Raw genomic sequence first — 115,343 nt, forward strand, 5'->3', positions numbered from 1 at the left:
TAAAAAAAATTATTCTAAAAAAAATTGCTAATGAAAAAAAAATAAATCTTTTTTTAAATTCAACTTTTAATAAAAAAAGATCAATAAAGTATGAAAAAATAATTGTATGTTGTTATTCTAGAAATAATGAAATTTTGAAATCTTTAGGTATAAAAAATAAAACAATATCAAAAAAAAAATATGAATTAATAGAAAAAATTGTTGTCAGCCTACCTAAAATTTTTAGAAATTTAAGTTTAGTTATTATGGATGGAAATTTTTTAAATTTTGATCCATTTGTTGGTACTAAATATCATTTACTTAGTGCTGTAAAACAATCCAAAATAGAGAAAATTAGTAGTAAATATCCATATTTTAAAAATAATAAAAAAAAGCTTCTTAAAAAAAAATTTTCTATAGAATTACGAAAATCTAACTTCAAAGAATTTGTTAAATTCTCAAAAAAATTTGTCCCATTAATAAATGAAGCTAAATATATAAAATCATTTTATACAATAAGATGCTTACAAAATTCAAAAAATGATCATGAAAGAAGAAATGAGTTAACTTTTATTGATAATAAGATTATTACTGTTCAGTCAGGTAAATGGAATACATGTGTAAGTTTAGCTTACAAATTAAGAAATATTTTAAGATAAGATTCAATGTATATAAAAAAATGCTTAATTGGATACTCAGGAACAATTGGGTCTGCTCTTACTAAACAAACAAAATTTTTTCATAAATTTAATTCAAAAAATATTTCTAATATTAAAAATAATAAATATGATTTGGTAATTTGTTGTGCTGCTAGAGGCTCAATGATCAAAGCTAATAAAAATGCAAAAGAAGACCTTCAAAATATTAAAAAACTTCTGCATGATATTAAAAATATTAAAGCTAAAAATTTTTTTTTAATTTCAACAATTCAGGTTTTTAAAAATATAAATAATAAAAATTATGAAACTAGTAATAAATATAATAATAAAATTCCATATGGTAAAAATAGATTATATTTGGAAAAAGTTTGTAAAAAAAAATTTGATAATTTTTTTGTTATAAGACTTCCTTCTATATTTGATAAACATATTAAAAAAAACTTTTTATATGATTTAAAAAATCCAGTACCTAATTTTTATGATAAAAAAAAATTCAAAAAACTATTAAATAATACAAAAAAAAATTATTTAACTAAACTAATTAATAAAGCTTATAGCAAGAAAGATATTTTTTATATTTTAAATAAAAAAAAACTTAATAACTATGAATTAAATATTCTTAAAAAACACTTATCTAATTTAAATCTGCATGCCGCATCTTTAACTAATAAAAACTCACTGTTTCAGTATTATTTTTTAGGTAATCTATGGAAAGATATTAATTTAATGTTAAAAAATAATGTAAAAGTTTTAAATGCTTCATGTTACCCACTTAAAGCAAATTTTATACATAAATTGTTCACAGGAAGACCTATGAAAAATAATCAAAGCAAAATTTATAATGCACAAATGCGAAGTGTCCATGCGAATCTATGGGGTGATAAAAGAAAAGATTTCTTATACAAAAAAGAGGAAATTGTTTCAAATATTAAAAAAATATTTAAACTATGAAGTTAACAATTTCTAACATCGCATGGAAAGTTGAAGAAAGAAAAATAATATATCCATTCCTTATATCAAAAAAAATAGAAGGCCTAGAGATAGCCCCAAAACTATTCCTTCATAATCATGATAACTACTTAAAACCAAAAAAAAAAAAATTAATAAATAATTTGAATGAAATAAAAAATTTTAAATACAAAATAATTTCTATGCAATCACTATTCTATAACACAGAAGGATGTTTTTTATTTGGAGATAATAATCAACAAGAAAAATTTATTATTCATTTTAAAAAAATTATTTTTTTAGCAAATAAGTTGAAAATACCTAATTTGGTATTTGGATCTCCAAAAAATAAAAATATTCCTAAAACTATGAAAAAAAAAGATGCTAATTTAATTGCAATTAAAGTTTTTAGACTATTATCAAAAGAAGCTAAGAAATATGATATCACTATAAGCTTGGAATCAAATCCTAAAATTTATGGATCAAACTTTTTGAATAATATAAATGAGACATATAAGTTAGTTAAATTAATTAATCGAAAAAATATTAAATTAATTTTAGATACAGGAGAAATTTTAGTAAATAAAAATCATAATAAAATTAATAGAATAATAAAACAAACTATTAAAGAAATTAATCATGTACATCTAAGTGAACCTTATTTAAAAAAAATTAAAAATAAATTATTTTTTAAGAAAGTAATTTCTCAACTAAAAAAATATAATTACAAAAAATGGATTTCTATTGAAATGAGAGGAAAAAATATAAATAATTTTAATAATATTAAACAATCAATAAGTGAAATTAAAAAAATAATATAAATAATGAATTTAAAACTTTTATCACATAGTAACATTGGCGTATGCATTCTTGCTTACAAAAGATTAGATAAACTAAAAATGTGTATTAAGTCCTTAAGAAAACACATAAATAAAAATGAAAAAATTTTTATTTTTCAAGATTATTACGATTTAAGGGCTAATAATTTAACAAAAAAGCAAGTAGATAATGTTAGAAATTTTTTAGTCAAATTAAATAAAAAAAAAAACTATGAAATATTTTTAAGATCAAAAAGATTGGGAATGACACTAAATTGGTTTTTAGCTTATGAAGAAATGTTTAAAAAGTTTGCAAAAGTAATATGCTTAGAAGACGATATTATTGTGAACAAAAATTACATTAAATTTACAAAATTCTATTTAAATTATTTTGAATTTAATAAAAATATTATGAATATTACTGGTTTTTCAACAAAAATAGAATTGCCTAAAAATTATTGTTTTGATTGTTACATAACAAAAAGATCAATGTCTTGGGGACAAGCATCTTGGAGGAGGGTTTGGAAAAAATTTAGATCAACTTATCAAAATAAAAATCATCTATCAATTTTAAGAAATAAAAAAAATAAATTGAAACTACTTGAAGGTGGCGAAGATCTCTTGACAACAATGACTTTGGATTATCTTAAATTTGTAGATTCAATACAAGTATGGTGGATATGGAACATTATCAAAAATAAAGGTTTGTGCATTAATCCAACAAATCCTTTATCAAAAAACATTGGTTACGATGAAAGTGGGACCCATTCTAAAGTTGGAGAGAATTTTCCCTTAAACACTTTTAATAAAAAATATTCAAAAAAAATGAAAAAAATTTACTATTCTGATGAAATTAATAATAATTTTTATAAGAAATTTAAAATAAAAAAAAAAACTTTATTTTTATTTAATTATTTACCAATAAATTTAATAAAAATTTTATACCAAATTAGAAGAATTATTAGGTGATGAAAAAATATCTTTTTTTTATTATTTTAGTTTTTTTTTTAATAAATTTTAATTCAAAAGTTTGTAATTTAAATAATTTTTATCACTCAAGTTTAGACTTCGGTTTTGTAGATACTTTTTCATTCTGTAAAAAGAAAATGATCAGTAATTATAAAAAATCAATAAAAAAAATTATAATCAAAACCCCATTTGAAATGCAATTCAGAGAGAAATTTACAAACAAAAACAATTACCAATATGTAAATTTAAAAGATTTTAATAAATATCAATTACATGAGGATAAAAATAAGAAAATTTTATTCAGAAATTTAAAAAACAAAAAAAATAATTTGAAAGAAAAAAAAAACTTAATAAATGACTCTGAATTTTGGAATCGTTCTCATGGTGGTAATTTAAATCATAAATTTTCTAATTCAAATTCTATAAATATTGAAAATATAAAAAACATAAAACTTAAATGGAAATACAAAAGTAATAATAAACACTTAACTAGCATACAAAATAATCCAATATATTTTGATAATTCAATATATCTTTTATCAGGAGATAAAACTATTTTATCTTTAAATTCTTCAAATGGAAATGTTAATTGGAAACTCAGAACTGTATTTGAGCTTAATACCCGTGGAATAACAATAGATGTGAAAGAAAAACAATTATATCTACCTTTAAATAAACGTGTCTATAAAATTGATATTAAAAATGGAAAAATTAACAAAAAATTTGGAAATAATGGTTATGTAGAAATTAATACAATTGTTGCTCCAATTATTAAAACAAATGAAATATGTTTTGCAACAGTTGCACCAGCTAAAATTATTTGTGTAAATAAAACAAATGGTATGGTTAATTTCAAAATAAATGTACACCCTAAAGATAAAAATTTTAAAAAAGGTGGGGCAATTTGGGGTGGAATTGCTTATGACAAAAAACTAAATAATATTTATGTGGTAACTGGTAATCCACGACCTGCCCTTGTGGGTATTGGTAGGAAAGGAAATAATAATAATTCAAATAGCATTGTGGGAATTAATTTAGATTCAAAAAAAATTATTTGGAGTTTTCAGGATATTAAGCACGATTTATGGGATTATGACTTAGCAGCACCACCAATATTGACAGATATTAAAATTAGTGAGACTGAAATTTTTGAAAGTGTAATAGTTGGTTCAAAAACTGGAACTATTTACATTTTGGATCGAAATAATGGAAACCCATATTTTAATCTAGTAAATAAAAAATCACCTCCATCAAAAATCCTAGGTGAGCAAACTGCTTCTTATCAAATAAGACAAGAAAAATTAAACAACCTAATTAATTTAGATCTTGATATTAATAGTTTTAATGAAAGTACAATTGAAACATATAATCAGAAATTTAATACAAACTATTTTGATATGGGTGAATTTGTACCTCCAAAACTTGGAGGCGAGACAATTATAATGGGACTTCATGGTGGAATAACCTGGCCAGGAATGTCATTAAATCCAAAAAACCAATTGCTTTTTGTACCTGTTAATAAAATTCCATATTCTCTTAAAGTAGAGTTAAAAACACACTCAACTCTGATTCCAAATAGTGATGATTTAAATTTATATTTAAATAAATGTTCTTCATGTCATGGGAAATATAGAAATGGTAATTTTGAGTTTAAATCATCTTTTTTTAATAAAAAAAACAGCGAAATGGACTCAGATAATAATTATATACCGAGTTTAATAGGGCATAGCTTTTTTAATAAAAATTTTGCAAATTTTTTGAATAAAAATTATGTAGAAAAATTACATAAGAATTTAAGTATAAATGAAAATGAAATAAATAGATTAAAAAAATTATTTTATAGTTGGGATGAATTGATATTAAAAGAATCAGAAATGTATTTTAAATATAATTGGAAACAATTTATTAACAAGGATAATAAATTTGCAACTAAGCCACCATGGGGAGAAGTGGTAGGAATAGATTTAGTTTCTGGTAAAAAACTTTGGAAAAGAGCCATTGGAAGTTCTATTGGAACTCCTATATACGGTGGTCTTGCAAGTAATCTTGGAGAAATACTAGTCGTGACTGGAACAAGTGATAATAAAGTATATTTTTTAAATCAAAATAATGGAGAAATTTTACATGAATTAGAATTAGAAGGCCCTGGTACAGCTCCACCGATTATTTACAGCAACAAACATAGCTCTAATATACTAATTATTAGTAGTGGAATGCATTATCCAAATTTTGATAAAAATTCTCAAACAATTATTTATAATTTTAGTCTACAGTAGCTTTATAAAATGCGTTTTGAAAGAAAATTTATAATCCCCTACTCTAAAAAAAATCTACTTGATTATTTTTTAAAAAATCATCCTCTAAACATTAAAACATTATTTGATAGTAGGATAATTAATAATATATATTTTGATAATATTAATTTTAAATTTTTTAAAGATAATATTGATGGAATTTCAGATAGGATTAAAATAAGGGCTCGATGGTATGGTCAAACTTTTGGGAGAATTAAAAACCCAAAACTTGAATTCAAAATAAAACAAAATACCTTAGGAGAAAAAAAATTCTATGAGATGGATGATTTTTTTTTTGATGAAAAAAATGGAATTGATGAAAAAAATTTAATCAAAAAAATTAGATCAAAAAATATAAAAGATTATATTAACGTAAACTTTATTAGGCCAAAAATATTAAATGTTTATAATCGAAAGTATTTTATTACAAATGATCAGTATTTTAGAATTACTTTAGATAGTTTTCCTCGTTATTATGATTTAGAGAAAAAGAAAAACTATTTAAGATCAGTCAATCATTTTGAAAAATATCATATATTAGAGGTTAAATATAACAAGGAATATGATAAATATTTCCAATTTTTCATAAAATATTTACCTTTAAGATTGGATAAAAATTCAAAGTATGTTTTTGGAGTCAATAAAATTTTAGAAAATAAAATAATATAATTATTCAATACTAATGTTATAAACAATTATGGAAGATAAAAGTCTAGATATTAACTTAAATTCAATAGTTAAATCAGTTTCAATACCAGATGTTTCAATTATCGAATTTGCAATAAACTTAATTATTGCTTTGTTCCTTGCGTATATAATTAAAATTTTTTACGAAAATTATGCCAAATCTCTTTCAAACAGAAAAATATTTTCAAATTTATTAATCTATATAGCATTAACAACTACGGTCATTATTACAATTGTTAAGTCTTCGCTCGCTCTATCTTTAGGTTTAGTTGGTGCACTATCTATAGTCAGATTTAGAACTGCAATTAAAGACCCTGAAGAATTATCATATCTTTTTATTTCAATTGCCATTGGTCTTGGTTTGGGGGCTAATCAAAGATTGGTAACAACCTTAGGAGTAATTTTAATTTTAATAGTTGTTTATTTTTTAAGAGTAAAAGATAATAAAATTAAAACTGGATCATTATTTTTAATTTTAAGTACAGAAAATGATAAAGAAAAGTTGGAAATTAGTAAAATCATAAATATTTTAGATAAATTTTCAGAATTTATAGAAGTAAAAAAAATTGAACAAACAAGTAATCGACAAGAACTATCTTTTAATATCATAATAAAAGATGCAAAAGATATTGATAAAATTACAAAAGAATTAAATAATTATCATAAAGATTTAGAAATAAACATAATTGATTCTTATTCTATATTTAATTAGAAATCCAGCTCATGATAATTAAGGATTTTAAACCCAAAATAATTAAAATCAATTTTGATAAAAAAAAATTTTTGTTGTTATTTATTTTAATATTTTTGCTAAGTACCTTTAGTTTATATTTGCTTTACACAGGTGCAAAACTACAAAAAAATCAGACAGCTGCTCATTTCAAAGAACTTATATCAGATCTTAAAAGAGAAAAATTTTCATTTTTAGAAAACTATTTTAAATCTTTAATTTTTAAACCAGATAATATTTATCTGGATATAAATTTTAAAAATATCCTTAAATTAGAAAGTGTAAGAAATAATGCATTAAAAAGAGGATACATATCTCAAGAAGATCAAATGATTAATGTAAATGCTAAGTTAAAAAAAGATAAAGAAAATTTCAATGTTGATGTCAGCCCGACAGGTTTTTTACTTGATATGATTGGAGATAAGAAAAAACGTGCATATAAAATTAAAGTTAAAAAAAATGAAACACTTTATTCTATGTCAGAATTTAAGCTTCTCCCGCCAAAATCAAGATTTTATTTAACTGAATTAATTGGTCAAACCATGTCAAAAACAGAGGGGCTAATAAATATAAATTATTTTTTTGTAAATTTATTTTTAAATGGAGAAAACCTTGGAACATATGCTGTAGAGGAACATTTAACTAAAGAATTGATTGAAAGAAATAACAAAAGAAATGGTATTATTTTTTCTTATAATCAAGACAATGGAAAAATTAAAATTTTTAATAAAAATAAATATTTAAAAAATGGAGAATTTAATAAAAAACAAATAAATTATATTAATTATATATGGAATAATTCAATACAAGATCCAAAGAAATTAATAAAACATATTAATATAGATAAATTTGCAAAATATTTTGCAGTGATTGATTTAATGGACGGATTTCATGCTTTAGAAAATAATTCATTATTTTATTTAGATCCAATTTCTTTAGAAATCGAGCCTATAATAAGGGAATTCAACTCATATAGATATGTTGATGGTCCGCCAAGTTATGATTGGATTTCAATAGAACAATTTTCTCAGAATGAAAATAACTTTTCATTCTACAAAAAATTTTATTCAACACTTTTTCACAATAAAAAATTTTTAAATGCATATATTAAGAACTTAGATCGATTAAGTGAAAAAACTTATTTGGATAATTTTTTTAAAAATAATAAAAAATTATTTAATAAACAACTATCATTCATACACAAATCTTATCCAGGATATAATTTTCCAAAAGAATATATGTATCTTAAGCAAAACCATATCCAAAAACACTTATCAGAAAAAAAAATATTATTAAGTAGATTTAACGATATTAAAAATGAAATAGAAATAGAAAATTATTCAAAATATCCATTAAAAATTATTAAATTAATTAATGCAGAGGAGAATTTTTTAAAAGAGTTTAAAAACTATATTATATATCCTGGTCAAATTAATAAAATTAATTTAGAAAATGAAAGAAAAAAAAATTTCCTAAATCTAAATTTTGAAATTTTTTTTAAAATTAATAATTCACAAAATGCAGATATTAGCTCAACACCTGTAATAAAAGATTTAAATATAATAAATTTAAACAATTATTTTTACAACGATGAGAATTTAGAGAAATATTTTTATTTAGATAACAAAAATATGACAATAGTTCCTAGAAAGAAAAAAACAGTTATAAATGAAAATATTTTTTTACCAAAAAACTATAAATTTAAATTATTAGAAGGTTACCATCTTGATTTAGTTAATGGCTCTACTTTTATTTCAAAATCAAACTTTATATTAAATGGAAAGAAGGATAAGAGAATTTTAATCTCCTCTTCTGACAATTCTAGTCCAGGTATTTTAATTCTTGATACGGTTGATGAAAATATATTAAATTTTGTAACATTTGAAAATTTTAATAATATTTCAAAAAAAAACAGGAAAACTCTGGGTGCTATAAATGTTTATAATTCAAAAATAATTTTAGATAATTGTATATTTGAAAATAACAAAAGTGAAGATAGTTTAAATATTGTTAATTCTGACTTTAAAATATTTAACACGATATTTAAAAATTCATCAAGTGATTCATTGGATTTAGATTTTTCAGATGGCGTAATGGAAAATGTTTCTTTTATAAACTCCAAAAATGATGCTATTGATATGTCTGGTGGTAATGTAAAAATGCAAAATATTTATATTACTGGGGCTGGAGATAAAGCGATAAGTTCGGGTGAAAAAAATATATTAACAGGAAATGATATTGTAATAACTAAAAATGCTATTGGTATTGCATCAAAAGATTTATCAAATATTAAACTCACAAGAATTATGCTTGAAAACAATAAACTTGCTATTTCAGCATATCAAAAAAAGAAAGCTTATGGACCCTCTAAAATATATCTTTACGAACATAAACTAACCAAAAACAATAAAGATTTTCTAATTGAGGAAAAATCAAAATTATTTTTTGACGATAATGAAGTAGAGATACAAAAATATAAAAATGTTGAGCTCTTGATGTATGGAAATTTATATGGAGCAAAGACTATTAAATAATTTAAAAAAGAACTACTTCAAAAATTAATTCATTGTCCTGATTTTGAAAAATTAACAGATTGTCGTTTACACCACCACCCATACCTGTACCTATAAATAATATATTTTCCCTCTTATTACAAAAAAACTCTTGATTATTTGGATATGCTCCTAAGTCACCTGAAATTAAGTAAAAGTTATTTTTAAAGTTTTGTAAAAATGGATAAATTTCAGTCCAAAAATTATTTTTTTTATAACCATAATAGCTATTAGGTTTAATGATCGTATTGTATTTCTCAAAAAAAATAGTTGGATGGAAAATTAAAAAAATATTTTTTACATTTTTTTGATATTCAATAATTTGTTTTTTTAAAAAAATAAGTTGTTTATTTTTAATTGACCAATTATTTAAATAAGGATTTAAGATAATAAATAAATTTTTATTATTTTGATAAGAATAATATGTATTACCAAAATATTTTTCAAAAAGTTTTTTTTTATTATCTTGATCAAACTCATGATTGCCTGGTACGTAGAATTTATCAAAATTTAAATTGGAAATTTTATTCTTAAATTGATCAATGTTTTCTTCATTAAAATTTTTAATAAAGTCACCAACAAAAAAACCTTTAGTTATTTTATTTTTATTTGAATTAAGCCAAGAATAAAATTTAGGATATATTATTTCTTCTTGATTATAAATACTACCATAGGTGTGTCCAGCTATAAAAAAAAAATCTCTTTTAAAATTTATTTTTTTTTTTAAATTTTTATTAAGTCTACAATTTTGTACAACTTTTTTTATATCGGGTTCAAATATATTATTAATCCCATTATAATATAACTTCTTAAAACTATAAATTAGATTTTCTTTGTTTTTAAATATTAAAATAGTAGAAAATAAAAAAATTAAAAAAAAAAATTAGTATACATATTTACTTTTAAAAATTTTAATAATTCTTTCATAAATTATCTTCATCATTATATATAATTTCTTCATTTTTTATGATTTTATCAGCAATTTTTTCTAATGCTAAATCTTCCTTATTGTTTAAACTTTTAAATAAATTATTTTTAATACCAATACTTGGGTATTTATTTTTTCTTTCATAAAGAGATTTAATTTGAATAGTTTTTCTGAAAAAAAAATGATAAGCGTATTTTTTTGCTCTTTCTAATTTTGATCCTTTAATTTTTTCATTAAGCGGTAGATTGTCTAAAACTTTTTTGTATTCTTCTTCCGAAGATACATCTATAGCAATTTTTTTATTCTTGATAGGCCCATTACCACAAACAATTACAGGCATACCAGTGGCTGTTAATTCAACACCCATTTTAGTACAATATGTAATCACTGAGTTGCAGCATTCAAAAAGTTTATAAGTACTTATCGGATTATCAGGAGGTACTACTAAGATATTATCTGGCAGATTTTTAAATTTTTTTTTAATTTCTAAGTCCATTCTTTGTCTTGATGGCTTATCCTTAAGAACTTCTGCTGGATGAATCCTAATTACTAAATTCAGATCTTTTCTTTTTAGAAAATATTTTATTGTATAATCAACCCATTCAACACTATCAAAAAAACTATCTTCATAATAAACTATTGCATCCCATATTAAATTTGTTGCAAGTCCAATAATAGGTTTAGATGTATCAAAATTGTTTAACTCAAAGAATTTTGAGATTTCATAATTTGGCTTTTGGATAAAAATTTTTCTATCTTGATTACCTTCCCATCTTGATTTCAAATAATCATCAATTCGAGTTTGAATTACTTGATTCATATCTATATTTTCCCAATTTGAATTTGGCTCTAAAAAAGCTGCGTTGTGAAAAGTTTGATTTTTTGAAAAAAAATAACTAAATTTTTTATATGCAAATTCCCATGTGGTGGTAAAAATACCTTTGTTCCCAGCTATTTCTGTTAATATACCTTGTGGCACATAAAGACCACTATTTATTAAAATATGATCATACTTCTCAGTGTTTAAAAAATTTTCAAAAACTATTTTTGAAATGATTGAGGCTTTTAAATATTTTATTAAAATCTTTTTTGAATTCTTTTCAACATCTAAATCCCCAACACCATAATATCTTAATGTTGCGCTATAAGCATGCTGACCAACTTTTATACTATCAATTTCATAATTAATTATATCTTTAAACGAGTAATCGTCGAAATTCATTAGATTGATTGATCTGATTTGATCTTTGTCAATGTATTTTGAAAATTTGTGTGTTTTAAATCCCATACTATCAATATTTTTCTTTGCTCTGCTAAAACATGTTGCACAAAGATTTGAGATCTTTCCATTAAGCATTTTTTTTTCATCACACGTTTCAATCATAGATACAACACATGCGGGCAAAATTTCATCACATAAAATAAATTCAATACTACATCCCTTAGACTTTAAGGCGTTAGCAAATAAAGTCTCGGAGACCAATTGATTTAATAAACCTCCAGAGGAAGTTGCTATTAAAATTTTTTTATCTAATTTGGGTATAGAATTAAAATTACTTTTAATTTTTTTCCAATTTGGAAGAGAATTACCCTGTATATTTTTCAATATTGGTACAAAAAATTTTCTTAAAAAATATAGCATTTTATAAAGTTTTGAATTTAGTTATTTCTTTATTCAGTTCTTTTTTTAAAATTTTCTTTAAATATACCAAATCCTTATTTTTAATTTTATAATTTGAAATTCTATTTGTATTTTTTGAACCGGAATAAATTAGTCTTTTAAAATTTTTTTTTTTGTTTATTGATATAGATTTTCTTAAAAGTTTTTTTTCATATTTTAAATTATAAAAATGAAAAAGATTGATTAATGATCTTTCGGGATTAATTAGCAAATTCTCAAATTTTATCACATAAGATTTAGCTTTTATCGAAAGTAAATATTTAAAAAATAATTTGTAGTCTTCTATAGATCTTTTCAATAATTTATCCAGTTTACTTCTATCATATTTTTCTTTTTTATTTTTTAAATATGTTTCAAAGTTTAAAGTATGCTTTATATAAGATATGCAAGCATCAATTGGATTTCTTATTAAGAATGCCTGATTTCTTTTGCTTCTTTCTGGTATTAAATCATCTTTGGAAATAGGATAATGTGATATATAAAAGTTATCATAATCGTAATTATCTTTTTTTATCCAATAATTTCTAAATTCATTCAAATCCAAACATTGATGTACTAATTTAAATATATTCATCGGTATTAGATTTTTTTCATGAAATACATTATAGAAAAATTTATCTTTTGACTTATCATATTTTGGAATTCCGTCACCATTATTAAATTTTAATTCGTAATAGGAAGACAAAATATTTCTTAAAAAAGTTGTACCAGATCTAGGAAAAGTATTGATAAATTTTATTTTTTTGAAATTATACTCTGTCTTAAATAATATTTTATATTTTATTTTAAAATCAATAAAAAATTTTTCAAATATTATTAATAAAAAAATTAATCTTGTATAAATACTTGATATTCCAGACTTGGCAAAATAGTTTGGGTAAAAGTTTATTCCTGAAATTTTCTTTAAATATCTTAATTTTAATCTAATGTCTGTTGTTCTGTACTTAAATATAAAATTCTTGAATATATTTTTTTTCATTTATTTTTTATCAATATTAATTTCTTTTCTTTTAATTCATATATCTCATCACAATGTCTTAAAACTTCCTGGTCATGAGAAATAAATATACATGCTTGTATTCTATTTTTTATTGCTTCTAATATTGAATTTTGTGTTTTTTTATCTAGTGCATTTGTTGCTTCGTCTAAAATAATTATTTTTGGTTGATTATATGCTGCTCTAGCTATTGAAACTCTCTGTTTCTGTCCACCTGAAAGCATAATACCTCTTTCGCCAACAAATGTATCCGTATTACCTTTTCTTGTTTTTAAAAATGTATCTACAGAACTTAGGGTTAGAGATTTAATAAAATTACTTTCATTAAAATCTTTATCTAAAATAATATTTTGCTTTAAAGTTCCATCTAATAAATATGGTATCTGCTGACAATAACTTACAATGGATCTAAAACTTTTTAGATTTATTTTTTTTAAAGGCAGATCATCAATTAGTATTTCTCCAGAAGAAGGTTTTAATAGTCCAACTAATAAATCAGCCAAGGTACTTTTGCCCGAGCCACTTGGACCAAAAATACCTATATGTGAATTTCCTTTAATACTAAAATTAACATTTTCCAATATAAATTGACTATTGTTTTCGTATTTAAAACTAACATTTTTAAATTTTATTTCCTTAAAATCATTTATTTCTCTCAATTCATTAAAATTATTATTTGATAATAATTCATGTAAATGAGTATTTTTATTTTTTACAAATAATTCTTCATAAATAATATCAACCGAGGGTGAATTAAATGAATACTGCTGTAAAGAAATTATTATTCTGGAAAATATAGGTATAAGTTTCAATGCAGCAGCACTATATACGCCAAATAAAATTAATATTTCGCTCATTTCATAAAGAAGCTTGTTAGAAATAAAAATAAAAAATATAAAAATTGTTACTGCAATAACATCAATAATTTGTCTTGGTAATCCATGCAATATAGCAAAATTTCTTTGGATTTCAGTATAATCTTTTAAATTTATTGAAAAACGTTCTATAAAAAATTTTTCCAAGCTTAATATTTTTATCTCCTTTATTCCAGATAAACTTTCGACAATGTTTTGGATATTTATTTTTTCAAGTAAAGCTCTTTTTTTCCCAATAAATATTAATTTTTTTCTAACGATAAATAAATATAAGAACGATAGCACTAGTATAAATAAAAATATAATTAAAGTAACCTCAAAATTATAAAAGAATAAGAAAATTGAAAAAAAAATTAAAATTAAAATATCTAAAGTCAAACTAAATATTCTCATGACAACGTTAAAAATAAATCCTTTTGTTTCATCTCTTAAATTTCTAATAAGAGTCGACAAATTATTTTTCACATGAAATAGATAATTATTATAGATATATTTAGAGATCAGTTTCTTTGATATTTTAAAATACGTGCTTAGGATAAATTTGTTTTGTACAAAAAGTACAAGTATTGAAAATAAAAATTTAAATATATACGCAAAAAACAAAATTATTAATAGTAATGAAATAAATTCTTTTTGATCAGATATTTGAAAATAATTATTAAATGAAGTATCAAGAAATATTTTAAAAAAGTCATCTTGAAAAAATGACGTCATTATGGGCAAAATAAGACCAAGAGAAAAAGTTTCTAAAAGTGTGTGAAATAGCATCATCAAAAAAATAATTATAAGTTTTCCTTTTGATATGAATTTTAATATTTCAAATGTTTTTAAAAATCTTCTTTTATTTGTTTTCATTTAATCAATTAAATTTTGCAATATTAAAATATGTTTTTTTTTCAAATTTTTTAATATTAATTTATTCCTTAAATATTCAGAAAAAAAATTATTACTTTCGTTATATTTCTGAATTTTGCTTGGTATCTTTCTTGAAAAAAAATTTTTTACCTTCCAGTCTCTAGAAGCATCAAAATTATACATATAGTTAAATTCTAAAAGATCATTTTTTTTATATTTTAACTTAAGTTTATCTGCATTAAGTATTTTATCTCTTAGCATTTTCTTATTTATTGCTGGTCTTCCAAATTCATAACTAATATGAAAATTGTCTGAAGCAGCTACTGATGGAATATTCATATATGTAAATTCGCCTATTGCTGATCCTCTCCAGGTAAACATAGAACAAAATTTATATTTTTTAAAAGAATAATTAGATACTTCCCTATTTAAAATTTTTAAAAAAGGATATTTTTTTTTCAATTTTTTTAAAATTTCTTCATTACCAACTTTACCATCAGGATGGGGCTTAATGTACCAATCAAAATCTGTTTTCTGGGCATAACTGAGCACAAAATCCAACCATTCATAGCAATCAATAAACAATGAATATCTGAAGAAATTTACAGAGTCAAAAAAACATGATGGTAAAATAATTATTTTTGGTTTACTTGAATTAAATTTATATATGTTTTTTGTTTCATATGGGGTAACTTTTCCCCACATAGTTTTAGCTTCCCTTTTTCCTTTAAAAACTCTTTGATGTAAATTTTTTTCTGATATTTCAAATATTTTTTTTTTGTTTTTAAGCTTAGTAAAATCTTTTCTAAATAACCAATAGCTTTCACATTGCTGTAAATATTTATTAATTTTTAAAAGTCTCAATTTATTTAATAAACCATCATTATTTCCTGGAAAAAGAATATAAATTTTACAATTAAATCTTTTTGCTACAGAGGCTAAAATTCCATATCTTATAAAAATAGTATGTGAGATTATCATTTTTTTAAATTTATTTTTTTCAAAAAAATTTGTTAAATGATCTACATAATTTATAGCTTCACTAATAAAATATACTATTTTTTCATCTTTCAAAATTACTGTTGGTTGATTTAATTCTCTACAATATGATTGATATATAAATTTTCCAATATTATGGTTTTTATAAGTTAAATTATTAAGATGATTTTTATTTTTAATTTTTTTGTAAATTTTTTTAGCTAAATTTATATTATCATTTTTTTTTTCTGCATATAAATTTACGTAATTAAAATTAAATTTTTTAAAGTTTTTCAAAAACATAAAATAAGAAATTTTGAACAAAAAATTTTTATATTTATTGTCAAGTTGACTATAGTAAAAAAAAGTAACTTTATATTTATATGATATAAGTATTGCTATTATAAAATTAATTACAATCATCATGCTACTATGAAGTTGAAACTCAATTAGTATCTCCTTTTTGTCTCTGTGATTAATTTTTATATTTTGAATCAAATTTTTGAAATTTAAAAAATTAAGGGCAACTACATTTTTAATAATTTTATACATTTTTGAATTTACTTTTATTTTGAAATAACCAGATGTATATCACTCGAGCTTTTTGAGTTATCTATTTGATTTTGATAATTATCCATAGGTTTTAACATAATATTATCTAAATAATTTATAAAAACTTTATTTTTGATATTCTTTTTATTTGTTAAATTTAAGATTGTGTTTCTGTACAAGTCATAAGCGTCGCTACCAAACCACCATTCTCCCTTAATTTTAAGTTTTGTTTTTTTTAAATAATAATTTAGTGATTTCTTTGTAAATAAATGAAAATGTCCTCCACCGATAGTTCTTGGATTTAGATGTTTAAATAATAAATCAATAATTACACCATACCCAAACAAAGGAACTGCTACCAATAGGAATTTCGCTTTTGATTCTTTAAACAAATTAATTACACTATAAGGATCTTCTAGGTGTTCAATTACATGGATTAAAGATATGCAATTTATTTTATTTTGATTAATTTTTTCTATAATTTCTGAATTTGTTTTTCTAAATAATATTTTTTTTTTAACTTTTAAAGGTGCTAGTTCAATTAAATTTTTATCAATTTCTGCTCCTATACAATTTACATTTTCTTTATCGCAAGCGCTTATAAAATGACCTGCACCGCATCCAAAATCCAATATATTTGGTTTTTTTATAATTTTTTTCAGAAAATCTAATTTAGGTTTATAAATTTCTTTTGCCCTTTTATTATATTTTTTTGAATAATTATTATAGTAAATGCTACTTTTTTTAATATTTGACTTATATATTTGATTGAGTTTTTTATTATTTAATTTTCTTGAGCCATTAAGATGATGACATTTTGTACAAAAAAAATAATTAATTTTATGAAATTCAAAATCTTTATTTTTACTTAATTTACTACCACATATAATACAATTATAATTTTTTTGACCTTTGTTATATAAGGTGACGAATTTTTTTCTTTTATTCAGCTCATTAATATTTTGCTTTTTATTTATTATATTTATTTCAGATATTATTTTTGAACTTTTGGAGTAAAAAATTTTTTTTTTAAACATCTTTTGCAAAACTATTTTTAAATATAGCAAATGATAATATTTGAAACAAATGAAAACTTGATTGTTCTTTGTTTTTACAAAAATCTTCAAAACTTTTTATACAATTCTTATGATTAAAATAATCTAATTTTTTAAAGTCTGTAGAATTAAAAATATCTAAAGCAAATGATTTTAATTCTTTTCTAAGCCATTTGCTTTGTGGATCTGTTATTGTATTTTTTGTTTGTCTAAATTTAATATTTGAAGTTGTTAATTCTTTCAAAGATTTTTTGAATATATATCTTGTCTCGTAATTTTGATTTATTTTATCCTCATTATCTAAGTTAAAAATATATTCAAATAATTTATGATCTAAAAAAGGTACTCTAGATTCTATACCATATGTCATAGACATTCTATCTTGATATTTTAAAACTCTTGGTAATTTTATATGCTTGATATCAAAAAATTGAGAGTTTTTTAAATTATTCAATTTTTTATTATATTTAAAAAAAAATAAATCTTCTGTTAAATAATTATCTAAATAATCTTGATTAAAATTATTAGTATTAACAAAAGGGGTTCCATCGGATGTTGTGCCATGTTGAAAACTTAGAGAAATTAATAAATTAATCATTTTTTTTATTTGTTTTACTTTAGAACTAGTTTTTGTATAAGAAAATTTTTCTAATTCATTCATAAACTTTTTACTTAAAATTTTTGGATGTTTGTCTCTAATTAAATGAGGAACATTATAATCATAACCCCCCAACATTTCATCTCCACCATCACCTGTTATTGCTACTTTATAACCATCTAGGCTCATTTTTTTGTATAGTAAAAATTGTCCAAGAATTCTCAATGAAGTGAATGGAGATTCAAGAACAGAGGTCAATTTTTCAAAATTTAAGATAAAGTCATTGTGTGTTACTCTCACCTCCTTATTGCTAATGTCTATATAATTAGAAATCTGGCTTATACTATCAATCTCATTTTTTTTTTGTGCAAAACTGTATGTATAAGTATTCAATCTACTTCCTTTGTACTTATTCATTAGAAAAGCCAAGCTAGTACTATCTGTGCCTGTACTCATTGATAAAACAACATCTCTATCTGAAATTAGATGTTTTTTAATCGAGTTAGTGATTAAAAATTTAACTTTTTCCACACGATCAGAAAATTTTTTTTCTAATTTAACTTTAGTATTTTCGATAGACCAATACTTACTGATTGTGATTTTATGGTTGATAATATCAGCTATACATCCAGGTTCTAGTGATTTTATATTTTTAAAAAATGTTTTATCAGAATGATCTAAGCTACTAAAAAAAAAATAATCAACAATTGATTTGTCTTCTAATCTTGTGTCTTTAATATACTTTAAAATTGGTTTAATTTCTGAGGAAATGAGAATAAAATTTTTATGATCGTAAAAATATAGTGGTTTTATTCCAAATCGATCTCTACAAATTAGGCCCTTTTTAGTTTTTTCATCATAAAAAAAAAAACTAAACATACCTTCAAGATATTTGGGGGTATCTTTACCTTTTTTAATTAAAAGATTTAATAAAACTTCAGTATCACTTTTTGATTTAAGATTAAAATTGAATTTACTAGCTAATTCTTTAAAGTTATATATTTCTCCGTTAAAAACTAGGACATACCTGTTATTATAGACCATAGGCTGCATCCCTTTTTTGGAAAGATCTTGAATACTTAATCTAAAAAATTTTGATAATAGATTTTTTGATCTATAGAACTTACTATCATCTGGTCCTCTATTTTTTATTAAACTTGATGAAACTTCAAATCTTTTTGGGTCAACAAAATTTTTTTTTTTAATTAATGAAAAAAAACCACACATCTAAATTTTACTTAGATCGAATTAAAGTAATATCATCTACCATTTTTCTTAATTTTAAAAGATCATCATAATCCATAGACCCTAAGTGCCCTTTTTGTGTTTCAACATTTTGGGCTTTATTTGTCGAAAAATGTTTTTCAATAATTTTTGCACCTCTTGAAGCTGCATATACTGCAGCAGAAATACCGTAGGTATGATCACTAAATCCATCAAAGAAGCTATTATCAAAATCTGGCATATTTATTAAACCTAATTCAGTTGGATATTTTGATACACAATAAAGATATTGAATATTTTTTGCATTGAAAGGTAATTTATTTTTTTCATAATCAAACATACCAAGTGAAATTATAGTATCTTTATTTAATTTAATTATTTCCTTGCAAAGCTTTACATCTTCTGTGACAGTTCTACTTGCGATTTTTAATGTTTGCATATTTATTTTTTCACACCAATTTAGTTGATCATGACCAAAAATTGATGCACTTAGTTCTATTTTGTAGTTATCACAAGTTTCTTTTATTTGAATTAATTCATCCTCTTTAATCTCTAAAAAGTCTCTATCATTATTATCAAATAATTCTTTTGAGTTGTATAATTGTACTTTTACACAATCGGCACCTCCAAGTTTACACATCATTATCATTCTCTCTAGTTCATTCATTGAACCAAAAAATTGAGGATGAACCTCTGCTATTATTTTGACTTTTCTTTGTTTGTTGTTTATTTCCATGTTTTTAAAAGTTTAATTACATCATTTTTTGTGTGAATATCAGCAATAGCTGTTTTAATAAAACCATTATATACACTCAATCCATTATAAAAAACCATTTCTTTTTTCATTACTCTAATAGCTCCATTAGAGACATTGTTCTCATCAACCGACATTACTTCTGATAAGTCATATTTTAACAAATGGTAAATTGCATTATCAATATCATCTCCTGTCATGTTAGGAGAATTAGCTTGTAAACTTAAAACTATTGATGGTTTATTTTTTAGTCTCGAATAAGAATCTCTAATTACATCAATTTTAGGTGTAAGACTATCTGCTAAGTTTTTTGGTCTTTTAATAACTTTTACTTTATTTTTTTTACTTATTTTTAAAATATTTTTATTTTCTGACGATACATATATATCGTTAATAAAGTATGAATTTTTTGCTGCATTTAAAACCCATTCGATCATAGGTTTACCTTTAACCTTGTAAACATTTTTATTTTTTAATCTCTTTGATCCACCTCTAGCAGGAATAATTGCTACTATATTATTTAAAATTTTTTTATTTTTTAAATTCAAATTTTTAATTTTCATTTTATGTATTTTTTCTTTAAAAGTTTTTTTATATTCGTTAGTTTCAGTTTTATTTGATCCATGAATTCTATATCTGTAAAGAGGTAAATTAATATTTTTAATTGTATAATTTTCACCAATTCTTGTTCTAAGCTCCTCCTCTTCTCTATGTCTAAATTTCGGGTTATAAAAATTATATTTTGACAAAATATATTTGTTATACATTACTCCACATGAAATTGGTTTAATATAGCTTGATACATATTTTATTTTTTGCTCTTTTTCAGAAACTAAAAAATAATCACATGCTGACCCTAAATTTTTTGGGTTCATGACAAGAGATTGATAAAGTATTCTTACAAATTCTTTATTTATATAATCATCGGCGTCAACTCTTACGACATATTTACCTTTTGAACTCTTAAATCCAATATTTGAGGATTTAGCAACACCTAGATTTTTTTTATTAGAAATAATTCTAAAATTTTCAAAATTTAAAAATTTTCTTGCTTCAGATATTGAATTATCAGTTGAAGCATCATCTATGAATATTACCTCATAATTTTCTGATGGAAAATTTTGAAATAAACAACTTCTAACACATCTATGAATAAATTTTGAATAATTGTGATTTGTAATAATTATAGAAACTAACATCTTTAATTTTGTAATTATGCTCTAATTACTTTATCTCCAACTTTAAACTTTCCTCTACAGTCAATTATAGTATTTGAATATTGATATATTTTTTTATAATTAAACTTATCATGATCAGTCATTAATAATGTAATATGATATTTTTTTAAATTTTTTATAGTTAGATTAATACTTTTTTTTTTATAATTTATACTATTTATATTTGTTTTTGAAATATGAGGATCAGAATAATCAACATATCTAAAATTTAAATTTAAGAGTTTTTTAATTAATTTAATAGATGAAGACTCTCTGATATCATCTAGATTTTTCTTGTAAGACATACCTAGAATTAAAATTTTAATTTTTTTTGAAGGAATTTTTATTTTTTTTTGCAGTTTATTAATTTTCTTAACTACAAAATTTAAAACTTTAAAATTTGTTTCTTTTGAAAGTTTTATAAATTCTGCATTATAATTTAATTGCTTAGATTTCCAATATAAATACATAGGATCAATAGGTATGCAATGCCCACCTATGCCTGGCCCTGGATGAAAAGTTCTAAAGCCGAATGGCTTTGTTGAGGAAACTTTAATTATTTCAAAAATATCTAATTGCATTTTATCAGCAATCATTTTCATCTCATTTATAAATCCAATATTTACGGATCTATAAACATTTTCAAGAAGTTTTGAAAACTCAGCAACTTCTAAGCTTTCAGATTTCACAACTGAATTGAAAATTGATCTGTAAATTTCACTTACTATTTTTAAACATTTGTCAGAGTATCCACTTACTACTTTTGGAACTAAATGAATTTTATCTTCATTTAAACCTGGATCTATTCTTTCTGAAGAAAATCCAACAAATAATTCTTTGCCTATATGAAATTTTGACTTCAACTTATTTCCAATTAATTCTCTAGTAGTACCTGGATAACTTGTACTTTCGAGTATTATTGTTTGGTTTTTTTTTATAAAAGGAAATATTTGTTTTAAACAGCTTTTTACATAATGCAGGTCAGGTAATTGATTTTTTGTAAGAGGAGTAGGAACAGTAATAATTATTACATCACATTTACTAATAAGCCCAAAGTTTGATGTAAAACTTGAACTCTTTGACAAGATTTTAATATCAGATTTACTTATTCTTTCTATATAGCTTCTTTGATTGCATAAAGATTTTATTTTTTTTTTATCAATATCGAAACCAATTATTTTAAATTTTTTTTTTGCAAACAGTATACTTAATGGCAAACCTACATAGCCTAATCCTATAACACCTATTACTAATTTTCTATTTTTTATTTTTTTTATTATTTCTCTCATTAAATTGGTTAAGTTTAATTTAATTTTTTATTAATATTTTTTTTAAAGCTTTCTAACTTTTTTTTTTCATTTGAACACAAAATATATAGTTCGTTTTGCTTATTTAGTCCGATTTTATTTGTTAAATCCAACGTATATATTTTTCTTTTTATTAAATTATTAAAAAATTGAGGTGTAAAACCAAATGAATGCTGATTATTTAAAGATTTTGACACGTCATGACAATGGATAATTATATAGTCACTAATTTTTAAAACTTTTTCTAAAACTTTCTTCGGTTGATCACAATGGTCTAAACTGTGGAATATACCTATTAAATCAAATTTTTTTTTTTTGTTAAAAAAATTTATATCAAATAAATTTAAATCAAAAATTTCTTGGGCATAAGCTTTACTATTAACTGACTTAAAATTATCATTAATTCCCCAATTAAGATATGATTGATCATAAAACAAAATTTTATTTTTTATTTTATGCATATTCGAATATTTTTTCTTTAATTTATTTACTTTTAATAAGTAAGACCTTGATTTAATAATTGATTGCTTTTTTTTCTTTTTCGATGAACCTGCTAATTGTCTTGAAGCTAAATATTGAATAATATTTTTATTTAAATCTTTATAATTTTTTTTTTTATTTTTTATATCCTTATTGAAAAAATTTAAAAATAATCCCATAAATGGACTGTTATATTCAGCATAATGATTAATTTTAATATTTTGATTTAAAAGTGAAAACAATTTACCATGATCTGGTAAGATTTTTTTATTTACAAAATTTATTAAATTTTGCCAATTATTGTGATGTTGTCCATAAATATTACTATATATTTTTCTAGATATCTCCTCTTTAAACCATGGATTATTAAAAATTAAATTACAATTTTTACATTCATAAGTCTTGATAGATTTAAATTTATTTATTGATAAATTTAAATCAGAAATTATTGCTTTTACATAAAAATTTTTAGTAGAGTTATTTATCTTAATTTTTTGAATATTTTTTGAATTACAAAACCTACATTTATTAGTCTTTATTAAACTCATCAATTATTTATACATTAAATTTTTAAAGAAGAAATGTATTTTGAATATCGTGTTGATAAAAAATTTATTTTATTCCATGAGCCAAAGAAATTTTGGTCTGAGCTTTTAAACTCAACTATATAATTATTTTCAATCTTATTTAATCTTATATTGTGTTTATTATCTAATTTAAAAAACTTTATATTAAAATCAAATGTCACTCTATCTGTTTTTGTACCGAAATACTTTCTACTATAAAAAACTAATGAGACTGGTTTTATAATATTATATTGATCATCATTTAATGTTAAAAATTTTTGACCGAACATTACTGATTGTTTAGTTTTAAAATTTGATGAAAAAGTAGTTATTTTTTTTTCTAAAATAAATTTTTCATCAAAAAAATTATTTAAAGTTGTAGGAAAATTATTATAACCAATATTAAGATATTTTCTTAATCTAATTTTTTTTCTTGGTCTAGTGCCTTCTTCCGCATCATTTAAGGATTCTAAAGTATTATTATCATAATAAATGCTTAGGATATTTCTATCTTTATATAAACTAGAATAGGAGTTTTTATTTAAATATTGAAAAAAATAATTTGTATTTTTGAGTAAAAATTTTTTTTCGACTCTTGATTTATTGGTCATGATTTTTTAACCATTACAATTAATTCTTTCTTTATTGTACAAATTACCTTTTCCAAACTCTTGCTTTTTTCTATATTCTGCAAAACATTCTTTGGTATCGACGATATCTATTTTTTTTTCGATTGTGACAATAGACTCATCTTTAACAGCTAATCCTAATGAAGAATTTTTAATTAAAGAGTAATTAATATTTAATTTTGTCTTTTCTCCTGAAGATATAGCCTTGTCAAAACATTTAATTAAATGAGCATTACTAAAAAAATAATCACCAAATGACAAATCTAAACAATCATTTCCTGCATTATTTATTTTTATATTATTTAATTTAATTTTCGAAAAATCTATATCAAGTCCGTCGTGCTTACTATCGTATATTTGAACAGTATCTATTAATCCATTGCTAGAAACTAAATTCACCCCATCTTCAAGTTTACAATTTTTAACCTTAAGATTTATACTATCAATTTCTGAATTATAAAAATTTAAACATCCTCTTAAGTTTGTTAATTGATTTTTAAAAATTTGATTTGGTTTGTACTCATATTTATAATTAATTGAGTAATCCCGAATTTTAGAATCAATAAAAAGAATTCTAGAATTTTTATCTATTGAATAAATATCAATTATTTTTTTTTTTTTATTAATATCTATTTTGGAAAAATTTCCAATTTTGTATATTTTTAAATTTTCATCTTGAAATACTTTTTGTAAATTTGAACTTTCTAAAGAAATTAATTGAAAATAAGTATTTTTTTTTATCCATTTACCTTCAAGTAATTTTTTTAAATCATTTTTGTTTAGTTTTTGTTTTTGACACAAGTTTATTTTTTCACATATTTCAAACTCTTTATCTTTTTTATAATTTGTAAAAACAAATTTTTTTTTTATTTCATTGTTAATTTTTCTTACTTCGTAAAATTCAAAAATAAAATTTTTGTTTAAAGTAATATCTGAATTTTTCTTTTTAAAATCAGAAAAGTTAGAGTCTAATATTTTTCTTTTAATAAAAAAATAATGTTCATTAATGTAATTTTTACTAATACCCCTTTTTTTTATCTGACTTAAAAAAATTTGATCATTTAAGTTAATTATTTTTTCTTTTATTCGTTTTAAAGGTATTTTTTGACATTTATTTTTTATTTTAGTTTTATTTTTATCTTGTTTAATTGATATTGCATTAAAATTAGTATCATAAATTATAGGTTCAATACTTTGATAAATTGGATTAAAATAAAAAATTCTGTTACTTAAAATACTTAAATGATCTAATTTTAAAATTTCATTTAAACAATTAAGTTGATTAAATTTATCGACATTACTTTGACTCAAAAGATCATAGTTTGGAAAAATATGATACCTCGATTTATAATTATCCTTATGATCAATTATATTTTGAAAAAAAACCTTGTTTAGTTTTTGGATCCCTAATAAAGTATCAAATAAATTTTCTTCAGTTCTCAATGACCAACTTGAATTCTTTACTTTAGGAAGTGAAAATCTTACATCATATGGTATAATTTTTTTTAAATCAGTTTCATTATAAACATATTTCAATTTTAAAAACTCATTTGCTTCAATAATTGGACCTTCGGTCATATTATTTTTTTCTAAAAACTCTTTATTAATTTCTTCTTGCATAATCATGTCAAGATTACCAAGTTTGCTAAACTTAACATTAACTAATCGTGTGTCAGGTGCTAAAAATCCTAATTTCTTTAAAAAAAAATTAATAAAAATTTCATTATTTCCATTTCTTGACGGGGGATAAAATAATTTAAAACGTGTGTTGTTATAAATTGAGATATCATCAATTTTCAAGGCAAAAGATGCTCTGTAAGAATCTTTATTAATATGATCATCAAAATCACCAGTTAATCTAATTCTTCCTTTACCATTACACTTAATACCTTTTTTATAAAAATAACTAATTTCAGTTTTTTGCCATTTTTTAAATTTTTGTAATATTGGTTTTAAATGTAATTTGGTTTTTTTTTTTTTATTATAAAGTTTAAAAATTATATCACTTTCAACTAAAGCTTTATTTATGTTTCTTAACCACTTGTAGTCTTCAATTTTGATTGATAGATAATCCTTTTCTAATTTTAAATTATGTTTAACACAATTCATATTAGATAAACGCTCAGTATCAGCTAATGCTTTATTAAAGTTTTGATTTATTAGAATTATAAAAATTAAAATTAAAAACTTAATCACTATCATTAAAAAAATTATAGCTTAAAGGTTCTTTGCTAATAATTTTTTGCAAACTATTTTTATCTACAATTTTAACCCTATAAGTATAATGTATTATTCCATTATCAGATTGATTTTTGCTTGTAAAAATTAAATTTTTGTCATCTTCGAGATCTTTTACCTGGTTTAAAAAAACTGCTTCTATTATTTTGCTATTTTGATCATCAAATAAATTTTTTTTATAACGATTGAGAAATTTTATTAATAAATTTCCAAATAAAATTAGTAAATAAATGCATGTTATAAAAATAATCCCAAATTTTATATTTACATTAAATACTATTCCGGTGGTAATTAGAAAGAAGTAAACTGATAATTCGAGAGGACTTCTTACTGGATTACGAAATCTTACTATCGATAAGGCACCAACCATTCCTAATGACAAAGCTAAATTGCCAGCAATCACTTTAGTGATAGCTGCAGTGATTGGAGGTAATAATAAAAAAGTGAAGAAATGATTATAATTAACAACAAATTTTAATTTATTAAAAAAGAATATTCCAAATGTTATTAAACCTGCAAAAGCACTTAATAACAATATCAAAACAAATCTTAGTATTTCATATTCAAGTTCTTGAAACATGTTAATTCAAATTAAATTATAAAAAATTTTTTTCAGTGCATAAATCAAGCCAATTGAGCTATTAGTACTGGTCAGCTGCACGCATTACTGCGCTTCCACATCCAGCCTATCAACGTGGTGGTCTACCACGGCTCTATAGGAAGAACTAGTTTTGAGGTGAGTTTCCCGCTTAGATGCTTTCAGCAGTTATCTCGTCCATACTTAGCTACCCGGCACTGCAGCTGGCGCTACAACCGGTCCACCAGTGGTATGTTCAACCCGGTCCTCTCGTACTAGGGTCAACTCCTCTCAATTCTTCTACACGCATAGCAGATAGGGACCGAACTGTCTCACGACGTTCTGAACCCAGCTCACGTACCACTTTAATTGGCGAACAGCCAAACCCTTGGGACCTGCTCCAGCCCCAGGATGTGATGAGCCGACATCGAGGTGCCAAACACTGCCGTCGATATGAGCTCTTGGGCAGTATCAGCCTGTTATCCCCGGCGTACCTTTTATCCGTTGAGCGATGGCCCTTCCACTCAGAACCACCGGATCACTATGACCGACTTTCGTCTCTGTTCGACTTGTCAGTCTCACAGTCAGGCAGGCTTATGCCATTGCACTCTACGAACGATTTCTGACCGTTCTGAGCCTACCTTCGCACGCCTCCGTTACTATTTGGGAGGCGACCGCCCCAGTCAAACTACCCACCATACAATGTCTTGACGCCGGATAACGGCAGTCAGTTAGATATCAAGAAAAACAAAAGAGGTATTTCACTGTTGACTCCACAATAACTGACGCCATTGCTTCAATGTCTCCCTCCTATACTAAATATGTTTTTCCTAATACCAATGTAAAGTTGCAGTAAAGGTGCACGGGGTCTTTCCGTCTAACTACGCGAACTCCGCATCTTCACGGAGAATTCAATTTCACTGAGTTGATGTTGGAGACAGCGGAGAAATCGTTACGCCATTCATGCAGGTCGGAACTTACCCGACAAGGAATTTCGCTACCTTAGGACCGTTATAGTTACGGCCGCCGTTTACTGGGGCTTCAGAAGTTAGCTTGCACCAACCGCATTAACCTTCCAGCACCGGGCAGGCGTCAGACCCTATACATCCACTTACGTGTTAGCAGAGCCCTGTGTTTTTGATAAACAGTCGCTTCTCCCTGGCTTGTGCCACCCATCTCTAGTTGCCTAAAAACAGGTCTTCCTTATCCCGAAGTTACGGAAGCATTTTGCCGAGTTCCTTCAACATCATTCTCTCAAGCGCCTAAATATACTCTATTAATCCACCTGTGTCGGTTTAGGGTACGGTCTAATGATGGAGCTATTTCTTGGAACCTTTTCGCGGCAAACTCAATCCATTAAGAGCTCACAACTTACAAGATCCGTCACTACCATCTGGTTAAGGAATATTAACCTTATTTCCATCGACTACGGCTTTCGCCCTCGCCTTAGGTGCCGACTAACTCTGCGCGGATTAACCTTGCGCAGAAACCCTTGGATTTTCGGCGAAGAAGTTTTTCACTTCTTTTATCGTTACTTATGTCAGCATTCGCACTTCTGATACCTCCAGGATCCCTCGCGGGTATCCCTTCACAGGCTTACAGAACGTTCCGCTACCAGTTGTAATTTTCGAAAAAATTACAAATCCACAGATTCGGTATATGATTTTAGCCCCGTTACATCTTCGGCGCAGAAACTCTATTAGACCGGTGAGCTGTTACGCTATCTTTAAAGGATGGCTGCTTCTAAGCCAACCTCCCGGCTGTTAAGGAATTTCCACATCCTTTCACACTTAATCATAATTTGGGGACCTTATCTGGTGGTCTGGGCTCTTTCCCTCTCGACCATGGACCTTAGCACCCACAGTCTGTCTGCTGAAGAACAACATTTAGCATTCGGAGTTTTATTAGGTTTGGTAAGAATCTCTTCCCCCTAGCCCATTTAGTGCTCTACCTCTAAATGTCTATTTATTCAACGCACTACCTAAATAGTTTTCGCGGAAAACCAGCTATCTACGAATTTGGTTGGCCTTTCACCCCTTACCACAAGTCATCCAAAGACTTTTCAACGTCAACTGGTTCGGTCCTCCGGTTGGTGTTACCCAACTTTCAACCTGCTCATGGTAAGCTCATTCGTTTTCGGGTCTAATTCATAAAACTAATCGCCCTATTAAGACTTGCTTTCGCTGCGCCTACACCTAGATGGCTTAAGCTTGCTTTATAAATTAAGTCACTGACCCATTATACAAAAGGTACGCCGTCACTCTAAAAAGAGCTTCGACTGATTGTAGGCATGCGGTTTCAGGTTCTATTTCACTCCCCTAATAGGGGTTCTTTTCACCTTTCCCTCACGGTACTAGTTCACTATCGGTCACTGAAGAGTATTTAGGCTTAGAGGGTGGTCCCCCTATGTTCGAGCAGGATTTCACGTGTCCCGCTTTACTCAAGAATTTTGTTAAACATTACTCATACGGGACTATCACCCTCTATGGTTAGCATTTCCAAACTATTCAAATTTTTTTAACAAAACTACTGGCCTAGTCCGCGTTCGCTCGCCACTACTAACGGAATCTCAATTGATTTCTTTTCCTCTGGTTACTTAGATGTTTCAGTTCTCCAGGTTGTCTCTTTAAACCTATGTATTCAGTTTAAAGTACCACATAAAGTGGTGGGTTTCCCCATTCGGAAATTTTCGGATCAAAACTTACATACAGCTCCCCGAAACTTATCGCAGTATATCACGTCCTTCATCGGCTTTCAGTGCCAAGGCATCCACTACACGCCCTTAAACGCTTGATTTATGCACAGAAAAAAATTCTGTGTTGAATCAAATTTTTATTTTGAACATTAGCTAATAACATTACTAATGTTCGGATATAGATATTGATATTAATTATTAATTTTTTACGATTTTTTATAACTAAGTGTTTTGGTGGAGGATAGCGGGATCGAACCGCTGACCTCCTGAATGCAAATCAGGCGCTCTCCCAGCTGAGCTAATCCCCCCATGATCTTAAATTGGTGGGCCGAGAAAGACTCGAACTTTCGACCCCACCCTTATCAAGGGTGTGCTCTAACCAACTGAGCTACCGGCCCCTATGCAAAGAGAAACACTACTTTAAGAAGAGAAATGAGGACGGTCAACATTACCTGTATATTATTTAGAATGAAATTTTACTTTCATTCATCCTTAGAAAGGAGGTAATCCAGCCGCAGGTTCCCCTACGGCTACCTTGTTACGACTTCACCCCAGTCGCTGACTATACCGTGGTCAAGGGTTTTAAACCTTGCCTTAAGGTAGAACCAACTCCCATGGTGTGACGGGCGGTGTGTACAAGACCCGGGAACGCATTCACCGTGGCACGCTGATCCACGATTACTAGTAATTCCAGCTTCATGCACTCGAGTTGCAGAGTGCAATCCGAACTGAGGTATCTTTTAAGGATTTGCTTGACCTCGCAGTCTTGCTTCCTGTTGTAGATACCATTGTAGCACGTGTGTAGCCCAACACGTAAGGGCCATGAGGACTTGACGTCATCCCCACCTTCCTCCAGCTTATCACTGGCAGTTCTTTCAGAGTGCCCAACTTAATGATGGCAACTAAAAGTGAGGGTTGCGCTCGTTGCGGGACTTAACCCAACATCTCACGACACGAGCTGACGACAGCCATGCAGCACCTGTGTTTCGTCCGGCCGAACCGAAAACTCTAATCTCTTAGAGTCGCGACGAACATGTCAAGTGTTGGTAAGGTTCTGCGCGTATCTTCGAATTAAACCACATGCTCCACTACTTGTGCGGGTCCCCGTCAATTCATTTGAGTTTTAACCTTGCGGTCGTACTCCCCAGGCGGTGTGTTTATCGCTTTCGCTGCGACACTGAAAATAAATTTCCAACGTCTAACACACATCGTTTACGGCATGGACTACGAGGGTATCTAATCCTCTTCGCTACCCATGCTTTCGTTCCTCAGTGTCAGTAATGATCCAGAAAGCTGCCTTCGCAATTGGTATTCTTTCTAATATCTACGAATTTCACCTCTACACTAGAAATTCTGCTTTCCTCTATCATACTCTAGCTGAAAAGTTTTAATGGCAGTTCCAGAGTTAAGCTCTGGGATTTCACCACTAACTTTTTCAACCACCTACGAACTCTTTAAGCCCAGTAATTCCGAACTACGCTAGGTCCCTTCGTATTACCGCGGCTGCTGGCACGAAGTTAGCCGGACCTTCTTATTCGGGTACAGTCATTTTCTTCCCCGACGAAAGAGCTTTACAACCCAAGGGCCTTCTTCACTCACGCGGCATCGCTGCATCAGAGTTTCCTCCATTGTGCAAGATTCCCCACTGCTGCCTCCCGTAGGAGTTTGGGCCGTGTCTCAGTCCCAATGTGGCTGATCATCCTCTCAAATCAGCTATTGATCACAGTCTTGGTAGGCCATTACCCCACCAACAAACTAATCAAGTGCAGGCTCATCCAATGGTGCATAAAGCTTTCTCCGTAAAGACTTATCCGGTATTAGCACAAGTTTCCTCGTGTTATTCCAGGCCAAAGGGTAGATACCTACATGTTACTCACCCGTCTGCCACTAAGTATTGCTACTTCGTTCGACTTGCATGTGTTAGGCGTGCCGCCAGCGTACGTTCTGAGCCATGATCAAACTCTCAAGTTTAAAAACGGCGCACACTAGCTTCCATATAAATTCTAAGAATAAAATTTATATGTGATTGAAGTGTGTACGACAAATTTTTGGTAACCTTAACCGTCCACACTTCTCTTCTTAAATTTTAACTTTTAAAATAGCTAATTGAGCAAAAAAGGCTCAATAATCCTCACTAATTTATTGTATTAACAATAATTTTATTGAGAAAGTTCAGTGCTTATAGGCTAAAAATAATGGAAATCAAGCATTTAAGAATAAATTTTTAAATAAAAACACCACATTTTAAGCGCTTTTTTTTGATTTTTACCACTCCCTAAACTAATAATTGTATTCGCTTAAATATAAAATGTTAAAAATTCTATTAATTAAGATTAAAAAAAACTTTGAAATTTTTGGCTTAGTTTTATTGATTCTACTTACTGCTATCTCTACTAATTATTTTAATTCAACAAAAAAAGAAAATTTTGAAATTCATAATAATTATATTGATAATGTCTACTTTAAAAAAACACTTACAAATATAGTTGAAAACCTTGAGCCAAAATACAAAAAAATAAAACATCAAATAAAATCTGGTGAAACATTTGATAAAATTTTAGAGGATTATCTAATTCAAAATAAAGAAATATTAAAAATAAAAAATGCTCTAAAAAAAAAAGTTAACCTTAATAAATTGAATACTAAACAAATTATTGAGTTCAGCTTAGATAAAACTAATAATCAAATCAATGAATTTATTTTTCAAATATCAAATAAAGAAAAAATATTTTTAGTAAGAGATAATTCTAACAATACTTTTAATGATGAAATTATATCTATTAAATTGAATAAAAGGATAGTCTATGAAGAAAACTTAATTTTGCAAAGTCTATATAAAGCTGCAACAGATGAGAAAATACCAGCAAATATAATAATTGAATTTGCTGGGATATATGGATTTCAAGTAGACTTTCAAAGAGATATAAGAAAACAAGATAAGTTTCAAATAATGTATGAAATTTTTCTTAATGAAAAAAATGAAATTATTGAAACAGGAGAAATACTTTTTGCTAATTTAAAATTGAGTGGTCAAGATAATGGGCTTTACTATTTTGATAAAGAAGGAAGTGAAGGGCATTATGATAAAAATGGTAAGAGTGTTAAAAAAGCTTTAATGAAAACACCAATTAATGGAGCAAGACTTTCATCTGCATTTGGTATGAGAAAACATCCTATTGATGGATATAACAAAATGCATAGAGGTACTGACTTTGCAGCACCAACAGGAACACCTATAATGGCATCGGGTGATGGTGTTGTAAAAAAAGCTGGATGGTGCGGTGGAGGTGGAAACTGTGTAAAAATAAGACATAACTCAACTTATGAGACAGTATATGCTCACATGTCAAAATTTGCTCGTGGTATTAAAGCAGGTGTAAGGGTGAGACAAGGTCAAACAATAGGTTATGTTGGTTCCACAGGAAAGTCTACTGGACCCCATTTGCATTACGAAGTAATTGTAAATGGAAAAAAAGTTAATTCTCAAAAACTTAAACTTCCTTCAGGTAAAATATTAAAGGGTAAAGAAAGAAAACTGTTTGAAACAAATAAAATTAAACTAGATGTTCTTAAATCAGAAAAAATTATAGGTTTAAATTAATTAACCTCTGATGCTGTTTCAGTTTCGGCATCTAAGTTAGAATTATCTTCTAAATTTTTTTCAAAAACATCAACATCTTTTGAAACCTCATTTGTTTCTTTTCCATTTTCATCAGATTTTTCAGCTAAATTTCTCTCTCTTTTGAAACTTTCTCTCTCATTGAGTATTCTTGTAAAGTGATCAGCGTGCTGAAGGTAATTTTCAGAGAGAATTTTATCGCCATTTGATAGAGCTTCTCTAGCTAGATCATTGTACTTTTCGATCAATTTTGATGCATTATGATTGTTTCTACCTGGAGACTTTCTTTTAAAATTATCGCCATTGGAAAAATTTGTACTAAATTTCTGCCTGTCACCATTAGATTTAAAATTTCTATCGTTTCTTCTAAAATTATTTCTTCTACTGTTGTTATTGCTATTATTCCTAAATGTTACCATGATTTAAAAAATTATATTTTTGTGCAGATTATGCATCGATCATTATCAGCAATATCTTTTAGAGCACTATTTATATAAAAACCCTCTTTATTTAATAATTTAATTACTTTATTTTTTTGATCAAAACCAATCTCTAAAATAAATTTACCATTTTTTTTAATCAGCTCAGACGATTTTTTAATAACTTTTCTGATTTCTGATAAACCATCTAATCCACCGTCTAGTGCTATTTTTGGTTCAAAATTAGCAACTCCTTTATCCAAATATTTTATAATATGTTTTTTAATATAAGGAGGATTAGAAACAATCAAATCATATTTGCCCAAACTAAATTTGTCAACATTAGATTTAAATAATTTAAGTCTAGTATGGACTTTTAAACTAGTTGCATTCAAATTAGCTATTTTTAAACAATTTTTACTTATATCTATTCCTGTTCCATAAAAATCTTTTCTCTCTTTTAATATAGACAAAAGTATACATCCAGATCCTATGCCAACATCTAAAATACTAAGTTTACTTTTATTTTTTGTTAAATTTAAAATATTTTCAACAATTAGCTCTGTATCAGGACGAGGTATTAAGGTATCTTCTGTTACAAAAAATTCTGAATTCCAAAAAAACTTTTTATTAGTTAAATGCGAAACAGGCTTACCTTTAGACCTTTCATTAACTAGTTTTTGAAACAAATTTAAATTTATTTCTTCTACTTTTTCTTGAGAATTAATTATTAAGTATTTTTTATCTTTATTAATCGCTTTTGACATTAAAATTTCTGAATCCAAATAAGGATTTAAAGAAAATTTATCTTTTAAAATTTTAGCACCTTGAGTTATTGCTGATTGAATATTCATTTATTTTAAATTACTTAAACTTTCTTCTTGTGCTTGCAATGTAAGTGACTCTATCATTTCATCAAAAGCTTCACCTTCAAGAAATTCCTCTAATTTATGCAAAGTTAAATTTATTCTGTGATCTGTAACTCTACCCTGTGGAAAATTATAAGTTCTAATTCTTTCTGATCTATCTCCAGTACCAATTTTAGTTTTTCTGTCTTGTGATCTTTCTTGATCAATTCTTGATCTTTCAAGTTCGTATAATCTTGCTCTTAAAATTTTCATTCCTTTTGCTTTATTTTTGTGCTGTGATTTTTCATCTTGCTGCGAAACTGACAAACCTGTTGGAATATGAGTTATTCTAACAGCACTATCTGTTGTGTTAACTGATTGTCCGCCTGGACCACCTGCTCGAAAAACGTCAATTCTTAAGTCAGAATCGTTTATTTTTAAATCTACTTCTTCAGCTTCAGGTAAAACAGCAACTGTGGCTGCGGATGTATGCACTCTTCCTTGTGTTTCGGTATCTGGAACTCTTTGAACTCTATGTACACCACTCTCATATTTTAATGTTGAATATATATTGGTACCTTTAATCGATGCAATTACCTCTTTTAAACCTCCCGCATCACTTCTAGAAATAGAAATAAGTTCTAATGACCATTTTTTTTTATGACTTACTTTTTCATACATTTTGAAAAGGTCTGAAGCAAATAAACTTGCCTCTAGTCCGCCTGTTCCAGCTCTTATTTCTATTATTGCATTTTTTTTATCTGCTTCATCTTTTGGTAGTAGAAATAATTTTAATTTTTTTTCATTGATTTCATGTTGAGATTTCAAATCAACAAGTTCTAACTCAGCCATATTTTTTAATTCTTTATCTGATGAGTTATCCTCTAATATTTTCTCTAATTCTTGTTTTTCATTTTCGAACGATAAATATTTTTTAGCATTTAAAATTATTTCATTAACATCCGAATATTCTTTTGACTTTTCAGCAAACACTTTGTTATCTAAACTTCCTGATGATAGGTCTTTTTCAAGTGTAGAATGTTTTGTAATTAATTCTTCAATAGTCTTTGTTGGTATCATTGTTAATTTTCTAATTCAGAGGCCTTTTTTTCAACTTCTGCTATGACTTTATTAACTATATCATTAGTAGATACTTTTTCACTTTGCACTCCAGATAAATAAAGCATATTATTACCTTTTCCACCTCCAGTTATTCCGATATCAGTTAATGCAGCCTCACCGGGTCCATTCACAACACAGCCAATAATCGATAGGGTAATTGGAGTTTTTATATGAGATAATTTTTCCTCTAAAATTTTAACTGTATCAATCACTTGAAATGCTTGCCTTGCGCAAGATGGGCAAGAAATTATTTTAACTCCTCTATTTCTTAATCCTAAAGATTTAAGTATTTCATTTCCAATCTTAACCTCTTTTACAGGATCATCTGATAAAGAAACTCTTAAGGTGTCACCTATTCCATCTAATAGCAATGAACCTAGTCCTATTGAAGACTTAACACTTCCTGACACAAAACTTCCAGCCTCAGTTATTCCAAGATGAAGAGGATAGTCAGTAGCATCAGAAAGTTGTCTGTAAGCTGCAATCGACAAAAATACATCGGAGGACTTGACGCTTATCTTGAAATTAAAAAAATCTTGATCCTCTAATATTTTAATGTTTCTTTTTGCGCTCTCTACTAATGCTTCAGGGCATGGCTCTTTATACTTTTCTAGAATATCTTTTTCTAGAGAACCTGCATTAACTCCTATTCGAATTGAACAATCATTATTTTTGGCAGCACTTAAAACCTCATAGATTTTATCTTTATCGCCAATATTTCCAGGATTTATTCTTAAACACTTCGCTCCATTTTCTGCAGCTTCTATAGCTCTTTTATAATGAAAATGAATGTCTGCAATTATAGGTATTTGAACATTTTTTGTAATTTCTTTTAAGGCTTTTGAAGAGTCTTCATCTGGACAGGAAACTCTTACCAGGTCAGCACCCTCTTCATGAATTTTGTTTATCTGTTCTATAGTAGCCGAAATATCTGTAGTCAAAGTATTAGTCATTGATTGAACTGATATTGGATTGTCACCACCAACTTTAACATTACCAACGTTAATTACTTTAGTTTTTTTTCGATTTATATTTCTAAATGGTCTTACATTCATAAGTTTAATCTAGTTTAAATTCCTTATGAAGAGCAGCTATTGCTTTTTTTACATTTTTTGATGAAACTAATACTGAAATTTTAATTTCAGATGTTGAAATAACTAAAATGTTTATTTTTTTTGAAGCTAAAGCTTGAAACATCCTATAAGTAATTCCAGGTGTAGTAATCATCCCAACTCCAATTATAGAAACTTTGGAAAGATTTTTATCAAAAGAAAGTTTTTTATAAGATATCGATTTATTTTGCTTAATTAATTTTTCGGTTTTTTTCAGATCATCAGATTTAATTGTAAAGGTTAAGTCGGTATCTTTTCCATTTTGAGAAATATTTTGCACAACCATATCAACGTTAATTAAATTTCTTGATAGTGGTCTAAAAACTGAAGCAGCAACACCAGGTCTATCTTTAACTCCTACAATTGTGATCTTAGCATCATTTTTAGTTGAAGATATCCCAGTAATTATTTGATCGCTAAACGCTTTTGTAGAGCCTGTTATTAATGTACCTGGTTTATTAATAAATGAAGATTTAACTTTAATATCAATGTTATTTAACTTTGCATCTTGAACCGATGTTGGTTGCATCACTTTTGATCCCAAAGATGCCATTTCTAACATTTCATCATAAAATATTTTTTTAATTTTCTTTGCCTTTTTATGTTGTCTTGGATCAGTAGTATAAACACCATCAACATCTGTATAGATAATACATTCATCAGCTTTAATAAATTTTGCTAACATTATTGCAGTGGCATCAGAACCACTTCTTCCTATTGTGGTAATTCTATTTTCATTATTAATTCCTTGAAAACCAGTAACAATTGGGATCCCACCTTGTTTCACATAATTATTTAATTCTTTTGTGATTATCTTATTTATTCTTGCTCCAGAATAAGGTCCATCAGTAATTATTGGTAATTGCCAAGAAACCCACGACCTAGATTTAAAACCATCATGAGTAAGTCTTCCTGCAATTAAAGCACATGCAACCTGCTCTCCAGTGGAGACAAGTACATCATATTCAGATCTGCTGAAATTATTACTAATTTGTTTCGATTTTTTTATAAGCTCATTGGTCACTCCACTCATTGCAGATGAAATCACCAAAACTCTATTTTTTTTCTTTTTATAAGCAGCTATAATTTTACATACTTTTTTTATCCTATCGATACTACCAACAGAAGTTCCGCCAAATTTTAGTACAACAGTTTTCATGATCAGTTGAATTAATATAGTTTAATTATAAATTGATAAAGTACATCTTAATTGTTATGTCAACTAATTATATATTATGAACAGTATTAATAAAAAAGAAATAGAAAAATTTTCAAATATGGCGGCCGAATGGTGGGATCCAGAAGGAAAATTTAAACCTCTTCATAAATTTAATCCTATAAGAATAAAATATATAAAAGAAAATATAATTAAGGAATTTCAACTTAAAAATAAAAAATATCCTCTTTCTGGAATAAATGTCCTTGATATTGGATGTGGAGGTGGATTGTTATCTGAGCCCATGTGTAGATTAGGAGCTAATGTTACAGCAATCGATGCTTCAAATAAAAATATTGCCATAGCGAACTTACATGCAAAAAAAAACAATCTTAAAATAAACTATATATGTTCATCGCCTGAAAAACTAAAAACAACAAAAAAATTTGATGTAATTTTGAACATGGAGATTGTTGAGCATGTTGAGGATGTTGATTTTTTTTTAAAATCATGTGCTAATCTTTTAAAAAAAAATGGATTAATGTTTGTTGCAACTATAAATAAAACCTTAAAATCTTATATATTTGCAATTGTTGGTGCAGAATATATTTTGAGATGGCTTCCTATTGGCACCCATGAATGGGAAAAATTTGTTAAGCCTGAAGAATTAAAAAATATACTAATCAAAAACAATCTTAATCTCAAAAAAATAGATGGAATGAATTTTAACATTCTGAAGGATGAATGGAATGTTTCTAAAGATTTATCAGTAAATTATATTGCGGAATTTAAGAAAAACTAATTTTCTTTTTCATCAACCCAAGGAATTAATTGTGTATTTATGCCCTCTTCTTTGAGCTCTTTAACGTCTTTCTGAGAGGCTTTACCATATATCCCTTTTATAGGTTTCTTGCTATTGTAATGAATAGATCTAGCTTCATATGCAAAATCATCCCCAACGTACTTAAAATTATCTTTTATAAACTTTTGATAATTTTTAATTGTTTTTTTAATTTTTTTATACTTCTGAGTATCAAATTTTTCTTTATTTTTTGCTTTTCTACTTATTAGCTGAGGAGCCATTAATGTTTTTTCAACTTTTTCAGAATTACAGTTGTGACAGATTAAAAGTTTTTTCTTTTTTAATTTTTCATATTCTGATGAAGTAGAGAACCAACTATCAAACTTTAATTCACAGTCGTTACACAAAAGTTTGTATTTTATCATAGTATAGAATTAGTTATCAAAATTTATATTTCAATATGTTCAACTTCTATAATCAGCATTAATCTCAATATAATTTTTTGTAAAATCCATAGTAAAAGCAGTAAAGCTTTTGGGACCAGTAAACAAATCTACATTGATTTCTATATTTTCACCTTTCATATACTCAGCTACTAATTTTTCATCGTAATTCTTGTGTAATTTTCCATACTGAATTATTTGATAATTTCCAAATTTCAAACCTAATTTATTTAAATTTAATTTTGGTCCTGCTTTTCCTATTGCCATCACTATTCGTCCCCAGTTAGGATCTTCACCTGCAATAGCTGTTTTTACCAAAGCTGAATTTGCTATTGAGAAAGCAATTGTCTTTGCATCTTGTTCACTTTTGCTTTTTTTAATATTTATAGTGACAAATTTTGATGCTCCTTCTCCATCAGAAACTACTCTCTTTGCTAAATTTAACAAAACATTGTTTAATGCTTTGTCGAATTTTTTTAGTTTTATATCATTAATACTTTTAATATTTGAATTGTTTGCTTTATTTGTTGCAAAAATACTAACCATATCATTTGTGCTAGTGTCCCCATCACACGAGATAGCATTAAATGTATTTGTAATATTTTTTTTTAATAATTTACTTAAAATATCATTCGATAAGTTGGCATCTGTAAATATGTATGCCAAGGTGGTTCCCATATTTGGAAATATCATACCCGAACCTTTGGCGATACCATAAATTTTTACCTCTTTATCTCCAATTTTACATTGTTCCATCGCGAGTTTTGGTTTTGTATCAGTGGTCATTATTCCTAAGGCTGCTTTCATCCAAAGAAATTTGTTTTGTGTATAGTTGATTTTTTTAATCAAGTTTGGAATTTGAACTATTATCTTTTCACATGGAAATGTTTCACCTATTGTACCTGTGCACCCAAAAATAATTTCCTTTGAAGTAATTTTCTTTGGATAATCTTCATCTTCAACTTGTTTTTTTGATAATTGTTCAGAAGTTAAATCAGCAATTTTTGCGAGACTTTCGTAACCTTGTCTACCTGTGAAAGCATTTGCATTTCTAGTATTTACAATAAGAGAATAAATTTTTTTTGATTTTTGATTTATATTCCATTTGATATTTTCTGAGATAATTTTTGATTGTGTATAGACAGAGGCATGATTTGCACCATCTCTAAAGTAAAACATTACTAAATCATCTCTTTTAGTTTTATATAAATCTGCGCTTAGAGCTGAAATAGATAAGCCATCTATATGATCAAGGTCCTGGAAATCCATCATTCTGGTATTTTTTGATTTCGAGGTTAAAAAATTTGTTAAATTAATACCCATGATATTTAAAATAATTGTTTAATACATATATTAAACCATATATTTAAAGAATAAATCAAATAGTCATGTTTAACCCACTTAACCTAATTACAAAGTTTATCAAATCTAGTAATCAAAAAGAACTAGATAGAATTGGAAAAATTGTAGAAAAAATAAATTCATACGAGGAACAATTCATAAAATTAAGTGATACAGACTTTCCCAAAAAAACAGTTGAATTTAAAAATCAATTAAAAAATGGAAAAAGTTTAGACGAAATTCTACCTGAAGCATTTGCACTAGTAAGGGAAGCTGCAAAAAGAACAAGACAAGAAAAGCACTTTGATGTTCAACTTATTGGGGGAGTAGTTCTTCACGAAGGTAAAATTGCTGAAATGAGAACGGGTGAAGGAAAAACACTCACTATTGCTTTAGCGGCGTATTTAAATGCGCTTTCTGAAAATGGAGTTCATATAGTAACAGTTAATGATTACTTAGCAAAAAGAGATTCCATGGAAATGGGTATCATATATAATTTTCTAGGTCTTACTTCAGGATTTATAAATAATGATCAAGATGATCTAGAAAGAAAGAAAAACTACAATTGTGACATTACTTATGCAACCAACAGTGAATTAGGATTTGATTATCTAAGAGATAACATGAAGTTTTCTCAAAAAGAAATGGTTCAAAGATCTCATGTATTTTCAATTGTAGATGAAATAGATTCCTGTTTAATTGATGAAGCAAGAACTCCACTTGTAATTTCTGGAGCTGCAGAAGATAAGACTGCTCAATACCTAGCTATAGATAAACTTGTTAAAATTTTAAATAATAAAGATTTTGAAATAGATGAGAAAGAAAAAAGTATACTTTTAACAAACGAGGGTATTAATAATGTTGAAAAACTTTTTTCTAATGCGGGTATCCTAAAAAATGATAATTTTTATGACCCAGAAAATCTTCATTTAGTTCACCACGTAAATCAAGCACTTCGTGCAAATCATTTATTTGAAAAAGGAAAAGATTACATAGTAAAAGATGGAGTTCTTAAAATCATAGACGAGTTGACTGGTAGAATTTTAGAAGGAAGAAGATTTGGAGATGGACTTCATCAGGCTCTTGAAGCTAAAGAAAAAATTCAGATACAAGCTGAAAATCAAACTTTAGCATCTATTACCTATCAAAATTATTTTAAACTATATAAAAAAATATCAGGTTGCACTGGTACTGCAGTCACAGAGTCTGAGGAATTTTTTGAGATATATAATCTTTCAGTAGTTGTAATACCAACAAATAAAGAAATGATCCGAAAGGACTATAATGATTTGATCTTTAGAACTGAAAAAGAAAAAAATGATGCAATAATTAATAAGATCATTGAAAAACATGAAATTGGTCAACCAATTTTGGTATTCACATCTAGTATCAACAAATCTGAAGTTTATTCTAAATTATTAAATGAAAAAAATATTAAACACGTAGTTTTAAATGCAAAGAACCATGAAAATGAAGCTGAAATTATTGCAAATGCTGGAAAAGAAAAATCTTTGATAATTACAACTAGTATTTCTGGTAGAGGGGTTGACATCCAGCTTGGTGGAAAAAAAGGATCAATTCCTGATGATCAGTTAAAAATAGATAAAGAAAAAATTAAATCTCTAGGTGGCTTATTTGTAATTGGTACAGAAAGAATGGAGTCTAGAAGAGTGGACAATCAAGCAAGAGGAAGAGCTGGACGACAAGGAGATGAGGGCAGTTCTGTGTTTTATGTAAGTTTAGAAGATGATTTGATGAGAATTTTTGGCTCAGAATCTATGAATAATATGCTTGAAAAACTTGGTTTAAAAGATGGTGAAAGTATTGATCACCCTTGGATCAACAAAGCATTAGAAAGAGCTCAGCAAAAAGTTGAAGCCAGAAATTTTGATATCAGAAAAACACTTATCAAATTTGATAATGTTTTGAATGACCAAAGACATGTTGTGTTTTCTCAAAGAAAAAACGCAATGAATAGTGAAAATATTTTTGACTATTCTGATGAATATTTAAAAGAAATATCAGAAGACTTGATAAAATTAAAAATTCAAAATCTATCTAATCCTAAAAGTAATGAATTTAACAATAAAGTTAAGCAAATTGTTGGAAAAAGTTTTAATGATACTGAACTTGAAAGTTTGATTTCTGCCAAAGATAATGAACTGAAAGAGCAAATATCTACAAAATTCAATGAGACACGTAATGAAAGAATTAAAGTTCTAAACGAACAGCATGCAAAAGAAATTGAAAAAAGAATATTTTTGCAAACAATAGATTTGAATTGGAAATCACATATACAATATTTAGAACAGCTTAGACAGGTAATTGGGTTAAGGTCCTATGGTGGTAGAGATCCTTTAGTTGAATATAAAAAAGAAGCTTTTGATTTATTTTCAAATTTACTAGAAAAACTAAAATTAGACTACGTTACAATATTAATGAATTTAAAAGTTATAACAGAAGAAAAATCTTCCAATGAGGAAAGTTTAAATCCAAAACCACAAACCAAAAAAATGGGAAGAAATGAACCTTGCTTTTGTGGATCAGGTAAGAAGTTTAAACATTGCCATGGGGCTTTGTAATTCTTAAAAAAGAAAAAATAAAGAAGCTAAAAATAATAAACCTACACCAATACCAAATAATAATTTTTTTGATTTGAAAATATTATCAAAATTATTTTTCTTAATGGTCAAATTGCTTAGATCTTCTACATTATTCATAAAACCATCATTTCTTCCAATTTTTAAAAATTTATTTTTTCTTTCATTCATTATATCTTCTGACGTCATTTCTTTGTATTGATCTAAATTTGTAGAAATAGATTTTCTAACATTGTCTAGCATCAGTTCTCTATCCCTGTGAGCACCACCTAAAGGTTCTGGGATTATTTCATCAATAACTTTTAATTTTAATAAATCTTTTGCGGAAAGCTTCATTGCTTTTGCTGCATCAAGCATTTTTTTTGGATCTCTCCATAATATAGTTGCACAGCCTTCAGGAGATATAACTGAATAAATAGCATTTTCTAGCATGATAACTTTGTTAGACGATGCTAATGCAATCGCACCACCTGATCCACCCTCACCTATAATTATTGCAATAGTTGGCACCTTAAGTTCCATGCAACATTCAATTGATTTTGCTATTGCCTCAGCTTGACCTCTTTCCTCTGCACCAACACCAGGATAAGCACCAGGCGTGTCTATAAAAGAGATAATTGGAATTTTAAATTTATTTGCTAAATTCATTAATCGAATAGTTTTTCTATAACCCTCAGGTCGCATCATCCCAAAATTTCTTTGAATTCTGCTATCCAAATCTTCACCCTTTTCTTGACCGATAACTAAAACTGACTGACCATTAAATTTTGCAAAACCAGTAAGTACAGATTTATCTTCACCATAATAACGGTCACCAGATAGAGAAATAAAATCTTCGAATAAATTATCTATGAAAAATTTAGACTTTGGTCTGTCTTCATGTCTTGCAACCATGGTGGTTTGCCATGGATCTAGGTTTGAATATATATCATTTAATTTTTGATCTAACTCAACTTGTGTTTTTGAAATTTTTTGCGTGTCTACTTCTGACAATCCCTCTTGATTATAGGGATCTTTTAATTTTTCCAATTCTGTCTCTAAATCTTTAATCTCAGTTTCAAAATTAAGATAATTTTTCATAATATGGTTATAGCTGATGGTTAATTCATAAAAAAGGCAATAAAATGATATTTAATTTAAAGTGTAATTGTTATTAATTGACTCTTTTCTAGAAGAGGATACATACTTTGTTATCGGGAGAGACTAATAAATTTAGCACCGAAGGAGCAACCACCCCGGAAACTCTCAGGTAAAAAGGACCGATAGTTGCATAACACTCTGGAAAGAGAATTAATTCCGCCGAAGGAGCAAAACTCTCAGGCAAAAATACAGATGGGGTAATTTAGGTGATATGCAAGAAAAATATATAAATATAAATACTTTAAAAGTATCTGAAAAACTTTCTCAATTTATTAGCGACGAGCTATTAAAAGAAACAGATCTATCTGTTGATAATTTTTGGTCAGGGTTCGAGAAAACAGTCAATGAATTAGCACCTAAAAATAAAGAATTAATAAAATTTAGAGAAGACTTACAAAAACAAATAGACAATTGGCATATAAAAAATAAGGGAAATAAATTTAATTTGTCAGAATATAAAAAATTTCTAACAGAAATTGGTTATTTGAAAGAAGAAGGTGACGATTTTGAAATATCAACTCAAAATGTTGATGAGGAAATAACAAGTATTGCTGGACCTCAACTTGTTGTACCAGTAATGAATGCGAGATATGCATTAAATGCTGCTAATGCTAGATGGATGAGCTTGTACGATAGTCTGTATGGAACAGATGTAATTGAACAATCAGAAGATAGTGTATCTGAAAGATACGACCCATTAAGAGGTGAGATGGTAATAAAATATGGAAGAGATTTTTTAGATAAATATTTTCCATTAGCAGGATTGAGTTGGCAAAAAATTACAAGTTTTGCGGTTAAGTATGGAAAATTTAAAGCTTTAAAAGGTGCTGATATTTATGATTTATTAGATGAGAATAAGTTTATTGGCCATAGGGGTGAAGCTGACAACCCGTCTGCTATAATTTTAAAAAATAACAATTTACATATAGAAATTTTAAAAGACTCAAGAGCTTTTGCAGCTCAACAAGATCATGCTGGGATTAGTGACATAATTTTAGAATCTGCGGTGTCAACTATATGTGATAACGAAGATAGTGTAGCTGCTGTAGATGCAGAAGATAAAATTGTTTGTTACAGAAATTGGCTAGGTCTGATGAAAGGTGATCTAAAATCAAAATTTGAAAAAGAGGGAAAATTATTTGAAAGAAAACTTAACCCCAATAGAAGCTATATTTCAAAAGATGGAAAAGGTTTAAAGCTTCATGGAAGAAGTTTGCTGCTAGTTAGAAATGTTGGTCACTTAATGACTAATCCATCAATAATTTTAAAAGATGGTAGTGAAGTTCCAGAAGGAATATTGGATGCATTCATTACTACAGCTGCAGCCCTTCATGATATTAAGAAAAAATCTAATTCAAGAACTGGTTCTATTTATATCGTGAAACCAAAAATGCATGGACCAGATGAAACTGCATTTACTGATTTGCTTTTCTCAAAAGTTGAAGAAGTTTTAGGTTTGCCAAAATATACCTGCAAGATTGGAATAATGGATGAAGAAAGAAGAACTTCAGCTAATTTAAAAGAGTGCATTAGATCGTTAAAAAATAGAGTTTTCTTTATAAATACAGGTTTTCTAGACAGAACTGGTGATGAAATGCACACCTCTATGGAAGCTGGTCCGATGATTAAAAAAGGTGACATGAAAACTTCAAAATGGATTACAGCATATGAAAACAACAATGTTGATATTGGTTTAAAATGTGGATTATCTGGAAAAGCTCAAATTGGAAAAGGAATGTGGGCAATGCCTGATAAAATGAAAGATATGATGGAGCAAAAAACTGGACATTTAAAAGCAGGTGCAAATTGTGCATGGGTTCCATCTCCGACTGCTGCAGCTTTACATTCGCTACATTATCATGAAATAAATATTTTTGATGAACAACAAAAAATTAAAAATAGAGAACAAGCAAAGCTTGATGATCTTTTAACAATACCTACTGCTGATAGACCAAATTGGTCTGTAGATGAAATTAATAAAGAAATTTCTAACTCAGCTCAAACTTTATTAGGTTATGTGGTCAGATGGATTGATCAGGGCGTTGGATGCTCCAAAGTACCAGATATAAACAACGTAGGTTTGATGGAAGATAGAGCCACTCTTAGAATTTCATCTCAACATATTGCAAATTGGATACATCACGGAATTACAACAAAAATTCAAGTTGTAGAAATTCTTAAAGACATGGCTAAAATTGTTGATGATCAAAATAAAAATGACACTAATTACGTAAGAATGAGTGATAACTTTGAAAATTCAATTGCATTTCAAACTGCATGTGATTTGGTGTTTAAAGGAAAAGAACAACCATCTGGTTATACTGAACCTTTACTGCATTTAAATAGACTTACTAAAAAGTCTAATCTGAATTAGAAACTAAGTTAGACCGATTTTTAAAAGCAGAAAATAAAGTCCCGTCGTCTAAACTTTCAATTTCACCACCTATAGGTAGCCCCTGTGCAAGTTTTGTAATTTTTACATTAGAATTTTTTAGGCTATCTTGGATGTAGTAAGCAGTAGTTTGACCTTCAACAGTTGCACTTGTAGCTAATATAACTTCTTCAATTTTATCTCGATTAACTCTCTCTACCAGCGAATTTACAAGTAAATCTTCTTTTCTTTGACCTACTGATGAAATGGTGCCTCCCAGAATATGAAAATACCCTTGATAAATATTTGAATTTTCAATCGACCATTGATCAGCAATGTCTTCAACAACACAAATCTTTGAATATTTATTTTTTGTATTTTCACAATTTATACATCCAGTTGAAATTGATTTAAGTGAACCACAAGAATTACATCTAGTTACATTTTTATAAACTTGAGCCAATGTATTTGCCATTGGTTTTACTAATTCATCACGGTTATTAATGAGTTTTAAAACAATCCTTTTAGCAGATTTTGGTCCTAAACCTGGAAGCTTTGAAATTAATTTTATTAATTCCTCAATCTCATTAATATTTTGCATCTGCTATAATGGCCACTTAAAACCAGGTATTCCAAATCCACCTGTGGCTTTTGATATCTCTTCTGATGTTTTCGACTTTAATTGTGATTTAGCGTTATTATGTGCAGCTACAATTAAATCTTCTATTATTGATTTGTCTTCTTTCATTATTTCATCTGATAGTTTAATTGATTGCATTTCACCTTCTCCATCCAAGACGATTTTTGCTGAATTTGAGCCAGAAACACCCTCTACTCTAATCTCCTTAATTTTTTGCTGACTCTCTTTCATTTTTGCTTCAAGTTCTTTTGCTTTATCTAATATTTTATTAAAATCAGTCATTATCCTTATCCTCCTTAGTTATCGATTTAACATCTACCAGTTCTGCATCAGGAAAATTTTCCATAAAGTTTTTATAAATTTCAGTTTGTTTAGCTTTTTCAATTAATATTTTTTTTTCATTTTCTTTCTTTTCTCTAACTGAGAGATCTCCTTTTGATTTACTAAGTGTGATAATCCATCTTTCTTTTGTCCATTCAAAAAGCTTTGTGGAAAGGTCTTTCACAAAATCTTTATCAAGGCTGTCATTAAATGAAATCTCAATCCTATTTTTTTCAAATTTAACCAAATTGACATTTTTCTCTAATTCAAATTTAAGTTTTAATTCTCTTTTACTTGTGCAAGTAGCAATTAATTCATCGAAAGAATTAATTTGAGTTTTAATTTCTGCTTTAACTTCAGTTTGTATTTCAGGATTCTTTTTTTCTTCTTGAGAAATATTTTTTATTTGATCAATAATTTTAGTCTCTGTTTTTATTTCAATTTTGCTAGTTGAATTTTCTTCTTTAGGTTTTGTATCTATTTGTTTAACTTGTTTTACAGAACTTAAATGCATTAATCTAATCAAAAACATCTCAATTGATAAATGTTGATTTGATACAATATCTAATTCTTCTAATGACTTGATAGAAAATTGCCAAAATAAAATTAATACATCTGGTTGGATTTGATTAGAAATATTTTTTATTTTGTTAAATTCTTCATCATTGAGAGAAAAATTTGTGCTTTCTAAAGTTAAAGAATTTATATTTTTAAAGTAATACAACAGTTCTAAAAAATCATTTAAAAATATTTTTGGTTCAACTCCCTGATCATATATTTTTCTATAAATTTTTATTACCTTTTCTTCTTCTCCTCTTAATATCAATTCAAATAAATCAATTAATTGTGATTTATCAAAATAACCAAAAATCTTTTGAGCAGAATTTAAATCTAGTTCTTTATCATTATCTAAACTCAATAACGCTCTATCTAACAGAGATAATGCATCTCTTACTGAGCCCTCTGATATTTTTACAATTAATTTTAGAGCGTCATCCGTAACTTTTCCGTTTTCTTTATCTTTAATTTTTTTTATAAAATCTAACAATTCAGAAGATTTAATCCTTGAAAGATCAAAACGCTGACACCTTGAAACGACAGTTATAGGAATCTTTTTTATTTCTGTTGTGGCAAATATAAATTTTAAATATGAAGGTGGTTCTTCCAATGTTTTTAGTAAAGCATTAAAAGCTTGTTTACTTAACATATGAACTTCATCGATTATAAAAATTTTGTACTTTGCTGAAGTGGGTCCGTATCTGGAAAACTCAATTAGATCTCTAACATCATCAACTCCTGTCTTGCTGGCCGCATCCATTTCAAGTACATCAATGTGACTTGAGTTTGCAATCGACTGACAATTTTCACACAAATTATCAATGCACATTTTTTCAATACCATTTGAGCAATTCAAGGCTTTTGCTACAATTCTTGCGGTTGTAGTTTTTCCAATCCCTCTAATTCCAGTAAACAAATATGCATTTGGTACTTTGTCAGCTTTTATTGAATTTATAATTGTTTCAGCAACAACTTCTTGACCAATAAGATCATCAAATATTTGAGGTCTATATTTAAGAGCTAGTACTTTTGAATTGTTATTCATAAATTTTTTAAGGAGACTAGAACCTGAATAACTGTCTCTACGACTGCTTCCGTTAAGATCTGGTCGGGTTCAAGCAGCATCCACCTCTAGCCTCCAAATCTATTATAGCAGTTAAAATTTCTAATCTACAAGAAAAGATTATTGTTTTTTTTGTCTCAAACCATCGGCTTCAAAAACACCTAGGACGTGAAAATCCTCACAATGTAAGCCTAGCTCTTCAAGAGATTTTTGAACTTTTGGATCTTCAATATGTCCATCTAAATCACATAAGAAAAAATAAGAGTCGAAAGAATTTTTTTCAGGGTAACTTTGAAGCTTAGTAAGATTTACTCCATTGATGGCAAATCCTCCAAGCGATTGATAAAGAGCTGCAGGTTTACTTTTAAGTTTAAATAAAAATGAAGTTATATATTTTTTATTTCCAAACTCAGGTTGAGATATATTTTTTCCCATAACAAGAAATCGTGTTAAATTTCCACTCTCGTTTTCTATATTTTTTTTAATTACATCAAGATTATAAATTTCAGCACTTAGAGATGATGCTATTGCTGCCTGTTTTTTGTCTTTTGTTTTAGAAATCATTTCAGCTGATCCAGCTGTATCTGCTCTTATATGTTCAGCAATATTATTTTCTTTTATGAAATTTGAACATTGCGACAAACCCTGTGCATGAGAATAAACTTCTTTTATATCAGACAGTTTCGCTCCCTGTTGACCTAATAAATTATGTTCGATTTTTTGAAAGTGCTCTTGGTAAATATTCAATCTATGTTTAAAAATTAAATATTCGATACCTATATTTCCTGTAATTCTGTTAGACTCTGGTATTATTATTCTACAATCGGGTTCTTCTGAGGCTTTATTAAAACAATCATCAAAAGTTTTACAAGGTAAAATTTCAGCATCAGGGTCGATTGATAATGCTGCTAAATGAGAATAAGCTCCAAATGTTCCTTGAAAATATATTTTACCCATCAGGACTTATATTCCATTATTTTTTTTAAGGCCAGATAATCTTCCTCTGTGTCAACTCCTATAGGGGCTTTGCTTGCTAGAGCAACATTTATTTTGATATTATTGTCTAGAGCTCGAAGCTGTTCTAATTTATTTTCAATTTCATTTTTTGATTGTGGTAATTCAACAAATTTTTTAAGAATTTCAGATGAATAACAGTAAATTCCAATATGGTGATAAATATTTGAGGTATCTTCAGATTTCCTTAAAAATATTTTTGCTTTAGAAAACGGGTCATCTTCTAAATTATTTTCAGTAATAACTTTAACTATATTCTCATTTACTAAATCTGATTTATTCTCAATTTTAGCAGCAAGGGTTCCTATTTTTGCTTTGTGATCTATCATCATTTGGTTTAGGTTTACAATATCCTCTATATTTATTGCTGGCTCGTCACCCTGTAAGTTCATTATAAAATCAATATTATCTAAGTTGAGTTTTTGATAAGCTTCATATATTCGGTCTGTACCTGTTTTATGTTTATTGCTTGTTAAAATAGCATTTCCTCCATTATTTTTAATATCATTGACAATCTCTTGATCCTCTGCAGCAACAATTACCTCTCCAATATTTGCTTCTTTTGCCTTATTAAATACATGTGAAATAATTGAAATATCATTGATTTTTAATAATGGTTTTCCTGGAAGCCTAGTAGCGGATAATCTAGAGGGTATAATTATAAGAGTTTTCATTAATCACTAATTAAAATAGAGGCAAATTTGTACATTAAATTTTAGTCAAATTTTAATTTATCATGTTATACGTTCAAAATTAAATTTATAAAAATGGATTCTTTTGAAATTAACAAAATTGTAGCTGCAGTTCTAATGGTAGCACTTCTTGTTATTGGTATAGGAAAATTATCTGATGTAATTTTTCATGTAGAAAAGCCAGAAACTCCAGGTTACACTGTGGAAGTTGAGCAGGTATCTACCGCATCATCTTCTACAACAAACGCTGCAGAAGAAAAAGTCGACATTGCTGCATTAATGGCCATGGGAGATATAGCAAGTGGAGAAAAAATATTTAAAAAGTGTGCAGCCTGTCACTCAATAATTAAGGGTGGGAAAAATGCTATAGGTCCAGCTTTATATAATGTCGTTGGAAGAAAAGTTGGAGCAGTTGAAGATTATAAATATTCAAAAGCATTAGCTGCATATGAAAAAGAATGGACATTTGAAGAGCTAAATGGATTTCTAAAAAAACCTGCAAAATACATTAAAGGTACAAAAATGGCTTATGCAGGTTTAAGAAAAGAAGCAGATAGAGCGTCTGTAATTAAGTTTCTAAATGAAAACTCAGATAGCCCTATTCCATTACCTTAATTTTCCAAAACAATACAACAGTATACTTTTTTGAACATGAACTCTGTTAAGAGCCTGTACCCATACATGAGATTTTTTTCCTAAGAAAATATCCTCAGAAACTTCATTCCCTCTAGGTAGACAATGTAAAAAGATACAATTCTTATTTGCAAAACTCATTAATTTTTTTTCAATTTTAAATTTTTTAAATGCCTGAATTTTTTTCTTCTTGTTTACTTTATCATTTAACGAAATAACTTTATCAGAAAAAATTACATCAGCTCCACTAGCTGCTTTTTTTGGATCATTATAAATATAAATTTTTCTCTTATTTTTTTTTACCCAATTTCTAACTTCTTTGCCCGGTTCAAAGTTTTTTGGACAACCAATACTTAGCTTGAAAGAAAATTTAACTGAAGCAGCGATTAAACTATCTAAAACATTATTTGAATCACCAATCCAGCAAATATTTAATTTAGAAATAGGTTTTTTTGTAATCTCTTCAACTGTAAAAACATCTGAAAGCACTTGAGTTGGATGAGATGATGGGCTCAAACCATTGATGACTGGAATAGTTAAATATTTTTTAAAATCCTCAATTTTTTTATCACTATCCGTTCTCAACATAAATCCATCACCATAAGTTGATAGAACCTTCGCTGTATCTGATATACTTTCACCACCTTGTCCTAAATGAAGTTCATTAGATCTGAGCGTTACAGTACCTCCTCCAAGCTGTTTAATTGCTAAATAAAAGCTCATTCTTGTTCTTAAGCTAGGTTTTTCAAACATTTGTATCAAAATTTTACCTTTTAAGGGAGCGCCTTTATCTGTCTCTAATTTATTAAATTTTTTTCTAGAACTTTTTCTTTTCTTTGCATCAGTAATTATTTTTCTTAAATCCTTACTAGGAATATCTTTTAAATTTATAAAATGTTTCATAACTATTTAAATTGACTGCAAACTTTATTTATAATTTTTAAAGCTTCATCAAGCTCACTTTTTTTGACATTAAGAGGTGGTAAAACTCTGATGACATTTTCTGCAGCACGAATAGTTAATAATTTATTTTCCATTAATTTTTTAATAAAACCTGTCTGATCTTGATGCAGCTGTATTCCAATTAAAAAACCTCTTCCTCTTATTTGTTTAATAATACTAGGATATTTTTCTTTAATCTTGTTCAATTTAGATAAGAAATATTTAGATAATTTTTTTACATTATTTAAAAACTTTTTATTTGAAACTATATCCATTACTTTATTTCCAACCGACATAGCTAGTGGATTGCCTCCAAATGTAGATCCGTGAGTGCCAGGTACCATGCATGTGGCTACTTTTTTATTCATAAGAACAGCTCCTATTGGAAATCCACCTCCAATTCCTTTGGCTATTGGAACTATATCAGGTTTTACTTTAGATTTTTCAAATGCAAAAAAATCTCCTGATCTACCTATTCCACATTGAACTTCATCCAATATTAAAAGAATTTTTTTCTTATCACACAATTTTCTAAGCTCTCTTAAACAGAAATCTGGAATAACTTTAATTCCTCCCTCTCCCATTATTGTTTCAACCATTATAGCTGCAGTATCTTTTGTAATTTTCTTTTCTAATGTTTTATGGTCTCCAAAAGCAAAGTGATCAAATCCTTTTACTTTGGGTCCAAATCCTTCTGTCATTTTTTTAGAACCACTCGCATAAATTGCAGCTAATGTTCTTCCATGAAATGAATTTTTAATACACAGAATTCTATTTTTATTTTGTTTGCCTATTGAAAAAAAATATCTTCTAGCAACTTTAATTGACGCCTCTGTAGCTTCAGCTCCACTATTTTGAAACATTACACAATCAGCAAATGTTTTTTTACATAATTTTTTTGCTAAATTTTCTCCCTCAGGAATTTGAAAAGCATTTGAGACATGCCAAAGTTTTTTAGATTGTTTATTGATTGTTTTTACTAAACTTGGATGAGCATGACCTAAAGAATTAACCGCAATACCCATCACAAAATCAAGATATTTTTTTCCATCAGTAGAGTAAAGATAGCTTCCTTGACCATACTTAAATGAAATTTTTTTTCTGTTATAATTTTTTGCTAAATTGCTCATAAATTAAATTTATTTTTATAAATTTTATTTAATAGATACAAGTTATGATTGAAAACCTGAGTAAATTTAGGTTAGGTTTTTATTGTTGATAACTCTAATTTTTTGATTGTTTCATTTAAATTAATAGCAGTATATTGTTATTATAAAAATAAGAAACACAACATATAGATATGAGCTGGACTGAAGAAAAGGTTACAAAGTTAAAAGAATTATGGGGCAAAGGTAATACTGCTAGTCAAATAGCTGAAATTATTGGTGGTATTAGTCGAAATGCAGTAATTGGCAAAGCTCATAGATTAAATCTATCAGCAAAAATAAAAACAAGGCCCGCAACTTCAAATAAAAAATTTGAAAATTCTCTTGAAGAAAATAATACAAAATCAAAAAGAGGACGTAAAAATAGGTTTAAATCTCTAATAATCGAAAAAGATTTTGAACCAGAAAATCCTAAACAATTAGAAGAACTAGACGAAAGTTCTTGCAAATGGCCTATAGGTCACCCAGATGAAAAAGAATTTTATTTTTGTGGTAGATCTTCTTTAAAAGATTTTTCTTATTGTAAACTTCATTTACTTTATGCTTATCAACCAAAAGGTAAAAAAGAAGAAGTTACAGAAAAAGAGGAAGTTCCAGAATTTATTGAAAAGAAAATTCAATCCGCTTAAGATCTTAGCTCGTTTTAATATCTATATTATCTGAATTATATTTTTCTGTAGAAAATTGACCACCTTCTCTCCACATATAGCAGTATTTTTTAACTTCTTCATCGAAGTATCTCAAACTTGGTATACCCAAGTCAGAATTAGATTTATATTTTCCAGATAAAATATTATCATATTTTAGAAGTTTTAATTGATCTCTAGTCAAAAGTGGTTTTGGCATTATTTCAAAAAATCTTGCTGACATTTGTGCTACAGGTAAGGGCATTGGTATTAACAATCTTTTCTTTCCAATTAAATTTAATAATTTTTCTATTATTTCTTTAAATGAAATTATTTCTGGACCAACACATTCAATTATTTTAGAATTAACATTATTAGAAATAACATTAAAAATAACATCTGTTAGGTCAGAACAATGAATTGGTGCAAACTTGGTTTTGCCTTCATAATAAAGCGGAAATATTGGCAATCTATTTAAAAGTGTCATAAAATTTGTTGTAAAATTATCATCTATTGAATAAACAATTGAAGGTCTAATAATTATAGCTAAAGGAAAATTTTTTAGAATTCTTTCCTCTCCCTCTAATTTACTTTTAGCATAATCAGAGTCTATGGCCTCGTTTATTCCAAGTGCTGATAGATGAATAAAATGCTTTAGTTTGTATTCTTTTGAAAGTTTAGATAACAAAGAAGGAAAAATTGTGTGAATATTTTTAAATGTATTACCTTTTTTGGACTCAAATAAAATACCAACTAAATTTATACAAATGTCTGCTTTTTCGAAAAGCTTTCTAAGTTTTTGTTCTTCAAAAATATTTGACTCAACAATATCTATATAGCCAGCATTTGCTTGGGTTTTAATGATGTAGCTTTTTTGGTGAATGTTTCTTGTTACAACAGTTACTTGATAATTACTTTTTGTAAGCTTCCTAATTAAATTTCTACCAATTTGACCACTTCCACCAAAAATTAGACAATTTTTTGCTTTCATATATATATGTTTAAAAATGAGTATTAATATTCAACTTCACAAAAATGATCTACCAGATGATTTAAATTTAGGCAATATAATTGCCGTAGATGGTGAGTTCATGGGTCTAAATGTCAGACGTGATCCATTATGTTTAATTCAAATTTCATCAGGTAACTCAGATGCTCACATAGTCCAGTTTGATAGAGAAAATTATCAAGCACCTAATTTAGTTAAACTTTTAAAAGATGGAAATATAACTAAAATTTTTCATTATGGACGCGCAGACATGGCTCATATAAAATATTACCTAAATACAGATACTAATAATATTTTAGACACAAAAATTGCTTCTAAACTTGCAAGATCTTACTCTGATAACCATTCTTTAAAGACATTAATTAAAGAATTTATAAATATAGATATTAATAAACAATTCCAAAGTTCAGATTTTGGAGGTGAATTAACACCTGCGCAACTAAAATACTGTGCTAATGACGTAATTTACCTACATAAGATTCATCATAAATTATACAAAATACTCGAAAGAGAAAATCGAAAAAATCTTTATCATGAATGTTTAAAATTTTTAAAAATTAGAGTAGATCTTGATTTAGCACTATTCAAAGAAGATATTTGGTCCCACAAATGAATAATAAACAATTCATATCTATTGCTAAAGATGTTATTAATTTAGAAATCAAAGCCCTACAAAATTTAAAAAGAAATATTAATAATTCATTTAATAAAGCTGTAAATCAACTCGCAAAGTGCCAAGCAAAAGTAATTTTATGTGGAGTGGGTAAAAGTGGATTAATTGCATCTAAGATTGCTTCAACTTTAGCATCAGTTGGCACTCCTGCCTTTAGCATGTCAGCAAGTGAAGCATCACATGGTGATTTGGGTATGGTGTCAAAAAAAGATATTTTAATATTAATTAGTAATTCAGGACAAACTAGTGAACTGAAAAATATTATTCAATATGCAAAAAGAAATAAAATTTTATTGATAGGAATTGTATCTCAAAAAAATTCTGTTTTATATAAAGCAGCAGATATTAAATTAACAATTCCTAAAGTCATTGAGGCTGAAGGAATAGTACCTACCTCAAGCACTACAACTCAACTAGCATTAGGTGATGCGTTAGCTATAGCAACAATGAAACATAAAAAGTTTGATAAGATGGATTTTAAAAAATTCCATCCAGCTGGAAGTTTGGGTGCTAAATTAAAAACCGTTGAAGATATAATGGTGACGGGAGAAAGAATACCTTTTGTAAATGAAAATTTAATAATGAGTAAAGCTTTAAAAATTTTAAGTAAAAAAAAACTTGGGATTTTGATTGTCACAAATAAAAAAAATATTACAACAGGTATAATTACAGATGGACAAGTTAGAAGATTCAGTCAAAAAAAAATAGATTTTAAATCATTACCTGTTAAGAAGATAATGACAAAAAAACCAATATCTATAGATAAAAATGAATTTGCAGCAAAAGCATTATCGATAATGAACGCTAAAAAAATTACTTCCCTAATTGTAAAAGATAACAAAACACCATTAGTAACTATTGGTGTAATTCATGTTCACACAATTTTGCAATCAAATATCTCATAAATGTTTAAAAAGAAAAATGTAATAGTTTTTTCTTCTCTCATTACATTGATTTTTTTAGCTTTTTTTGTTTATTCAAAATTTAGTCAAAAATTCAAAAAAAATTTTATTTCTACCCAAGATGAAAGTTTAATAAATTCGAATATAATTAAGGATGTGAATTACGTAACTAAAGATGAAGATGGGAATGAATATATTATTAATGCAGAAGAAGGAGAGATTGATTTCAACAATGAAAATATTTTATTTCTTACTAATGTAAAAGCATTAATAAAACTAAAGAACTCTGATGAAATAACAATTGTTTCCGATTTTGGTAAATATAATTCTAGTAATTTTGATACAATTTTTTCAAAAAATGTAATAATTAATTATTTAGACAATAAAATTCTTGGAGAATATCTTGATTTTTCGATAGAGAGAAATTCTATGATAATTTCTAGAAATGTAGTCTATAGTAATTCAGAAAATATATTAATTGCTGATGTTGTAGAAATGAATTTAAAAACAAAAGACACAAAAATTTTTATGTATGAAAATGAAAAAAAAGTAAATATTAGAAATAATTAGATAAATGGCAATTATTAAAAAATTTAGAATTAAATCTTTTAAAAATAAAAATGCTCTAATTGAATTTGAAAATGTCTCTATTGCCTATGGTAATAGACTAATATTAGATAATATAAATTTTAAAGTTAATCGAAATACTATACATGGAATGCTTGGCCCTAATGGTGCTGGAAAGAGTACAATTTTTAATTTAATTACTGGTTTAATTAAGCCAAAAAATGGAAAAATTAGAATTAACAATCAAGATGTTACCAATCTTCCAATTTATCACAGAACAAGAGAGTTTAAGTTAGGTTATGTGCCTCAATACGGTGGTTTTTTTGGTGATCTAACTCTTGAAGATAATTTAAAGGCAATCAGTGAAATCGCAATTAGTGCTAAAAATTTAAGACAAGAAAGAATTAACTTTTTGATATCTAAATTTGAGTTTGATAATTTAAAAGATATAAAAGCAAAATACTTATCTGGTGGACAAAAAAAAAGATTGGTAATTTCATTATCTTTATTGAGTGAACCTAAAATTTTATTGCTGGATGAAGTATTCGCAGCATTAGATGTATTAACCATAAAAATGTTACAAGAAACAATTGTAGATCTTCAGCAAGAATATCAAATAACAACATGCATTTGTGATCACCAAGCAAGAGATCTCTTATCTTGTGTGGATTTGGCAATGATTTTAAATAATGGTAAAATTATTGCTGAAGGAACTCCATCAAATTTGGTAAAAAATATAAATGCTAAAAACGCTTATTTTGGTGATAATTTTAAATTCAATTAATTTTAATGACAAATATAACCATCATTAAAAAAAAGATTAAAAAATTTAAAAAAAAAATTACTGTAAACGGAGACAAAAGTATCAGTATCAGGTGGGTTTTATTTTCTTCTCTTGCTAGTGGTATTTCAAAAGCAAACAATCTTTTAATGTCAGAAGATGTAATTGCCGCTCTTAAGACAATTAAAAAACTTGGGATTAAGTACAAAGTAAATAAAAATTTTTGCACAATTTATGGTAAAGGATTGAGAGGGTATAAATACAAAAAAAATATCACATTAAATGCAGAGAATTCAGGAACACTTGGAAGATTAATACTTGGTTTCTTGATAAATACGCCCTATCCAATAAAATTGGTTGGAGATAAAAGTTTATCAAAAAGAGATTTTAAAAGAATAACTGATCCATTAAGTTGTTTTGGAGCAAAATTTAAATTAAAAAAAAATAAAAATTTACCATTAATAATAACTGGATCTAAAAATTTAAAATCAATTAAATATTTAGAGAATCGAGGATCAGCCCAGTGTAAAAGTTCTGTAATATTTGCTGGGATGTTAGCTAATGGAACAACAGTTATTAAAGCAAAAAAATCAAGAAATCATACTGAAGTTCTATGTAAATATTTGGACTTACCGTTAAAAATTAAAAGTAATAAAAATTATGATTTTATTAAAGTTAAAAAAATAACAAAAATAAAGCCTTTAAATTATAACATTCCTTCAGATATTAGTTCGAGTGCTTTTTTCATTGCCTTAACCGCTTTATCAAAAAATTCGGAACTTGTTATAAAAAACGTAAATATTAATAATTCAAGGGTAGGAATTATAAAGATACTAAAAAAGATGGGTGTAAAAATTTTATATGAAAATAAAAAAATTTATAAAGGTGAAAAAATTGCTAATATTAATATAAAAAGCCCTAATTCTTTAAAAGCAATTAATTGCCCCACAAAATTAAACAGTCAGGCTATAGATGAGTTTTTAGTAATATTTTTAATTGCAGCAAAAGCTAATGGTGTTTCTTATTTCAAAGGGTTATCTGAATTGAATCAAAAAGAAAGTCCAAGATTAGATTGGGGTTCAAAAATACTCAATAAAATGGGAATAAGAAATATTAAAACTGAGGATTCAATTAAAATTTTTGGAAACCCCAATTTAAAGCTTAATAAAAAGATTGTAATAAAAAATTTCTTAAAAGACCACAGAGTATTTATGACAAGTGTTATTGCAGCATTATCTTTTGGAGGTAAATGGGAAATCTACGACAATGACTCTATCAAAACATCATTTCCAAATTTTTTAAAAATTATTAATAAACTAAATAAATGATTAAAAGAAAAAACATTTTAAAAATTGCTATAGATTCTCCAGCAGCTGCTGGAGCGGGAACTTTGGCAAAATCTATTTCAAAACATTACAATCTATTTTACTTAGATACTGGAAAAATATATAGATTTATTGCTTATTTAAAAATTAAATTTCCTAACAATTTTAAAAATAAGTTTATAAGATCAAAAATTAAATCTTTGAAAATAAAAGATCTTTTAAACACAAAGTTGCTATCTGATGAAGTTGGTACAGAAGCTTCTATAATTTCTAAAAATAAATCTATTAGAAAAATGGTTCATTCTTTCCAAATTAATTTTGCGTACAATCCACCTAAAAAATATAAAGGTTCCTGCCTTGATGGAAGAGATATTACATATAATATTGTTCCCGATGCTGACTTTAAATTTTACATAACTGCAGATGTAAAAATAAGAGCATTAAGAAGATACAAGGAATTAAAAGGATTAAAAAAAAAGATAACGTATAAAGAAGTCTTAAAAAGCATTAAAAAACGCGATAAAAATGATTTAAATAGGAAAATATCTCCTTTAAAGAAAACAAAAGATTCACTATTGATTAATACAACAAACCTTAATAAAAGGGCATGTTTTTTAAAAATAAAAAAAATAATAGACAGGAAAATTAAAATTTAATGGAAATTTATAAAGACTTATCTAATCCAGCATCTCAAGAATTCGAAAAATTACTAAGTAGTCAGCTTTCAAAAGTTCAAATAGAAGAAGGTAAAATAATTGAAGGTAAAATAAATAAAATTACTGAAAAATTTGTATTTTTATTTGTTGAAGGTTTAAAATCAGAACCAGTTCTTGATATTAATGAATTAAAGAGCATGGGTCTTTCTGAAAAAATTAAAGTTGGAGAAACTATTCCAGTTTTACTTGAAAAAATTGAGGATAAACATGGTGAAGTTTTAGTTTCTGCAAGTAAAGCTCAAAAAATTAAAGGTTGGGACAAACTAGTTGAAGCTTATGAGAAGAATGAGCCTATCATGGGTAAAATTACATCAAAATGTAAAGGTGGTTGTATAGTTGAACATATAGATACAGGTTCACTAATGTTTTTACCTGGTTCTCAGATTAGTGATAAGCCCTTAAAAGATATAAGTCATTTAATGAATGAACCACAAAAATTTGCGCTCATCAAACTTGATAAAGTAAGAGGAAATGCCTGTGTATCCAGAAGAGAAATAATCTCTTCTTTTAAGAAAGAGGATAAAGCAAAAATAGTTGAGAAATACAAAGTGGGTGACATTATAAAAGGTGCAGAGGTAAAAGGATATAGTTCATTTGGTTGCTTCTTTAATGTTAATGGCGAATTAGATGTATTAGTTCACCTACAAGAAATTTCTTATTCAAGAGTAAATCATCCTGATGAGGTTTTTAATATAGGTGAAAAACATGATTTAAAAGTTATCAGTGTTGATAAAGAAAAATTACAAGTTGGATGTTCGGTAAAACAATTATCTCCAGATCCTTTTGAGCATATTGAAAATTACGAGTTAAACAAAATCTATAAAGTTAAAGTGGTAAAATTAATGGACTTTGGAGCTTTTTGTGAATTAGAACCAGGTTTAACAACCCTGCTTCATTCAAGCGAACTAAGCTGGACTAAAAAAAATATTTCAGCAAAAAAAATGTTTAAAGTTGGTGACGAGATAGATTGCGTAATTACTGAGATAGATAAAGATAAAAGACGTGTAGCTATTTCACACAGGTTAACTCAAGATAATCCTTTCGAAACATTTGAGAAAAAATATCCTGTAGATACAATTGTTGAGGGAGAAGTTGTAAACAAAAATGAATATTCTTTATTTGTTAAAATTGAAGATTTAGATATTGATGCTTTTTTACATTGTAATGATTTAACATATTTAAATAACGGCGAAGAAGAACTGTCTAAGTATAAAAAAGGTGATAAGCTTAAAGTTAAAGTATTAGAAATAAAATCTTCAGAACAAAAGATTAGAGTTGGTTTAAGACAAACTCAAGCAGATCCATTTGATTGGTTTAAAGATAAGTCAAAAAATCAAACAATAACTGTTAAAGTTGTTTCAACTGATAACAAAGGACTTATAGTAAGACCAGAAGGTTGTGAAATGAATTTTCAAATTAAAAAATCTGCAATAGCAATTAATGCTGCCGATGCTAGACCTAGTAGATGGACAGGTGGTGAGAAATTAGACTGTGCAATAGCAGATTTGGACATGAATAAGAGAAAAGTAACATTAAGTATCAAATTACTTGAAGAAATTGAGAAAAAAGAGGCTCTAGAAAAATATGGATCTGAAGGTTCTGGTAAAAACCTACCTTTTTCATCATTATCTGAGGATTTAAAGAAAAAAGAAGAAGAGAAAGAATAATTGAAGAAGTGATAAATTGGCTATTGTAAAATCAAAGCTTTTAAAACAACTCTCTCAAAACTACCCAAATTTCTTAAAAAAAGATTTAGAGAAATTTACTGATATAATTTTAAATGAAATAAAAAGATCACTTCGTAGAGGAGATGGAGTTGAATTAAGAAATTTTGGAACATTTAGAGTTAAGACTCAAAAAGCCTCTATTAAAAGAAATCCAAAAACTGGCGAAAAAGTTGCAGTTCCTGAAAAGAAAGTAATATCATGGAAAATGAGCAAGGAAATGTTTAAAAAGATTAATAATGAAGAATAAAATTATTTTCGTTGCATGTGATACTTCAAATTTAAATGAAATAAAAAAAATTCTTAAAAATATTAATACAAAACAATTAAAAATTATTCCAAAATTTGGATTACAGTTTTTTTACTCAAAAAATGGAAGAAAATTTTTAGAAAAATATAAATCAGATTTTTGGTTAGATTTAAAAATTAATGATATACCACAAACAGCTCTTTCTGCAGTTGATAGTTTAAAAGATTTGAAAAATTGCAAATATATTACAGTTCATGCAAACGGTGGTCTTAAAATGCTAAAAGCAATTAAAAATAAAACTAAACAAATTAATAAAAATTTGAAAGTACTAGGAGTTACTGTGTTAACTAGTCTTAACAATAAATCGTTAAAAGAAATTGGTCATACTAAAACAGTTGACCAACTAGTTTTAAAACAAGCTGGTATTGTTAAAAAATCAGGGTGTGATGGGATAGTTTGCTCTGCAATAGAAGCAAAAATGATTAGAAAAAAATACAAAAATTTATTAGTCATCACACCTGGTATAAGATTGCCAGGTGACAATACAAACGATCAAGCTAGAGTAATGACACCAAAAGATGCTTTCAAAAATAAAGTTTCGGGAGTGGTAATTGGAAGATCTCTTACAAAAGGTAATATTAAGAATAATATTAAAAAATTAATTAATCATTTATACTGATGATTAAGGGTTGTAAAATTTGTGGGATTTCTGATCCTGATACTTTAAATTTTTTAATTGATCACCCTCACCCACCAACATTTATAGGATTTATTTGCAACTATCCAAAAAGTTCTAGATATGTTGAATATGAAAATTTAAAAAAACTTTTAATCAATGATCCAAAAAAAAGTTACTATGTTGCTGTTCTGGTAAAACCAAATATAAATATTTTAGAGAAAATTAAAAACTTACCTTTTGATTACTATCAACTATATGATTGTACACCAGAGGAAATAAAAGAGATAAAAGAAAAATATCAAAAGAAAATTATTACAGCTTTCACAATAAAATCAAAGTCTGATTTGAGTAATTATAAATTATATTCTGATTATACTGATATTTATTTATTTGATAGTAAGGGCTACGAGAAAAGTCAGTCTTTTGATCATGACTTGATTAAAAATATCAAATTAAACAAGGAATTAATGATTGCTGGAAATATTCAGTACAATGAAGAGCTTAAAAATTTCAAAAATTTGGCAAATTTTATAGATTTATCTGGTGGTGTAGAAACATCTGGATTAAAAGACCTATCCAAAATAGAATTTTTTTTAAATAAAGTTAATGAAATTAAAAATGAAGCTTAAAAAAGGTGTTCCATTAATTGATCAACATGATCAACAAGGGTTTTGGGGAGGAAAATTTGGAGGTAGCTTTATACCTGAAACTTTGAAAAAACCAGTAGAGGATTTAACAAAAGAATTTAAGAAACTTAGAAATAATAAAGCCTTTTTAAAAAAAAGAGATTATTATTTTAAAAATTATATTGGATCTCCAACCTCTTTTGTGAAATTAGAAAATTTGTCCAATCATTTAGGTGGAGCTCAAATTTGGGCAAAAGTAGTTTCTGAAGCAAATGGAGGTGCACATAAAATCTATAATGCCACTGTTCATGCACTAATTTGTAAAGCTATGGGTAAAAAATATATCGTTGGTGATACTGGTGCTGGATATGCAGGAAAAATGTTAAGTATGGCAGCAAAAAAATTTGGGCTTAAATGTAAAATTTTTATGGGTGCTAAAGACATTAAAAGACAAAAACCAAATTGTGACGCTATGAGAAAAAATGGTGCAGAAATTGTACCAGTTTATTCTGGAAGTCAGACTTTAGTTGATGCAGTGAGTGAATGTATGAGATATTGGGTATCTAATTGTGATAATACACACATGTGCGTTGGTAGTACTGTTGGACCAAATATCTTTGTAAAAATATGTGGTTGGTCAACTGCACAAATTTCTAGAGAATTAAGAAAACAGCTTAAAGAAGAATTTAAAAGAATTCCAAATAAAATTAAGTTAATTAATTGTGTTGGAGGTGGTAGTTCTGCATATGGATTTTGGAGCGAGTTTATTGATTTTGATAAAAAACAAATAGAATTAATTGGTGTAGAAGCTGGAGGTCCTAAAAAATCTAAACTTCATGCCGCACCACTAAGCAGAAATGCAAAAGTTGGTATTTTGCATGGGGCAGCTTCATATGTTTGCCAAAATAATGAAGGACAAATTAATGATACAGAATCTATAAGTGCTGGTTTAGATTATCCTGGTGTTAGTCCTATTCATTGCTTTTTAAAAGATACTAAAAGAGCACGATATACTTATGCAACAGATGAGGATGCACTTAATGCACATGTAATGGTAACTAAATTTGAAAAACTTAATCCAAGTTTAGAACCAAGTCATGCTTTTGCTGAGGCAATAAAAATTGCTCCAAAATTAAGCAAAGATACAATTATAATTGTTAATTCTTGTGGTGATGCAAAAAAAGATAGAGATATTTTAAGAGAAAGATTGGGAAAACATTAATGAGCTCTTTACTTAATAAAGCTTTTTTAAATGCAAAAAAAGAAAATAGACCTGCCTTACTGACCTATACAGTTGCAGGTGATAATACTAAAAAAAAATCTTTAGAAATTCTTAAGTCTATTTCTGACTATGCTGATATTTGTGAATTGGGTTTTCCTCACAACACTCCCATAGCTGATGGAGGTCAAATCCAAACTAGCGCCTATAGGGCAATTAAAAATGGTATTAAAATTAACGATGTATTTTCAATTGCAAAAAATTTTAAAAAATCAAAAAAAAATACACCAATTATACTAATGGGTTATTACAATATGATATTTCAGTACAATGAAAATAAATTTTTAGATAGATGTAAAAAATCAAAAGTAGATGGACTAATTGTTGTAGATTTACCTTATCCAGAAAACAAAGGTTTTGCGTTAAAATGTAAAAAAAATGGAGTAAATTTTATTCAGCTTGTCTCTCCTACTACATCTCAAATCAGATTAAAAAAAATAATAAAAGACTCGCACGATATGGTTTACTATATAAGCATGTTATCAACTACAGGAGGAAAACTAAAAGTATCTCCAAAGAAAATCTTGGAAAGATACAACAAAATTAAAAATCAAGATAAATCAAAAAATGTAGTGATTGGCTTTGGTATTACAGAAAAGACGATTAAATCTCTTAAAAAAGCTGATGGTTTGGTAGTTGGTAGCGCAATATGTAGAGAAATATCTAAATCAATAGAAAGAAGACAAAATACTGTCACAAATGTTACTAATATCGTTAAAAGATTAAGAAATAAAATTCAATGAACTGGATAACCAAAATTATTAAAGCAGGTGAAAAGATAAAAACTGCTATACGTGAAAGAGCTACTAAAGAAGATATTGCAAAAAGTGAATGGACAAGTTGTTGTCGAGGACCAATTCTAAAAAAAGATTTAGAAGCAAACCTTTGGGTATGTCCAGATTGTAATAAGCATCATAGAATTAAACCAAAACAAAGATTTGATATTTTGTTTGGAAAAAACAACTATGAAGTTTTTAAAACACCCATTCCAAAAGATGATCCTTTAAATTGGACAGACTCTAAATCATACAAAGATAGATTAAAAAGTGCTCGTAAGAAAACTGGATTAGATTGTGGGATGATGGTTGCATCTGGGACAATCAATAATATTAAAATAACAGCTGTTGCATCTGATTTTGACTTTTTAGGAGCTTCAATGGCTGCTGCAGAAGGTGAAGCATTTTTATATGGAATTCAAAATGCAATAGAAAATCAAACACCATTTATATGTATAAGCGCTGGTGGAGGAATGAGAATGATGGAAAGTTTAATTTCATTGTCTCAAATGACAAGAACTACACTTGCGATTAATGAATTAAAGAAAAATGGTTTACCTTACTTAGTTTGTATTACAGATCCAACTGCAGGAGGAATAACTGCTTCTTATGCAATGTTAGGAGATATTCATATTGCTGAACCTGGAGCTTTAATTGCATTTGCAGGTGCAAGAGTTATTCAAGGAACAGTAAAAGAAGAATTGCCTGAAGGTTTTCAAAAAAGTGAGTATGTTGAGAAAACTGGATTTGTTGATTTAATCGTAGAGAGAAGAGACCTAGCATCTAAAATAGGAACTTTATTATCAATTTTGTTAAAACAAAATTCTGCTATAAGTTCTGAGCAAAATGAGACTTCAGAAGATACTCAGCAATTTTCAAAAGTTGCATCCTAAAGAAATAGATTTATCTTTAGATAGAATTCAAAATCTTTGTAAGAAATTAGGAAAGCCTCAAGATAAAATTAAGGCCATATCAGTTGTAGGAACTAATGGAAAGAACTCTACCATCCAGGCTATTTATGCAATTCTTAAGGAAGCAAATTTAAAATGCAATGTTTATACGAGCCCACATATACAAAAAATTAATGAAAGATTTGTATTTAATAATCAGGAATTAAATGACGAGGAATTAGCCGATTTATTAGAAGAAGTTGAAAAAGTTAATAATAACGAACCAATAACTGTTTTTGAAATGTTATCAGCTTGTTTTTTTTATAAAGCTGCCCAGTATCCTAACAGTATCAATTTAATAGAAAGTGGTTTATTCCACCGTTTTGATGCCACTAATATTTTAAAAAGCAATCTTGCAAGTATAGTAACCTCTATAAGTAAAGATCATCTCGACTGGCTACCAAAAGAAAATCAAACAATAGAGCAAATTGTTTTTGAAAAAACATCTGCTTTACTTAATTCAAATATTATTATCGCTAAGCAAAATAAAAAAGAGACAATGGAATGTATTAAAAAAACTATAAAAAATAACTCTTCAAATAAATTATTTTTTAATAAGGACTTTAGTTATTCAATTCAAGAGAATGGTTTTTTTTACTATGAGGATAAATTTGGAGGTTTAAAACTTCCACTACCAAATGTTCTTGGTCAGTTTCAATTAGAAAATATATCAACTGCTATTGCAACTATAAGAACTTTAAATCTTGGAATTCAAAGCAATGAAATAGAAAGTGGTATTCAAAATATTAATAATCTTGCAAGATTACAGGAAATTAAATCTGGAAAACTAAAAGAACTTGTAAAAAATAATACATTATTAGTTTCTGGGGATCATAACCCTGATGGAGCTAGAGTGGTAAATGAATACCTCCAAACTTTAGATTGTAATAAACACATAATCTTAGGTATGATGTCCAACAAGGATCATAATGAGTATATTAGTTATTTTAAAAATATCTCAACCTTGACCACTATTGATATTCCAAACCAACCTAATTCAATTGGCGGAAAAGACTTAAAAAACAAACTTAATTCATTCAAAAATGTTCAGTACAAAGAAGATATATTTGATGCAATCAAGTCTATTTCGGTCAAGAAAAACGATGTAATTTTAATTACAGGCTCTCTTTATCTGGCAGGAGAAATACTTAACTTAAATTAGATATTTTTTTCTAAAAATTCTTTCATGTGGCTTTCAGGTACCCCACCAACTTTTCTATCTACTTCAACACCTTTTTTGTAAATAATAACAGTTGGTACGCCTCTTATGCCAGCAGCACTTCCAGTGTTTATTCCACCATCTTCTACATCTGCATAATAAAAACCAGCTTTACCTTTGTATTCATCAGCTAATTTATCCATCACTGGTTTTAAAGCTTTGCAAGGTCCGCACCAAGCAGCTGAAAACTGAATTACTGAAACATCTTCATTTTTGATTTTACTATCAAAATCTTCATCTTTAAAATCTATAAGCATAAATCCTTTCTATAAATTAAAGTTTTAAAGTCAACTATGCAATTTCATATTTTTTTTCAATAGACATAATAAATTCATTTATTTCATCTAATTTTTTAAGTTCTTCCTCATCATCTCTATTGGATGCTTGATCTCTTAAGGTGTCTATTTCAGTGTATGCCATTGCTATAGTTTGCCACTTTTCTCTATTTTTACTCAAAATTCTTCTAGCTATCTCACTTTTAATATTTTTATATAAATCTGGTGGCAATACGTGAGGTGCTTCTTGGTAAATAATTTTTTGTCCAAACCATGCACATCTCTTATCTTGAAATTTATCTAGTAATCTTAATTTGTCTTCCCATGATGAACTGTGCCAAGTTTTGAATAAAGCAGTATCTTTGTTTGGAACAAATTTCTCATACAATGTTTCCTCAGGAAGTAAATCTTCTTGATTTTGAGTTTGAGCCTTTTCTTCTGCAGCTTCCCTATTAATGATTTGAATATTTTTGCATAAGTTTTCACTAGATCTAACTAATTTAGCTCTTTTTTGAATTGTTTCTAAATCAAGATCTGCATAGGCTTTTTCTTTTAAAGCAAATTTTTTATCTAATACGACAGGCGCTTTATTTGTTTTAATTACTCTTAAAGCTTTAGGACTTATTTTTTTAAGATTAGCTTTAAGCTCATTAACTGACATGTTTAAAAAAGGCTCTGGATCTCTTCTTAAATCCCAAAGATATCCCCAGGAAGCATAAGATGGATGAAAACAATGTTCTGGATGTAATGTTGATACTAAATACATCATATTTCTTCCTTTAACATTTTCAAAAATTGAATAAATACCCTCTCCTTTTAAAATAGATTCCACACTACTCTTTGTGGAAGTGGTTAAAAATTTTTCCCAATTTTCGTTATGCTTTTCTTTTATAATTCTTAAAATTTTCAAACTAGTAAATGCATCGTGATATGCAGTATGTTGTTGGGAAGTATCAAATCCTTGTTGTCTTGCTAAACCTTCAAGAGCAAGACTTTCATTTCCAGCATCTGTTAATTCAGTTTTTAAAGTTTCAGAATTAATTGTTTGTGCGGCTCTTGCAACATGAAGACCATCGTGTTCTTTATTTGGAGACGAGTGAGTAATATAAGGATATCTGTTACCTTTAAAAAAATTAAAATGAAACATACGTCTGTCAAAATTTAAATTACTCCAGCCCATAAATAATGCTGGGGCTGCTTTTGAGAAGAAGTTTTCAACTGCTCCTAAGAATTCATAATGAGAATAATTTCCTTTAGTAAGTAAATCTATACTTGTTGAGTTTACTAATAGAGCTTTAGCACTTGGCACTTCTCCTTCTGGCATTCTGCCTCTGATATTTAACTTACCAATTTCATTTAAATTTTTATCAACAACAACTGCTCCAACCTCAATAATTGATCCCCAAATAGTGCTATTAGTTGTTTCAGTGTCGTAGATTACAAATTTGTCCATATTTTCTTATATATTTTAAGTTAAATTAGATAGTTCATGAAATTTTTTCAATCTTCCTAAAAACAAATTTTGATAGATGACTAAATCATGTCCTTGAATTTTAAATTCTTGGAATAATTTATCTACAGTGCAGACCAAAATAACACAAGAAGTGATATTGGAGTTATACACAACATTATGAGCTAAAGAATACGCGCTGGTTTGTAATAACCATGAATCGATATACTCAGCTTTCTTTGGTTTGTTGCTTTGTTTAAAGTCTATAATTGTTTCTTTTCCTTCATAAACTCCAACACAGTCCGCAGTGCCAGCATACTTATCTGGATAGTACAGTGTACACTCAACACCCCATATTTCTTCCAATCTATTTTTTAAACCATGATCTATTATTTCTTTTGCCATCAATTTATATTGTTCATTATCATCAAAAAAACTTAAATTTTCTCTCCCAAGCAAATAAGATTCTAAGTAGTTATGCATCTGTGAACCTCTGCTGCTTGCTGCTTTTGTGATAGCTTCAGCTTCTTTATATCCTGTTCTCTCTCTCCAATTTGCTAATGCTGCTTTATCCTCTTCAGATTTAGTAACATCTAAAATTGAAGTGACACTTGGTAATTTTTCTTCTCCCAAAAGATATCTTCTAATGCCATCAACAGTTGCTCTTGAAGATTTTGGATAATCATATTTACGATTCCATTGCATGAGATTTCTTATAAAGGGTATTATCAAAAAAAAGAAATTAATTTTTAATTTGTCTTTGTTTATCAACAAATTTTTCAACGTTGTCTGTTTGTACAGCTTTCTCAACTTGTTCTGGATCTTTTATACTTTCCAAAGTTCTATTTATTGATCTTGCATCTGTTCCAAATTTATCAACCACACCCATAGCATCTTCTAATTTTTTTCTAAGAACTACTATGTTGTCAAAGTGTTTTGAAAATCTTGTGCTTATTGTTTTTAAATGATTATAGATTTCAGTTGCTCCCTTTTGAACTTTCAAGGATTGAAAGCCCATGTGTAAAGATTGCAAATATGCTGACAAAGTATTAGGGCCACAGATTACAACTTTATATTTTTTCATTAATTCTTGCGTTAACAATTCTTTTGTACTTGGGTCTTGGTATTCAGTTAATTCTTTGTACAAACTTTCTGTAGGAGCATACACAATTGCAAAGTCAGTAGTTTTTGGTGGTACAATATATTTTTCATTTACACTTTTAGCTTTTGCTTTAAATGCAGTAGCTAATTTTGCTCTAGCATCGGCAACTAACCTTTTATCTTCCGCGTCATGACCATCGGTAATTGCTTTAAATTTCTCCACTGGAAAATGACTATCAACTGGAACTAAAACATCCCCTTGAAGCTTGATTGCAAATTCTACATTCTCACTTGTATTTTCTTTCATTTTGACATTTGTCATGAATTGAGAAGCTGGTAGTAAATCTTTAATTAGTGCATCCAAACTAAACTCTGCAAGAGTTCCATATTTTTTAACCCCAGCCAAAATCTTAGTTATACTCTCCTGGCTTTGATTTAATAATTGAACTTGTTGATTAAAATTTCCAACTTTTTCATCTACTTTAGTCAAAGCTTCTGTCATATCTTTTGTTACTCCAGTAGATAGATTATTAAATGAAGTGGACATTGCACCAAGTGAGCTATTGATTGTTGTATTTAAAGTATCTTTTAAACTTGAAATTTCAGATTTTAAGTTAGCTATTTCTTCAGCTTCTTTATTTTCTTTTTGATCTTCAGGCTTAGATCTCAAATTTAAGTAAAGAATTGCCGAAACTACTCCGAGCAACAGGATTAAAATAACTAAAAATATAGCTTCCATGAATCACTTTATATCATATATAAAATATGTAATGGAATTATTATTAATATTTAAAATTATTATTGGTTTAGGAATACTAGTTGGTGTTTATGCAATCCTTCGAAACCTAGATATTATTAAAATTATTCTTATTTATTGGAAAGATTTAATTCTTAGAAAGTAAACTAGCTAAACTTTGAAGAGATTTATTTTTAGACGATGATTTAGATATCATCATACAAGCCTCTGATTTTAATATTTCACCGTCTTTTAAAACTCTTAAATTATTAGCTTTTAAAGTTTCCCCCGTTGAAGTGATGTCAGTAATTATTTCTGATGAACCAGTAAAAGGATATGCCTCAGTAGCACCTAAACTATCTACTAATTTAAATTGGGTAACCCCTTTAGAAAATAAAAATTCTCTTGTTAAATTTGGATATTTGGTTGCAACTCTTAATCTTTTCTTTTTCTTATCTCTAAACTCAAATGCTATTTCCTCTAAATCAGCAATAGTTTGAACATCAATCCAAGGATCTGGAATTGCAACTACCAATGTAGCCTTCCCAAAATCATATTTTTTAATAACGTTAATTTTATTTTGAATATTTATTTCACTTTCCTTTAATAAATCAAAACCAGAAAATCCTAGATCTAAAGAACCATCTCCAAGTCTTTCTATAATTTCTCTAGCATGAAGATATAAAATTTTAATATTTTTCTTTTGTTGAATTGAACCTAATAAATCTCTTTCTCCTCTTTCTGAAATCAGATTTAATTTATTTTTTTTAAATATGTTTAAGACATCCTTTCTGAGTCTGCCTTTGCTGGGAATGCCAATATTTAATATATTTTTCTTCATTAATAATTTAAATTTAATGCAGCTCCAACTGCTGGTATTTGTTTTTTTGACCCAAGATCAGAAATTAATCGATCATAACGACCACCATTAACAATATTTTTTAATTTGTTTTTTGATTTAACATCAATTTTAAAAACCATTCCTGTGTAATATTCCAATTGTCTTCCAAAAGAAGTTGAAAATACTACATTTAGTTTTGAAACTTTGTTGTTAGAGACAGGAAAATATCTTTGATCAACCACCAAATTAATTCTATTTTTCTTAAAAAATTTATTTAACTCAGATGCAGCCTCGTTGATTGGGCATTTGATTTTTAAAAAGTCTTTAATAATTTTTGAAACACCTTTACCTTTACTAGCTCTTCTTGGATCTTTAATTTTGTTATCAAATCGATTTAATATCTCATTAATTGTTCTTCCTGCTATTACATTTGATAAATCTTCTTTTAGCATTTTTAAATAACGCTTTTTATCTATTTCAACGATAGTTGGATCTACATCAGAGTTTGTCTCTAATCTTTTTAAAAGATCATTAAAGTAATCTTCTCTCCAAAAATGTCTTGATAATCTTAACTTCCATCTTTTCGGGATATCTAGTTTTGAAATTAACAAATTAAATATCTCAACATTCCCTATTGTTAATTTACCTGAAGAATATTTAATATTTTGAAGAGATTTTAGTGAGGTATTAATAATTTCTTTATCATCATTTTTTTCATCCTTAGAACCTAAAATTTCAAATCCAATTTGATCTCGGATAATAGAATCACTTTTATTTTCAGATTTTCTATAAGCTTGACCACTATAGAAAATTTTTTCTTTTCCTTTTAAATTATTCTCTAAGTATCTCAAACAAGATGCAATTGTTAAATCTGGTCTAAGACATAACTCACTTCCATTCTGATCAGTAAATGAAAAAATAAATTTTCTAAAGTTTTCTCCTGACCTTTGAACGATATGATTAGCCTCAATAACTGATGGTAAATCTATGTATTTGTAACCCTTAGATTTTACTGATCTAAGAATGTTTTCAGATAAGTTTTTTAATTTCATCTATTAAATTTGATTTTGGAAATGTTTTGTTATTTTCACCTTTGACACCTTTAAGATTTTTTATTGTTACTGTGCCTTCATTAAATTCATTGTCACCACATATAACTGCTACATTTAATTCACGCTTGTTTGCTAAAGTTAATTGCTTACCTAAATTTTTCTTTGTGTCTAAAAAAATTTCTGTATTAATGTTATTTTCTCTTAACTGATCTACAATTTCATAATAATTTTTTAGATATTTTTCATCCATCACACAGACTAAAACAGGCTTTTCATCATCCACCTTAATCTGATCCAATTGCAAAAGTGCAAATAACAATCTATCCACACCAAAACTAATTCCTGTACCTGGAATATCTACCCCTTTAAATCTTGAGATAAGTTTAGCATAAGAACCTCCCGAACAAATGCTGCCAATATCAACTTCTTTTCCTTTATTATTTGTAACTTTAAAATTTAGGTTAGTTTCAACAATAAAATCAGAATAATAAGCTAAACCTCTAACAATAGTAAAATTGGTTTGTACTTGATCTAAATTAGAACCAAATCCTAAAATTTCAAAAACGTCCTCTAACTCTTTAATTCCTTCTTGAGACAATGGATTTTTTAAATTTTCTTTTAATTGTTTTAATTCTTTTATTTTTAAAAAATTTAATATTTGTAATGCTTGTTCGTCTGTTAAATCAGCACCTTTTGTAACTGCACCGCTTGCATCTTTTCTCTCTTTTTTAAGAAGATCTTCAACACCTTTTAAACCAAATCCAGGTTTATCTAATTTATCAATAGCTCTAATTACTTTTAATTGCTTATCTTCAGATATTTTTAAATCATCAATTAAACCTTGTACAATTTTTCTATTACTAATATTGATCGTAAATTGATCTTTATTCAAACCACAATCTAAGAGTGTACTCGAGATTAAATTGCAAAGTTCTGCATTAGCTTGCGCTGAATTAACATTTCCAACAATATCAAAATCAGCTTGCATGAACTCTCTGTATCTTCCATTTCCTGCTTTTTCATTTCTAAAAACATTCTGAATTGCATATCTTTTGTAAATTGATGGAAGCTCTTGGTTGTTTTGAGCAACAAATCTAGCTAAAGGACTAGATAGATCATATCTAAGTGTAATATTTTTATCACCATCTTTGAATGAGAATACATCAGACATAGGGTTGTCCTCGTCTTCTGCTAAAAACGAACCAATATTTTCACTGATCTCAAAAGAAGGGGTTTCTAATGGTTCAGCTCCAAATTTTAAAAAATTTTTTTCAATCACTTTTAAAAGCTGTTTTTTTAAAACTAGCTTTTTATTCCAACGATCTTCAAATCCAGATGGTAAGGAAGGATTGAGTTTTTTATCTTTTTCCATTTTAGTGGTACTTTGGGTAGGTTACGCTCCTACGACTTCGGATCCACAAACCGACGTGATACTATTTCACCACCAAAGCTTATCCTTTAGTTATTATCTTATTTTATGTGGAATGAAAATTATAATATAAATAAATAGCCTAATGGCTATGGAAACAGTTTCTATGAGTACTTCTATAAGTAATTCTGTATGTAATATTTATATTCATGTGCAGCCTTTTAGACAAAAATTATTAATATTCAAGGCTTAAATAAAAAAAGGACGTTAATCTAATAAATGTAGAAATAACGTCCTTTAGAAATTTTACGAAAATTAGTCTATTTTTTTTAAATTTACTGCAGAAGGACCTTTAGGACCGTCTTCTAATGTGAATTCAAGTTTATCACCTTCATTAAGAAATCTCATCCCAGCAGCTTTTACAGCTGAAGCATGTACAAAGGCATCTTTCTCTTTGTCGTCTCTCTCTATAAAGCCATATCCCTTTTTACCATTATACCATTTTATTTTACCTTGTAGTGTACTCATCTTATTTCTTCGTCCTTTTGTTATTTATTATATTAATTAAGTTAATTTCTTTTACAGGTATTTCAAGATCAAACTTTGTGGTGGTGGCTGAGGAAGGATTCGCACCTCCGACACAAGCCTTTTCAGGGCTCTGCTCTACTCCTGAGCTACTCAGCCTTATTTATCCTCTAAAGATAATTCTTCCTTTAGTAAGATCGTAAGGTGTCATCTCCACAGTTACATTGTCACCTTGAAGAACTCTAATTCTGTTTTTTCTTAACTTACCTGCTGTGTGAGCTGTAACCGTATGACCATTCTCTAGCTTAACTCTAAACATTGCATTCGGGAGTAGGTCTATCACAGTCCCCTTGAATTCAAGTAAGTCTTGTTTTGACAAATTTATTTTCTCCTTATTCTTTTTAATACTGATTGAGCATGCCCAACCAGGCCTTCATAATTTGCAAGTGTTATAACTGATGGTCCAAGACTTTCAATACCCTTTTTTGATAGGTTTATGTATGAAATTCTTTTGTAGAATTCGTTTACACTTATACCACTTGAATATTTTGCTGATCCGTTAGTTGGTAAAACATGGTTTGAACCAACATTATAATCCGTCATAGCCATAACAGCATATTTTCCTAAACAAATTGATCCTGAATTTTTTATTTTTGAAACAATAGATTTATAATTTTTAACATTTAACTCTAAATGCTCTGGAGCTATTTTGTTAACAATATCGATAATTTTTTTATCTGAATTTACATGCATTAAAATACCATTATTTTGCAAACTTCTCTTTGCAATAGATTCTCTTGGAATTTCTTTTAATTGTTTAACTATTTCAGTTTTAACTTTATTTAATAAGTTTTTATCTTTTGAAATTAATATACACTGTGCAAGATGATCATGTTCTGCTTGTCCTATTAAATCACTTGCAACCCATTCTGGATTAGAATGCTTGTCACAAACTATTGTAACTTCGGAAGGACCAGCAGTCATACCCTCAATTCCGACATCTCCAAAAACTTCTTTTTTTGCAGCTGCAACGTAAGCATTTCCAGGCCCTACAATTTTATCAACCTTTTTAATTTTTTTTGTTCCATAAGAAACTGCAGCAATAGCAGATGGTCCACCAATTGAATAAATTTCCTTAATTTTACATTTTTTGGCAGCATATAATACTGCAGGATTTTGTTTTCCTTTATAGCCTGGGTTGATCATAACTATTCTTTTTACACCAGCAACAATAGCTGGAATTGCATTCATCAATACACTAGATGGATAGGATGCAGTTGAACCAGGTACATAAATTGCAACAGAATCTAAAGGTAAATATTTATACTCAAGTTTATTTTTAAATTTATCGGTGTAAGAAATATTTTTAAACTTTTGTAATGAATGAAATTTATAGATCCTGTTGTAAGCAGTATCGATAGATTGTTTTACAATAGAATTTAATGATTGAATTGATTTTTGAATTTGATTTGAGCTAGGCTTGATTACTGAATTTTTATTAAATTTTTTCTCATATTTTAATAAAGCTTTATCACCATTTTTTTTAACATCTTTAATAATGTTAGTGACTGAAACAGAGCTTGATTGAACTTTTCTCTTTCTTTGCAATAATAAATTATCTAATAATTTACCAAAATTTTTCTTACTGCTATCTAAAACCTTCATCTCTAATTTATTTCGCTTTGATCCTCTAATATTGCTTCAATCGTTTCAGCGGTCAAAGCGATATGAGCATTGTTACTAAAAAAGAGATTTATTTCATAAACATCGTTATTTTTCAAATAATCTATTCCTACTAATTCTAAAACCAATTCTTGATTTGATTGATCAATATTTTTTGACTTTACCTTATCAATAAAATCAAATCTGCAGATACTATTGACTTTTTTGTCCTCATTTTCATTTTCTACTTTAATACGTTCAATTGATAACAAAAATACTTTATTAGATTCTAGATACTTAATATCTGAAACTTTTACTTTAGCTCCTGAACTACAAGCTGAAATCATTTGTAATCCCTCTTTGTCTGTAGCAATAATTTTAGCTAAATATTTGTTCATCTTTTTAATCTTTTTATTTTAACACCAATATTTTTTAATTTATTTTCAATTTTTTCATAACCACGATCTAAATGATAAATTCTATTAATTACAGATCTTCCTTGTGCAACTGAAGCTGCTAAGACAAGTGCCACTGATGCTCTTAGATCACTAGACATTACTTCTGCACCAATAAATTTCGTATTACCCTCAATAAAAGCTTTATTATTTTTGGTAATAATGTTTGCACCTAATCTCTGTAATTCAGCAACATGCATAAATCTATTTTCAAAAATATTCTCTGTGATTGAACTTTTTCCTTTTGCTTTACACATTAAGACCATTAATTGCGCCTGCAGATCGGTTGGAATTCCAGGAAACTCTTTTGTATTAATATTTTTTATAGACTTAATTTTTTCTGGTCCACTAATATGAATTTTATTTTTGCTTACTTTTATTTTAGCTCCTGCTTTTTTTAATAAATTAAGTTCGGTATTTATTATTTTAGGATCTAAATTATTAATTTCAAGAATTCCTTTAGCTAGAGTTGCTGCTACACAAAAAGTGCCGGCTTCAATTCTATCAGCCATCACAGAATAATTTGTTGATTTTAAAGAGCTTACTCCGTTAATAGTACAAGTTCTCCCTTTCCAACTAATTTTTGCACCAGCTGAGTTAAGAAAGTTAGTAAGGTCTTTTATTTCTGGCTCGACAGCGCAATTTCTTAATACTGTTTTTCCTTTCGCTAAGCATGCAGCAATTATAGAATTTTCTGTTGCGCCAACAGTAATTTTTGGAAATCTAATTAACCCTCCTTTAAGTTTGCCAAAAGATTTTGCTAATATGTAACCATCCTTAATTTTATAATTCATCCCAAGTTTTTCTAAAGCTGACAAATGATAATTAACTGGTCTCGCACCAATTAAGCAGCCACCTGGTAATGATGTTTTTGACTTATGATATTTTGCAACTAATGGTCCTAATACTAAAATTGAACCTCTCATTGTTTTAACTAATGAATAACTAGCAAAAGTTTTCATATTTTTATTGTTTGAAATTTTTGCAGTTTTTTTATCTTTAGAAAGTTTGATTTTTGATCCAAGAGATTTAAGTAAATTAAGCATAGTGCTTATATCTTTTACTCTTGGAAGGTTATGAATAGTTACCGGTAAATCAAAAAGTAGTGTAGCTGCTAATATTGGTAGTGAAGCATTTTTAGAACCTGATATTGAAACTTTACCCTTGATTTTGCTAGGACCATCAATCAGAAATTTGTCCATAACTTACTTTTTAATTTTGGCAACCTGAATAGTAGTTTGTCCCTGATATTTACCGTTCTTAGATTTATAAGTTGTCTCTGGTTGAATCTCTGATTTAAAGAATAAAAATTGGGCTATACCTTCATTAGAATAAATTTTTGCTGGATTAGGTGTAGTGTTGCTTAGCTCTATAACTATATTTCCCTCAAATTCATTTTCAATAGGAGTTACATTACAAATTATACCTGTTCTTGCATAAGTGCTTTTACCAACACATATACAAAGTACATCTTTTGGAATTCTAAAATATTCTACTGTTTTAGCTAAAACAAATGAGTTTGGAGGAATAATGCAATGTGGTCCCTTTTTCTCTATAAAATTGTCATCTGAAAAATTTTTTGGATCAACTAAGGAATTATTTACATTAGTGAATATTCTATATTCATCAGAGATCCTAACATCATACCCCATGCTACTTAATCCATATGATATTTTTCCCTCCGCAACTTGATGATCTAAAAATGGTTCAATCATGTTGTGCTCTTTGCACATCTTCTTAATCCACGAGTCAGGCTGAATAGACATTACTTAGATTTTTTTTTGTTTTTTTTTTGGAATAGTTTTCTTTTTTTTAAGTTTTTTCTTAAAGCTAAGCTCAAACGCTCATTTTTATCTTTTGAACTCATTCTTTGTTGGGATTAGTCAAAAAATCTAACGATATTGGTTTATTAGGATCTAATGGTTTTGATGTAGGCTCTTCTTTTTTTGGGCCTTCTTTAGCTAAACGTTTGGCTTTTTTTTCAGCAAGCTTTCTCTCTCTTTTAGCTTGCTTCTCCATAAGCTTGTTACCTTTTGTAGATTTATAATCGTAGTGAATTCCCATAACATTTTTTTTAGTAGATATAGATCATTATAATCAAAAAATTAAGGCAATAATTTGAAAAAAATGCTTTATTATCAATAAATTACTAAATGTATTTTAGCTCCTGTAGTTAAATGGCATAACAAGTCATTGGTAATGACTAGTTCCCTGGTCAGTACAGGGTGGGAGCACCATTAATTTCTGTAAAATTTTTTTCTGAAAATGATTGAAATCACAATTAGTACAAAAAATGCTAAAAGAGGAACATAGATATCTGGAGAAAAAATAATATCCATTATTCCAGGAACTACTGAATTTTGGTCAATTACTTTTTCAATCCCACTTCCAATTGAAACTGCCAAAAAAATCTGAGGTATTATTCCTAAAAAAGTTGCAAATAGAAAATTTTTTACTTTTACATTAAATAATGTTGGCAATAGACAGCTTATTTGCCAAGGAACTCCTCCAATAAATCTGTAAACAAGCAAATAAAAAAATTCAGATTTTTTAAATTTGATTTCAAGATTTTGAAACTTATTAAGAAATTTTTCTCTTATTAAATCTCTTAAAAAATAATTTCCAAATATATATAAAAAAGTTGCACCTACACTTAAACCAGTTACCACAACTAGTGTTCCAATCCATTTCCCAAAGATAAAACCACCCATAAGTGCTACGGGAGATCCAAAGCCCAGAAAAGGAAATACCCAAAGCACTGTTAGAAACAAGAAAGAAATTGAAACTAAAAATAAATTAGAATTCTTCAAATCAATTAAATAAGATCTGTTATTTCTCAAAAAATCATAAGATGTAATCTCCTGAAGACTAAATTTTGAAAAGAAAAAATATAAAAATAAACTAACAATTAATAAGTAAGATAAACCTATAAATAATTTAATTTTTTTTGTTTTTTCCATGAATATTGTTATTTTATTCCTAAATCTTCTATTTGCTATTTTTATTATTGCTAATATAAAGGGGCAAAAATTTATAAAATTTAATCAATTTATTTATGAAAAGAACGTACCAACCTTCAAATAAAAAAAGAGCACGAAAACACGGCTTTAGATCGAAAATGAAAACTAAAGGTGGAAAGAAACTTTTAGCTAGAAGAAGAGCCAGAGGAAGAAAATCTTTAACTGTATCAGTGTAAATTAATGAAAAGCAAAATTGTTGCTCTTTCAAAAAACGAAGAATTTAAAAATTTACTTAAACAAAAAAAGTTTTCAAATAAGTACGTAACTATTTTCTTTGGTAAGTTAATGAATAAAGATACTAAAAAACTCAATATTAGTTTTGTAACAAAAAAGAAATTAGGGAATGCTGTTAAGAGAAATAAGATTAAAAGAAGATTAAGGAATATTTTAAACGAGGCAGTTAAAAAAATATCAATAAATTTTAACTATTCATTCCTTGTTATAGCTAAGTCATCTATGCTAAATAATGAATACAAATTAATAAAAGAAACTCTATTTCAGGATTTTGAAAAAATAAAATAATGAATATTTTTACAAATATATTAATTAAAATTATCAAAGGTTATAAATATTTGATTAGCCCTTTATTTGGACATTCTTGTAGATATTTACCTACTTGCTCAGAATACAGTATTGATGCACTTAAAGAATTTGGTCTGTTAAAAGGATCATTTTTAAGTTTTAAAAGAATCTTATCTTGTCACCCAATCAAATTTTTAGGTGGTGGTGAAGGTTTTGATCCTGTTAAAAAAAACACAAAATTAAAATAATATGGATACTAAAAATATAGTAGCAGCAATTTCATTATCAGCAGCAGTTATAGTTTTGTATTCACTATTTTTTGCTCCTCCACCAATTACTAAAGAAAATATGGCTGAAGGAAATAAAGTTGAACAAAACAGCGATACACCTTCATTAGATCAAAAAGAAAATGTTGCTGAAATTTCTAGAGAAGAAGCTTTAAATCAAAGTGAAAGAATTAATTTTGAGAATGAGAGTATTGTTGGTTCTATTTCACTTAAAGGTGGTGTTATTGATGATCTAATTTTTAAGCAATATAATGTCAGTCTAGACTCTCAGGAAAAAGTTACACTTCTTTCACCAAGAAATTCAAAAGATGGTTATTTAATTGAAAGTGGTTTTATTACATCTGATAAAAATGTTGAAATTCCAAATTCAAATTCTATTTGGAAAGTTTCAGGAAATAATAAGTTAACAGATCAATCTCCTATAAAATTATCCTGGACAAATGATCAAGGTATAACATTTGAAAAAGAGATTGCCTTAGATGAAAAATTCTTATTTACAATCAAACAAAGTGTTATCAATCCTACCAATAAGAAATATGATTTTTATACTTATGGGCAAATCATTAGAAATGAAATACCTGATATATCTAACTTCTATATTCTTCATGAAGGTTTGATTGCAGATTTAGATGATGAATTAATTGAAGAAGATTATGATGATATACAAGAGAAGAAATTTTCAAGAACAGCTCAAAAAGGATGGCTAGGTATTGGAGATAAATACTGGGTAACTTCACTAATTCCACCTAGAGAAAAAGAATTTAAAACAACATTTGATTATAAAGATAAGTTCAGAGCAAATTTTGTATCAACAGAACCATTGGAACTTAATGAAAATTCATTGATTGAAGAAACCTTACAAATCATTGTTGCTGCAAAAAGAGTTGATGTAATTGATGGATATGCTGAATCTTTAAACATTGATAAATTTGACTTAACAATTGATTGGGGATTTTTATACTTTATTACCAAACCGTTATTTTTTGGAATAGATTATTTCTTTAAATTACTCGGAAATTATGGCCTAGCGATTATAGCAATTACAATTTGTATAAGATTAGCATTTTTTCCACTTGCAAACTTTTCGTTTAGAAGCATGGCAAAAATGAAAGCCTTACAGCCTGAAATGGCGAGACTGAAAGAGTTACACAAGGACGATAAAATGAAATTGCAACAAGCGATGATGGCTCTATATAAAAAAGAAAAAGTAAACCCAATGTCTGGTTGTTTACCAATACTTGTGCAAATTCCAGTTTTCTTTGCTTTATATAAAGTTTTATTTGTAACAATTGAAATGAGACAAATGCCTTTTTATGGCTGGATACAAGATTTATCTGAGAGAGACCCTACCTCTTTGTTTAATCTATTTGGATTATTGCCTTATGATGTACCATCATTTTTAGTCATTGGAGCATGGCCTGTCGCAATGGGTGTTTCTATGTGGGTTCAACAAAAATTAAATCCTGCACCAACAGATCCGATGCAAGCAAAAATATTTATGTTTTTTCCATTATTCCTAACAATAATTTTAGCACCTTTCCCAGCAGGGTTGGTAATATATTGGACAGTAAATAATATTTTAACTATGGCACAACAAGTTTTCATAATGAAACGAACCACTGTTAAAACAACAACTTAATGTTGGATATTAAAGAAGAAGAATTAAAAACAATTCTACCACTTGATGGTCCTTCAACAGAAGAAGTACAAAAATATTTAGAAAAATATAACGATGAATATATTGTTATTAAATGTGGTGGTAGTGTTTTAATTGATCAAAATCTTTTTGATATTTTTATTAAAGATATTTCAACACTAAATAAACTAGGATTTACTCCTATTATTGTTCATGGTGGTGGAAAAAGAATAAGTAATAAACTTAATGAGATAGGTTTAGAAAGTAAATTTATAAAAGGATTAAGGGTAACTGATAAAGATACTATTAAAGTTGTAGAAAAAGTATTAATTGATTTTAATAAAGAAATTATCAATGCTCTAGATAAGCAAAATTGTGAAGGTCAGAGCATTAATTCCAAAGAAAATAATATTTTAACAGTTGTCCAAGAAAATGAAGAGCTTGGTTTTGTGGGCTCTCCTACAAATGTAGATCAATCAATAATAGATAAAATTATAGCAGATAAAAAAGTGCCTATTATTGCACCCTTAGGTTTAGATAAAAATGATCAAACTTATAACGTCAATGCAGATACTGCAGCTGGCTATATTGCTAAAAAAATTAACGCAAGAAGGTTAATTATATTAAGTGACGTAGAAGGTGTGTTGGATAAAAATAAAAATCTAATTTCAGAAATTAATTCAGAAACTATAAAAGAGTTAATAGATAATGAAACAATCACGGGTGGTATGATCCCAAAAATAAATAATTGCTTAGATGTTGCTAGTAACGGAGTAAAAGGAGTTGTTATAATAGATGGAAGAAAAAATCATTCTGTTCTATTTGAACTTTTATCAGATGGGGGATCTGGAACTTTAATTAGACAATGAAAAATTTAAGCAATATTAAAAATATTTTATTTGATTGTGATGGTGTTCTTTATAGTGACCTAGAGGCAGTATTTGGTCAAGTAAGCCGAAAAATGACTGAATATATCTCAAGTAAACTTAATGTAGATTTAAAAAAAGCCAAAGAACTTCAGACAAATTACTTTCACAAATATAACACAAGCTTAAATGGTCTAATGATACATCATGAAATTGATCCTAAAGAATTTTTAGATTTTGTTCATGATATTGATTTATCTTTTTTAGAAAAAGATACAGCATTAAGATATGAGTTAGAGAATATAAATTTAAGAAAATTTGTCTTCACTAATGGTAGTTACAACCATGTAAAGCACATCACTACAACCCTAGGAATTGACGACCAATTTGAAGGCATATTTGATATCGTAGATGCAGAATATCACCCAAAACCAGAAGCTAAAGCTTTCGATTTAATGGTGGAAAAATTCAAAATTGATCCAAAAGAAACTTTGTACATTGAAGATATAGCAAAAAACTTATCGATAGGTAAAGAGCGAGGAACAATTACTGCTTGGTTAATTAATGATGAGGAATGGGGCAAAAAAGAATCTGATAAAGAATATATTGATTATAAAATTGAAAATCTTACTTTATTTTTAAAAGAAATAAGGTTATTAAAAAACCAATAAAACTATGAGTATAGAAAACATTATAAATGAAGCTTGGGAAAACAAAGATAAAGTTAATGAAAATTCAGATCAAAAATTAAAAGATACTATTAATCAAGTAATAGAAGATCTAGATAGTGGTAAATCTAGAGTTGCTGAAAAAATTGATGGTGAATGGGTAACTCATCAACACCTAAAAAAAGCAATTATGCTAAGTTTTAGAATTCATGGAATGGAAACTTTAGATGGTCCCTACTCAGCTTGGAGAGATAAAGCTCATTTGTTAAAAGGAAAAACAGCCGGATGGTCAAACGCTGATTTTGAAAAAGCAGGTTTTAGAATGGTACCAAATACTGCAATGAGAAAAGGATCATATGTTGCTAAAAATGTTGTTCTAATGCCAAGTTATGTAAATATTGGTGCTTACATAGATGAAGGAACAATGATGGATACATTTAGTCGTGCAGGTAGTTGCTGTCAGATTGGAAAAAATTGTCATATTTCAGCTGGAACTGGTATTGGTGGAGTTTTAGAACCAGCACAAGCACTTCCGACTATTATTGAAGATAATGTTTTTGTAGGTGCTATGTCAGAAGTTGTAGAAGGGGTAATAGTTGGTGAAGGTTCAGTGCTAAGTATGGGTATGTATATTGGGCAATCAACTAAAATCGTTAATAGAAAAACTGGTGAAGTAACTCACGGTAAAATACCTCCTTACTCAGTCGTTGTTCCTGGATCATTACCAGACAAAAACAATCCTGCTGCACCTTCGTTATATTGTGCAGTAATCATCAAACAAGTTGATGAAAAAACAAGATCCAAAACATCAGTAAACGATCTTTTAAGAGATTAAAATGCAAACCATTAATGAATTACAATTAGCCAAAGAGCTAATTCGTTACCCGTCTATAACACCAATAGATGCTGGAGTAATGAAATTCTTAGAAAAACAATTAAGAAAACTTGGTTTCAAAACTAAAATATTAGAGTTTAAAGAAAAAAATACTAAACCAGTAAAAAATCTTTATGCAAGACTTGGAACCAAAGGTCCAAATTTTTGCTACGCTGGTCACTTAGATGTTGTACCTGCTGGAAACTTAAAAGATTGGACAGTAAATCCTTTTAGAGCCTCAATTAAAAAAGGACATTTAATTGGAAGAGGAGCAAATGACATGAAAAGCTCTATTGCAGCTTTTGTTTCTGCTGTCAGCATTTTTGTTAAAAATAATAAAAAATTTGATGGATCTATAAGCTTACTAATTACAGGTGATGAAGAAGGAATTGCTATTAATGGTACAAAAAAAGTTGTTGAATACTTAAAAAAAAGAAAAGAGAAAATTAGTTTTTGTTTAGTTGGAGAACCAACTAATCCAAATAAATTGGGAGAAATGATTAAAATTGGTCGAAGGGGAAGTATGACAGGCAGACTTTCAATTATAGGTATTCAAGGTCATGTTGCTTATCCTGATAGGGCTAACAATCCATCAACTGCTCTTGTTCAAATATTAAAAGAATTGAAGGAAATTAAATTTGATAAAGGAACAAAAGACTTTCAGCCAACAAACCTAGAAGTTACAAAAATAAATATTGATAATACTGCTGATAACGTAATTCCAGGTTTGGCTAATGCAACTTTTAATATTAGATTTAATAACAAACATTCATCGAATTCAATTAAAACAAAAATAAATAAAATATTGAAGAAAATTTGTCATAAAAATAAGTCAAATTATAAAATTGAATATAATGTATCCGGTGAAGCTTTTTTGACTAAACCAAATCAAACTACATATATGATACAAGATATAATTAAAAAGATTACTAAAATTAAGCCTGAACTCTCAACAACAGGAGGCACATCTGATGCAAGATTTATAAGAAAGATTGCTCCCTGTTTAGAATTTGGTTTGGTTGGAAAAACAATGCATAAAGTAGATGAGGCAGTTTCTTTAGGTGATTTAAAAAAATTAACTTTAATTTATTCAAATATTTTAAAGAATTATTTTAAGTGAAAACAGCTTTAATTACTTCTGATACATATAAAAATCACAATACAGGAGATGGACATCCTGAAAAAATAGATAGAGTTACAGCTGTTATTGATAACTTCAAAAAATTAAATAACAAAAATTTAATTTGGAAAAAGCCTTCAAAATTTGAAAAATCAATATTAATAAAAACTCACTCTTCTAAGTATATTGATCATGTCGATCAATCGTACCCTCAAAATGGATTTAATTTTTTAGATGGAGATACAGTTGTCTCCCCTGGTAGTAAAGAAGCAACAATGGACGCTGTTGGATCAATTATAGCAGCAATTGACGGTGTTGAAAAAAAAGAATTCAAAAATGCTTTTTGTGCAGTAAGACCCCCAGGTCATCACGCAGAAAAAGAAAAAGCAATGGGCTTTTGTATTTATAACAATGTTGCGGTTGGGGCTAATTATTTAATTGAAAAATATGGTTATAAAAAAATAGCTATAATTGATTTTGATGTCCATCATGGAAATGGGACACAAGATATTTTTTTCAACAATGAAAAAGTTTTATATATTTCCACTCATCAATTTCCATATTATCCAGGTTCAGGTTCGGAAAAAGAGATTGGAAAATTTAATAATATTTTAAATATTCCACTTGAAGCTGGAACAAGTGCTAGAGAATATTTAAATGCATATGAACTGGTATTAAAAAAATTAAATGAATTTAAACCAGAATTTCTTTTATTTTCTGCAGGTTTTGATGCTCATATTGATGATCCTTTGGCACAATTAAAACTTAATGCTGAAGATTATTATACAATTACAAAAAGAACCTTAGAAATTTCAAAATCATTTTGTAGAGGTAATGTAGTATCTATACTAGAAGGTGGATATGACTTAAAAGCATTACAAGATAGTACACAAAGACATGTTGATGCTTTAATAGAATTTAATTGATAATTCCCAATAAAAAACTAAATAAAACTCAATGAAATTATATAAAATTAAAAAATCTGATATCGATAAAAAAGGTAGAGGACTTTATGCTACTAAAGATATCAAAGAAGGTACAAAGATAATCGATTACGTTGGTAAACTAATTACAAAAAAACAAACTGAAGAGTCTGATAAATATGACAATAGTAAACCAATCTATTTATTTACTATCAACAAAAGATATGACCTTGATGGAGATTTTTCATGGAATACTGCAGGATTAATTAATCATTCTTGTGACAATAATTGTGATTATGATGGTAAGGGTCTAAAAATTTGGGTTAAAGCAATTAGAGATATCAAAAAAGGTGAAGAATTTACCTGCGATTATGGTTTTGGTTATGATGAAAATTACAAACAATTTCCCTGTAAGTGTAAGTCAAAAAATTGTTGTGGGTACATTGTAAGAGCAGAATCTAGATGGCGAATAAATAAAAAATTTGCCATGAGTAATAAAAAAAAACTAATAAAAAACTCTAGATAAAAATAATCCTGTAGGTGGTGCTGGCGGAGCGCACAGCGACCTTTTTTTAGACTTTAGAGCTTTGTCAAATTTTTTCAAATCCCATTTCTTTTCACCTAAATATTTTAAACAACCAACCATAGATCGTACTTGCTGTTGAAGAAAAGATTGAGATTTAAATTGAATTTCTATTTTATCATTTAAAGATTTTAATTTTACAAAATCTATTGTTCTAATTGGACTTTTTGCATTACAACTTGATGCTCTAAATGTTGAGAAATCCTTTGTACCAACTAATTTTTTTGCTCCTAATTTCATCAAATCTAAATCTAATTTTTTTCTTACGTGCCAGACTTGGTTTTTTTCAATCACAGGTGAACTTGCTCTATTTAAAATGAAATATTTATAAACTCTCTTTTTTGCAGAAAATCTTGAGTGAAAGTTGCTGGTCCTTTTTCTTATTTTAAGGATTGTAATATTTTCATTTTTTAAAAAGTGATTAATTGAGTTAATAAATTTATCTAAGCTCAATAATTTATTTTTTAAATCAAAATGCGCGGACTGCTCGATAGCATGAACACCAGCATCTGTTCTACCTGATCCAACTAAAGTAATATTTTCTTTTAATAACTTTCTAATTTTGTCCTGAAGTATTCCTTGAATGGTTTTATTTTTTTTTTGAATTTGCCAACCTTTATAATTTGTGCCTAAATATTCTATCAAAAGCTGGTATCTAAACATTTATATTTTTGAACCTTTTTTTATCTGCGAACCTTGAATAAATTCACCAATATTTTGAGGTCTTTTACCCTGTCTCTGAATTTCCTTAATAATTATCGATTGATTATTACCACATGCAATTTCAAGATTATCACTCAATACTGACCCTGGATTTCCTTGAGCTCTTCCAACTTGAGCTTTTAGAATTTTATATCTTTCTCCATTAAACATAAAAAATGCTCCTGGTGATGGGTATAAACCATTTATCTTACCAATAATTTTTTCAGCATTTTCATCCCAGTTAATTTGACCTTCAGTTTTTTGAATTTTAGATGCATAGGTTGCATTTGAATGATCTTGCTCAATAAAACTCGCTTTATCCTCTAAAATATCATCTACGTTATCTAAAATTTTTTCTGCTGCTAAGTTAGAAAGCTTTTCACTAATTTCTAACGCATTCAAATTTTCATTAAGTTGAATTTTATAATTATTACAAACTGGTCCTGTATCTAATTTCTCAGCAATTCTCATTATACTTATTCCAGTCTCTTGATCTAAATTCATAATTGATCGTTGAATTGGTGCAGCACCTCTCCATTTAGGCAGTAAAGATGCATGAATATTTATAAAACCTTTTTTAGTTAGGTTTAGAAATTTTTTAGGTATGATTTGTCCGTAAGCAACAACTATTGCTAAATCAGCATCTAAAGAATCTAAAAAATTATACTCCTCTTCATTATTTAAAACTGACGGCGTTCTATATTCTAAATTTAAAGTTTCAGAAATACCTTGTATTGGAGACTTATTAATTTTTTGTCCTCTTTTTGATTTTTGGGGTGGCTGTGTATACACACAAGAAATATTATATCCATTTTGATATAAAGATTTTAAAATTGGTACAGCAAACATGGGCGTACCCATAAAAACTAACTTTTTTGACATTTTTTAAACTTCAGCTGTATTTGATTTTAATTTTGAAAGTTTCTTTATGATCATTGATTTTTTTAGTTTTGAGAGATAATCGATGAATAATATCCCTTCCAAATGATCCATTTCATGCTGTATGCATGTTGCAAGTAATCCATCTGCCTTTAGCAACTGTTTCTTTCCATTGTAATCTAAATACTCTACTTCACATTTGCTTGGTCGATCAATTTCAGCAAATTGATTTGGCACAGACAAACACCCTTCTTCATAAGTTGCCTTGAGTGGGTCTTTATTTTTTATTACGGGATTTACAAAGTATCTAGGCTCTTTTTTGTTTTCATCCTTGCTTATATCCATCACTATAATTCTTTTTGGTATACCAATCTGAATTGCTGCAAGGCCAATACCATTAGCATCATACATTGTATCGAGCATGTCATTCATTAATTTTTGCTCTTCAATTCCAACTGCTTCTACAGGTTTTGATACTTGTCGAAGTAATTTGTTTGGTTCTGTAATAATCGTTCTTATCGCCATAAAAATTTGTATGTTATTATAATTTTTATACTTTTAAAGGAAGAACTTTTAGCAATAGCTTATTTCTTATTAAATCAGCATTTATTTGATTTAGTGTATTTGAAATAAAATAAAGTCTTTTTTCATCAATATTTTCTATACTGTCATTACCTATTATCTCAATTAAAGATAATAAAACTGTTCCAACTTCATTTGTTTCTATCAATTCAGTTAAATTTTCGTCTAATTCAAAAGGTTTTTGTGAATATAAACTGTCATACTCGCTTGGTATTTCTACTCCGTCTGATTTTAGACTTTCTATAAAAATTATATCTTTAGTGGACAAAGTTTCATTACTAAAAATTATTCTATCTAGAAATTTTTTTAAATCTTCTTGTATTTCAGATTTTGAATAATCTCCTCTAAAATAATTTACCCACTTAGATTGATGTAAAATATTATTATTGTATTGAATTTTTTTGAACTCTGAATTCTGATTTTTTGAATAATTATTGTAAAAACTTAAATAATCTGAAGGAACATCATCTACTTCGATTTCTTTCAGAAAGTTATTGAGCTCTATATCAAAAGCTAATCCAATGTTGTTGTCCTCAAATAGCTGCTTCAACAACTGTAAAAATTCCAATTTTAATTCTGCTTCACTCGTTAAAAGTGCTCTTTGATAAATTAACGCTCTTGCTTCTAACGGAGATAGCAACTTGTAAGTATTAGTTGCACTTAACAATTGATCAATATTGAATTGAAATTTTTTATAATATTCAAATAAATCTTTTTCAGAGAAAATTTTATAATTGGCAGCTTTCTCAATAATTAAGATTTTGTCTTGATCATTTATGTCAACATTACTTAGATCTGGTAGTAAATTTGAATTTGATAGATATTTCCAAATTAATTTAGGTGTATTTTCATTGGGTTCAAATGAAAATTCTGGATTTGTTCTATGAGCTAAATGAAACTCAAATACTGAGCTTTCAGAGACTTCTTTAGATGCTTCATCAATATAACCAAACAGGTAATTCATTTTATTTTCAAAATATTCATCTTGAAAACCTAACTCTTTTTTAAGATCTAGAATTAATTGGGCTTCTTCATTTTTTCCATAATTAACTAAACAATATAAATTTAATTTAGATAAATATTCATCTTCAACTGGTTCTTTAATTTTTGTAAAAAATTCACAGGTCTTTTTTATATCTTGTCCTGATAAATAGTTGTCTAATAAATGTCTAGTTAGTTTAGGATGAGAATTTACAATTTGATTATTAACCAAAAATTCTTCAATGAGTTCTAAATTAGAATTTTTAATTAACCAATCAGATTTAAATTTTAAAAATTCATTTTCAGTAATATTTTGATTAGGATAATGAGCATTAGTTAATAATGAGACTTCCATAATTTCTAAAGCGTCATTAGAAAGATTAATTTTCTCTAAACTCTCAAATAAGCTTTTTAACTTTTGACCATCAGAATTCGTCCACATATCAATAGTCAAACCATGTTCTTCAGGATCATATAATCCTACGATTTTGACTTCTTTTGATATTAAATTTTCATCTAATTCTATTGAGCCAGTATTTTTATCTGACTGCATATCAAAGACACTTATTTGATCGTTATTATTTTCACCTTCAATAACAACTACCTCCTCAACAGTTTCATTTTCTTTTTTTTCGAGATTCCATATATCAATTGGATTATCTTCTGCGTGAATAGGATTTAAAATAATTAGATAGCTTAAAAAAATAAAAAAAAATTTTTTATTTAACAATTTTAAAATTTTCATTTGGAATAATTTTTTCAATTTCCTTTTTAGGAGCAGGAAAATCAATTGAATTGAGAATTAAAACAACGCCAAGAACAATTACTAGTCCAAAAATAGATTTAACAACTAGTCCGATTATACTTTTTTTACCTGAACTTGTATTTTTGTTGAATTGCATATAACTTTAGTTAATTTCAAATTAAGACATATTTGTGTTTTTTCAATATTTAAACTTATGAAATCAAAAAAAAATCTAGTTTTTCTAGGTATGATGGGATCTGGTAAGAGTTCTATAGGCTCTTTAGTAGCAAAAAAATTTAAATTAAATTTTGTAGATGTAGATAAAGAAATAGAAAAAAATTTAAATACAACAATTCGAAAAATATTCGAAACAAAAGGAGAAGAATATTTTAGAAAAATTGAAGAAAAAACTACACTTAAAAAATTAAAACTTAGTTCTACAGTTGTCTCTCTTGGAGGAGGTGCTTTTGCTAATAAAAATATTAGAAATGAAGTTTTAAAAAATCATTATTCATTTTGGTTAAATTGGAATGAAAAAATTTTAATTGAAAGAATTAAAAATAGCAAAAAAAGGCCTTTAACAATTAATGCTACAGATAATGATTTAATTGATTTAATTAAAAAACGAACTAACATTTATTCTAAAGCCTTATATGAAATCAAGTGTGATAATCTCACTAAAAATGAAATAGTAGGCAAAATTAAAGAAATTTATGAAACCAATTAAATTAAAAATTGAAACAAAAACACAAAAATATCCAATAATAATTGGATCAAATCTAATTACTAACTTTTCAAAAATAATTAAAAATAATTCCTTAACATTCAATCAATGTCTTCTTGTAGTTGATAAAAATGTACCAAAAAAATTTATCACTAAAATAAAAAATTCATTAAATAAAAAGCAAATACATATATGTTTTTTTAATGCCAGTGAGTCCAATAAAAACTTTAATATTATTAATAAGATCCTAGAAATTTTATTAAATAAAAACTTTTCTAGAGATGACTGTTTAATATCAATAGGTGGGGGTATTACAGGTGATGTAAGTGGTTTTGCATCTAGTATCTTTAAAAGAGGTATGAAATTTATAAATATACCAACAACACTTTTATCCCAAGTCGACTCTTCGATTGGCGGCAAAACTGGCATAAATTCACATTATGGAAAAAACCTAATTGGTAGTTTTTATCAACCAAACTTAGTAATATCAGATGTTGATTTTCTTAAATCGCTGCCAAAAAGAGAGATTGTTTGTGGATATGGTGAAATTTTAAAACATTCTCTAATAAGAGATAAAAATTTCTTCAAATTTTTAAATAAGAATGTGAATAAAATTACTAAACTGAGTTCTCCATTTATTGAAAAAGCAATTTATGAAAGCTGTAAAATTAAAAAAAGTGTGGTTGAAAAAGACGAGAAAGAAAAAAATTTAAGAAAAGTTTTAAATTTTGGACATACATTTGGCCATGCTTATGAAGCAACCCTAAATTACAACAAGAAATTAAATCACGGTGAAGCAGTAATTCTAGGGATAAGGACGGCACTAAGTTTTAGTTTAAATTTAACAATACTAAAAAAAAGTGATTACAACCTAATATTAAATCATATCAATAATTTAAATCTATCAATATCTGTTAATAAATTTTTTAATAAAAAAGATATAAATAAAATATTATTTTTCATGACAAAGGATAAAAAAAATAAATCTCAAAAAATTAATTTAGTACTTTTAAAAAAAATTGGATCTCCACAAATTAATATTGAATATCCAAAACAAAGACTGAAAAAATTTTTTAATGATTACTTAAGATAGTTGAATTTGAATTGAGTGAATAGTTTCTTTCAACTCTTTATCTAATACTTTATAAATTTTTTTATTACTTTCAATTCTGTTCATATTTTTTAACTCATCAGAAACTATACTTAATTTTAAATGATATTTGCCTTCCTGATTACCTTTGTGATTTTTATGAAGAAAAGATTTATCTTCTATATCTATACTTTCAATATTTATTTGATCTGATAATTTTTTTTTTATAATTGCAATTAATTCATTTATATCCATATAGTAAATATTATATCATGAAAAATATTTGTGACTGGAATAATTGTAATGAAATTGGTGAATACCGAGCGCCAATTGAGAAGGATAATAGCAGGAAATATAGAATGCTTTGTCTGGAACATGTTAAAGAATTTAACAAAAACTGGAATTATTTTTCTGGGATGAGTGATAATCAAGTAATCAATTTTTTAAAGTCAGATATGACTTGGCACAAACCCACTCAAAATTTTAGTTCTTCAGATAATTTTTTTAAAGTCCTATGGAACACAACATTAAAAGATGAATTTGATAAAGATAAATTCAATGGAGACTATAATCATATGCGTCAATTTAAATTTGATCATAAAGATATTAAAGCATTTGGAATATTGGGAATATCTGTGGGTTTAAAGTGGCAAAAAATACAAGAAAAATTCAAAGTGCTTGTTAAAAAATTTCACCCTGATATGAATGCCGGAAATAAAAAATACGAGGAAAAATTAAAACTGATAACTTTAGCTTACACACAGCTAAAAAACACTTATAGGGAAAAAATTGACTCCAAATCTTAACATCCAACCTGACATAAAAGTTTCTTTAAAACAATCTTTTGGAATAGATTCTGAAATGGAAGTGGATGCCTTTTCAAAAAGAAGTGAATATGTGCCTGAAATAGATAAAAATTATAAATTTGATAGAGATACTACTCTTGCAATCATTTCAGGATTTGCATTCAATAAAAGAGTATTGGTACAAGGATATCATGGTACTGGAAAATCAACACACATAGAGCAAATAGCTGCTAGATTAAACTGGCCTTGTATTCGAGTAAATTTAGACAGTCACGTAAGTCGAATAGATTTAATAGGTAAGGATGCAATTGTCCTTAAAGATGGAAAACAAGTAACACAGTTTAATGAGGGTATTCTTCCATGGTCAATTCAAAATCCGGTTGCTTTAGTATTTGATGAGTATGACGCTGGAAGACCTGATGTTATGTTCGTCATTCAAAGAGTGTTGGAGGCTGAAGGAAATTTCACACTACTAGATAAAAACAAAGTAATTAGTCAAAATAAGTATTTCAGGTTATTTGCTACATCTAATACCGTTGGGCTTGGTGATACTACTGGACTTTATCACGGGACACAGCAGATTAACCAAGGTCAAATGGATAGATGGAATATTGTAACAACATTAAACTATCTAAGCCTAGATAGAGAAATGGATATAGTTTTAGCAAAGAATAAAAATTTAAATAATGCTAAGGGAAAAGAAAAAGTTGCTAATATGATTAAAGTAGCATCCTTAACTAGAAAAGGTTTTATTGCCGGAGATATATCTACTGTAATGAGTCCAAGAACAGTTCTTCATTGGGCTGAAAATTCTGAAATTTTTAAGGATACCGGATATGCATTTAGAGTAACCTTTTTAAATAAGTGCGATGATATTGAGAAAAATACAATCGCGGAATATTATCAAAGATGTTTTGGTGAAGAATTGCCTGAGTCTTTGATCAATATTCAAATTTAAATGAGCAATAAAGAAACAAATTTAAAAGAAAAATTTAGAATTGCTTTATCTTCAACAGCAAAAGTAATCGCAGACGATATTGATATAAACAACAAATCTTCTGAAGATAAAAAAACGAAAGATATTTCATCTTTAGAAATAAATGATCTAACTAGTCCAAGTGATTTTATAAAATTAAGGGCTGAAACAGACTCTACAGCACTTAAAAAAAGGTTTTCTAATGAAAAAATTTACAAAAAAAATTTACCTTCAAACACTTCATCTAGATCCTTATATAATATAGCTGAAAAGATTAGATTTGAAGCCCTAGGAGGCAAAATGTTGAAAGGAATTCAAAAAAATTTTTCTGAAAACTATTCACAAATAATTAATCGTAAAAGAAAAGATCAGCTTAAAACAAAAGAAGACGTTCCTGTTGCTGAAGCATTTGAGCTATATATGCTTAAAAATTTTCATAATATAGACCTAAATCCTTTAACATCTAGAATGCTTAATTTCTGGGAAAAAGATTTTGAGCAATCAATTAATAAGCATAAAGAGTTTTTATTAAATAATTTAGAAAATCAAAATACATACAGTTCTAAATTTTCTGAAATACTTGAAGAAATGGATATTTTTCAAAGCGATGAGGAAGACCAAGAAGAGGAAGAAAATCAAGATCAAGGTCAGGACAATCCCTCAAATGATGACCAAAATAAAGATAATGAAGATAGCAAAGATGAAAATGATGAACAGCAAACAGAGGCATCTGTTGATGCTGATTATAGTATAGACGAGTTTAATTTGGATGAGCAGTTGTCTGATGTTGAGTCTGATGAACAAAACTCTGAGCAGGTAATTCAAAAAAAAATTGATAATGTAAATATAGATTATAAAATATTTACTACACAATACGACGAAGTTGTTAAAGCTGAAAATCTAGAAAATGCAGATGAAGCTACTAAACTTAGGAAAAATTTAGATCAGCAGTTAATTGGTTTCCAAGATGTAATTACCAAGTTAGCTAATAAACTTCAAAGACAATTACTAGCAAAACAAAATAGAGCTTGGGAATTTGATTTAGAAGAAGGCTTACTTGATAGTTCAAAGTTACCAAGAATAATAATGGATCCATATAACTCTTTGTCATTTAAAAAAGAAAAGGATTTAGATTTTAAAGATACAGTTGTAACTTTACTTATTGATAATTCTGGTTCTATGAGAGGAAGACCAATAACGATTGCTGCTATTTGTGCAGATATTTTGTCAAGGACACTCGAAAGATGTTCGGTCAAAGTAGAGATTTTAGGATTTACCACAAAAAACTGGAAAGGTGGACAAAGTAGAGAATTTTGGACTAAAAATTCAAAACCAAAAACACCTGGGAGACTTAACGACCTAAGACATATAATTTATAAAGGTGCTGATACACATTGGAGACAAGCAAAAAATAATTTAGGCCTGATGTTAAAAGAGGGCTTGTTAAAAGAAAATATTGATGGTGAAGCTATATCTTGGGCTTACAACAGGATTAAAAAAAGAAAAGAAGAAAGAAAAATTTTAATGGTAATTTCTGATGGAGCTCCAGTTGACGACTCGACGCTTTCAGTAAATTCAGGAGACTTTTTAGAAAAACATTTAAAGAAAATGGTCAAATTTATTGAGAATAAATCTGATATTGAAATTTTAGCGATTGGTATTGGCCATGATGTTTCGAGATATTATGATAGAGCTATAAAAATTACCGATGTAAATGAATTAGGTGATGTGATGATATCTCAACTAAGCTCTTTGTTCGAAACAAAGAAAAAATTTCATTGAATATTAAATAAATCTTTATTTCTCCATTTAATTATCACTTCAGCACCAGATCTTGTTTTAGAGTTTCTGCATATTACAGAAGCAAAATTTTTTTCTAACAATGTTTTTCCTATAAACAAACCTAAACCAAGTCCTGTTTTTGATCTATCTTGAGGATTATTTGGTTTTAAATAAGGTTCTCCTATTTTTGACAAAATATCTTTTGGATAACCTGGACCATCATCCTCAACACTTATTTCGGTGAATTCACTATCACTCTTTAAATTTATAAATATATTTTCATCAGAAAATTTATTAGCATTACCTATAAAATTTCTTAGTCCATAAACAATTTCTATAGATTTAACTATTTTTTTTGAGTTAGAATCTTGATCAAAATTAAAGATAAATTTCTTTGTACTTATCTCTTTAAATGAATTTAAAATTTCATTTAAATAATCTCTAATAGAAATATCCTTATCAATAAATTCATCTTCTTCATCTGGATTTAGTGTTAATTTTTTTAATATTTCATTACATCTTTCAACCTGACTAGATAATAAATTTATATCTTTTTCCACATCTTTGTTACCTTCAAATTGTTTTAGTAACTCTTGGGTAATTATTTTTATTGTAGAAAGTGGTGTTCCCAAAGAATGAGCAGCTGCAGCGGCTTGACCACCCAAGGACAATAGTTCATGTTCTTTGGCCATTACTTCTTCCATTTTTGTAAGAGCTTCTTTTCTTAACCTAGATTGAGTTCCAAATGTCATTGCAAAATAATTTAAAAAAACAAGAGCAATAATCAAAGCAATCGGGATAGAGTAATAATAATAAGGGCTTACATGAAAATGGTCCCCAAGTGGAGAAGGTAATTCTGTTGAATAAAAAGTTAAAAATATAATTGATAAAGCTGTTAACAATACAAGCATAGTATTTGTTCTAAAACTTAAATTAGATGATGAAAATACACTTGGAATAATTATAAAAATAACAAATGGATTAAGAATTCCACCTGACAAGTACAGTAAAATAGCTAATTGCAAAATATCAATAACTAAAAAAATGAAAGCTGATCTGTCTGATAATTGAGTTTTTTTATAAATAAAAATTAAGTAAAAATTACTTATGATACCAATAAATATAATTAGATTAGAAGTGATAAAGTCAAATTTAAAATCTAATACAAAGTATACAAAATTTACTGCAATTAACTGTCCAACTATACCAATCCATCTTAAGGTAATATAAGTAGATTTTTTGAATGAATGGTGTTTTGAAGTTTCAAAAAACTTCATTTTTAAATATCAAGATTTTTTACATTAATAGCATTTGAAACTATAAAATCTTTTCTTAACGCAACATCACTTCCCATTAGTGTATGGATAAGACTTTGATCTTTTTTAAGATCTTTTGAATACTGAACTTGAAGCAAATTTCTAGTTTCAGGGTCTAAAGTTGTATTCCACAACTCTTCTGGATTCATCTCACCGAGTCCCTTGAACCTTTGTATGTTCATTTTTGATTTTTCTAAATCTAAAGCATTTAAATAGTCTTTTGACCCCTTTTTCAATTTCTTCAATTCCTTGTTATTATTTACGATATAATCCTCTAATTCTTTTTCATCTTTAATATAAATCCCTTTTGAACCTTTATTAATTTTAAATAATGGTGGTTGAGCTAAATAAACATGACCATTTTCAATTAATTTATTAAATGGTTTGTTATTAAAAAAAGTTAATAACAATGCTCTTATGTGGGAACCATCAACATCAGCATCTGTCATTATAATTATTTTACCATATCTTAAATCTTTTAAATCTATTTCCTGAGATTTAGGATCAAGTCCGAGTGCATTAATTAGTGTTACTATCTCATTTGAAGATATCATTTTTGCAAGAGCTTTTGTTCTTAGATCTGAACCATTGCCATTGCCATTGCCATTTTTTTTTAAATTTATATCTTCAACATAAGTATTTAAAATCTTACCTCTCAGAGGCAAAACAGCTTGATTTGCTCTATTTCTTCCTTGCTTTGCGGATCCACCTGCTGAGTCTCCCTCAACAATAAACAATTCTGTGCCCTCTTGTTTTCCTATCTGACAATCAGCCAATTTTCCAGGTAATCCACTTAATTCAAGAGCTCCCTTTCTTCTTACATTTTCTCTAGCTTTTCTAGCAACATCCCTTGCCATTGCCGCTTGAATAACTTTAGCTAAGACTATTTTTGCAATCGATGGGTTTTGGTCAAACCAAATTGATAGTTTTTCATTAACTAATGTTTCAACAATCATTCTAACTTCAGATGAAACCAGCTTATCTTTAGTTTGTGAAGAAAACTTAGGATCAGGAATTTTAGTTGAAAGCACACATGTTAAGCCTTCTTTAATATCATCTCCTGAAATAGCTAATTTATTCTTTTTTAACAAATTATTTTCATTTGCGTATTTATTTACAACTCTTGTAAGAGCACTTCTAAAACCTAATAAATGTGTTCCACCATCTTTTTGATAAATATTATTTGTGTATGGAAATATATCTTCTGCATAACCTGCATTCCATTTTAATGAACACTCTATTTCAATATTATCTTTTTTGCCTTCAATATAAATTGGTTTTCGAAATAAATCATTACCATTTTTATTTTGTAGTTTTTCTCTTTTCTCATCTAAAAAATCTACAAACTCTAAAACACCACCATCAAATTTAAATTCAGATGTTTTTTCTTTTTTTTGACTGGCGTCAGTAAAAATTATTTTTATACCTTTATTTAAGAATGCCAACTCTCTCATTCTTTTAATTAAAATATTTGCACTAAATTTAATTGATGAGAATATATCTTTCGACGGTAAGAATGTTATTTGAGTTCCTGTATTTTTAGATTTTCCAACTACTTTAAGAGGGGATTTTGCTTCACCATTTTTAAATTCTATAAAATGTTTCTTTCCATCTCTATTTATTTCTAATTCTAGTTTTTCTGACAATGCATTAACTACTGAAACACCAACTCCATGCAGTCCACCAGAAACTTTATATGAGTCATGATCAAACTTACCACCAGCATGAAGTTGAGTCATAATTACCTCGGCTGCAGATTTTTTTTCCCCTTTATGCATGTCGACAGGTATACCTCTTCCATCATCATTTACGGTAATTGTTCCATCAGAATTAATTTTTACATTAATATTTTTACAATGACCTGCTAATGCCTCATCTATCGAGTTATCTACAACCTCATAAACCATATGATGTAAACCAGTGCCATCATCAGTATCTCCTATATACATCCCTGGTCTTTTTCTGACTGCTTCAAGGCCTTTTAAAACTTTAATTGAATCTGCTTGATATGTATTTTTGCTTGTCATTTTTTAAATTTTGGAAAGATAAAATTATAACATTTTTTTTAAAAAATGCTGATTTATCTCAATAATTTAATATTTAAATAGTTAAATAGTTAAATAGTCAAATTATTCTTGAAAAACCTAGCAAATTAAATGGCGGAGAGAATGGGATTCGAACCCATGAAAGAATTACTTCCTTACACGCTTTCCAAGCGTGCGCCTTCAACCACTCGGCCACCTCTCCTCAGAAAAACTAAAAAAATTAATTTATTTTAGAATAAGGTCTATAAAAGGATTTCCTTAAAAATAAAGAATTTAGCAAACCTAGCAACCTCATACTATAAATTATTTTTTTTTTACGATTAAAAATTAACATATAAAATAAATACTTTATTAATATAGTAACAAAATTGGGAATTGTTTTAATTAAAGCAATAGTGAATCCATGATGTTTTTTTGCAAAATAAAATTTTGACCACATCCAATGCCAATTTCTAGATTTCTCCATCTCAAAGTCTTCCTCATCGTTATGAGAATTACCACCAAAATGATTTATTTTGACATTAACTAAAATTATTCTTCCACCTTTTTTCTTTATATTCAAGCAAAGATCTATCTCCTCGAGATATAAAAAAAAATTTTCATCAAAAGAAATTCCAAATAAATATTTCTTATTTAAAAGCATTGCAAATCCTTTTACATAATCCACATCTATTATTTCTTTACCATTAAAACTAGAATCTTTTTGATCATGATTTTCTAGAACAGATGCTATAGAAAAATTTTCTTTTTTTATTTTAGAGAGAAATAAATCTAAATTTTTTTTCGATAAAAAAGTATCAGGGTTAATTATAAATATATAATTTGTTTTTGATTTTAATATTCCAATATTATTTGCTCTTCCGTATCCAATATTTTCCTCCATCACTAAACATTCTAAATTTTGAAAATTTTTTTTTAATTCATCTTGAAGATGAAAATTCCTAGAGTTTTCAATAACAATTTTTGGTGAGATTTCAGGCAACTCACTTAAACAATTAAAAATAATTTTTTCACTTTTAAAAGTGGTAATAACAAATGTTATTTCACTATAATTTATCATTCTATCCAATTCAAATAATGCTTTTTATTTTTAACTAAATACTCTGGGAAAGAGTTGTCTATTAAAATTTTTTTATATTTTACAGATCTATTAAATATATCCTCTAATTTTTCGATTTTTTCTTTTATTAGTTTTTCATTTTTAAATTCTGCTCTATTTAATTCTCCATGACAGAACGAAGAAATTTTTTTTGCTAATCCTGATGGAGTTTTTAAATTACTGAAGTGCCACCCTCCATTTCTTATAATTTGATAATTTTGATTAAAAAAAAATTTCTTAAAAAAGTTTCTATTTTTTATTTTAATATTTCTTAACCATTGAGGAGATTTTAAATATTTTTTTACGCATATTCTAGAGCCATACCAAAGAGGCTGGGTTTCATTTAATACGTTAAATTTATAATAAAAAAAATTTTGTTCAAAAAAAGCAAACTTTTTTTTAGGTTTAAATTCATTTATCTTTAAAGGATTTGGAATTTCATCTAAATCAGAAATTATAATCCAGTCTTCTTCTTTAGCATCAACTAAATTATTTTGAATTTCATTCCTCATGGATTGATCTCTTAGATGACCCAGGTCCCAATTTTTTTTAAGCTTAATTGATTTATCGATATTTATTTTTTTTAAAGAAACATAATCAATTTTGCTTTTAAATTTGCTAAATTTTTTAATATCAAAATTTAATTTTCTTTTGTTACCTTGATGATCTTCTGCTGCTTCGATAATTATGAACTTATCTACATATTCATTTAAAATGTTTAATCTTAAATCTAATAAAAGATCTTCATCAAAGTACATAAAACAATCAAATATTTTCACTTTTTTTCACCGCTAATTTTTAAAACACCAATAAAAGCTTCTTGAGGAATTTCAACTCTCCCAAATTGTTTTGATCTTGCTTTGCCTTTTTTTTGTTTTTCTAAAAGTTTTCTCTTCCTGTCTGTTGCACCACCACCATGTATCTTTGTCAATACATCTTTTTTAAAACCCTTTATTGTTTCCCTGGCAATAATTTTTCCTCCAATTGCAGCTTGAACAGGGATCATAAAATTATGTCTTGGGATAAGGTCTTTAAGTTTTTCACAAACTTCTCTACCTGTTTTTTGTGCGAAATCTTTATGTATCATCATGGCTAAAGCATCAACAGGTTCAGCGTTTACTAAAATACCAAGTTTTACTAGATCGCCTTCTCTATGCTCAATTATTTCATAATCAAAACTTGCATATCCACTCGTCATTGACTTAAGTCTGTCGTTGAAATCAAACACAACTTCATTTAATGGAAGTTCATAATTTACTACTGCTCTACTTCCAGAATAACTAAGGTTGGTTTGTACTCCTCTTTTGTCTTGACACATTTTAATTATTGAACCTAAGTACTGGTCTGGAGTAATAATGGTTGCCTTAATCCAAGGTTCTTCAATATATTTTATTAATGTAGGATCTGGTAAACTTGATGGATTTTGTAAATCCATAGTATCACCATTATTCAAATGAACTTTATAAACTACTCCTGGTGTTGTTGTTAATAAATTAACATCAAATTCTCTCTCAAGTCGCTCTGTTACTATTTCTAAATGAAGTAAACCTAGAAACCCACATCTAAATCCTAAACCTAAAGCGGAAGATGATTCTGGTTCAAAAGAAAAGCTTGCATCATTTAATTGCAACTTTGCTAAACCATCTTTTAATTTTTGAAACTCTGAACTGTCTACAGGAAACAACCCACAAAATACAACAGGTTTACTAGGTTTAAAACCTGGTAAAGCTTCATTTAATGGTTTTGTTGCATCACAAATAGTGTCTCCAACTTTTGTCTCTGATAAAACTTTTATCCCTGTTGTGATAAATCCTATTTCTCCTGTTTTTAATTCATTGATATCAACTGGCTTTGGTGTAAAAACACCAACTTTTTCAACGATATATTCTTGATTTGTGGACATCATTTTGATCTTCATATGTTTAGAAAGTTTCCCATCTATAACTCTAACTAATATGACAACACCTAAATAAGTATCGTACCAACTATCAACTAGTAAACATTTTAAATCCGATGAACTTTCACCTTTTGGTGCTGGTAAAGTCGTTATAATTTGCTCTAAAATATCTCCTATTCCCTCTCCAGTTTTTCCCGAACATGGAATGGCATTCTCTGTGTCTATTCCAATAACTTCCTCAATTTGCTTTTTTGTTCTTTCTAAATCAGAAGCTGGTAAATCTACTTTATTTAATACCGGCACAATTTCATGATTTGTATCTAATGCTTGGTAAACGTTTGCTAAAGTTTGAGCTTCAACTCCTTGTGTACTATCCACAATCAAAATTGAACCTTCACAAGCATATAATGATCTACTTACCTCATAACTAAAATCTACATGGCCTGGTGTATCTATGATATTTAAAATATATTCTTTTCCGTCTTTAGCTTTATAATTTAGCTTTACTGTTTGCGCCTTTATTGTGATACCTCTCTCTCGTTCAATATCCATTGAATCTAAAACTTGAGCTTTCATCTCTCTTTCAGTCAGGCCACCACAACTATGAATTATTCTATCTGCAATAGTAGATTTTCCATGATCAATGTGTGCGATGATTGCAAAATTTCTTATATTATCGATTGAACTCATTGGCTTTAGGATCGAATTTTAGCGCCAGTTTTATTTTCGACTGTTTCTATAATTGATTTATTGATTTGATCTAAATCTGCTTCTTTAAGAGTTTTTTCTTGAGATTGAATTGTAACACTGATCGCAATTGATTTTTGGTTTTCTGGAATATTGTCGCCCTCATAAACATCAAAAACTTTAATGTTTGAAATCAAATTTTTATCAACATTTGATATAACATTTACTAAATCTTGAACATTAATTTTCTTATCAACTATAAAAGCAAAATCCCTTTCTGACTTTTGATAATCTGAAACAGAATATTTTGTTTTTTGATCTTTTAGTGATTTTTTGGGTAATTTTAAATTATCAAGAAATATTTCAAAACCTACTAGAGACTCAGTTTTCATATCTATTTGCTTAATGATATTTGGATGAATTTCACCAAAGTATGCAGCCACACTTTCTTTACCTCTATTCAAAAATAATCTTCCTGATTTACCTGGATGATAATAATCAGGTGTTTCATCATCAATAAAAAATTTCTCTGCATCGTAACCTGCTTCAACTAAGGTTTGAACTACATCTTTTTTAATATCAAAAACATCAACATTTCTCTCTTTTTCTAACCAAGAAAGACGAGATTTTTTTCCAGCAGATAAACCACAGACTACTATATTTTGTTCACCAGGTTGTTTTCCAAAAAATGTTGGTCCTATTTCAAAAATAGATAAATCTTTAAAACCTCTATCTATATTTTTGCTCATATACATAATTAAATTTGAAAATATTGAATTTCTTAAAACTCCTAATTCTGAACTTATAGGGTTCACAATTTTTAATTCATCATTTTGTCCTTTGAAATGATTATTATATTTTGCATCTGTGAAAGACCAAGTAATTGCCTCCAAATAACCTTTTGAAGCAACAGATCTTTGAAGGAAATGAAACAATTTTTGAGTTTGTGTTAAAGTAGATTTTTTTCTCTCTTTGATAGGTTCTTCTATCTTTATTTTATCATAACCAACTATTCTTACCAATTCCTCAACAACATCTATTTCCTGAGTAATATCTGGTCTCCAGGATGGGATACTTAGTTTAAAACCTTTTTTATCTTTTTTACATGTAAAACCTAAGTTATCTAAAATTTTTAACATATCTTTTGTTAAAATTTTAAAACCTGTAACTTTTTCAAACGAATTTGGATCAAATTTAATTATTTGATTTTTAAATGCACTAATTTTTTGGATATCAATCTTACTAATTTCACCACCACAAATTTCTTTAATTAAAAAAGCAGCTTTATTTAAACCTTCTTCAATTGATAATTGGTCTATTCCTCTTTCAAATCTAAATTTTGCATCTGTATCAATATTTAATCTTTTTGCTGTTCTTCTAATTGATCTTGGATCAAAATAAGCTGACTCAATTAAAACATTTTGTGTATCCATTTCTGTTCCAGATCTTGTGCCTCCGATTATACCACCAAGTCCTAATACACCTTTATCATCACTAATTACACACATATCATCTTCAAGTTTATAGGTTTTGTTATCTAAAGCTGTGAACTCTTCACCAGATTTTGAGTTTCTAACGATTATACCTTTTTCAATTTTATCAGCATCATATGCGTGTAATGGACGATTAATATCAATCATTACATAGTTTGTAATATCAACAATTGCTGAAATAGGTTTTTGACCTATAGAAATTAATTTATCCTTTAACCACTTTGGACTTTCAGTATTTTTTACATTTGTTACCAAACAGCTTCCAAAAGAAAAACATCCTTGGTTTTTTTCGTTTGTAATTTTTACTTTAATTATTTGAGATTTTTTCGATTTTATTTTTTGTTCTTTAATCAGTTTTAATTTACCAAAGCCTGAAGCCGCTAAATCTCTAGCTATCCCTCTAACACCAAGGCAGTCCGGTCTGTTGGGTGTGATTGATAAATCAATCAAATTAGAACTAGATTGAGTAAAAAAACTTTTTCCAATACTATTGTTGTATTTCGAAGATGAAAGCTCAGTAATTCCATCACTCTCCTCAGACAAATTGAGTTCAGATTCAGAACAAAGCATACCACAAGATGTAACATCTCTAATTTTTGCTATAACTAATTTAGTTTTATTTTTTGGAATAACTGCACCAGGAGGAGCATAAACAGTGATCAAACCTTCTCTAGCATTTGGTGCACCGCATACTACTTTCTTGATCTCTTTTTCACCTACATCAACATCACAAACTTTTAAACGGTCTGCATTAGGATGTTTTTCAGTTTTTAAAATTTTTGCTACTTTGAATAAATCTAAACCTTCAGATAAATTTTCAACACTTTCAACTTCAAGTCCAATATCAGTTAATTTCTCAAGTAACTTCTCTTCCTTAGCACTTACAGATAGATGATCTTTTAACCAATCAAATGTTATCTTCATCGACTTAGACCTCTATAATTTGTAGGAACATCAAGAGGATCAAACCCAAAGTGGTTTAACCATCTATAATCACAGTCAAAGAAAGCTCTTAAATCATTAATACCATATTTTAGCATAGCTAACCTGTCTATACCTATGCCAAATGCATATCCTTGGTATTTAGCAGGATCAACTTTAACATTTTTTAAAACATTTGGATGAACCATTCCACATCCTAAAATTTCAAGCCACTGATCCCCTTCTCCTATAACAATTTTACCATCTTTAATTTCGTAACCAATATCTACTTCTGCAGATGGTTCTGTAAAAGGGAAATGACTTGGTCTAAATCTCATTTTGATTTTTTCCACTTCAAAGAACTCTTTAATAAAATAATTTAAACATCCCTTTAAATGACCCATATTAATATCTTTATCTATATGAAGGCCCTCAACCTGATGGAACATTGGCGCATGCGTTTGGTCACTATCTGATCTATATGTTCTACCTGGAGCAATAATTTTAAACGGTGGCTTGTCTTTTAACATAGTTCTAATTTGAACTGGTGAAGTATGCGTTCTTAACAAAACTTCCTTATTTTCGTCTAAATAAAAAGTATCGTGCATATCACGAGCAGGATGATTATCTGGAGTATTTAGTGCAGTAAAATTATTATATTCATTTTCTACATCTGGTCCTTCTTCAACACTAAAACCTATTTCTGAAAATATAGATGAGATTTCATCTATAGTTTGAGATACAGGATGAATTTTTCCTCTAACAAAAGGTCTTCCAGGTAAAGTTATGTCAACTTTTTCTTTTTCAAGTTTTTGATTAACTTCTTTTGTTTCTATTTCTTTAATCTTTTCCGAAATTAAAGATTGCAGTTCATCTTTTATTTTATTCAAGTCTGCTGCAAAAGTTTTTCTATCAGACTCTGGTATTGATCCTACAGTTTTGAATAAAGATGAAATTTGACCATTTTTTCCAAATAACTCTGTTTTGATTGAATTGATTTCATCTAAGCTTAGCTCATTTTTAAGCTTTGATAAAAATTGATCTCTAATATTTTTTATGTCTGACATATTAGTAGATTATTTCCTTAAGAAATAAAAACAATAGAGATTAATTTAAAGCGGATTGAGCTTTTTGTACAATTCTTTTAAATGCTTCTGGGCTATCGTAAGCAATTTCAGCTAAAATTTTTCTATCTATTGCAACACCACATTTACTTAAACCATTAATGAATTTTGAATAAGTCATACCCTCTGCTCTTACACCAGCATTAATTCTTTGTATCCATAATGATTTGAAATCTCTTTTTTTATTTCTTCTATCTCTGTAAGCATACTGCATGGATTTCTCCATAGCTTGTTTAGCAACTCTGATAGTATTTTTTCTTCTGCCCCACTGACCTTTTACAGCTTTCAAAACTTTTTTATGTTTTGCTTTACTTGTTACGCCTCTTTTAACTCTTGCCATTGTTACCCTCTTAAACTGTAAGGCATATATGATTTAACAATTTTGCCATCTTGTTTAGACAAAGTTGTAGTGCCCCTTAATTTTCTAATTTGTGAATTCGTTCGTTTAATCATACCGTGTCTTTTACCGGCTTGAGCAGATATAACTTTACCCTTAGCTGATATTTTAAATCTTTTTTTTGCTGAGCTTTTTGTTTTTAATTTTGGCATAATTCTGCGGACTTATACAAAGAATGTTTAAATTTTACAACCTCTATTAAGGCTTATAAAGGTTGAATTACCATAATCATTTGCTTCCCATCAAATTTGGGTTGCAACTCTACTCTACCAATATCCTTCATATCCTCTTTAATTTTACCCATCAGTTCATTGCCTAAATGAGAGTGTTGGAGCTCTCGCCCTTTAAATCTGATAGTAAATTTAACTTTATCTCCTTTGGAGATAAATTTTTTTGCATTTTTGACCTTAAATTCGTAATCATGAGTTTCTGTTACAGGTCTCATTTTAATTTCTTTTAATGAAATTATTTTTTGTTTCTTTTTTGCAAGATTTGCTTTTTTTTGAGCATCATATTTATACTTACCCATATCCATGATTTTACATACAGGTGGGTTAGCATTAGGTGCAATTTCAATTAAATCTAATCCTTGGTTTTTAGCCATTGATATAGCTTCATTAGTACTGATCACTCCAAGATTTTCACCATCACTTGCAATTACTTGAACATCAGGTGAAGATATTCGGTTATTAGATCTTGGACCTCTATCCTTTGTTCTTCTTTGAAAGTAATTTTGTTTGAAATCTGCCACTTAGTTTGATGATGCTTTATTTAAAGCAGAGAAAGTTTTTAAGAATGAATCTATATCCATATTTTCTTGTTTATTAGAGTCTAACCTTCTAATCGTTACTGAATTGGAGTCAACTTCTTTTTTACCACAAATTAACAAAAGAGGTATTTTTGCTAAAGAATGATCTCTAATTTTATAGTTTAAATTATTATTTTTAATATCAACTGCAGAACTTATGCCTACCTCTTTAATTTTTTTTGAAACTTCTATTGCATAATCATTAAATTCTTCTGAAATTGGAATTACCATAGTTTGTAAAGGTGAAATCCAAAAAGGAAATTTACCAGCATAATTTTCAATCAATATTCCTATAAATCTTTCTAGAGAACCAAACAACGCTCTATGAAGCATAACAGGAACTTTTTTTGTTCCGTCTTTATCAACATATGATGCATCTAATCTTCCAGGTAAATTTAAATCAACTTGTAAGGTTCCACATTGCCAATCTCTTCCAATAGCATCTCTTAAAACAAATTCAATTTTTGGCCCATAGAAAGCACCTTCACCTTTATTAATACTATATTCTAACTTAGAAGCTTTAACTGCTTCAAGAAGTGAAGCTTCTGCTTTATCCCAAACGTCATCATCTCCTACTCTAACCTCCGGTCGATCAGCATATTTTAAAATCACATTTTCAAAACCAAGATCTTTATAAATATCTAATATTAAATTTGTTACATTTAAACACTCACTCGTAATTTGATCTTCCGCACAAAAGATATGCGCATCATCTTGTGTAAAAGCTCTAACTCTAAGCAAACCATGTAAAGCACCTGATGGTTCGTAACGATGAACCTTACCAAATTCTGTGATACGTAATGGAAGATCTCTATAACTTTTCAATCCTTGATTAAATACTTGTATATGACCTGGACAATTCATTGGTTTTATTGCAAACACTTTTTCATCAGGAGTTTCTGATGTGTACATATTCTCTCCATATTTTTCCCAGTGACCAGATTTTTCCCACAATTGTCGGTCTAAAATTTCAGGTGTATTTACCTCTTTGTATCCAGCAGCATCTTGTCTACCTCTCATATAATTAATTAATTTTTGAAATAATGCCCACCCTCTCTCATGCCAAAAAACTGAGCCTGGACTTTCTTCTCTAAAATGAAACAAGTCCATTTCTTTACCTAATTTTCTATGATCTCTTTTTTCTGCTTCTTCTATTCTTTTTAAATGCTCATCTAAATCTTTTTGAGAAGCCCAGCTTGTACCATAAATTCTTTGGAGCATTTCATTTTTTGAATCACCTCTCCAATAAGCTCCTGAAACTTTCATTAATTTAAAGTATTTTCCAATTTTACCTGTTGAGGAAAGATGGGGTCCTCTACAAAGATCGTGCCAATCTCCATGGAAATAAATTGAAACATCTTCATTCTCTGGTATTGCCTCAATTAACTCAGCTTTATAGATTTCACCTTTTTTTTTAAAATGATCTATGGCTTTATTTCTGTCCCAAACTTCCCTCTTGGTAACCTCATCTCGATCAACAATTTCTTTCATTTTATTTTCAATCTTTGTTAAATCATCTTCTGTAAACGGATCTTTTCTAGCAAAATCATAATAAAATCCATTTTCAATTACAGGGCCAATCGTAACTTGTGTTCCTGGAAACAATTCTTGTACTGCCATTGCTAATATGTGAGCAGTATCGTGTCTAATGGTTTCTAGACCTTCAGGATTTTTAGATGTAAAAATTTTTACCGAACAGTCTTTCTCAATTAAATGTTCTAAGTCTTTTAACTCGCCATCTACACTTATTACCATTGCTTGTTTAGCTAATGATTTGCTAATTTTTTCTGCTACTTCTAATCCAGTAACTTTATTTGGGAAATCAATATTATTTCCATCAGGTAATGTAATTATAGGCATTTAATTTATTAATCTTTTATACTCTGAATAAGTAGAAAAGCACATTTTTTCAACATTAAATTTTTGAACTATATTTTTTCTTCCTTCAACACCAATTAATTTTAATTGAGTTTCGTCAATTGTCAGCGTTTTTAAAATTTTCTGACTTAAAGACTTTGCATCACCCGCTTTAAATAAATAGCCTGTTTTTTCATCAACTACAGTCTCATTAGAGCCACCAATATTACTCGCAATAATTGGTTTCTCCATAGATTGGGCCTCCACAGAAACTCTACCAAAAGCTTCTGGTTCAATAGAAGCTGAAACAATTATATCAGAAACTTTGTAAGCTAATGCCATATCTTTACAGTGATCGATAAATCTTATCTGTTTAGTCAACCTATATTGTTCTGAAAGCCTTATTAGTTTTTTTTTATACAAATCCCTTCCCTGATCACTTCCAAGGATAACAGCATAAAATGCCTCATAACCTAATTCAATATTTACCAGATTGATTGCTTCAATAAATACCTCTTGTCCCTTCCAGGTAGTTAATCTACCAGGCAAAAGTATAATCTTTTTATCTTTTTCTATTTCCCATTGTTTTAATAATTTTTTCTCTTCAGTTTCAAGCTTTGTGGTAGGGTCAAAATAATCAACATTAATTCCTCTAAATACTACTAATAATTTTTTTTTTTGATTTAAGTAATTTGAATAATTTTCTTTAATGTGTGAAAAAATAAAGTTTGATCCTGCAATAATTAAGTCAGAACGAACCATTACTGAATTATATAATTTTTTCAAATTACTTTTAAAATTATAAGTTCCGTGAAATGTAGTCACAAACTTTCTACTTGTTATTTTAGAGGCTATTAAACAAGACCATGCAGGCGCTCTACTTCTCGCGTGTATGATCGAAATATTATTAAATAAAATAATAAAAGTTAAAATTATCGCATTAATTAAAATTAATATTGGATTTTTACTTTGAACTGGAAGTCTAAAAACTTTTACTTTATTTTTATCTACAAATTTAAGTAACTCACCACCACTAGTAACTATATATGATTTGCAACCGTTTTCAGGCAAATAGTGAGCAATATCATAACAGCCAGTCTCTGCACCGCCATATCCAAGTTTTGGAATTACTTGCAAAACTTTTAAATTAGATGACATTTGTTATGATTATATATTAATTAGCAATTCTTATAAACGATTATGGCAAATTTCAGATTCCACAAAATATCAAAGTCTAAGAAAATTAGACATATTTGTAAAATTTATAAAAATTCTCCATTCATAGTTTTCTTGCATGGATTTATGTCAGATCTTGAAGGAAAAAAGCCAGAAGCTTTTTTAAAATTTGCAAAAAAAAATAAAATAAGTTTTCTTGCTTTAGAATATTCAGGTCATGGAAAATCTACAGGTAAATTCACAAATGGAAATATTTCAAAGTGGACTAAAGAAACTTCTACATTAATAAATAAATACATAAAAAATAATAATTTTTATGTTATTGGTTCAAGTATGGGCGCTTGGATTGCTTTACGACAATTCAAAATATTTAAAAAACAAATTATGGGATTTTTAGGAATTGGGTCGGCACCTGAGTTTTTAGAAAATTTGATGTGGAAAAGATTCTCTAAAAAAATAAAGCAAGAAACAATCCAAAAAGGTATATATCACCTAAAACATGGGAATTATGAGTATCCAATCACTTATCAGCTTATAAGAGATGGAAGAAAAAATAGAGTTTTAAATAAAAAAATAAATTCAAAAATTAATGTTACCATGGTGCATGGTGAATATGATGAAGCTGTGCCGGTAAGTTTTTCTAGAAAAGTTTTAAAAATATTTCCAAAAGCAAAAAAGAAATTGATCATTGTAAAAAAAGGTGACCATAGCTTATCAAATAAGAAATGGCTTAATATAATCTTAAAAGAATTAAAATTATTAATTAACTAACTTCTTTTATAACTTTTTTTAAACTGATAGGGTTTTTAAGTTTATCCAACATTTCTTTAGGACAAACCTGAATGAAATTATTAATTTTATTATCATAATTTTCAATTATTTCTTTAGATAACAAAGATCCTGTCTCTTCATGGTGTTCTTTGATTAAATTTTTTAAACTTTCTTTCCAATAATCTGTTTCAACATTCTGCCAAACTACTGACTCTGGGTTTACTTTTTTTTCAAATTCTTGTGATTTGTCATAGATAAATGCCATACCACCTGTCATACCAGCAGCAAAGTTATCTCCAACATCTCCAAGAATTACTACAGTTCCACCAGTCATATACTCACAACCATTCGAGTCACATCCCTCAATAACTGTAACTGCACCTGAATTTCTTACAGAAAATCTTTCACCAGCCTGACCGGCTGCAAAAAGTTTTCCAGATGTTGCTCCGTATAGAACTGTATTTCCTAAGATAGTATTTTCATTTGAAACTAAGTTACTTTCCTCTGGTAGTCTTATAGAAATTGTAGCTCCTGAAAGACCTTTGCCAACATAATCATTTGCATCACCTTTTAATACCAACTTCAAACCTTTGGATGAAAAGGCTCCAAAAGATTGGCCAGCTGATCCTTTAAAGTTTAATATTAAAAAATTATCATCAAGTTTTTCATAGCCATATTTTTTATATAAATGATGAGAAATTCTTGTCCCAACTGCTCTATGAGTATTTTTAATTAAATATTCTTTTTCAATTTTTTCAGAATTATCTAAAGCCTTTTCAATCTCTGGCCATATTTCTTGGTCTAGAGTATCTGGCACTGAATTAATTTCTTGGTTTTCACAGTATCTAGTATTGTTCCCAGTATCTGCTTGAACAAACAAAGGATTTAAATCTAAATCATCTAAATTATCTGAACCCTTACTAACTTGTCTAAGTAAGTCAGTTCTACCAATAATATCGTTTAATGATTTAAAACCTAATTTAGCTAAAATTTCTCTAACCTCAGTTGCTATAAACGTAAATAGATTAACAACCTTATCTGGTGTTCCAGTAAATTTTTCTCTTAATTTTTCATCTTGAGTACAGACACCAACGGGGCATGTATTCGAATGACATTGTCTTACCATTATGCATCCCATTGCAACTAGAGCCGTTGTTGCAACTCCATACTCTTCTGCTCCCATCATGGCTGCTATAACGACATCTCTACCTGTTTTAATCCCCCCATCAGTTCTAAGTGTAACTGTGTGTCTAAGATTATTTAATGTTAAAACCTGATTAGCCTCTGTTAATCCCATCTCCCATGGAATACCTACATATTTTACACTTGTTTGCGGGGTAGCTCCAGTACCACCGTTATGTCCTGAAATTAATATTATGTCTGCTTTTGCTTTGGCAACTCCTGCAGCAATAGTCCCAACTCCTGAGGAAGCAACTAGTTTTACTCCAATTCTCGCTTTTGGATTAATCTGTTTTAAATCATAAATAAGCTGCGCAAGATCTTCAATTGAATAAATATCGTGGTGTGGTGGAGGAGAAATTAGTGTTACTCCAGGCGTTGAGTGTCTTAACCTTGCTATTTCATCAGTAACTTTGAAACCTGGGAGCTGTCCACCTTCTCCTGGCTTTGCACCTTGTGCAATTTTTATTTCAATCTCATTGCAATTGTTTAAATAATTAACTGTTACACCAAATCTTGCTGAAGCTATTTGTTTTACTCTTGAGTTTGCACTATCTCCATTATCTAACACTTTAAATCTTTTTTCATCTTCACCGCCTTCACCACTACAAGAAGCACCTTTAATTCTATTCATGCCTGTAGCCAAAGTTTCATGTGCCTCTTTAGATAAAGCGCCATGAGACATGCTTCCACTTCCAAATCTTTTTAAAATATTTTCTATTGGTTCTACTTCTGAAATATCTATTGATCCCTTTAATTTTTTTTCTCTAAAATCAATTAAGTCCCTTAAATTTATTGGTGGTAAATTATAAATACCTTCTGCATATCTTTTATAAGCGTCATAAGAATTAGAACCAACTGCACTTTGAAGTAAATGTATAAGTTTCCCTTGATATTGGTGTGTTTCTCCATTTTTTCTATATCTATAAATACCTCCAATAGGAAGAATTGTATCAGTACTTTCAAATGCTTCTTTATGAATTGCTCTTATTTTTTTTTCGATTCCAGTAAGTCCAATACCAGAAATTTTAGACACAACTCCTGGAAAATAGTCTGAAACAATAGTTCTGCTTAATCCAACAGTCTCAAAGTTGCATCCACCTCTGTAAGAACTTAAAACAGAGATACCCATCTTAGACATAATTTTTAATAAACCTGCATTGACAGATTTAATGTATCTTTCAACACATTCTTCAAAGCTAAACTTTCCAAATAATTTTTTTTCAAATCTTTGATATAAACTGTCGAACGCCAAATAAGGATTTACTGTTGTTGCTCCAACACCAATTAAAGTTGCAAAAGAGTGTGTATCTAATGCTTCTCCAGATTGGACATTGATTGACACATAGCCTCTTAATTTTTTCTCAATTAAAAAAGAGTTGATTGCACCAACTG

Annotated in this window: 107 protein-coding genes, 4 tRNA genes, 2 rRNA genes, 1 pseudogene and 1 riboswitch (1 of these 115 running past the window's edge); of the genes and pseudogenes, 45 read left to right on the forward strand and 69 right to left on the reverse strand. The window is 27.8% G+C overall.

From position 1 onward, the window contains the following. The 8 genes and pseudogenes from ACTTBO_RS00005 to ACTTBO_RS00040 form a co-directional block, all read left to right on the forward strand. Positions 1 to 638, forward strand: a pseudogene (locus tag ACTTBO_RS00005) (amino acid oxidase); the annotation flags it as partial. Positions 639 to 644: 6 nt separating this feature from the next. After that, the gene (locus ACTTBO_RS00010) at positions 645 to 1,589 is read left to right on the forward strand and encodes a sugar nucleotide-binding protein (protein ID WP_440655571.1); all 945 of its coding nucleotides are present in this window, start codon (positions 645 to 647) and stop codon (positions 1,587 to 1,589) included. Beyond that, entirely contained in the window at positions 1,586 to 2,407 is an 822-nt protein-coding gene (locus tag ACTTBO_RS00015; protein ID WP_440655573.1) for a sugar phosphate isomerase/epimerase family protein, read from the forward strand. The genes ACTTBO_RS00010 and ACTTBO_RS00015 overlap by 4 nt, the downstream gene beginning before the upstream one ends. Before the next feature lie 3 nt (positions 2,408 to 2,410). Then, the gene (locus tag ACTTBO_RS00020) at positions 2,411 to 3,373 is read left to right on the forward strand and encodes a hypothetical protein (RefSeq protein ID WP_440655575.1); all 963 of its coding nucleotides are present in this window, start codon (positions 2,411 to 2,413) and stop codon (positions 3,371 to 3,373) included. After that, positions 3,373 to 5,649: an outer membrane protein assembly factor BamB family protein gene (locus ACTTBO_RS00025; protein ID WP_440655576.1), complete on the forward strand. Its 2,277-nt coding sequence runs from the start codon at positions 3,373 to 3,375 to the stop codon at positions 5,647 to 5,649. The genes ACTTBO_RS00020 and ACTTBO_RS00025 overlap by 1 nt, the downstream gene beginning before the upstream one ends. 9 nt (positions 5,650 to 5,658) lie before the next feature. After that, complete coding sequence (locus ACTTBO_RS00030; RefSeq protein WP_440655578.1) at positions 5,659 to 6,336, forward strand: VTC domain-containing protein; 678 nt, start codon at positions 5,659 to 5,661, stop codon at positions 6,334 to 6,336. Positions 6,337 to 6,364: 28 nt separating this feature from the next. Beyond that, a complete protein-coding gene (locus tag ACTTBO_RS00035; protein ID WP_440655579.1) occupies positions 6,365 to 7,066 on the forward strand; it encodes a DUF4956 domain-containing protein in 702 nt (233 codons plus the stop codon). 11 nt (positions 7,067 to 7,077) lie between these two features. After that, entirely contained in the window at positions 7,078 to 9,618 is a 2,541-nt protein-coding gene (locus ACTTBO_RS00040) for a hypothetical protein (RefSeq protein ID WP_440655580.1), read from the forward strand. 941 nt (positions 9,619 to 10,559) lie between these two features. Here the strand turns inward: ACTTBO_RS00040 and ACTTBO_RS00045 are convergent. From ACTTBO_RS00045 to ACTTBO_RS00125, 17 genes are all read right to left on the reverse strand, one after another. Continuing rightward, positions 10,560 to 12,170: a hypothetical protein gene (locus tag ACTTBO_RS00045; RefSeq protein WP_440655581.1), complete on the reverse strand. Its 1,611-nt coding sequence runs from the start codon at positions 12,168 to 12,170 to the stop codon at positions 10,560 to 10,562. Between the two features lie 37 nt (positions 12,171 to 12,207). Next, positions 12,208 to 13,224 carry a sulfotransferase domain-containing protein gene (locus ACTTBO_RS00050; protein ID WP_440655583.1) on the reverse strand — a complete coding sequence of 339 codons (1,017 nt, stop codon included), beginning with the start codon at positions 13,222 to 13,224 and terminating at the stop codon, positions 12,208 to 12,210. Next, positions 13,221 to 14,972, reverse strand: a complete 1,752-nt coding sequence (locus ACTTBO_RS00055; protein WP_440655585.1) for an ATP-binding cassette domain-containing protein — start codon at positions 14,970 to 14,972, stop codon at positions 13,221 to 13,223. Before ACTTBO_RS00055 ends, ACTTBO_RS00050 begins: the two co-directional genes overlap by 4 nt. Continuing rightward, complete coding sequence (locus tag ACTTBO_RS00060; protein ID WP_440655586.1) at positions 14,973 to 16,502, reverse strand: hypothetical protein; 1,530 nt, start codon at positions 16,500 to 16,502, stop codon at positions 14,973 to 14,975. Positions 16,503 to 16,516: 14 nt separating this feature from the next. Then, positions 16,517 to 17,539, reverse strand: coding sequence for a class I SAM-dependent methyltransferase (locus ACTTBO_RS00065; protein ID WP_440655587.1), 1,023 nt, complete (start codon positions 17,537 to 17,539; stop codon positions 16,517 to 16,519). After that, a complete protein-coding gene (gene asnB, locus ACTTBO_RS00070) occupies positions 17,532 to 19,382 on the reverse strand; it encodes an asparagine synthase (glutamine-hydrolyzing) (RefSeq protein WP_440655588.1) in 1,851 nt (616 codons plus the stop codon). The genes ACTTBO_RS00065 and asnB overlap by 8 nt, the downstream gene beginning before the upstream one ends. 7 nt (positions 19,383 to 19,389) lie before the next feature. After that, positions 19,390 to 20,115: an N-acetylneuraminate synthase family protein gene (locus ACTTBO_RS00075; protein WP_440655589.1), complete on the reverse strand. Its 726-nt coding sequence runs from the start codon at positions 20,113 to 20,115 to the stop codon at positions 19,390 to 19,392. Next, complete coding sequence (locus ACTTBO_RS00080) at positions 20,106 to 21,332, reverse strand: glycosyltransferase (protein ID WP_440655590.1); 1,227 nt, start codon at positions 21,330 to 21,332, stop codon at positions 20,106 to 20,108. Before ACTTBO_RS00080 ends, ACTTBO_RS00075 begins: the two co-directional genes overlap by 10 nt. Positions 21,333 to 21,346: 14 nt before the next feature. Further along, entirely contained in the window at positions 21,347 to 22,639 is a 1,293-nt protein-coding gene (locus ACTTBO_RS00085) for a nucleotide sugar dehydrogenase (RefSeq protein ID WP_440655591.1), read from the reverse strand. A gap of 14 nt (positions 22,640 to 22,653) precedes the next feature. Then, entirely contained in the window at positions 22,654 to 23,685 is a 1,032-nt protein-coding gene (locus ACTTBO_RS00090) for a hypothetical protein (protein WP_440655592.1), read from the reverse strand. Between the two features lie 14 nt (positions 23,686 to 23,699). After that, positions 23,700 to 24,314 (reverse strand): VTC domain-containing protein, encoded by a 615-nt coding sequence (locus ACTTBO_RS00095; RefSeq protein ID WP_440655594.1) that lies wholly within the window; start codon positions 24,312 to 24,314, stop codon positions 23,700 to 23,702. A gap of 6 nt (positions 24,315 to 24,320) precedes the next feature. Continuing rightward, positions 24,321 to 26,534 (reverse strand): hypothetical protein, encoded by a 2,214-nt coding sequence (locus tag ACTTBO_RS00100; RefSeq protein WP_440655595.1) that lies wholly within the window; start codon positions 26,532 to 26,534, stop codon positions 24,321 to 24,323. Beyond that, positions 26,521 to 27,150: a hypothetical protein gene (locus ACTTBO_RS00105; protein ID WP_440655596.1), complete on the reverse strand. Its 630-nt coding sequence runs from the start codon at positions 27,148 to 27,150 to the stop codon at positions 26,521 to 26,523. Before ACTTBO_RS00105 ends, ACTTBO_RS00100 begins: the two co-directional genes overlap by 14 nt. Before the next feature lie 40 nt (positions 27,151 to 27,190). Continuing rightward, a 23S ribosomal RNA gene (locus ACTTBO_RS00110) occupies positions 27,191 to 29,943 on the reverse strand. 131 nt (positions 29,944 to 30,074) lie between these two features. Continuing rightward, positions 30,075 to 30,150, reverse strand: a tRNA-Ala gene (locus tag ACTTBO_RS00115). 13 nt (positions 30,151 to 30,163) lie between these two features. Next, positions 30,164 to 30,240: transfer RNA gene (locus ACTTBO_RS00120), tRNA-Ile, on the reverse strand. Positions 30,241 to 30,338: 98 nt separating this feature from the next. Further along, positions 30,339 to 31,813 (reverse strand): 16S ribosomal RNA (locus ACTTBO_RS00125). Together the 16S and 23S rRNA genes with 2 tRNA genes alongside form the textbook arrangement of a ribosomal RNA operon. Positions 31,814 to 32,150: 337 nt before the next feature. Here ACTTBO_RS00125 and ACTTBO_RS00130 point away from each other — a divergent pair. Beyond that, positions 32,151 to 33,443, forward strand: a complete 1,293-nt coding sequence (locus ACTTBO_RS00130; RefSeq protein WP_440655597.1) for a peptidoglycan DD-metalloendopeptidase family protein — start codon at positions 32,151 to 32,153, stop codon at positions 33,441 to 33,443. Here ACTTBO_RS00130 and ACTTBO_RS00135 read toward each other — a convergent pair. Genes ACTTBO_RS00135 through ACTTBO_RS00155 form a run of 5 tightly spaced genes read right to left on the reverse strand, consistent with a single transcriptional unit; the run spans position 33,440 to position 38,121 of the window. Next, complete coding sequence (locus ACTTBO_RS00135; RefSeq protein ID WP_440655598.1) at positions 33,440 to 33,880, reverse strand: DUF4167 domain-containing protein; 441 nt, start codon at positions 33,878 to 33,880, stop codon at positions 33,440 to 33,442. The genes ACTTBO_RS00130 and ACTTBO_RS00135 overlap by 4 nt on opposite strands. A gap of 11 nt (positions 33,881 to 33,891) precedes the next feature. Beyond that, positions 33,892 to 34,734, reverse strand: a complete 843-nt coding sequence (gene prmC / locus ACTTBO_RS00140; RefSeq protein ID WP_440655599.1) for a peptide chain release factor N(5)-glutamine methyltransferase — start codon at positions 34,732 to 34,734, stop codon at positions 33,892 to 33,894. Beyond that, complete coding sequence (prfA, locus tag ACTTBO_RS00145) at positions 34,735 to 35,808, reverse strand: peptide chain release factor 1 (protein WP_440647153.1); 1,074 nt, start codon at positions 35,806 to 35,808, stop codon at positions 34,735 to 34,737. It lies immediately after the preceding gene. A 2-nt stretch (positions 35,809 to 35,810) separates the two neighbouring features. Beyond that, the gene (ispG, locus tag ACTTBO_RS00150) at positions 35,811 to 36,905 is read right to left on the reverse strand and encodes a flavodoxin-dependent (E)-4-hydroxy-3-methylbut-2-enyl-diphosphate synthase (protein ID WP_440655600.1); all 1,095 of its coding nucleotides are present in this window, start codon (positions 36,903 to 36,905) and stop codon (positions 35,811 to 35,813) included. Between the two features lie 4 nt (positions 36,906 to 36,909). Further along, positions 36,910 to 38,121 carry an aspartate kinase gene (locus tag ACTTBO_RS00155; protein ID WP_440655602.1) on the reverse strand — a complete coding sequence of 404 codons (1,212 nt, stop codon included), beginning with the start codon at positions 38,119 to 38,121 and terminating at the stop codon, positions 36,910 to 36,912. Between the two features lie 76 nt (positions 38,122 to 38,197). Here ACTTBO_RS00155 and ubiG point away from each other — a divergent pair, with 76 nt between their 5' ends. Beyond that, complete coding sequence (gene ubiG, locus ACTTBO_RS00160; protein WP_440655604.1) at positions 38,198 to 38,920, forward strand: bifunctional 2-polyprenyl-6-hydroxyphenol methylase/3-demethylubiquinol 3-O-methyltransferase UbiG; 723 nt, start codon at positions 38,198 to 38,200, stop codon at positions 38,918 to 38,920. On the opposite strand, the gene ACTTBO_RS00165 is transcribed toward ubiG, so the two are convergent. Beyond that, the gene (locus ACTTBO_RS00165; protein WP_440655606.1) at positions 38,917 to 39,345 is read right to left on the reverse strand and encodes a DUF1178 family protein; all 429 of its coding nucleotides are present in this window, start codon (positions 39,343 to 39,345) and stop codon (positions 38,917 to 38,919) included. The genes ubiG and ACTTBO_RS00165 overlap by 4 nt on opposite strands. Positions 39,346 to 39,384: 39 nt before the next feature. After that, the gene (gene argJ, locus ACTTBO_RS00170; RefSeq protein WP_440655607.1) at positions 39,385 to 40,686 is read right to left on the reverse strand and encodes a bifunctional glutamate N-acetyltransferase/amino-acid acetyltransferase ArgJ; all 1,302 of its coding nucleotides are present in this window, start codon (positions 40,684 to 40,686) and stop codon (positions 39,385 to 39,387) included. A gap of 65 nt (positions 40,687 to 40,751) precedes the next feature. Here argJ and secA point away from each other — a divergent pair, with 65 nt between their 5' ends. Then, positions 40,752 to 43,286 (forward strand): preprotein translocase subunit SecA, encoded by a 2,535-nt coding sequence (gene secA / locus ACTTBO_RS00175; protein ID WP_440655608.1) that lies wholly within the window; start codon positions 40,752 to 40,754, stop codon positions 43,284 to 43,286. Between the two features lie 3 nt (positions 43,287 to 43,289). On the opposite strand, the gene ACTTBO_RS00180 is transcribed toward secA, so the two are convergent. Then, positions 43,290 to 44,384 carry an acetyl-CoA carboxylase carboxyltransferase subunit alpha gene (locus tag ACTTBO_RS00180; RefSeq protein ID WP_440655610.1) on the reverse strand — a complete coding sequence of 365 codons (1,095 nt, stop codon included), beginning with the start codon at positions 44,382 to 44,384 and terminating at the stop codon, positions 43,290 to 43,292. 104 nt (positions 44,385 to 44,488) lie between these two features. Beyond that, positions 44,489 to 44,576, forward strand: a riboswitch (glycine riboswitch). Between the two features lie 79 nt (positions 44,577 to 44,655). Between ACTTBO_RS00180 and ACTTBO_RS00185 the strand changes: the two genes are divergently transcribed. After that, positions 44,656 to 46,818: a malate synthase G gene (locus tag ACTTBO_RS00185; protein ID WP_440655611.1), complete on the forward strand. Its 2,163-nt coding sequence runs from the start codon at positions 44,656 to 44,658 to the stop codon at positions 46,816 to 46,818. On the opposite strand, the gene recR is transcribed toward ACTTBO_RS00185, so the two are convergent. From recR to kdsB, 5 genes are all read right to left on the reverse strand, one after another. Continuing rightward, complete coding sequence (recR, locus tag ACTTBO_RS00190) at positions 46,805 to 47,416, reverse strand: recombination mediator RecR (RefSeq protein ID WP_440655612.1); 612 nt, start codon at positions 47,414 to 47,416, stop codon at positions 46,805 to 46,807. The two genes, ACTTBO_RS00185 and recR, sit on opposite strands and share 14 nt — an antisense overlap. Before the next feature lie 3 nt (positions 47,417 to 47,419). Next, positions 47,420 to 47,737 carry a YbaB/EbfC family nucleoid-associated protein gene (locus tag ACTTBO_RS00195; protein ID WP_262590178.1) on the reverse strand — a complete coding sequence of 106 codons (318 nt, stop codon included), beginning with the start codon at positions 47,735 to 47,737 and terminating at the stop codon, positions 47,420 to 47,422. Further along, positions 47,730 to 49,379 (reverse strand): DNA polymerase III subunit gamma/tau, encoded by a 1,650-nt coding sequence (gene dnaX / locus ACTTBO_RS00200; protein ID WP_440619405.1) that lies wholly within the window; start codon positions 49,377 to 49,379, stop codon positions 47,730 to 47,732. The genes ACTTBO_RS00195 and dnaX overlap by 8 nt, the downstream gene beginning before the upstream one ends. A gap of 138 nt (positions 49,380 to 49,517) precedes the next feature. After that, positions 49,518 to 50,354 carry a prephenate dehydratase domain-containing protein gene (locus ACTTBO_RS00205; protein ID WP_440655614.1) on the reverse strand — a complete coding sequence of 279 codons (837 nt, stop codon included), beginning with the start codon at positions 50,352 to 50,354 and terminating at the stop codon, positions 49,518 to 49,520. Next, the gene (gene kdsB, locus ACTTBO_RS00210; RefSeq protein WP_440655615.1) at positions 50,354 to 51,085 is read right to left on the reverse strand and encodes a 3-deoxy-manno-octulosonate cytidylyltransferase; all 732 of its coding nucleotides are present in this window, start codon (positions 51,083 to 51,085) and stop codon (positions 50,354 to 50,356) included. The genes ACTTBO_RS00205 and kdsB overlap by 1 nt, the downstream gene beginning before the upstream one ends. 93 nt (positions 51,086 to 51,178) lie before the next feature. On the opposite strand from kdsB, the gene ACTTBO_RS00215 reads away from it, so the two are divergent. Next, a complete protein-coding gene (locus ACTTBO_RS00215; RefSeq protein WP_440655616.1) occupies positions 51,179 to 51,718 on the forward strand; it encodes a c-type cytochrome in 540 nt (179 codons plus the stop codon). Here the strand turns inward: ACTTBO_RS00215 and argF are convergent. Then, a complete protein-coding gene (gene argF, locus ACTTBO_RS00220; protein WP_440655617.1) occupies positions 51,710 to 52,639 on the reverse strand; it encodes an ornithine carbamoyltransferase in 930 nt (309 codons plus the stop codon). The two genes, ACTTBO_RS00215 and argF, sit on opposite strands and share 9 nt — an antisense overlap. A gap of 2 nt (positions 52,640 to 52,641) precedes the next feature. Next, positions 52,642 to 53,808: an aspartate aminotransferase family protein gene (locus ACTTBO_RS00225; RefSeq protein ID WP_440655618.1), complete on the reverse strand. Its 1,167-nt coding sequence runs from the start codon at positions 53,806 to 53,808 to the stop codon at positions 52,642 to 52,644. A 170-nt stretch (positions 53,809 to 53,978) separates the two neighbouring features. Between ACTTBO_RS00225 and ACTTBO_RS00230 the strand changes: the two genes are divergently transcribed. Continuing rightward, a complete protein-coding gene (locus ACTTBO_RS00230) occupies positions 53,979 to 54,473 on the forward strand; it encodes a GcrA family cell cycle regulator (RefSeq protein WP_440655619.1) in 495 nt (164 codons plus the stop codon). Between the two features lie 4 nt (positions 54,474 to 54,477). On the opposite strand, the gene ACTTBO_RS00235 is transcribed toward ACTTBO_RS00230, so the two are convergent. After that, the gene (locus ACTTBO_RS00235) at positions 54,478 to 55,461 is read right to left on the reverse strand and encodes a complex I NDUFA9 subunit family protein (RefSeq protein WP_440655620.1); all 984 of its coding nucleotides are present in this window, start codon (positions 55,459 to 55,461) and stop codon (positions 54,478 to 54,480) included. 16 nt (positions 55,462 to 55,477) lie between these two features. On the opposite strand from ACTTBO_RS00235, the gene ACTTBO_RS00240 reads away from it, so the two are divergent. Genes ACTTBO_RS00240 through ACTTBO_RS00305 form a run of 14 tightly spaced genes read left to right on the forward strand, consistent with a single transcriptional unit; the run spans position 55,478 to position 67,889 of the window. Beyond that, the gene (locus ACTTBO_RS00240) at positions 55,478 to 56,092 is read left to right on the forward strand and encodes a ribonuclease D (RefSeq protein WP_440655622.1); all 615 of its coding nucleotides are present in this window, start codon (positions 55,478 to 55,480) and stop codon (positions 56,090 to 56,092) included. After that, on the forward strand, positions 56,089 to 57,057 hold the full coding sequence (locus ACTTBO_RS00245) for a KpsF/GutQ family sugar-phosphate isomerase (RefSeq protein ID WP_440655623.1): 969 nt from the start codon (positions 56,089 to 56,091) through the stop codon (positions 57,055 to 57,057). Before ACTTBO_RS00240 ends, ACTTBO_RS00245 begins: the two co-directional genes overlap by 4 nt. Next, positions 57,058 to 57,624, forward strand: coding sequence for an LPS export ABC transporter periplasmic protein LptC (lptC, locus tag ACTTBO_RS00250; RefSeq protein ID WP_440655624.1), 567 nt, complete (start codon positions 57,058 to 57,060; stop codon positions 57,622 to 57,624). A 4-nt stretch (positions 57,625 to 57,628) separates the two neighbouring features. Beyond that, positions 57,629 to 58,405: an ATP-binding cassette domain-containing protein gene (locus ACTTBO_RS00255; protein WP_440655625.1), complete on the forward strand. Its 777-nt coding sequence runs from the start codon at positions 57,629 to 57,631 to the stop codon at positions 58,403 to 58,405. A 5-nt stretch (positions 58,406 to 58,410) separates the two neighbouring features. After that, complete coding sequence (gene aroA / locus ACTTBO_RS00260; protein ID WP_440655626.1) at positions 58,411 to 59,730, forward strand: 3-phosphoshikimate 1-carboxyvinyltransferase; 1,320 nt, start codon at positions 58,411 to 58,413, stop codon at positions 59,728 to 59,730. Next, positions 59,727 to 60,383 carry a (d)CMP kinase gene (cmk, locus tag ACTTBO_RS00265; RefSeq protein WP_440655627.1) on the forward strand — a complete coding sequence of 219 codons (657 nt, stop codon included), beginning with the start codon at positions 59,727 to 59,729 and terminating at the stop codon, positions 60,381 to 60,383. The genes aroA and cmk overlap by 4 nt, the downstream gene beginning before the upstream one ends. Continuing rightward, on the forward strand, positions 60,383 to 62,110 hold the full coding sequence (locus ACTTBO_RS00270; RefSeq protein ID WP_440655628.1) for a S1 RNA-binding domain-containing protein: 1,728 nt from the start codon (positions 60,383 to 60,385) through the stop codon (positions 62,108 to 62,110). Before cmk ends, ACTTBO_RS00270 begins: the two co-directional genes overlap by 1 nt. 16 nt (positions 62,111 to 62,126) lie before the next feature. Beyond that, entirely contained in the window at positions 62,127 to 62,417 is a 291-nt protein-coding gene (locus ACTTBO_RS00275) for an HU family DNA-binding protein (RefSeq protein WP_440655630.1), read from the forward strand. Continuing rightward, positions 62,407 to 63,096: an orotidine-5'-phosphate decarboxylase gene (pyrF, locus tag ACTTBO_RS00280; protein WP_440655631.1), complete on the forward strand. Its 690-nt coding sequence runs from the start codon at positions 62,407 to 62,409 to the stop codon at positions 63,094 to 63,096. Before ACTTBO_RS00275 ends, pyrF begins: the two co-directional genes overlap by 11 nt. Further along, positions 63,096 to 63,725 carry a phosphoribosylanthranilate isomerase gene (locus ACTTBO_RS00285; RefSeq protein ID WP_440655633.1) on the forward strand — a complete coding sequence of 210 codons (630 nt, stop codon included), beginning with the start codon at positions 63,096 to 63,098 and terminating at the stop codon, positions 63,723 to 63,725. Before pyrF ends, ACTTBO_RS00285 begins: the two co-directional genes overlap by 1 nt. Continuing rightward, positions 63,715 to 64,944 (forward strand): tryptophan synthase subunit beta, encoded by a 1,230-nt coding sequence (trpB, locus tag ACTTBO_RS00290; RefSeq protein WP_440651904.1) that lies wholly within the window; start codon positions 63,715 to 63,717, stop codon positions 64,942 to 64,944. The genes ACTTBO_RS00285 and trpB overlap by 11 nt, the downstream gene beginning before the upstream one ends. Continuing rightward, positions 64,944 to 65,744: a tryptophan synthase subunit alpha gene (trpA, locus tag ACTTBO_RS00295; RefSeq protein ID WP_440655635.1), complete on the forward strand. Its 801-nt coding sequence runs from the start codon at positions 64,944 to 64,946 to the stop codon at positions 65,742 to 65,744. Before trpB ends, trpA begins: the two co-directional genes overlap by 1 nt. Then, complete coding sequence (locus tag ACTTBO_RS00300) at positions 65,741 to 66,670, forward strand: acetyl-CoA carboxylase carboxyltransferase subunit beta (protein WP_440655637.1); 930 nt, start codon at positions 65,741 to 65,743, stop codon at positions 66,668 to 66,670. The genes trpA and ACTTBO_RS00300 overlap by 4 nt, the downstream gene beginning before the upstream one ends. Next, positions 66,624 to 67,889 carry a bifunctional folylpolyglutamate synthase/dihydrofolate synthase gene (locus ACTTBO_RS00305; protein ID WP_440655639.1) on the forward strand — a complete coding sequence of 422 codons (1,266 nt, stop codon included), beginning with the start codon at positions 66,624 to 66,626 and terminating at the stop codon, positions 67,887 to 67,889. Before ACTTBO_RS00300 ends, ACTTBO_RS00305 begins: the two co-directional genes overlap by 47 nt. Here ACTTBO_RS00305 and ACTTBO_RS00310 read toward each other — a convergent pair. From ACTTBO_RS00310 to ACTTBO_RS00325, 4 genes are read right to left on the reverse strand one after another with little or no spacing between them, the layout of a single operon-like run. Beyond that, complete coding sequence (locus ACTTBO_RS00310; RefSeq protein WP_075505964.1) at positions 67,886 to 68,203, reverse strand: thioredoxin family protein; 318 nt, start codon at positions 68,201 to 68,203, stop codon at positions 67,886 to 67,888. The two genes, ACTTBO_RS00305 and ACTTBO_RS00310, sit on opposite strands and share 4 nt — an antisense overlap. 34 nt (positions 68,204 to 68,237) lie before the next feature. Beyond that, entirely contained in the window at positions 68,238 to 69,674 is a 1,437-nt protein-coding gene (locus ACTTBO_RS00315) for an exonuclease domain-containing protein (protein WP_440655640.1), read from the reverse strand. A gap of 15 nt (positions 69,675 to 69,689) precedes the next feature. Then, entirely contained in the window at positions 69,690 to 70,376 is a 687-nt protein-coding gene (locus ACTTBO_RS00320; RefSeq protein WP_440655642.1) for a hypothetical protein, read from the reverse strand. A 37-nt stretch (positions 70,377 to 70,413) separates the two neighbouring features. Next, positions 70,414 to 71,511 (reverse strand): DNA recombination protein RmuC, encoded by a 1,098-nt coding sequence (locus ACTTBO_RS00325; RefSeq protein ID WP_440655643.1) that lies wholly within the window; start codon positions 71,509 to 71,511, stop codon positions 70,414 to 70,416. 31 nt (positions 71,512 to 71,542) lie between these two features. Between ACTTBO_RS00325 and ACTTBO_RS00330 the strand changes: the two genes are divergently transcribed. Further along, entirely contained in the window at positions 71,543 to 71,674 is a 132-nt protein-coding gene (locus tag ACTTBO_RS00330; RefSeq protein WP_256998081.1) for a hypothetical protein, read from the forward strand. Here ACTTBO_RS00330 and hisG read toward each other — a convergent pair. The 12 genes from hisG to ACTTBO_RS00390 form a co-directional block, all read right to left on the reverse strand. After that, on the reverse strand, positions 71,657 to 72,349 hold the full coding sequence (gene hisG / locus ACTTBO_RS00335) for an ATP phosphoribosyltransferase (protein WP_440655645.1): 693 nt from the start codon (positions 72,347 to 72,349) through the stop codon (positions 71,657 to 71,659). The genes ACTTBO_RS00330 and hisG overlap by 18 nt on opposite strands. Next, positions 72,349 to 73,401 carry an ATP phosphoribosyltransferase regulatory subunit gene (locus ACTTBO_RS00340; RefSeq protein WP_440655647.1) on the reverse strand — a complete coding sequence of 351 codons (1,053 nt, stop codon included), beginning with the start codon at positions 73,399 to 73,401 and terminating at the stop codon, positions 72,349 to 72,351. The genes hisG and ACTTBO_RS00340 overlap by 1 nt, the downstream gene beginning before the upstream one ends. Continuing rightward, positions 73,379 to 74,773, reverse strand: coding sequence for a histidine--tRNA ligase (hisS, locus tag ACTTBO_RS00345; RefSeq protein WP_440655649.1), 1,395 nt, complete (start codon positions 74,771 to 74,773; stop codon positions 73,379 to 73,381). Before hisS ends, ACTTBO_RS00340 begins: the two co-directional genes overlap by 23 nt. Positions 74,774 to 75,085: 312 nt before the next feature. Then, on the reverse strand, positions 75,086 to 75,298 hold the full coding sequence (locus ACTTBO_RS00350) for a cold-shock protein (protein WP_075505957.1): 213 nt from the start codon (positions 75,296 to 75,298) through the stop codon (positions 75,086 to 75,088). A gap of 81 nt (positions 75,299 to 75,379) precedes the next feature. Further along, positions 75,380 to 75,454, reverse strand: a tRNA-Phe gene (locus tag ACTTBO_RS00355). A gap of 4 nt (positions 75,455 to 75,458) precedes the next feature. Further along, positions 75,459 to 75,674, reverse strand: a complete 216-nt coding sequence (gene infA / locus ACTTBO_RS00360) for a translation initiation factor IF-1 (RefSeq protein ID WP_023854397.1) — start codon at positions 75,672 to 75,674, stop codon at positions 75,459 to 75,461. A 2-nt stretch (positions 75,675 to 75,676) separates the two neighbouring features. Beyond that, the gene (gene hisD / locus ACTTBO_RS00365; protein ID WP_440655662.1) at positions 75,677 to 76,960 is read right to left on the reverse strand and encodes a histidinol dehydrogenase; all 1,284 of its coding nucleotides are present in this window, start codon (positions 76,958 to 76,960) and stop codon (positions 75,677 to 75,679) included. Positions 76,961 to 76,962: 2 nt separating this feature from the next. Next, entirely contained in the window at positions 76,963 to 77,355 is a 393-nt protein-coding gene (locus ACTTBO_RS00370; RefSeq protein WP_440655664.1) for a DUF2948 family protein, read from the reverse strand. Continuing rightward, positions 77,352 to 78,614: a UDP-N-acetylglucosamine 1-carboxyvinyltransferase gene (gene murA, locus ACTTBO_RS00375; RefSeq protein ID WP_440655665.1), complete on the reverse strand. Its 1,263-nt coding sequence runs from the start codon at positions 78,612 to 78,614 to the stop codon at positions 77,352 to 77,354. Before murA ends, ACTTBO_RS00370 begins: the two co-directional genes overlap by 4 nt. 3 nt (positions 78,615 to 78,617) lie before the next feature. Then, on the reverse strand, positions 78,618 to 79,178 hold the full coding sequence (gene dcd / locus ACTTBO_RS00380) for a dCTP deaminase (protein ID WP_440655667.1): 561 nt from the start codon (positions 79,176 to 79,178) through the stop codon (positions 78,618 to 78,620). A 97-nt stretch (positions 79,179 to 79,275) separates the two neighbouring features. After that, positions 79,276 to 79,476 carry a hypothetical protein gene (locus tag ACTTBO_RS00385; RefSeq protein ID WP_075505952.1) on the reverse strand — a complete coding sequence of 67 codons (201 nt, stop codon included), beginning with the start codon at positions 79,474 to 79,476 and terminating at the stop codon, positions 79,276 to 79,278. Between the two features lie 173 nt (positions 79,477 to 79,649). Then, positions 79,650 to 80,372: a TVP38/TMEM64 family protein gene (locus ACTTBO_RS00390; RefSeq protein ID WP_440655669.1), complete on the reverse strand. Its 723-nt coding sequence runs from the start codon at positions 80,370 to 80,372 to the stop codon at positions 79,650 to 79,652. A gap of 95 nt (positions 80,373 to 80,467) precedes the next feature. On the opposite strand from ACTTBO_RS00390, the gene rpmH reads away from it, so the two are divergent. From rpmH to ACTTBO_RS00440, 10 genes are read left to right on the forward strand one after another with little or no spacing between them, the layout of a single operon-like run. Continuing rightward, positions 80,468 to 80,608 carry a 50S ribosomal protein L34 gene (gene rpmH, locus ACTTBO_RS00395; RefSeq protein WP_023854404.1) on the forward strand — a complete coding sequence of 47 codons (141 nt, stop codon included), beginning with the start codon at positions 80,468 to 80,470 and terminating at the stop codon, positions 80,606 to 80,608. A gap of 4 nt (positions 80,609 to 80,612) precedes the next feature. Then, entirely contained in the window at positions 80,613 to 80,954 is a 342-nt protein-coding gene (rnpA, locus tag ACTTBO_RS00400; RefSeq protein WP_440655670.1) for a ribonuclease P protein component, read from the forward strand. Then, a complete protein-coding gene (yidD, locus tag ACTTBO_RS00405) occupies positions 80,954 to 81,202 on the forward strand; it encodes a membrane protein insertion efficiency factor YidD (protein WP_440655672.1) in 249 nt (82 codons plus the stop codon). The genes rnpA and yidD overlap by 1 nt, the downstream gene beginning before the upstream one ends. 1 nt (position 81,203) lies before the next feature. Further along, positions 81,204 to 82,880, forward strand: coding sequence for a membrane protein insertase YidC (gene yidC / locus ACTTBO_RS00410; protein ID WP_440655674.1), 1,677 nt, complete (start codon positions 81,204 to 81,206; stop codon positions 82,878 to 82,880). Continuing rightward, the gene (gene argB / locus ACTTBO_RS00415; RefSeq protein WP_440655676.1) at positions 82,880 to 83,746 is read left to right on the forward strand and encodes an acetylglutamate kinase; all 867 of its coding nucleotides are present in this window, start codon (positions 82,880 to 82,882) and stop codon (positions 83,744 to 83,746) included. Before yidC ends, argB begins: the two co-directional genes overlap by 1 nt. Further along, a complete protein-coding gene (locus ACTTBO_RS00420) occupies positions 83,743 to 84,414 on the forward strand; it encodes a pyrimidine 5'-nucleotidase (protein WP_440655678.1) in 672 nt (223 codons plus the stop codon). The genes argB and ACTTBO_RS00420 overlap by 4 nt, the downstream gene beginning before the upstream one ends. A gap of 4 nt (positions 84,415 to 84,418) precedes the next feature. After that, positions 84,419 to 85,246, forward strand: a complete 828-nt coding sequence (gene dapD, locus ACTTBO_RS00425; RefSeq protein WP_440655680.1) for a 2,3,4,5-tetrahydropyridine-2,6-dicarboxylate N-succinyltransferase — start codon at positions 84,419 to 84,421, stop codon at positions 85,244 to 85,246. 1 nt (position 85,247) lies between these two features. Then, on the forward strand, positions 85,248 to 86,405 hold the full coding sequence (gene dapE / locus ACTTBO_RS00430; RefSeq protein ID WP_440655682.1) for a succinyl-diaminopimelate desuccinylase: 1,158 nt from the start codon (positions 85,248 to 85,250) through the stop codon (positions 86,403 to 86,405). Next, complete coding sequence (locus ACTTBO_RS00435) at positions 86,402 to 87,331, forward strand: histone deacetylase family protein (protein WP_440655684.1); 930 nt, start codon at positions 86,402 to 86,404, stop codon at positions 87,329 to 87,331. Before dapE ends, ACTTBO_RS00435 begins: the two co-directional genes overlap by 4 nt. 31 nt (positions 87,332 to 87,362) lie before the next feature. Beyond that, positions 87,363 to 87,854: an SET domain-containing protein gene (locus ACTTBO_RS00440; protein ID WP_440647315.1), complete on the forward strand. Its 492-nt coding sequence runs from the start codon at positions 87,363 to 87,365 to the stop codon at positions 87,852 to 87,854. On the opposite strand, the gene truA is transcribed toward ACTTBO_RS00440, so the two are convergent. From truA to ACTTBO_RS00465, 5 genes are read right to left on the reverse strand one after another with little or no spacing between them, the layout of a single operon-like run. Next, positions 87,834 to 88,574, reverse strand: a complete 741-nt coding sequence (gene truA / locus ACTTBO_RS00445; RefSeq protein WP_440655686.1) for a tRNA pseudouridine(38-40) synthase TruA — start codon at positions 88,572 to 88,574, stop codon at positions 87,834 to 87,836. The genes ACTTBO_RS00440 and truA overlap by 21 nt on opposite strands. Continuing rightward, the gene (gene fmt, locus ACTTBO_RS00450) at positions 88,575 to 89,495 is read right to left on the reverse strand and encodes a methionyl-tRNA formyltransferase (protein WP_440655688.1); all 921 of its coding nucleotides are present in this window, start codon (positions 89,493 to 89,495) and stop codon (positions 88,575 to 88,577) included. Between the two features lie 3 nt (positions 89,496 to 89,498). After that, on the reverse strand, positions 89,499 to 90,017 hold the full coding sequence (gene def / locus ACTTBO_RS00455; protein ID WP_440655690.1) for a peptide deformylase: 519 nt from the start codon (positions 90,015 to 90,017) through the stop codon (positions 89,499 to 89,501). Between the two features lie 25 nt (positions 90,018 to 90,042). Beyond that, positions 90,043 to 91,800, reverse strand: coding sequence for a hypothetical protein (locus tag ACTTBO_RS00460; RefSeq protein ID WP_440655692.1), 1,758 nt, complete (start codon positions 91,798 to 91,800; stop codon positions 90,043 to 90,045). Then, the gene (locus ACTTBO_RS00465; RefSeq protein WP_075505937.1) at positions 91,775 to 91,957 is read right to left on the reverse strand and encodes a hypothetical protein; all 183 of its coding nucleotides are present in this window, start codon (positions 91,955 to 91,957) and stop codon (positions 91,775 to 91,777) included. Before ACTTBO_RS00465 ends, ACTTBO_RS00460 begins: the two co-directional genes overlap by 26 nt. Before the next feature lie 57 nt (positions 91,958 to 92,014). On the opposite strand from ACTTBO_RS00465, the gene ACTTBO_RS00470 reads away from it, so the two are divergent. After that, the gene (locus ACTTBO_RS00470) at positions 92,015 to 92,527 is read left to right on the forward strand and encodes a shikimate kinase (RefSeq protein ID WP_440655694.1); all 513 of its coding nucleotides are present in this window, start codon (positions 92,015 to 92,017) and stop codon (positions 92,525 to 92,527) included. Beyond that, positions 92,514 to 93,617 carry a 3-dehydroquinate synthase gene (gene aroB / locus ACTTBO_RS00475; protein WP_440655696.1) on the forward strand — a complete coding sequence of 368 codons (1,104 nt, stop codon included), beginning with the start codon at positions 92,514 to 92,516 and terminating at the stop codon, positions 93,615 to 93,617. The genes ACTTBO_RS00470 and aroB overlap by 14 nt, the downstream gene beginning before the upstream one ends. Here the strand turns inward: aroB and ACTTBO_RS00480 are convergent. Next, the gene (locus ACTTBO_RS00480) at positions 93,609 to 93,869 is read right to left on the reverse strand and encodes a BolA family protein (RefSeq protein WP_440655697.1); all 261 of its coding nucleotides are present in this window, start codon (positions 93,867 to 93,869) and stop codon (positions 93,609 to 93,611) included. The genes aroB and ACTTBO_RS00480 overlap by 9 nt on opposite strands. Positions 93,870 to 93,886: 17 nt before the next feature. On the opposite strand from ACTTBO_RS00480, the gene ACTTBO_RS00485 reads away from it, so the two are divergent. The 3 genes from ACTTBO_RS00485 to ACTTBO_RS00495 are packed head-to-tail and all read left to right on the forward strand — an operon-like array spanning position 93,887 to position 97,178. Continuing rightward, positions 93,887 to 94,420: a J domain-containing protein gene (locus tag ACTTBO_RS00485; RefSeq protein WP_428079254.1), complete on the forward strand. Its 534-nt coding sequence runs from the start codon at positions 93,887 to 93,889 to the stop codon at positions 94,418 to 94,420. After that, entirely contained in the window at positions 94,404 to 95,378 is a 975-nt protein-coding gene (gene cobS, locus ACTTBO_RS00490; protein WP_440650635.1) for a cobaltochelatase subunit CobS, read from the forward strand. Before ACTTBO_RS00485 ends, cobS begins: the two co-directional genes overlap by 17 nt. Then, the gene (locus ACTTBO_RS00495; protein ID WP_440655699.1) at positions 95,379 to 97,178 is read left to right on the forward strand and encodes a cobaltochelatase CobT-related protein; all 1,800 of its coding nucleotides are present in this window, start codon (positions 95,379 to 95,381) and stop codon (positions 97,176 to 97,178) included. Here the strand turns inward: ACTTBO_RS00495 and ACTTBO_RS00500 are convergent. From ACTTBO_RS00500 to ACTTBO_RS00560, 13 genes are all read right to left on the reverse strand, one after another. After that, a complete protein-coding gene (locus ACTTBO_RS00500) occupies positions 97,172 to 98,455 on the reverse strand; it encodes an ActS/PrrB/RegB family redox-sensitive histidine kinase (RefSeq protein WP_440655701.1) in 1,284 nt (427 codons plus the stop codon). The two genes, ACTTBO_RS00495 and ACTTBO_RS00500, sit on opposite strands and share 7 nt — an antisense overlap. 2 nt (positions 98,456 to 98,457) lie before the next feature. Then, positions 98,458 to 100,521, reverse strand: coding sequence for a DNA gyrase subunit B (locus ACTTBO_RS00505; RefSeq protein WP_440655703.1), 2,064 nt, complete (start codon positions 100,519 to 100,521; stop codon positions 98,458 to 98,460). 130 nt (positions 100,522 to 100,651) lie between these two features. Beyond that, a tRNA-Ser gene (locus ACTTBO_RS00510) sits at positions 100,652 to 100,741 on the reverse strand. Positions 100,742 to 100,759: 18 nt separating this feature from the next. Continuing rightward, the gene (locus tag ACTTBO_RS00515; RefSeq protein WP_440655705.1) at positions 100,760 to 101,599 is read right to left on the reverse strand and encodes a glycosyltransferase family 2 protein; all 840 of its coding nucleotides are present in this window, start codon (positions 101,597 to 101,599) and stop codon (positions 100,760 to 100,762) included. Further along, positions 101,596 to 102,417: a hypothetical protein gene (locus ACTTBO_RS00520; protein WP_440655707.1), complete on the reverse strand. Its 822-nt coding sequence runs from the start codon at positions 102,415 to 102,417 to the stop codon at positions 101,596 to 101,598. The genes ACTTBO_RS00515 and ACTTBO_RS00520 overlap by 4 nt, the downstream gene beginning before the upstream one ends. Then, positions 102,414 to 104,225, reverse strand: coding sequence for a translation elongation factor 4 (gene lepA / locus ACTTBO_RS00525; RefSeq protein ID WP_440655709.1), 1,812 nt, complete (start codon positions 104,223 to 104,225; stop codon positions 102,414 to 102,416). Before lepA ends, ACTTBO_RS00520 begins: the two co-directional genes overlap by 4 nt. 5 nt (positions 104,226 to 104,230) lie before the next feature. Continuing rightward, the gene (gene pheT, locus ACTTBO_RS00530; RefSeq protein WP_440655711.1) at positions 104,231 to 106,639 is read right to left on the reverse strand and encodes a phenylalanine--tRNA ligase subunit beta; all 2,409 of its coding nucleotides are present in this window, start codon (positions 106,637 to 106,639) and stop codon (positions 104,231 to 104,233) included. After that, positions 106,636 to 107,703, reverse strand: a complete 1,068-nt coding sequence (gene pheS / locus ACTTBO_RS00535; RefSeq protein WP_440650647.1) for a phenylalanine--tRNA ligase subunit alpha — start codon at positions 107,701 to 107,703, stop codon at positions 106,636 to 106,638. Before pheS ends, pheT begins: the two co-directional genes overlap by 4 nt. Positions 107,704 to 107,743: 40 nt before the next feature. Then, entirely contained in the window at positions 107,744 to 108,100 is a 357-nt protein-coding gene (gene rplT, locus ACTTBO_RS00540; protein WP_440655712.1) for a 50S ribosomal protein L20, read from the reverse strand. Positions 108,101 to 108,102: 2 nt separating this feature from the next. After that, positions 108,103 to 108,309, reverse strand: a complete 207-nt coding sequence (gene rpmI, locus ACTTBO_RS00545; RefSeq protein ID WP_023854436.1) for a 50S ribosomal protein L35 — start codon at positions 108,307 to 108,309, stop codon at positions 108,103 to 108,105. Between the two features lie 53 nt (positions 108,310 to 108,362). Further along, a complete protein-coding gene (gene infC / locus ACTTBO_RS00550; RefSeq protein WP_075505925.1) occupies positions 108,363 to 108,908 on the reverse strand; it encodes a translation initiation factor IF-3 in 546 nt (181 codons plus the stop codon). Next, positions 108,909 to 110,825, reverse strand: a complete 1,917-nt coding sequence (gene thrS, locus ACTTBO_RS00555) for a threonine--tRNA ligase (RefSeq protein WP_440655714.1) — start codon at positions 110,823 to 110,825, stop codon at positions 108,909 to 108,911. It lies immediately after the preceding gene. Next, a complete protein-coding gene (locus ACTTBO_RS00560; protein ID WP_440655715.1) occupies positions 110,826 to 111,980 on the reverse strand; it encodes a glycosyltransferase family 4 protein in 1,155 nt (384 codons plus the stop codon). Between the two features lie 42 nt (positions 111,981 to 112,022). On the opposite strand from ACTTBO_RS00560, the gene ACTTBO_RS00565 reads away from it, so the two are divergent. Further along, positions 112,023 to 112,769 carry an alpha/beta hydrolase gene (locus ACTTBO_RS00565; protein WP_440655716.1) on the forward strand — a complete coding sequence of 249 codons (747 nt, stop codon included), beginning with the start codon at positions 112,023 to 112,025 and terminating at the stop codon, positions 112,767 to 112,769. On the opposite strand, the gene gltB is transcribed toward ACTTBO_RS00565, so the two are convergent. Next, a protein-coding gene (gene gltB, locus ACTTBO_RS00570; RefSeq protein WP_440655718.1) for a glutamate synthase large subunit crosses the window boundary here: on the reverse strand, positions 112,762 to 115,343 show its 3' portion. 1,924 nt of this gene lie beyond the right edge of the window; the window shows 2,582 of its 4,506 coding nt (coding positions 1,925-4,506); the start codon falls outside the window, past its right edge — the gene reads right to left on this strand; the stop codon is at positions 112,762 to 112,764. The genes ACTTBO_RS00565 and gltB overlap by 8 nt on opposite strands.

Origin of the sequence: Candidatus Pelagibacter sp. HIMB1509, from assembly GCF_052047855.1 — a bacterium.
Taxonomy (GTDB): Bacteria; Pseudomonadota; Alphaproteobacteria; order Pelagibacterales; family Pelagibacteraceae; genus Pelagibacter.

Bases quoted from the DNA above. Each gene is read 5' to 3' on its own strand.
- ACTTBO_RS00060 (WP_440655586.1), bottom strand. From the start codon at position 16,502: ATGTATAAAATTATTAAAAATGTAGTTGCCCTTAATTTTTTAAATTTC.
- yidC (WP_440655674.1), top strand. From the start codon at position 81,204: ATGGATACTAAAAATATAGTAGCAGCAATTTCATTATCAGCAGCAGTT.
- ACTTBO_RS00340 (WP_440655647.1), bottom strand. From the start codon at position 73,401: ATGAAATTAAAAAACTTATCTGAAAACATTCTTAGATCAGTAAAATCT.
- ACTTBO_RS00385 (WP_075505952.1), bottom strand. From the start codon at position 79,476: ATGGGAATTCACTACGATTATAAATCTACAAAAGGTAACAAGCTTATG.
- hisS (WP_440655649.1), bottom strand. From the start codon at position 74,773: ATGGAAAAAGATAAAAAACTCAATCCTTCCTTACCATCTGGATTTGAA.
- ACTTBO_RS00245 (WP_440655623.1), top strand. From the start codon at position 56,089: ATGAATAATAAACAATTCATATCTATTGCTAAAGATGTTATTAATTTA.
- kdsB (WP_440655615.1), bottom strand. From the start codon at position 51,085: ATGAAAACTCTTATAATTATACCCTCTAGATTATCCGCTACTAGGCTT.
- fmt (WP_440655688.1), bottom strand. From the start codon at position 89,495: ATGTCAAAAAAGTTAGTTTTTATGGGTACGCCCATGTTTGCTGTACCA.
- rpmI (WP_023854436.1), bottom strand. From the start codon at position 108,309: ATGCCAAAATTAAAAACAAAAAGCTCAGCAAAAAAAAGATTTAAAATA.
- ACTTBO_RS00305 (WP_440655639.1), top strand. From the start codon at position 66,624: ATGAGACTTCAGAAGATACTCAGCAATTTTCAAAAGTTGCATCCTAAA.
- ACTTBO_RS00500 (WP_440655701.1), bottom strand. From the start codon at position 98,455: ATGAAGTTTTTTGAAACTTCAAAACACCATTCATTCAAAAAATCTACT.
- asnB (WP_440655588.1), bottom strand. From the start codon at position 19,382: ATGTGTGGTTTTTTTTCATTAATTAAAAAAAAAAATTTTGTTGACCCA.
- ACTTBO_RS00215 (WP_440655616.1), top strand. From the start codon at position 51,179: ATGGATTCTTTTGAAATTAACAAAATTGTAGCTGCAGTTCTAATGGTA.
- ACTTBO_RS00505 (WP_440655703.1), bottom strand. From the start codon at position 100,521: ATGACAAGCAAAAATACATATCAAGCAGATTCAATTAAAGTTTTAAAA.
- ACTTBO_RS00465 (WP_075505937.1), bottom strand. From the start codon at position 91,957: ATGCAATTCAACAAAAATACAAGTTCAGGTAAAAAAAGTATAATCGGA.
- ACTTBO_RS00180 (WP_440655610.1), bottom strand. From the start codon at position 44,384: ATGAAAAATTATCTTAATTTTGAAACTGAGATTAAAGATTTAGAGACA.
- ACTTBO_RS00240 (WP_440655622.1), top strand. From the start codon at position 55,478: ATGAGTATTAATATTCAACTTCACAAAAATGATCTACCAGATGATTTA.
- lepA (WP_440655709.1), bottom strand. From the start codon at position 104,225: ATGAGTTCAATCGATAATATAAGAAATTTTGCAATCATCGCACACATT.
- ACTTBO_RS00095 (WP_440655594.1), bottom strand. From the start codon at position 24,314: ATGACCAATAAATCAAGAGTCGAAAAAAAATTTTTACTCAAAAATACA.
- rnpA (WP_440655670.1), top strand. From the start codon at position 80,613: ATGAAAAGCAAAATTGTTGCTCTTTCAAAAAACGAAGAATTTAAAAAT.
- prfA (WP_440647153.1), bottom strand. From the start codon at position 35,808: ATGATACCAACAAAGACTATTGAAGAATTAATTACAAAACATTCTACA.
- ACTTBO_RS00080 (WP_440655590.1), bottom strand. From the start codon at position 21,332: ATGTTAGTTTCTATAATTATTACAAATCACAATTATTCAAAATTTATT.
- hisG (WP_440655645.1), bottom strand. From the start codon at position 72,349: ATGAAGAAAAATATATTAAATATTGGCATTCCCAGCAAAGGCAGACTC.
- pheS (WP_440650647.1), bottom strand. From the start codon at position 107,703: ATGTCAGACATAAAAAATATTAGAGATCAATTTTTATCAAAGCTTAAA.
- ACTTBO_RS00040 (WP_440655580.1), top strand. From the start codon at position 7,078: ATGATAATTAAGGATTTTAAACCCAAAATAATTAAAATCAATTTTGAT.
- prmC (WP_440655599.1), bottom strand. From the start codon at position 34,734: ATGAATATTCAATCAGCAATAACTCAAGGTGCTAAAATTTTAAAAGAT.
- argF (WP_440655617.1), bottom strand. From the start codon at position 52,639: ATGAAACATTTTATAAATTTAAAAGATATTCCTAGTAAGGATTTAAGA.
- ACTTBO_RS00065 (WP_440655587.1), bottom strand. From the start codon at position 17,539: ATGTTTAAAAAAAAAATTTTTTACTCCAAAAGTTCAAAAATAATATCT.
- ACTTBO_RS00255 (WP_440655625.1), top strand. From the start codon at position 57,629: ATGGCAATTATTAAAAAATTTAGAATTAAATCTTTTAAAAATAAAAAT.
- thrS (WP_440655714.1), bottom strand. From the start codon at position 110,825: ATGCCTATAATTACATTACCTGATGGAAATAATATTGATTTCCCAAAT.
- ACTTBO_RS00350 (WP_075505957.1), bottom strand. From the start codon at position 75,298: ATGAGTACACTACAAGGTAAAATAAAATGGTATAATGGTAAAAAGGGA.
- trpA (WP_440655635.1), top strand. From the start codon at position 64,944: ATGAGCTCTTTACTTAATAAAGCTTTTTTAAATGCAAAAAAAGAAAAT.
- ACTTBO_RS00010 (WP_440655571.1), top strand. From the start codon at position 645: ATGTATATAAAAAAATGCTTAATTGGATACTCAGGAACAATTGGGTCT.
- rplT (WP_440655712.1), bottom strand. From the start codon at position 108,100: ATGGCAAGAGTTAAAAGAGGCGTAACAAGTAAAGCAAAACATAAAAAA.
- ACTTBO_RS00135 (WP_440655598.1), bottom strand. From the start codon at position 33,880: ATGGTAACATTTAGGAATAATAGCAATAACAACAGTAGAAGAAATAAT.
- ACTTBO_RS00050 (WP_440655583.1), bottom strand. From the start codon at position 13,224: ATGAAAAAAAATATATTCAAGAATTTTATATTTAAGTACAGAACAACA.
- ACTTBO_RS00460 (WP_440655692.1), bottom strand. From the start codon at position 91,800: ATGAAAATTTTAAAATTGTTAAATAAAAAATTTTTTTTTATTTTTTTA.
- ACTTBO_RS00370 (WP_440655664.1), bottom strand. From the start codon at position 77,355: ATGAACAAATATTTAGCTAAAATTATTGCTACAGACAAAGAGGGATTA.
- ispG (WP_440655600.1), bottom strand. From the start codon at position 36,905: ATGAATGTAAGACCATTTAGAAATATAAATCGAAAAAAAACTAAAGTA.
- ACTTBO_RS00195 (WP_262590178.1), bottom strand. From the start codon at position 47,737: ATGACTGATTTTAATAAAATATTAGATAAAGCAAAAGAACTTGAAGCA.
- secA (WP_440655608.1), top strand. From the start codon at position 40,752: ATGTTTAACCCACTTAACCTAATTACAAAGTTTATCAAATCTAGTAAT.
- pheT (WP_440655711.1), bottom strand. From the start codon at position 106,639: ATGAAGATAACATTTGATTGGTTAAAAGATCATCTATCTGTAAGTGCT.
- ACTTBO_RS00565 (WP_440655716.1), top strand. From the start codon at position 112,023: ATGGCAAATTTCAGATTCCACAAAATATCAAAGTCTAAGAAAATTAGA.
- dcd (WP_440655667.1), bottom strand. From the start codon at position 79,178: ATGTCTATTCAGCCTGACTCGTGGATTAAGAAGATGTGCAAAGAGCAC.
- argB (WP_440655676.1), top strand. From the start codon at position 82,880: ATGTTGGATATTAAAGAAGAAGAATTAAAAACAATTCTACCACTTGAT.
- ACTTBO_RS00285 (WP_440655633.1), top strand. From the start codon at position 63,096: ATGATTAAGGGTTGTAAAATTTGTGGGATTTCTGATCCTGATACTTTA.
- ACTTBO_RS00390 (WP_440655669.1), bottom strand. From the start codon at position 80,372: ATGGAAAAAACAAAAAAAATTAAATTATTTATAGGTTTATCTTACTTA.
- ACTTBO_RS00075 (WP_440655589.1), bottom strand. From the start codon at position 20,115: ATGGAAATAAACAACAAACAAAGAAAAGTCAAAATAATAGCAGAGGTT.
- ACTTBO_RS00035 (WP_440655579.1), top strand. From the start codon at position 6,365: ATGGAAGATAAAAGTCTAGATATTAACTTAAATTCAATAGTTAAATCA.
- murA (WP_440655665.1), bottom strand. From the start codon at position 78,614: ATGGACAAATTTCTGATTGATGGTCCTAGCAAAATCAAGGGTAAAGTT.
- ACTTBO_RS00480 (WP_440655697.1), bottom strand. From the start codon at position 93,869: ATGGATATAAATGAATTAATTGCAATTATAAAAAAAAAATTATCAGAT.
- ACTTBO_RS00310 (WP_075505964.1), bottom strand. From the start codon at position 68,203: ATGCTTATAGATTTTAAAGATGAAGATTTTGATAGTAAAATCAAAAAT.
- rpmH (WP_023854404.1), top strand. From the start codon at position 80,468: ATGAAAAGAACGTACCAACCTTCAAATAAAAAAAGAGCACGAAAACAC.
- ACTTBO_RS00270 (WP_440655628.1), top strand. From the start codon at position 60,383: ATGGAAATTTATAAAGACTTATCTAATCCAGCATCTCAAGAATTCGAA.
- ubiG (WP_440655604.1), top strand. From the start codon at position 38,198: ATGAACAGTATTAATAAAAAAGAAATAGAAAAATTTTCAAATATGGCG.
- ACTTBO_RS00030 (WP_440655578.1), top strand. From the start codon at position 5,659: ATGCGTTTTGAAAGAAAATTTATAATCCCCTACTCTAAAAAAAATCTA.
- ACTTBO_RS00325 (WP_440655643.1), bottom strand. From the start codon at position 71,511: ATGGAAGCTATATTTTTAGTTATTTTAATCCTGTTGCTCGGAGTAGTT.
- yidD (WP_440655672.1), top strand. From the start codon at position 80,954: ATGAATATTTTTACAAATATATTAATTAAAATTATCAAAGGTTATAAA.
- ACTTBO_RS00105 (WP_440655596.1), bottom strand. From the start codon at position 27,150: ATGTTTCAAGAACTTGAATATGAAATACTAAGATTTGTTTTGATATTG.
- ACTTBO_RS00440 (WP_440647315.1), top strand. From the start codon at position 87,363: ATGAAATTATATAAAATTAAAAAATCTGATATCGATAAAAAAGGTAGA.
- ACTTBO_RS00055 (WP_440655585.1), bottom strand. From the start codon at position 14,972: ATGAAAACAAATAAAAGAAGATTTTTAAAAACATTTGAAATATTAAAA.
- ACTTBO_RS00485 (WP_428079254.1), top strand. From the start codon at position 93,887: ATGAAAAATATTTGTGACTGGAATAATTGTAATGAAATTGGTGAATAC.
- trpB (WP_440651904.1), top strand. From the start codon at position 63,715: ATGAAGCTTAAAAAAGGTGTTCCATTAATTGATCAACATGATCAACAA.
- recR (WP_440655612.1), bottom strand. From the start codon at position 47,416: ATGCAAAATATTAATGAGATTGAGGAATTAATAAAATTAATTTCAAAG.
- ACTTBO_RS00330 (WP_256998081.1), top strand. From the start codon at position 71,543: ATGGAATTATTATTAATATTTAAAATTATTATTGGTTTAGGAATACTA.
- ACTTBO_RS00130 (WP_440655597.1), top strand. From the start codon at position 32,151: ATGTTAAAAATTCTATTAATTAAGATTAAAAAAAACTTTGAAATTTTT.
- argJ (WP_440655607.1), bottom strand. From the start codon at position 40,686: ATGGGTATTAATTTAACAAATTTTTTAACCTCGAAATCAAAAAATACC.
- ACTTBO_RS00090 (WP_440655592.1), bottom strand. From the start codon at position 23,685: ATGAGTTTAATAAAGACTAATAAATGTAGGTTTTGTAATTCAAAAAAT.
- ACTTBO_RS00015 (WP_440655573.1), top strand. From the start codon at position 1,586: ATGAAGTTAACAATTTCTAACATCGCATGGAAAGTTGAAGAAAGAAAA.
- ACTTBO_RS00165 (WP_440655606.1), bottom strand. From the start codon at position 39,345: ATGATAAAATACAAACTTTTGTGTAACGACTGTGAATTAAAGTTTGAT.
- ACTTBO_RS00515 (WP_440655705.1), bottom strand. From the start codon at position 101,599: ATGATAAATTATAGTGAAATAACATTTGTTATTACCACTTTTAAAAGT.
- ACTTBO_RS00470 (WP_440655694.1), top strand. From the start codon at position 92,015: ATGAAATCAAAAAAAAATCTAGTTTTTCTAGGTATGATGGGATCTGGT.
- ACTTBO_RS00495 (WP_440655699.1), top strand. From the start codon at position 95,379: ATGAGCAATAAAGAAACAAATTTAAAAGAAAAATTTAGAATTGCTTTA.
- ACTTBO_RS00420 (WP_440655678.1), top strand. From the start codon at position 83,743: ATGAAAAATTTAAGCAATATTAAAAATATTTTATTTGATTGTGATGGT.
- ACTTBO_RS00320 (WP_440655642.1), bottom strand. From the start codon at position 70,376: ATGCAATGGAATCGTAAATATGATTATCCAAAATCTTCAAGAGCAACT.
- ACTTBO_RS00560 (WP_440655715.1), bottom strand. From the start codon at position 111,980: ATGTCATCTAATTTAAAAGTTTTGCAAGTAATTCCAAAACTTGGATAT.
- dnaX (WP_440619405.1), bottom strand. From the start codon at position 49,379: ATGAATAACAATTCAAAAGTACTAGCTCTTAAATATAGACCTCAAATA.
- dapD (WP_440655680.1), top strand. From the start codon at position 84,419: ATGAGTATAGAAAACATTATAAATGAAGCTTGGGAAAACAAAGATAAA.
- ACTTBO_RS00225 (WP_440655618.1), bottom strand. From the start codon at position 53,808: ATGAGCAATTTAGCAAAAAATTATAACAGAAAAAAAATTTCATTTAAG.
- ACTTBO_RS00315 (WP_440655640.1), bottom strand. From the start codon at position 69,674: ATGGACAAATTTGTAATCTACGACACTGAAACAACTAATAGCACTATT.
- ACTTBO_RS00300 (WP_440655637.1), top strand. From the start codon at position 65,741: ATGAACTGGATAACCAAAATTATTAAAGCAGGTGAAAAGATAAAAACT.
- hisD (WP_440655662.1), bottom strand. From the start codon at position 76,960: ATGAAGGTTTTAGATAGCAGTAAGAAAAATTTTGGTAAATTATTAGAT.
- aroB (WP_440655696.1), top strand. From the start codon at position 92,514: ATGAAACCAATTAAATTAAAAATTGAAACAAAAACACAAAAATATCCA.
- aroA (WP_440655626.1), top strand. From the start codon at position 58,411: ATGACAAATATAACCATCATTAAAAAAAAGATTAAAAAATTTAAAAAA.
- dapE (WP_440655682.1), top strand. From the start codon at position 85,248: ATGCAAACCATTAATGAATTACAATTAGCCAAAGAGCTAATTCGTTAC.
- cmk (WP_440655627.1), top strand. From the start codon at position 59,727: ATGATTAAAAGAAAAAACATTTTAAAAATTGCTATAGATTCTCCAGCA.
- ACTTBO_RS00025 (WP_440655576.1), top strand. From the start codon at position 3,373: ATGAAAAAATATCTTTTTTTTATTATTTTAGTTTTTTTTTTAATAAAT.
- ACTTBO_RS00205 (WP_440655614.1), bottom strand. From the start codon at position 50,354: ATGGGTAAAATATATTTTCAAGGAACATTTGGAGCTTATTCTCATTTA.
- lptC (WP_440655624.1), top strand. From the start codon at position 57,058: ATGTTTAAAAAGAAAAATGTAATAGTTTTTTCTTCTCTCATTACATTG.
- ACTTBO_RS00235 (WP_440655620.1), bottom strand. From the start codon at position 55,461: ATGAAAGCAAAAAATTGTCTAATTTTTGGTGGAAGTGGTCAAATTGGT.
- truA (WP_440655686.1), bottom strand. From the start codon at position 88,574: ATGTTTAGATACCAGCTTTTGATAGAATATTTAGGCACAAATTATAAA.
- ACTTBO_RS00185 (WP_440655611.1), top strand. From the start codon at position 44,656: ATGCAAGAAAAATATATAAATATAAATACTTTAAAAGTATCTGAAAAA.
- ACTTBO_RS00100 (WP_440655595.1), bottom strand. From the start codon at position 26,534: ATGATAGTGATTAAGTTTTTAATTTTAATTTTTATAATTCTAATAAAT.
- ACTTBO_RS00155 (WP_440655602.1), bottom strand. From the start codon at position 38,121: ATGAAAACTGTTGTACTAAAATTTGGCGGAACTTCTGTTGGTAGTATC.
- ACTTBO_RS00020 (WP_440655575.1), top strand. From the start codon at position 2,411: ATGAATTTAAAACTTTTATCACATAGTAACATTGGCGTATGCATTCTT.
- pyrF (WP_440655631.1), top strand. From the start codon at position 62,407: ATGAAGAATAAAATTATTTTCGTTGCATGTGATACTTCAAATTTAAAT.
- ACTTBO_RS00230 (WP_440655619.1), top strand. From the start codon at position 53,979: ATGAGCTGGACTGAAGAAAAGGTTACAAAGTTAAAAGAATTATGGGGC.
- ACTTBO_RS00085 (WP_440655591.1), bottom strand. From the start codon at position 22,639: ATGAGAGAAATAATAAAAAAAATAAAAAATAGAAAATTAGTAATAGGT.
- def (WP_440655690.1), bottom strand. From the start codon at position 90,017: ATGGCGATAAGAACGATTATTACAGAACCAAACAAATTACTTCGACAA.